The 114,557-nt window shown below is 70.9% G+C and carries 102 protein-coding genes, 1 tRNA gene and 1 pseudogene (1 of these 104 running past the window's edge); 40 read left to right on the top strand and 64 right to left on the bottom strand.

Features of this window, described 5'->3' with window-relative positions; genetic code table 11:
* Window positions 1-56: 56 nt before the first annotated feature.
* Complete coding sequence (locus OH804_RS25775) at window positions 57-428, top strand: DUF4267 domain-containing protein (RefSeq protein ID WP_406060036.1); 372 nt, start codon at window positions 57-59, stop codon at window positions 426-428.
* Between the two features lie 38 nt (window positions 429-466).
* Here OH804_RS25775 and OH804_RS25780 read toward each other — a convergent pair whose 3' ends face one another.
* The 3 genes from OH804_RS25780 to OH804_RS25790 all read right to left on the bottom strand — a co-directional run bounded on the left by OH804_RS25780 (window position 467) and on the right by OH804_RS25790 (window position 3,214).
* Window positions 467-1,153: a hypothetical protein gene (locus OH804_RS25780; protein WP_406060038.1), complete on the bottom strand. Its 687-nt coding sequence runs from the start codon at window positions 1,151-1,153 to the stop codon at window positions 467-469.
* 185 nt (window positions 1,154-1,338) lie between these two features.
* A complete protein-coding gene (locus tag OH804_RS25785; RefSeq protein ID WP_406060040.1) occupies window positions 1,339-2,301 on the bottom strand; it encodes a zinc metalloprotease in 963 nt (320 codons plus the stop codon).
* 160 nt (window positions 2,302-2,461) lie between these two features.
* Complete coding sequence (locus OH804_RS25790) at window positions 2,462-3,214, bottom strand: TIGR03089 family protein (protein WP_406060042.1); 753 nt, start codon at window positions 3,212-3,214, stop codon at window positions 2,462-2,464.
* Between the two features lie 144 nt (window positions 3,215-3,358).
* Between OH804_RS25790 and OH804_RS25795 the strand changes: the two genes are divergently transcribed.
* Window positions 3,359-4,411, top strand: coding sequence for a hypothetical protein (locus tag OH804_RS25795; RefSeq protein WP_406060044.1), 1,053 nt, complete (start codon window positions 3,359-3,361; stop codon window positions 4,409-4,411).
* A 54-nt stretch (window positions 4,412-4,465) separates the two neighbouring features.
* Window positions 4,466-6,766 carry an esterase-like activity of phytase family protein gene (locus tag OH804_RS25800; protein WP_406060046.1) on the top strand — a complete coding sequence of 767 codons (2,301 nt, stop codon included), beginning with the start codon at window positions 4,466-4,468 and terminating at the stop codon, window positions 6,764-6,766.
* A gap of 56 nt (window positions 6,767-6,822) precedes the next feature.
* On the opposite strand, the gene OH804_RS25805 is transcribed toward OH804_RS25800, so the two are convergent.
* Genes OH804_RS25805 through ligD (OH804_RS25820) form a run of 4 tightly spaced genes read right to left on the bottom strand, consistent with a single transcriptional unit; the run spans window position 6,823 to window position 10,110 of the window.
* On the bottom strand, window positions 6,823-7,707 hold the full coding sequence (locus OH804_RS25805) for a hypothetical protein (RefSeq protein WP_406060048.1): 885 nt from the start codon (window positions 7,705-7,707) through the stop codon (window positions 6,823-6,825).
* 5 nt (window positions 7,708-7,712) lie between these two features.
* Entirely contained in the window at window positions 7,713-8,231 is a 519-nt protein-coding gene (locus OH804_RS25810; RefSeq protein ID WP_406060050.1) for a SigE family RNA polymerase sigma factor, read from the bottom strand.
* 33 nt (window positions 8,232-8,264) lie between these two features.
* Entirely contained in the window at window positions 8,265-9,179 is a 915-nt protein-coding gene (gene ligD, locus OH804_RS25815; protein WP_406060052.1) for a non-homologous end-joining DNA ligase, read from the bottom strand.
* Window positions 9,169-10,110 carry a non-homologous end-joining DNA ligase gene (ligD, locus tag OH804_RS25820; protein ID WP_406060054.1) on the bottom strand — a complete coding sequence of 314 codons (942 nt, stop codon included), beginning with the start codon at window positions 10,108-10,110 and terminating at the stop codon, window positions 9,169-9,171. Before ligD (OH804_RS25820) ends, ligD (OH804_RS25815) begins: the two co-directional genes overlap by 11 nt.
* Window positions 10,111-10,195: 85 nt before the next feature.
* Between ligD (OH804_RS25820) and OH804_RS25825 the strand changes: the two genes are divergently transcribed.
* The 6 genes from OH804_RS25825 to OH804_RS25850 all read left to right on the top strand — a co-directional run bounded on the left by OH804_RS25825 (window position 10,196) and on the right by OH804_RS25850 (window position 15,499).
* Window positions 10,196-11,227, top strand: coding sequence for a Ku protein (locus OH804_RS25825; RefSeq protein ID WP_406060056.1), 1,032 nt, complete (start codon window positions 10,196-10,198; stop codon window positions 11,225-11,227).
* Between the two features lie 73 nt (window positions 11,228-11,300).
* Window positions 11,301-11,939 carry a DUF4241 domain-containing protein gene (locus tag OH804_RS25830; RefSeq protein ID WP_406060058.1) on the top strand — a complete coding sequence of 213 codons (639 nt, stop codon included), beginning with the start codon at window positions 11,301-11,303 and terminating at the stop codon, window positions 11,937-11,939.
* 146 nt (window positions 11,940-12,085) lie between these two features.
* Window positions 12,086-12,757, top strand: a complete 672-nt coding sequence (locus tag OH804_RS25835; protein WP_196920726.1) for an FKBP-type peptidyl-prolyl cis-trans isomerase — start codon at window positions 12,086-12,088, stop codon at window positions 12,755-12,757.
* A gap of 189 nt (window positions 12,758-12,946) precedes the next feature.
* Window positions 12,947-13,774: an SCO6745 family protein gene (locus tag OH804_RS25840; RefSeq protein ID WP_406066667.1), complete on the top strand. Its 828-nt coding sequence runs from the start codon at window positions 12,947-12,949 to the stop codon at window positions 13,772-13,774.
* 32 nt (window positions 13,775-13,806) lie between these two features.
* Window positions 13,807-14,460: an HAD family hydrolase gene (locus tag OH804_RS25845; protein WP_406060060.1), complete on the top strand. Its 654-nt coding sequence runs from the start codon at window positions 13,807-13,809 to the stop codon at window positions 14,458-14,460.
* Window positions 14,461-14,488: 28 nt separating this feature from the next.
* Window positions 14,489-15,499: an NADPH:quinone reductase gene (locus tag OH804_RS25850; protein WP_406060062.1), complete on the top strand. Its 1,011-nt coding sequence runs from the start codon at window positions 14,489-14,491 to the stop codon at window positions 15,497-15,499.
* A gap of 184 nt (window positions 15,500-15,683) precedes the next feature.
* Here the strand turns inward: OH804_RS25850 and OH804_RS25855 are convergent, their stop codons facing one another.
* Complete coding sequence (locus OH804_RS25855) at window positions 15,684-17,318, bottom strand: fatty acid--CoA ligase (protein WP_406066669.1); 1,635 nt, start codon at window positions 17,316-17,318, stop codon at window positions 15,684-15,686.
* Window positions 17,319-17,389: 71 nt separating this feature from the next.
* Here OH804_RS25855 and OH804_RS25860 point away from each other — a divergent pair, with 71 nt between their 5' ends.
* The gene (locus OH804_RS25860; RefSeq protein ID WP_030334282.1) at window positions 17,390-17,881 is read left to right on the top strand and encodes an NUDIX domain-containing protein; all 492 of its coding nucleotides are present in this window, start codon (window positions 17,390-17,392) and stop codon (window positions 17,879-17,881) included.
* 36 nt (window positions 17,882-17,917) lie between these two features.
* Here OH804_RS25860 and OH804_RS25865 read toward each other — a convergent pair whose 3' ends face one another.
* A complete protein-coding gene (locus OH804_RS25865; protein WP_406060064.1) occupies window positions 17,918-18,952 on the bottom strand; it encodes an aldo/keto reductase in 1,035 nt (344 codons plus the stop codon).
* A 126-nt stretch (window positions 18,953-19,078) separates the two neighbouring features.
* Here OH804_RS25865 and OH804_RS25870 point away from each other — a divergent pair, with 126 nt between their 5' ends.
* Window positions 19,079-19,711, top strand: coding sequence for a TetR/AcrR family transcriptional regulator (locus OH804_RS25870; protein ID WP_406060066.1), 633 nt, complete (start codon window positions 19,079-19,081; stop codon window positions 19,709-19,711).
* A gap of 62 nt (window positions 19,712-19,773) precedes the next feature.
* Here OH804_RS25870 and OH804_RS25875 read toward each other — a convergent pair whose 3' ends face one another.
* On the bottom strand, window positions 19,774-21,447 hold the full coding sequence (locus OH804_RS25875; RefSeq protein WP_406060068.1) for an MDR family MFS transporter: 1,674 nt from the start codon (window positions 21,445-21,447) through the stop codon (window positions 19,774-19,776).
* Between the two features lie 176 nt (window positions 21,448-21,623).
* Window positions 21,624-22,166, bottom strand: coding sequence for a type 1 glutamine amidotransferase domain-containing protein (locus OH804_RS25880; protein ID WP_406060070.1), 543 nt, complete (start codon window positions 22,164-22,166; stop codon window positions 21,624-21,626).
* Between the two features lie 170 nt (window positions 22,167-22,336).
* Here OH804_RS25880 and rfaE2 point away from each other — a divergent pair, with 170 nt between their 5' ends.
* Window positions 22,337-24,172 carry a D-glycero-beta-D-manno-heptose 1-phosphate adenylyltransferase gene (gene rfaE2, locus OH804_RS25885; RefSeq protein WP_406060072.1) on the top strand — a complete coding sequence of 612 codons (1,836 nt, stop codon included), beginning with the start codon at window positions 22,337-22,339 and terminating at the stop codon, window positions 24,170-24,172.
* Window positions 24,169-25,047, top strand: coding sequence for a glycosyltransferase family 2 protein (locus OH804_RS25890; protein WP_406060074.1), 879 nt, complete (start codon window positions 24,169-24,171; stop codon window positions 25,045-25,047). Before rfaE2 ends, OH804_RS25890 begins: the two co-directional genes overlap by 4 nt.
* A 1-nt stretch (window position 25,048) precedes the next feature.
* Here OH804_RS25890 and OH804_RS25895 read toward each other — a convergent pair whose 3' ends face one another.
* From OH804_RS25895 to OH804_RS25905, 3 genes are read right to left on the bottom strand one after another with little or no spacing between them, the layout of a single operon-like run.
* Window positions 25,049-26,149 (bottom strand): glycosyltransferase family 9 protein, encoded by a 1,101-nt coding sequence (locus tag OH804_RS25895; protein WP_406060076.1) that lies wholly within the window; start codon window positions 26,147-26,149, stop codon window positions 25,049-25,051.
* An 8-nt stretch (window positions 26,150-26,157) separates the two neighbouring features.
* Entirely contained in the window at window positions 26,158-26,709 is a 552-nt protein-coding gene (locus OH804_RS25900) for an Hsp20/alpha crystallin family protein (protein WP_196920716.1), read from the bottom strand.
* Complete coding sequence (locus OH804_RS25905) at window positions 26,709-27,212, bottom strand: DUF2231 domain-containing protein (RefSeq protein ID WP_196920715.1); 504 nt, start codon at window positions 27,210-27,212, stop codon at window positions 26,709-26,711. Before OH804_RS25905 ends, OH804_RS25900 begins: the two co-directional genes overlap by 1 nt.
* A gap of 166 nt (window positions 27,213-27,378) precedes the next feature.
* Here OH804_RS25905 and OH804_RS25910 point away from each other — a divergent pair, with 166 nt between their 5' ends.
* Entirely contained in the window at window positions 27,379-27,996 is a 618-nt protein-coding gene (locus OH804_RS25910; protein WP_196920714.1) for a pyridoxamine 5'-phosphate oxidase family protein, read from the top strand.
* Window positions 27,997-28,009: 13 nt separating this feature from the next.
* Here OH804_RS25910 and OH804_RS25915 read toward each other — a convergent pair whose 3' ends face one another.
* From OH804_RS25915 to OH804_RS25925, 3 genes are all read right to left on the bottom strand, one after another.
* Window positions 28,010-28,630: a hypothetical protein gene (locus tag OH804_RS25915; protein ID WP_406060079.1), complete on the bottom strand. Its 621-nt coding sequence runs from the start codon at window positions 28,628-28,630 to the stop codon at window positions 28,010-28,012.
* 98 nt (window positions 28,631-28,728) lie between these two features.
* On the bottom strand, window positions 28,729-29,271 hold the full coding sequence (locus OH804_RS25920; protein WP_406060081.1) for a DUF4240 domain-containing protein: 543 nt from the start codon (window positions 29,269-29,271) through the stop codon (window positions 28,729-28,731).
* Between the two features lie 31 nt (window positions 29,272-29,302).
* On the bottom strand, window positions 29,303-29,710 hold the full coding sequence (locus OH804_RS25925) for a VOC family protein (protein ID WP_406060083.1): 408 nt from the start codon (window positions 29,708-29,710) through the stop codon (window positions 29,303-29,305).
* 72 nt (window positions 29,711-29,782) lie between these two features.
* Between OH804_RS25925 and OH804_RS25930 the strand changes: the two genes are divergently transcribed.
* The 3 genes from OH804_RS25930 (at window position 29,783) to OH804_RS25940 (ending at window position 32,299) form a co-directional block, all read left to right on the top strand.
* Window positions 29,783-30,427 (top strand): class I SAM-dependent DNA methyltransferase, encoded by a 645-nt coding sequence (locus OH804_RS25930; RefSeq protein ID WP_406060085.1) that lies wholly within the window; start codon window positions 29,783-29,785, stop codon window positions 30,425-30,427.
* Window positions 30,428-30,517: 90 nt separating this feature from the next.
* Window positions 30,518-31,393, top strand: a complete 876-nt coding sequence (locus OH804_RS25935; RefSeq protein WP_406060087.1) for a patatin-like phospholipase family protein — start codon at window positions 30,518-30,520, stop codon at window positions 31,391-31,393.
* 651 nt (window positions 31,394-32,044) lie between these two features.
* Entirely contained in the window at window positions 32,045-32,299 is a 255-nt protein-coding gene (locus OH804_RS25940) for a hypothetical protein (protein WP_406060089.1), read from the top strand.
* A 959-nt stretch (window positions 32,300-33,258) separates the two neighbouring features.
* On the opposite strand, the gene OH804_RS25945 is transcribed toward OH804_RS25940, so the two are convergent.
* From OH804_RS25945 to OH804_RS25955, 3 genes are all read right to left on the bottom strand, one after another.
* Complete coding sequence (locus tag OH804_RS25945; protein WP_406060091.1) at window positions 33,259-33,870, bottom strand: hypothetical protein; 612 nt, start codon at window positions 33,868-33,870, stop codon at window positions 33,259-33,261.
* Window positions 33,871-34,092: 222 nt separating this feature from the next.
* Complete coding sequence (locus OH804_RS25950; RefSeq protein WP_406060093.1) at window positions 34,093-34,752, bottom strand: hypothetical protein; 660 nt, start codon at window positions 34,750-34,752, stop codon at window positions 34,093-34,095.
* Between the two features lie 561 nt (window positions 34,753-35,313).
* Window positions 35,314-35,387 (bottom strand) — tRNA-Thr (locus OH804_RS25955).
* A gap of 144 nt (window positions 35,388-35,531) precedes the next feature.
* On the opposite strand from OH804_RS25955, the gene OH804_RS25960 reads away from it, so the two are divergent.
* Entirely contained in the window at window positions 35,532-37,286 is a 1,755-nt protein-coding gene (locus OH804_RS25960; RefSeq protein WP_406060095.1) for a metallophosphoesterase family protein, read from the top strand.
* Between the two features lie 174 nt (window positions 37,287-37,460).
* Here the strand turns inward: OH804_RS25960 and OH804_RS25965 are convergent, their stop codons facing one another.
* The 6 genes from OH804_RS25965 to tmk all read right to left on the bottom strand — a co-directional run bounded on the left by OH804_RS25965 (window position 37,461) and on the right by tmk (window position 43,446).
* Entirely contained in the window at window positions 37,461-38,300 is an 840-nt protein-coding gene (locus OH804_RS25965) for a regulatory iron-sulfur-containing complex subunit RicT (RefSeq protein ID WP_196920706.1), read from the bottom strand.
* 345 nt (window positions 38,301-38,645) lie between these two features.
* Window positions 38,646-39,326 carry a hypothetical protein gene (locus OH804_RS25970; RefSeq protein WP_406060097.1) on the bottom strand — a complete coding sequence of 227 codons (681 nt, stop codon included), beginning with the start codon at window positions 39,324-39,326 and terminating at the stop codon, window positions 38,646-38,648.
* Window positions 39,326-39,631 (bottom strand): hypothetical protein, encoded by a 306-nt coding sequence (locus OH804_RS25975; RefSeq protein WP_196920704.1) that lies wholly within the window; start codon window positions 39,629-39,631, stop codon window positions 39,326-39,328. The genes OH804_RS25970 and OH804_RS25975 overlap by 1 nt, the downstream gene beginning before the upstream one ends.
* A gap of 1 nt (window position 39,632) precedes the next feature.
* On the bottom strand, window positions 39,633-39,962 hold the full coding sequence (locus OH804_RS25980) for a YbaB/EbfC family nucleoid-associated protein (RefSeq protein ID WP_007454690.1): 330 nt from the start codon (window positions 39,960-39,962) through the stop codon (window positions 39,633-39,635).
* A gap of 122 nt (window positions 39,963-40,084) precedes the next feature.
* A complete protein-coding gene (locus OH804_RS25985; protein ID WP_196920703.1) occupies window positions 40,085-41,347 on the bottom strand; it encodes a DNA polymerase III subunit delta' in 1,263 nt (420 codons plus the stop codon).
* Window positions 41,347-43,446 (bottom strand): dTMP kinase, encoded by a 2,100-nt coding sequence (gene tmk, locus OH804_RS25990; RefSeq protein WP_406066671.1) that lies wholly within the window; start codon window positions 43,444-43,446, stop codon window positions 41,347-41,349. Before tmk ends, OH804_RS25985 begins: the two co-directional genes overlap by 1 nt.
* A gap of 308 nt (window positions 43,447-43,754) precedes the next feature.
* Between tmk and OH804_RS25995 the strand changes: the two genes are divergently transcribed.
* Entirely contained in the window at window positions 43,755-44,963 is a 1,209-nt protein-coding gene (locus OH804_RS25995) for an amino acid deaminase/aldolase (RefSeq protein ID WP_406060100.1), read from the top strand.
* Window positions 44,964-45,013: 50 nt separating this feature from the next.
* Here the strand turns inward: OH804_RS25995 and OH804_RS26000 are convergent, their stop codons facing one another.
* Window positions 45,014-45,619 carry a TetR family transcriptional regulator gene (locus OH804_RS26000; protein ID WP_406060102.1) on the bottom strand — a complete coding sequence of 202 codons (606 nt, stop codon included), beginning with the start codon at window positions 45,617-45,619 and terminating at the stop codon, window positions 45,014-45,016.
* A 226-nt stretch (window positions 45,620-45,845) separates the two neighbouring features.
* Between OH804_RS26000 and OH804_RS26005 the strand changes: the two genes are divergently transcribed.
* A complete protein-coding gene (locus OH804_RS26005; RefSeq protein ID WP_406060104.1) occupies window positions 45,846-47,162 on the top strand; it encodes a D-arabinono-1,4-lactone oxidase in 1,317 nt (438 codons plus the stop codon).
* A gap of 64 nt (window positions 47,163-47,226) precedes the next feature.
* Here OH804_RS26005 and OH804_RS26010 read toward each other — a convergent pair whose 3' ends face one another.
* The 7 genes from OH804_RS26010 to OH804_RS26040 all read right to left on the bottom strand — a co-directional run bounded on the left by OH804_RS26010 (window position 47,227) and on the right by OH804_RS26040 (window position 56,367).
* The gene (locus tag OH804_RS26010; protein WP_406060106.1) at window positions 47,227-48,192 is read right to left on the bottom strand and encodes a DUF559 domain-containing protein; all 966 of its coding nucleotides are present in this window, start codon (window positions 48,190-48,192) and stop codon (window positions 47,227-47,229) included.
* A 118-nt stretch (window positions 48,193-48,310) separates the two neighbouring features.
* The gene (gene topA, locus OH804_RS26015; RefSeq protein ID WP_406060108.1) at window positions 48,311-51,175 is read right to left on the bottom strand and encodes a type I DNA topoisomerase; all 2,865 of its coding nucleotides are present in this window, start codon (window positions 51,173-51,175) and stop codon (window positions 48,311-48,313) included.
* 349 nt (window positions 51,176-51,524) lie between these two features.
* Window positions 51,525-52,265 (bottom strand): hypothetical protein, encoded by a 741-nt coding sequence (locus OH804_RS26020; RefSeq protein ID WP_406060110.1) that lies wholly within the window; start codon window positions 52,263-52,265, stop codon window positions 51,525-51,527.
* Entirely contained in the window at window positions 52,256-52,795 is a 540-nt protein-coding gene (locus OH804_RS26025; RefSeq protein WP_406060113.1) for a hypothetical protein, read from the bottom strand. Before OH804_RS26025 ends, OH804_RS26020 begins: the two co-directional genes overlap by 10 nt.
* Window positions 52,796-52,898: 103 nt before the next feature.
* The gene (locus tag OH804_RS26030) at window positions 52,899-55,259 is read right to left on the bottom strand and encodes a sodium-translocating pyrophosphatase (protein WP_406060114.1); all 2,361 of its coding nucleotides are present in this window, start codon (window positions 55,257-55,259) and stop codon (window positions 52,899-52,901) included.
* Window positions 55,260-55,576: 317 nt separating this feature from the next.
* Window positions 55,577-56,014: an ATP-binding protein gene (locus tag OH804_RS26035; protein WP_030334228.1), complete on the bottom strand. Its 438-nt coding sequence runs from the start codon at window positions 56,012-56,014 to the stop codon at window positions 55,577-55,579.
* Window positions 56,011-56,367, bottom strand: coding sequence for an STAS domain-containing protein (locus tag OH804_RS26040; RefSeq protein WP_179781807.1), 357 nt, complete (start codon window positions 56,365-56,367; stop codon window positions 56,011-56,013). Before OH804_RS26040 ends, OH804_RS26035 begins: the two co-directional genes overlap by 4 nt.
* Before the next feature lie 188 nt (window positions 56,368-56,555).
* Between OH804_RS26040 and OH804_RS26045 the strand changes: the two genes are divergently transcribed.
* The 3 genes from OH804_RS26045 (at window position 56,556) to OH804_RS26055 (ending at window position 59,981) form a co-directional block, all read left to right on the top strand.
* Window positions 56,556-58,928 carry a DEAD/DEAH box helicase gene (locus OH804_RS26045; protein ID WP_406066673.1) on the top strand — a complete coding sequence of 791 codons (2,373 nt, stop codon included), beginning with the start codon at window positions 56,556-56,558 and terminating at the stop codon, window positions 58,926-58,928.
* Window positions 58,929-59,027: 99 nt separating this feature from the next.
* Window positions 59,028-59,237: a hypothetical protein gene (locus OH804_RS26050; RefSeq protein ID WP_030334221.1), complete on the top strand. Its 210-nt coding sequence runs from the start codon at window positions 59,028-59,030 to the stop codon at window positions 59,235-59,237.
* Between the two features lie 165 nt (window positions 59,238-59,402).
* On the top strand, window positions 59,403-59,981 hold the full coding sequence (locus OH804_RS26055) for a hypothetical protein (protein WP_366341509.1): 579 nt from the start codon (window positions 59,403-59,405) through the stop codon (window positions 59,979-59,981).
* Between the two features lie 146 nt (window positions 59,982-60,127).
* Here OH804_RS26055 and OH804_RS26060 read toward each other — a convergent pair whose 3' ends face one another.
* The 10 genes from OH804_RS26060 to OH804_RS26105 form a co-directional block, all read right to left on the bottom strand.
* Complete coding sequence (locus tag OH804_RS26060) at window positions 60,128-60,547, bottom strand: Rv3654c family TadE-like protein (RefSeq protein WP_307788568.1); 420 nt, start codon at window positions 60,545-60,547, stop codon at window positions 60,128-60,130.
* Entirely contained in the window at window positions 60,547-60,960 is a 414-nt protein-coding gene (locus OH804_RS26065) for a TadE family type IV pilus minor pilin (protein WP_196924743.1), read from the bottom strand. The genes OH804_RS26060 and OH804_RS26065 overlap by 1 nt, the downstream gene beginning before the upstream one ends.
* Window positions 60,961-60,989: 29 nt before the next feature.
* Window positions 60,990-61,157 (bottom strand): DUF4244 domain-containing protein, encoded by a 168-nt coding sequence (locus tag OH804_RS26070; protein ID WP_151492073.1) that lies wholly within the window; start codon window positions 61,155-61,157, stop codon window positions 60,990-60,992.
* A 23-nt stretch (window positions 61,158-61,180) separates the two neighbouring features.
* A complete protein-coding gene (locus OH804_RS26075; RefSeq protein WP_406060119.1) occupies window positions 61,181-61,936 on the bottom strand; it encodes a type II secretion system F family protein in 756 nt (251 codons plus the stop codon).
* A complete protein-coding gene (locus tag OH804_RS26080) occupies window positions 61,933-62,871 on the bottom strand; it encodes a hypothetical protein (protein ID WP_406060121.1) in 939 nt (312 codons plus the stop codon). The genes OH804_RS26075 and OH804_RS26080 overlap by 4 nt, the downstream gene beginning before the upstream one ends.
* A gap of 344 nt (window positions 62,872-63,215) precedes the next feature.
* Complete coding sequence (locus tag OH804_RS26085) at window positions 63,216-64,427, bottom strand: TadA family conjugal transfer-associated ATPase (protein WP_406060122.1); 1,212 nt, start codon at window positions 64,425-64,427, stop codon at window positions 63,216-63,218.
* Window positions 64,424-65,527 (bottom strand): septum site-determining protein Ssd, encoded by a 1,104-nt coding sequence (gene ssd / locus OH804_RS26090; protein ID WP_406060124.1) that lies wholly within the window; start codon window positions 65,525-65,527, stop codon window positions 64,424-64,426. Before ssd ends, OH804_RS26085 begins: the two co-directional genes overlap by 4 nt.
* A 219-nt stretch (window positions 65,528-65,746) precedes the next feature.
* Window positions 65,747-66,757 carry a CU044_5270 family protein gene (locus tag OH804_RS26095; protein WP_406060126.1) on the bottom strand — a complete coding sequence of 337 codons (1,011 nt, stop codon included), beginning with the start codon at window positions 66,755-66,757 and terminating at the stop codon, window positions 65,747-65,749.
* Window positions 66,757-67,311, bottom strand: coding sequence for a sigma-70 family RNA polymerase sigma factor (locus OH804_RS26100; protein ID WP_307788567.1), 555 nt, complete (start codon window positions 67,309-67,311; stop codon window positions 66,757-66,759). Before OH804_RS26100 ends, OH804_RS26095 begins: the two co-directional genes overlap by 1 nt.
* Before the next feature lie 110 nt (window positions 67,312-67,421).
* Window positions 67,422-68,612, bottom strand: a complete 1,191-nt coding sequence (locus OH804_RS26105) for a serine hydrolase domain-containing protein (protein ID WP_406060128.1) — start codon at window positions 68,610-68,612, stop codon at window positions 67,422-67,424.
* A 146-nt stretch (window positions 68,613-68,758) separates the two neighbouring features.
* Between OH804_RS26105 and OH804_RS26110 the strand changes: the two genes are divergently transcribed.
* The 3 genes from OH804_RS26110 (at window position 68,759) to OH804_RS26120 (ending at window position 70,613) form a co-directional block, all read left to right on the top strand.
* Window positions 68,759-69,448 carry a hypothetical protein gene (locus OH804_RS26110; protein ID WP_406060129.1) on the top strand — a complete coding sequence of 230 codons (690 nt, stop codon included), beginning with the start codon at window positions 68,759-68,761 and terminating at the stop codon, window positions 69,446-69,448.
* A 6-nt stretch (window positions 69,449-69,454) separates the two neighbouring features.
* Window positions 69,455-69,799, top strand: coding sequence for a hypothetical protein (locus tag OH804_RS26115; RefSeq protein WP_406060131.1), 345 nt, complete (start codon window positions 69,455-69,457; stop codon window positions 69,797-69,799).
* 280 nt (window positions 69,800-70,079) lie between these two features.
* Entirely contained in the window at window positions 70,080-70,613 is a 534-nt protein-coding gene (locus OH804_RS26120) for an AAA family ATPase (RefSeq protein ID WP_196920684.1), read from the top strand.
* An 86-nt stretch (window positions 70,614-70,699) separates the two neighbouring features.
* Here OH804_RS26120 and OH804_RS26125 read toward each other — a convergent pair whose 3' ends face one another.
* Together OH804_RS26125 and OH804_RS26130 are read right to left on the bottom strand one after the other, a co-directional pair.
* On the bottom strand, window positions 70,700-71,197 hold the full coding sequence (locus OH804_RS26125; protein WP_196920683.1) for a hypothetical protein: 498 nt from the start codon (window positions 71,195-71,197) through the stop codon (window positions 70,700-70,702).
* Between the two features lie 481 nt (window positions 71,198-71,678).
* The gene (locus tag OH804_RS26130; RefSeq protein WP_406060133.1) at window positions 71,679-72,977 is read right to left on the bottom strand and encodes an MFS transporter; all 1,299 of its coding nucleotides are present in this window, start codon (window positions 72,975-72,977) and stop codon (window positions 71,679-71,681) included.
* Between the two features lie 24 nt (window positions 72,978-73,001).
* Here OH804_RS26130 and OH804_RS26135 point away from each other — a divergent pair, with 24 nt between their 5' ends.
* Complete coding sequence (locus tag OH804_RS26135) at window positions 73,002-73,973, top strand: ArsR/SmtB family transcription factor (RefSeq protein WP_406060135.1); 972 nt, start codon at window positions 73,002-73,004, stop codon at window positions 73,971-73,973.
* A gap of 661 nt (window positions 73,974-74,634) precedes the next feature.
* Entirely contained in the window at window positions 74,635-75,438 is an 804-nt protein-coding gene (locus OH804_RS26140) for an HAD family phosphatase (RefSeq protein WP_196920682.1), read from the top strand.
* Between the two features lie 14 nt (window positions 75,439-75,452).
* On the opposite strand, the gene OH804_RS26145 is transcribed toward OH804_RS26140, so the two are convergent.
* Entirely contained in the window at window positions 75,453-76,199 is a 747-nt protein-coding gene (locus OH804_RS26145) for an oxidoreductase (protein ID WP_406060137.1), read from the bottom strand.
* Window positions 76,200-76,412: 213 nt separating this feature from the next.
* Between OH804_RS26145 and OH804_RS26150 the strand changes: the two genes are divergently transcribed.
* The 5 genes from OH804_RS26150 (at window position 76,413) to OH804_RS26170 (ending at window position 86,671) form a co-directional block, all read left to right on the top strand.
* Window positions 76,413-77,540, top strand: coding sequence for an IS30 family transposase (locus OH804_RS26150; protein ID WP_406060139.1), 1,128 nt, complete (start codon window positions 76,413-76,415; stop codon window positions 77,538-77,540).
* Between the two features lie 225 nt (window positions 77,541-77,765).
* Complete coding sequence (gene acs, locus OH804_RS26155) at window positions 77,766-79,730, top strand: acetate--CoA ligase (protein ID WP_196920680.1); 1,965 nt, start codon at window positions 77,766-77,768, stop codon at window positions 79,728-79,730.
* Window positions 79,731-79,997: 267 nt separating this feature from the next.
* Entirely contained in the window at window positions 79,998-82,793 is a 2,796-nt protein-coding gene (locus tag OH804_RS26160; protein WP_231392485.1) for an immune inhibitor A domain-containing protein, read from the top strand.
* A gap of 333 nt (window positions 82,794-83,126) precedes the next feature.
* A complete protein-coding gene (locus OH804_RS26165) occupies window positions 83,127-85,571 on the top strand; it encodes an immune inhibitor A domain-containing protein (RefSeq protein WP_406066675.1) in 2,445 nt (814 codons plus the stop codon).
* Between the two features lie 167 nt (window positions 85,572-85,738).
* On the top strand, window positions 85,739-86,671 hold the full coding sequence (locus OH804_RS26170) for an alpha/beta fold hydrolase (RefSeq protein WP_196920678.1): 933 nt from the start codon (window positions 85,739-85,741) through the stop codon (window positions 86,669-86,671).
* A 4-nt stretch (window positions 86,672-86,675) separates the two neighbouring features.
* On the opposite strand, the gene OH804_RS26175 is transcribed toward OH804_RS26170, so the two are convergent.
* Together OH804_RS26175 and OH804_RS26180 are read right to left on the bottom strand one after the other, a co-directional pair.
* Entirely contained in the window at window positions 86,676-87,041 is a 366-nt protein-coding gene (locus OH804_RS26175; protein ID WP_196920677.1) for a hypothetical protein, read from the bottom strand.
* The gene (locus OH804_RS26180) at window positions 87,038-89,830 is read right to left on the bottom strand and encodes an SseB family protein (protein ID WP_406060142.1); all 2,793 of its coding nucleotides are present in this window, start codon (window positions 89,828-89,830) and stop codon (window positions 87,038-87,040) included. Before OH804_RS26180 ends, OH804_RS26175 begins: the two co-directional genes overlap by 4 nt.
* 152 nt (window positions 89,831-89,982) lie before the next feature.
* Here OH804_RS26180 and mycP point away from each other — a divergent pair, with 152 nt between their 5' ends.
* A complete protein-coding gene (gene mycP, locus OH804_RS26185) occupies window positions 89,983-91,206 on the top strand; it encodes a type VII secretion-associated serine protease mycosin (protein ID WP_406060144.1) in 1,224 nt (407 codons plus the stop codon).
* Window positions 91,207-91,333: 127 nt separating this feature from the next.
* Here the strand turns inward: mycP and OH804_RS26190 are convergent, their stop codons facing one another.
* Both OH804_RS26190 and OH804_RS26195 read right to left on the bottom strand, forming a co-directional pair.
* Entirely contained in the window at window positions 91,334-91,627 is a 294-nt protein-coding gene (locus OH804_RS26190; protein ID WP_091395513.1) for a WXG100 family type VII secretion target, read from the bottom strand.
* Between the two features lie 21 nt (window positions 91,628-91,648).
* Window positions 91,649-91,969: a WXG100 family type VII secretion target gene (locus OH804_RS26195; protein WP_030486283.1), complete on the bottom strand. Its 321-nt coding sequence runs from the start codon at window positions 91,967-91,969 to the stop codon at window positions 91,649-91,651.
* A 443-nt stretch (window positions 91,970-92,412) separates the two neighbouring features.
* On the opposite strand from OH804_RS26195, the pseudogene eccE reads away from it, so the two are divergent.
* From eccE to rarD, 4 genes and pseudogenes are all read left to right on the top strand, one after another.
* Window positions 92,413-94,219: pseudogene (gene eccE, locus OH804_RS26200) on the top strand (type VII secretion protein EccE).
* A 61-nt stretch (window positions 94,220-94,280) separates the two neighbouring features.
* Complete coding sequence (locus OH804_RS26205) at window positions 94,281-94,667, top strand: phage holin family protein (RefSeq protein ID WP_091395522.1); 387 nt, start codon at window positions 94,281-94,283, stop codon at window positions 94,665-94,667.
* Window positions 94,668-94,795: 128 nt separating this feature from the next.
* Complete coding sequence (locus OH804_RS26210; protein ID WP_406060147.1) at window positions 94,796-95,293, top strand: GNAT family N-acetyltransferase; 498 nt, start codon at window positions 94,796-94,798, stop codon at window positions 95,291-95,293.
* Entirely contained in the window at window positions 95,290-96,234 is a 945-nt protein-coding gene (rarD, locus tag OH804_RS26215; RefSeq protein WP_406060149.1) for an EamA family transporter RarD, read from the top strand. The genes OH804_RS26210 and rarD overlap by 4 nt, the downstream gene beginning before the upstream one ends.
* Window positions 96,235-96,312: 78 nt before the next feature.
* Here the strand turns inward: rarD and OH804_RS26220 are convergent, their stop codons facing one another.
* Both OH804_RS26220 and OH804_RS26225 read right to left on the bottom strand, forming a co-directional pair.
* Window positions 96,313-97,029, bottom strand: a complete 717-nt coding sequence (locus OH804_RS26220; protein ID WP_406060151.1) for an anti-sigma factor family protein — start codon at window positions 97,027-97,029, stop codon at window positions 96,313-96,315.
* Window positions 97,026-97,541: a sigma-70 family RNA polymerase sigma factor gene (locus OH804_RS26225; RefSeq protein WP_091395533.1), complete on the bottom strand. Its 516-nt coding sequence runs from the start codon at window positions 97,539-97,541 to the stop codon at window positions 97,026-97,028. The genes OH804_RS26220 and OH804_RS26225 overlap by 4 nt, the downstream gene beginning before the upstream one ends.
* A 227-nt stretch (window positions 97,542-97,768) precedes the next feature.
* Between OH804_RS26225 and OH804_RS26230 the strand changes: the two genes are divergently transcribed.
* Window positions 97,769-99,895: a PhoX family protein gene (locus OH804_RS26230; protein ID WP_406060153.1), complete on the top strand. Its 2,127-nt coding sequence runs from the start codon at window positions 97,769-97,771 to the stop codon at window positions 99,893-99,895.
* Between the two features lie 102 nt (window positions 99,896-99,997).
* Here OH804_RS26230 and OH804_RS26235 read toward each other — a convergent pair whose 3' ends face one another.
* Entirely contained in the window at window positions 99,998-100,780 is a 783-nt protein-coding gene (locus OH804_RS26235) for an IclR family transcriptional regulator (RefSeq protein ID WP_124821331.1), read from the bottom strand.
* 154 nt (window positions 100,781-100,934) lie between these two features.
* On the opposite strand from OH804_RS26235, the gene OH804_RS26240 reads away from it, so the two are divergent.
* Window positions 100,935-102,164, top strand: a complete 1,230-nt coding sequence (locus OH804_RS26240; protein WP_406060155.1) for an MFS transporter — start codon at window positions 100,935-100,937, stop codon at window positions 102,162-102,164.
* Here the strand turns inward: OH804_RS26240 and OH804_RS26245 are convergent.
* From OH804_RS26245 to nuoF, 10 genes are all read right to left on the bottom strand, one after another.
* Window positions 102,140-103,225 (bottom strand): polyprenyl synthetase family protein, encoded by a 1,086-nt coding sequence (locus OH804_RS26245; protein WP_196920669.1) that lies wholly within the window; start codon window positions 103,223-103,225, stop codon window positions 102,140-102,142. The two genes, OH804_RS26240 and OH804_RS26245, sit on opposite strands and share 25 nt — an antisense overlap.
* A 90-nt stretch (window positions 103,226-103,315) precedes the next feature.
* Complete coding sequence (nuoN, locus tag OH804_RS26250) at window positions 103,316-104,869, bottom strand: NADH-quinone oxidoreductase subunit NuoN (RefSeq protein ID WP_196920668.1); 1,554 nt, start codon at window positions 104,867-104,869, stop codon at window positions 103,316-103,318.
* Window positions 104,870-104,921: 52 nt separating this feature from the next.
* Window positions 104,922-106,454, bottom strand: a complete 1,533-nt coding sequence (locus OH804_RS26255) for an NADH-quinone oxidoreductase subunit M (protein WP_124821335.1) — start codon at window positions 106,452-106,454, stop codon at window positions 104,922-104,924.
* Between the two features lie 64 nt (window positions 106,455-106,518).
* Window positions 106,519-108,444: an NADH-quinone oxidoreductase subunit L gene (gene nuoL, locus OH804_RS26260; protein ID WP_406060158.1), complete on the bottom strand. Its 1,926-nt coding sequence runs from the start codon at window positions 108,442-108,444 to the stop codon at window positions 106,519-106,521.
* 12 nt (window positions 108,445-108,456) lie between these two features.
* Complete coding sequence (nuoK, locus tag OH804_RS26265) at window positions 108,457-108,756, bottom strand: NADH-quinone oxidoreductase subunit NuoK (RefSeq protein WP_030486270.1); 300 nt, start codon at window positions 108,754-108,756, stop codon at window positions 108,457-108,459.
* 57 nt (window positions 108,757-108,813) lie between these two features.
* Window positions 108,814-109,584, bottom strand: a complete 771-nt coding sequence (locus tag OH804_RS26270; RefSeq protein ID WP_196920666.1) for an NADH-quinone oxidoreductase subunit J — start codon at window positions 109,582-109,584, stop codon at window positions 108,814-108,816.
* Window positions 109,581-110,222, bottom strand: coding sequence for an NADH-quinone oxidoreductase subunit NuoI (nuoI, locus tag OH804_RS26275; protein WP_196920665.1), 642 nt, complete (start codon window positions 110,220-110,222; stop codon window positions 109,581-109,583). Before nuoI ends, OH804_RS26270 begins: the two co-directional genes overlap by 4 nt.
* Window position 110,223: 1 nt before the next feature.
* A complete protein-coding gene (gene nuoH, locus OH804_RS26280) occupies window positions 110,224-111,576 on the bottom strand; it encodes an NADH-quinone oxidoreductase subunit NuoH (protein ID WP_112585692.1) in 1,353 nt (450 codons plus the stop codon).
* Between the two features lie 61 nt (window positions 111,577-111,637).
* Window positions 111,638-114,145, bottom strand: a complete 2,508-nt coding sequence (locus OH804_RS26285; protein ID WP_406060161.1) for an NADH-quinone oxidoreductase subunit G — start codon at window positions 114,143-114,145, stop codon at window positions 111,638-111,640.
* 55 nt (window positions 114,146-114,200) lie between these two features.
* On the bottom strand, window positions 114,201-114,557 hold the 3' portion of the coding sequence (nuoF, locus tag OH804_RS26290) for an NADH-quinone oxidoreductase subunit NuoF (RefSeq protein ID WP_196920662.1). Its footprint extends 960 nt past the window's final position; only the last 357 of its 1,317 coding nucleotides appear in the window; its start codon lies off the right edge, out of view; it ends in the stop codon at window positions 114,201-114,203.

A 114,557-nucleotide genomic window follows, 5' to 3' on the forward strand; every position in this document is an offset into this window, starting at 1 on the left:
GGCGCTCTGCTAGCGTCGCTCTCATATCTAGCAGCGCTAGGAATTGGAGCAGACTCATGCTGGCACCCCTCGCCTACGGGCTCGCCGTCGTACTCAGCCTCTTCGTCGCCTTCATCGGCGCGCGGTTCCTGCTGGTGCCCCAGGCCGCGGCCACCGGATACGGCGTGCCGGCCCGCCCGGACGGAGATCCCGCCTACCTGACGGTCAAAGGGCTGAAAGACCTCACCTTCGGCCTGCTCGGCCTCGCCCTGATCGCCTTCACGACCGCCGACGCGGTCGCGTGGTTCATGCTTGTCGTCGCGCTCGTCCCACTGGGCGACACCCTCATCGTGCTGCGGAACGGCGGGACGAAGGCCGTCGCCTTCGGCATCCACTTCGCCACCGCCCTCGTCGTCCTCCTGAACGCCGCACTGCTGTTCGCCCTCTAACCGGGCTCGGCCCAAACCTGACCCTGCCTGTCGATGGGTCACGACGTGGGGGGTGGGCAGCGGTCGGGGAGGGTGACCTCGCCGGGGCGGTGCTCGAAGGTGTCCATGGTGAACCACTCGTCCAGTTCCGGGTCGAAGAGGTTCTGCAGGCCGAACTGCAACACCTGCCACCACCGGGTCGGGTCGTGCTGGTCGACGTAGATGTCGCCGAGCGCGAGCGGGAACCGGAAGAACTCCCCCGGCACTGTGGAACCCCCGACCACCCCGACCCGCCAGTGGTCGACGTGCCGGTCCTGGTCACCCTGGAGGATCTCCGGCCCCACGTAGCGGGCGGTCTTCAGCTTGTCGTTGAAGATCTGCCGGTTGAAGAACCCCGGGATCTTGCTGCACGCGCGGGGCGGGAACAGCGGGATGTTCGGCCACCTGTAGGTGAGCGTGTAGAGCGTGTTCTCGTAGATCAGGTTCGTGAACCAGATGGGGTGGTCCGGGCCGCCGGCGGTCATCTGACTGTTGCCGTCCCGGCCCTGCCACGAGAACGGCACATCGATGCCCAGGTCACGCACGATGTACCGGCCGGTGCCCTGGAAGTCGGCAGGGAGCAGCGGTGGGCGCGGCTCGCGCGGTTCGGGAACTGTGGGGCCGTCGGCCTGGGCCGCGCGGGGCAGCGGTGCCGCCGCCGGGCCGGGCGCGACCACACCGAGAGCGAACAGGCCACCGGCGACCACCGACGCCAGTGTCCGACGTGTACGCCCCGACGCCATGTGTCCTCCGCCGATGAAAGTGTCAGATACCTTCGGCGAAGCGTAGGAGCAGGCGAAACGTGAGGATCGAAGGAACGAGCGGGCTCCACCGGAAGGGTGAAGCCGAAGGAGCCGGCGGAACGACCCGCCGGCCCCCGACCTCCAGTGGGCTATCCGGCCCCGCCGGCCCGGAACGCCACCCAGGCGTCGCTCATCCGGTCGGCCTGCCCGGCGGTGAACATGTTCATGCAGGAGTCCTGCGTGTAGTCCATGAAGTTGTGGATCGGGTCGAGCCCGGGCGCGGTGCAGGAGTCCGCGCCCACCGGGCAGTTGAACTGCGGCGCCGCCTCGCGCGGGGTGTCCGCCACGAAGTCGCCGGACGCGGAGCAGCCGTGCGCGAAGGTGTGCTCCAGCATCAGCCAGTGCCCGACCTCGTGCGTCAGCGTGTCACCCAGGGCGTACTTGCCGGCCGTGCCGCCCGGCATCGACTCGTCGAGCATCACCACACCGTCGATGTAGTCACGCCCGTTGTTGTAGCCCTTCGGGAAGTACGCCCAGCCGAGCAGCCCGTCGCCGATGTTGGCCGCGTACACGTTCAGGGTCCGCGAGTCGCCTGTGTACAGCGCCTTCTTCATGTCCCGCTCGTTCTTGCCAGGCACGACCGTGTACCAGGCGCTGTTCACGGTCCACGTCGTGTCGACGAGTGAGAACCGGAACGGGGTGTTGGAGGCGTCTCCCGCCGTGCGGCCCGCGAACGAGTCGTTGAGCACCGTCATCTGCGCGGCGATCAGGGTGTTCCACCTGGTCGTCTCGGCTGCGGTGAGCGGATGGTCGGAGATCATGTGGAAGACCGTCGGCACCGTGACGCTGCCGTTCGCCAGGCGCGGCGCGTCCTTGATCACGCCGTAGGCGTTGGCTTCGTTCGTGGAGTACAGCTCCGGCTCCTGGGCGGTGGCGCCCTCGGCTACCCGGGCTGCGCTGTGCGCGTCGGCACCCGGCTCACACGCGGTGACGCCCGGGGAGGCGGTCGCGGGCGCGGCCGTGGCGAGGGCCCCGGAGGCACCGCCGGATGCCACTAACGTCGCGGCGGTGGCGGTGAGGACCGCCAGTCGGAAGGTCGGTCTTCTGCGCATCGGTGCACCTTTCGATGAGGGTGGCGGTGCGGGGTCGATGAGGTCGCTGTTCCGGTATGAGAACACGCCGACGGCATCGACAAAAGACCCTCTGAGCAGGGCAGATGGCGATGTAACGGAACCGGATCGGCCAGCGCTGTTTGGGCCGATCCGGTGGAGTTCAGAGGACCCGGGTCACCTGTTCGGCGGCGACGACCGCGTCCCGCCGCGCCGGGTCGAGGTTGGCGCTGATCACCACTGACGCGCCGGCCGAGAGCGGCGCGAGCAACCACTTCAGCGGCTGCTCGGTCTCGGCGGCGTCGACAAGCAGCCGGTCGCCGGCGCGCAGATCCAGCATCGTGGCGAACTCCTGGGCGAGCGCACCCCACTGACCGTAGGTGGTGCCGTCCGCGGTGGCCGGGTCCGACGGATGGATGGCGGTGTGGTCGGGTGCGCCGTCGCCGTGCCGGAGCACCTCGGCGGACCAGTCCAACCAGCCCAACGGCACGTCGTCCAGCTGCCCCGGCCCGGTGCCGACGAGGTAGCGGTGCGGCGCGTCCGGCACGTCCTCCAGCCAGTCGTCCTGCCGCTCCGGCGTCACGAAGACCGCGTCGAACGGCCGGTCACCGCCCGGTTCGAGCACCGCCAGGCCCGCGGTGGCACGCGGTCGGAACGACACCGCCAGGCCGGAGGCCCAGGCGCCCAACAACACCGCGGCGGTACGCCAGTGCGGCGGCAGCAGGACCGCTACGCGGCTGCCGGGGCCGAGCCCGCAGCCGTCCCGCAGCAGGCTCGCGCTGCGAGCCGCCCACTGGCCGACCTGCTGGGCGGTCAGGTCGACGCGCTCGCCGGTCGCCTCGTCGCGGTAGCTGAGCAGCGGACGCTCGGCCTCGACGGGCCGGGCCGCCAGGTCGGCCGTGACGGTTGGCTGCATCTCCACGCTCCCCGAGTCGACGTCGGCACCACAGTACTCAACGACTTTGGTCGCACCTGTCGTCGGCCGATGGCCGTATCGGCTGACCATGTGGCCCGCGCACGGTGCAGGGAACGATCCCCGAAACGCCGCCGAGGAGCGCCCATGCCGACCGGACCCGAACCCGTCACCGTCGGCCATCCCGCCACCGCCGACCGTCCGCCTCTGCGCCGACGGCTTCTGCCGGTCATCGCGTTGCTGCTGCTCGCGCCGTGGGCGGCGGAGTGCTCCTGGGGTGGCTTCGCCATCGACGACTTCCTCCCGGTGCTGATCTTCCTGGGCCCGATGTACGGCGGCGCGGCGATCCTCATCCGGGAGACCGCCCGGCACCTCGGCGCGGGCTGGCCGACCATCGTGCTGCTCGCCGCCGCGTTCGGCGTACTCCAGGCCGGGCTGGTCGACCAGTCACTGTTCAACCCCGACTACCTCGACGACACCCAGTACGCCGACACCCGTGCCGCCGCCGAGGCGACGCTGGTGCCGGGGCTCGAATTCAGCCTCCGGCAGGCGTTCGACTACGTCGGCAACCACATCGTGCTGACCATCTGCGCGCCGATCGTGCTGATCGAGTCGTTCCTCGGGCCGGAGCGGCGGCTGCGGCCGTGGCTGGGCCGGCCCGGTCTCGCCGTGGTCGGCGTGCTCTACCTGTTCGGCAGCCTGTTGATCTTCTCCGACAGCAGCGGCCGGAAGGACTTCCTGGCCAGCCCGCTCCAGCTGGCGTTCGCCGCCGTGCTGGTCGTCGCCCTGGTCGCGGTCGCAATGCTGCCCCGCTGGCGCCGCACGCGTCCGCGCCGCGTCCGTCGGGTGCCGCACCCGCTCGGGGTGGGTCTGCTCGTCGTTCTCGTTCGAATCGGCGGCGACCTGACGCCCGGCTGGCCGGGGGTGGCCATCGCGCTGGCACTCGCCGCCGCCGCCGGAGGGCTGATCGCGTACTGGTCGTCGGGCGTGCGCTGGGGGCAGCGGCACGTGCTCGTGGCTGGCACGGCGGGCCTGGTCACCGCCGCCGCGTTCGCGTACCTGGTGCCGCCGTACTCCCCGGCCTCCCCGGCGGCGGCCCTGGCCGGCGACGTCGCGGTCACCGTCATCACTGTCGCCCTGGTCGGCGGTGCCTGGTGGCGGCTGCGTGCTTCGCCCGCTGTTCACGTCGCCGCAAGCTGATGCTCCCCGACAGCTGTCAGCCTCCGTGCGGGTACGACCTAACGGAGGAAGTCCTTGACACTCAGAAGAGCATTCACCGCGCTCACCGCAGCCGGTGTCGCCGCCGCCAGCCTGACCGGGGCCACCCCCGCGTCGGCCGGCGCGCACCACCACCCGTCGCTCGCCTTCGACCGGGTCGCCACGTACCCGGTGTTCCAGAACCGTCCGGCCGGCGAGGATCCGACCACCGCGACGGTCGCCGAGATCTCGGCGGTCAGCGAGGACGGCCGCACCCTGATCCACACCGACGCGCTGGCCCGGCGCATCGGCTTCCTGGACATCTCCCGTGCCGACCGGCCGCGCGGCCTCGGCACGCTCTCCCTGGCCCAGCTCGGCGACTCCGAGGACGAGCCGACCTCGGTCGCCGTGGTCGGCAGGTACGTGCTGGTGGTGGTGAACACCAGCGCCAGCTACACCGCGCCGTCCGGCCGCCTCGACGTGATCGAGCTGGCCACTCGGAAGCGGGTGGCCAGCTTCGACCTGGGCGGTCAGCCCGACTCGATCGCGATCAGCAAGGACAAGCGGTACGCCGCGATCGCCATCGAGAACGAGCGCGACGAGGAGGCCACCCCGCCCGGCGGCGAGGAGGGCGACCTGCCCCAGGCGCCCGCCGGTTTCGTGCAGATCGTCGACCTGGCCGGGAAGTCTCCGGCCGGTTGGCGGCTGCGGCCGGTCGCGCTGACCGCTGCGGACGGCAGCGCGCTGCCCGCCCTGGCGCAGGCCGGTCTCGCCGCGCCGACCGACCCCGAGCCGGAGTACGTCTCGATCAACGGCCGCAACCAGTTGGCCGTGACGCTCCAGGAGAACAACGGCGTCGCCCTGGTCGACCTGCCCACCGGCCGGATCACCACGGTGTTCAGCGCCGGCACCGCCACCATCAGCGGTATCGACACCAGGAAGGACGGTGTCATCGACCTGACCGGCGGCATCACCGACGTGCCGCGCGAGCCGGACGCGGTGGCCTGGGTCGACGACCGCTATCTCGCCACGGCCAACGAGGGCGACTGGCACGGCGGCACCCGTGGCTGGTCGATCTTCGACAGCCGCAGCGGACGGGTCGCCTGGGACGCCGGCAACACCTTCGAGCGGCTCGCCGTCAGCTACGGGCTGCACAACGAGGACCGGGCCGCCAAGAAGGGCACCGAGCCGGAGGGCGTGGCCGTCGCCGAGTACGACGGGGTCCGGTACGCCTTCGTCGGTTCGGAGCGGAGCAACTTCGTCGCCGTCTACGACCTGAGCGACAGCACCCGGCCGGTCTTCAAGCAGGTGCTGCCGACCACAAACGGGCCGGAGGGGCTGCTACCCATCCCGTCGCGCGGGCTGCTCGCGGTCTCCAGTGAGGAGGACGACGCCGCTGTCAACGTTCGGGCCTCGGTGTCGCTCTTCCAGCTCGGCAAGGCCACCCCGACGTTCCCGAGCATCGTCTCCGGCACCGACCGGACCGGCGCCCCGATCGGTTGGGGCGCGCTCGGTGCGCTGAGCGCCGCCCCGGGCAAGCGGGACCAGCTCTACAGCGTCACCGACGCTGCGTACAGCCAGACCCGCATCCTCAGCATCGACGCGAAGCGGACCCCAGCCGTCATCACCGGCGCGCTGCCGGTGCGGGACGCGGCCGGTGCTCCGGTCGGGTACGACGCGGAGGGCATCTTCGCCCGCCCGCAGGGCGGCTTCTGGCTGGCCGTGGAGGGCGCCAAGGGCGCGGAGAACAAGCTGGTCCGGCTCGACGCGGCCGGGGTGACCCGCCAGACCGTTGCGCTGCCCGCCGAGGTCGCCGCCGGTCTCGGCAAGCAGGGCCTGGAGGGCGTCACCGCGACCACCGACCGGCAGGGCCGGGAGATCGTGTGGGTGGCGGTGCAGCGGGAGTTGAGCACCGACCCGGCCGGCGTCGTCCGGCTCGGCCGGTACGACGGCGCGGCGGGCACCTGGAGTTGGTTCGGCTACCAGTTGGGGGCCACCACCGTGCCCGGCGACTGGATGGGCCTCTCCGAGATCACCGTGATCGGTGACCGGCTCGCGGTCATCGAACGGGACAAGCTGAACGGCCCGGCCGCCGCAGTCAAGCGGGTCTACACGGTATCGCTGCCCGGTGCGGCGGCGACCGGCCCGCTGACAGTGCTGCCGAAGACGCTCGCCGTCGACGTGCTGCCCGCGCTGCGCGCCACCGACGGCTGGACACAGGAGAAGCTGGAGGGTCTGACCGTGGCCGGCAACGGCGAGGTGTACGCGATCACCGACAACGACGGGGTCCAGGACGCCACCGGCGAGACGGTGCTGTTGCGCCTCGGCTCCAGCCGCACGGTCTTCGGCCGCCGCTGATCCGGCGGCCGACTCGGCCCGGCGTCCACAAGCGTGGACGCCGGGCCGCGCGGTTGCTACTCCTTGACCATCACGACGTCGGTCGGGCGTTCGACAGTCACGGCGGTGCCGTAGTCGAACAGTTCCAGGGTCGAGTGGGACGTCCCCGTGTCGAGGCGGCCCTTCGCCGTCGACTGCCAGGTGAAGGTGAGCGCCACAGTCGCGATCCGACCGTCGCGGTCCAGCGTGACGTCACCGGTCGTGTTGCTCGACCCGTCCCTGCTGTTCTCGGCATAGCTGAAGTGCAGCGAGCCGTCCGGGTTCTCGGTGACTGTCGCGTTCTGCCGCTTCAACGCCGCGAACAGGGCGGCCGGGTCGGGCTCGGCGGAACCCAGCACGTCGTTCCCGTCGCCGTGCAGGGAGAGCCGGTCGTACGTGCCCGGGTACTGCCCGTACCGGCCGTACGTCTCGCCCGGGCCCTTGTCGTCCGGCAGCGGGCCCAGCGGGCGTTCGCCGCCCTGGTACCGGGTGCCGTTGATCAGCAGTTCGGTCATGACCGAGTCGTCCTGAGGGGCCCGGACGTAGCCGGTCGCCGTCCTCGGGTCGAACGCGCCCTCGTAGGTCAGCCCGCCCGGGCCCGAGTTGGTCAGCCGCATCCGGTAGCTGATGTTCTCACTGGCGGCGGCGGCCGAGACCAGCCGCATCGCCGGCGAGGCCAGCTCCGGCGGCGCGGCCTGGGTGGTGACGCCGGAGCGGCCCGCCGGGGACATCGTCGGGACGGTCAGTGCGGTGCCGACGCCCAGCGCCAACAGCGCGCACGTGCTGCCGACCAGCGCGGTGGTCCGGCGTCGCCGAGCCCGTCGGCCGCGCTCGATCAGCGCACCCACCGGGGGTACGGAGTCCGTCTCACCGTCGACGATGTCGTGCAGCCGATGGGCGAGACGGTCATCGATGTTGTTCATGACTATCACCTGCTTACCGAGTCGAAGGATTCCTCAAGGAGGTGGCGCAGTCTGCCCAGCGCGCGGGCGTTCTGGCTCTTGACGGTGCCGAGCGAGCAACCCAGCACCTGGGCGACCTCGCGCTCGCTCAAGTCCTCGTAGTGGCGGAGCACCACCACCGCTCGCTGTTTGGCCGGCAGTGACATCAGCGCCCGGCGCAGCACGATGGCGTCCGGGCCGACGCCGTCGGCCGCGGCGGCCCGGTCGGGGACGTCTGCGAAGAGGCTCTCCCGGCGACGTCGCCGCCACGCCGAGGTGTGGTTGTTGACCAGGGCCCTGCGCAGGTAGGCGTGCGGGTCGCCGAGCCGGGACAGCCGCCGCCACCGCTCGTAGACCTTGACCAGGCTGTCCTGGAGCAGTTCCTCGGCCCGCCACCGGTCGCCGCTGAGCAGCATGGCCAGCCGGATATGTCGCTGCCACGCCACCTCGACGAACGCGACGTAGGACCGGTCCGCCGCGGACAGTGGTTTCTGTTGGTCGGTCACGCGCCTTACACGCCGCGGGGTCACCGAAGGTTGTCAGGCCGTGGGCAGTTCCGGGCCGCCGTCGAGCAGGGGGCCGAGCAGGTCGTCGTACTCCTCGACCCGGGCCAGAACGTCGGCGGCGGTGAACTGGCGGACGGCCGGTTTCCGGCCGCGCGCGCCGGCCTCGACCTCGTCCCAGGTCAGCGGCGTCGACACCGACGGCACCGACTGGGCCCGCAGCGAGTACGGCGCCACTGTGGTCTTCGCCGCGTTGTTCTGGCTCCAGTCGATGAAGACCTTGCCCGGTCGGAGGTTCTTCGCCATCTTCGACACGATCAGCTTCGGGTGGGCCTTCTCCAACTCCTGGGCGATCCGCCGGGCGTAGTCGGAGACCAGGTCGGACGGCTGGGTGCCGGCGATCGGGCAGCAGAGCTGCATGCCCTTCTTGCCGGAGGTCTTCGGGTACGACTCGATGCCGTCGTCGGCGAGGCGGTCGCGCATCAGCACCGCCACCGGGCAACACTCGGCGAGCCCGGCCGGCGGTCCCGGGTCCAGGTCGACGACCATCATGTCCGGGTGCTCGCCCACCTTCCACTGCGGTGTGTGCAGCTCCAACGCGGCCAGGTTGGCCAGCCAGACCAGGGTGGGCAGGTCGTCGGCGACCACGTAGTCGATGGTTTCCCGGCCCTTCGTCGACCCGGGCGCGGGCAGGTTCTCCACCCGCACCCAGTCCGGGGTCGCGGCCGGCTTGTTCTTTTCGAAGAACGACTTGTCGTCCACCCCGTTGGGGAACCGGATCCGGGTGAGCGGCCGGTCCCGCAGGTGCGGCAGCAGCACCGGGGAGATCCGGGTGTAGTAGTCGATCACCTCACCCTTGGTGAACCCGGCCGCCGGGTAGAGCACCTTGTCCAGGTTGGACAGCTCAAGCGCGCGACCCTCGACGTCCACCCGTAGCCGCTCAGCTGGCATCGTCGACCTCCTCCGGAGGCTTGTCCGGGCGCAACCGCAGCACCCGGGGGAAGCGCAGCCGGCCGTCGGGGGTGCGCTGGCCGTACTTCACCTCCACCACCACCTGGGGTGTTACCCAGATGGCGCCCCGCGCATCCTCGCGCGGCATCCCCGGCGCGAACGGTGACACGCCGGAGCGCAGCGGCTCCAGCTCGGCGAGAAGCTGCCGCTCGATGGCCGCGCCGATGCCACCGCCGACCCGACCCCGGTAGATCAGCCGGCCGTCCGGGCCGGGCACCCCGACCAGCAGCCCGCCGATCCGGCGCGCACCCGGCCGCCAACCGCCGATGACGAAGTCGCCGGTCACCTCCAGCTTGACCTTCACCCAGTCCGGCGAGCGCACCCCCGGGCGGTAGACGGCCCCGACCCGCTTGGCCATCACACCCTCCAGGCCGTGCTCCCCGGCCGCCTCGTAGGTGGCCGGCCCGTCGGCGAACATCGGCGGCACCGCCCACCGGGGGCCACCGAGCGCGAGCGCGTCGAGGGCCTCCCGGCGGCGCTCGTACGGCCACCCGGTCAGGTCGTCACCGTTGAGCCGGAGCAGGTCGAAGATCATGTACGTCACCGGCATGACAGCTGCCAACCGGGCCGCCTTCGCCCGGTCCCGGACGTGCATCCGCTCGGCCAGCGCGGTGAACGACGGCTGCCCGCCCTGGCCGAGGAGCACCACCTCACCGTCGAGCAGCGCATCGTCGACCTGCTCGGGAAGGGTGGCCAACTCCGGGTACGCGGCGGTGATCTCCACGCCGGAGCGGGCATACAGATGCTGACCGCCACCTGAGATGTCAGCCAGAGCGCGGACGCCGTCCCACTTGAACTCGTAGGCCCAGCCGTCACCCGCCGGGAGCGGCCCGGTCATCGCGAGCATCGGCTTGAGCGGCGCGCCGGGCACGACCCGACTGTAGTAGCAGGGCGAACACCTCGCGTCCGGTTCATTCGGATGCGAGCATGGTCGATACCGGGGAAGGGAGCGCAGGATGCGTGCCATCTGGAAGGGAGCCGTGTCGTTCGGGCTCGTCTCGATCGGGGTGAAGCTCTACTCGGCCACCGAGGAGAAGGACATTCGGTTCCACCAGGTGCACCGCGAGGACGGCGGTCGGATCCGCTACAAGCGCACCTGCTCGGTCTGCGGCAAAGAGGTCACCTACGACGACATCGCCAAGGGCTACGACATCGGCGGCGGCGAGATGGTGATCCTCACCGACGAGGACTTCGCCGACCTGCCGCTGACCAGCTCGCGCGCCATCGACGTGCTGGAGTTCGTGCCGGCCGAACAGGTCGACCCGATCCTCTACAACAAGGCCTACTTCCTCGAGCCGGAAGGCGCGGCGACCAAGCCGTACGTGCTGCTGCGCGACGCGCTGATCGACTCGGAGCGGGTGGCCATCGTCAAGGTGGCGCTGCGCCAGCGGGAGCAGCTGGCCACGCTGCGGGTCCGCGAGGGTGTGCTGCTGCTCAACACCATGCTCTGGCCGGACGAGATCCGTACCCCCGACTTCGGTTTCCTCGACGAGGACCTCAAGGTGCGCCCACCGGAGCTGGCCATGGCCAGCTCACTGATCGACTCGATGACCGGCGAGTTCGAGCCGGACGTCTTCACCGACGACTACCGGGCCGCGTTGCAGGAGGTCATCGACGCCAAGGTGGAGGGTCGGGAGGTCGTCCAGCCGGAGGAGGTCGAGGAGGCCCCGGCGGCTGCTGTGGACCTGATGGCCGCGTTGAAGGCCTCGGTGGAGCGGGCCAAGGCGGCACGCGGCGAGCAGCCCACCCGTGGCGGTGGCGGCGGTGGTGGCGAACCGACGCCCATCTCGTCGGCCCGGTCGGCGCAGAAGGCAGCCGAGAAGAAGGCGGCCAAGGCACCCGCGAAGAAGACGGCGGCGAAGAAGACGGCCGAGAAGAAGGCGGCCGAGCCGGCGAAGAAGACCGCCGCCAAGAAGACCCCCGCGAAGAAGGCGGAGCCGGCGAAGAAGACCGCCGCGCGCAAGACCGCACCCCGCAAGAGCGCCTGACCGTACGGCAGCGGCGGCGGTGTCCGCCTCGCCGGGTACGCTCCGCCGGCCGCTGGCGACCGGAGGAGCCCCCATGCCGTACACCCCTGATCTGGACCGGTTGCTGACGCCCGGCGCCCGCTTCACCGACCAGCACGGCGCGTACCTGATCGAGGCCCACGCGGCCGGCGACGTCGTGCTGCCCACCGGCCAGGTGGTCGGGTGTGACCCGCTGGTCTGCCCGGAGGCCGAGCCGTTCACTGTCACGGTGCCGCCGGGGCGGTACGCCGCCCGCGCCTGGGTGGCCGTGGTGCTCCGGGAGGACGCCGAGGTGGACCGGCGGGTGGCCGCGTTTCAGCTGGTGGTCTCCGACGAGCCGACCACCCGCTGGGAACCGGCAGTCGCTGGCGACCAGGACGTCGCCACGCTCGGTGCGGACGACTACTTCGGGTACGGGGTGGACGCTGGCGCCGGCACCCTCGCCGACCCGACAGCGCTCAGTGTCCTGGAAGGCTGGGACTACGACCGGGTCGAGCAGGTCTTCATCCCCGACAAGCTGCCCTCCTCCCCGGTCCCGGGGTTGATCACCGCTGTCCTGGACGAGGCCAGCGGTGCCAACGTCGTCACAGTGACCACCGGTTGGGGCGACGGCTGCTACGGCACCTGGATCGGCCGTGCCGCCGACGGCCGGGTCACCTCGTTCGTGACCGACTTCATGGTCGTCCCGGAATAACCGCCCGGGAAAGCCCCGGAACTGTCGCACTGGGCGATCCGGGGCGTCCGCGGCGGGCACGGTAGGCCGCGGTGCGGGTACCGTGTGCGTCGGCTTTCCCCCCGGCACCGGGTGCCGGCCACACTTCGCAGCAGGGAGTCGACGACGTGAGCGAGCGGACGCAGCAGAAGGGCCCGGACCAGAGCCCGGCAACCAAGTCGGGGCGCCGCCTGGCCGCCCAGTTGGCGGAGAAGAAGGCCGCCGACGCGAGGCGGAAGCGCAACGCGTGGGCCAGCGGCCTCGCGGCCGTCGCCGTGGTCGGGGTGCTGATCGGCGTCTTCGTGACGATCGGCGGGGGCGACGACAAGCCCAAGACCCAGGCCGACGCGACCCCGTCCGCCTCCGCCCCGGCCCCCGACGAGGCCGGCGCGCCGCCCGCACCGCAACTGCCCGAGGGTGCCGACCCGGCGCTGGGCAGCAAGCCGACGGTGACGCCGGGCACTGGCGACCTGAAGAAGCTCACCGTCACCCCGCTGATCAAGGGCAAGGGCCCGGCCGTGCAGAAGGGCCAGAACATCACCACCAACTACGTGGGGGTGTTCTACAAGGACGGCAAGGAGTTCGACTCCTCCTGGAAGGCCGGGCAGCCGGCCACCTTCCCGATCGGCGTCGGCCAGGTCATCCCCGGCTGGGACCAGGGCCTGGTCGGCGTGACAGTGGGCAGCCGGGTGCAGCTCGACATCCCGGGCGAGCTGGCGTACGGCAACGACGAGGCCGCCGCCGGTGGACGTCCGACCGGTCCGCTGCGCTTCGTGGTGGACGTACTCGCCGCCCAGTGACCTGTCCGGGTCGTCCCGGTTGTCGCCGGGTCGCGATGGAGTTGTTCACATGGGGCTTCCGGCCCGTCACCCAGCGGCAGTAGGTTCGGCGTCACCCCGGGCGGTTCGCCGCCCGGGGTGAGCATCCGGAACCGGGACGCGGAGGTGCATGTGACGGCGCTGGACGAGCCTGGGCGGACCGCCCGGTCGATGTGGGCGTACTTCGAGCCGGTGCACGCTGTCACCTACCTGCACCCCCGGGCCCGGGCCGCGTACGAGGCCGTCGGGCTGCGCGGCTACTGGCGCGGTTACTTCGCCGGACGGGCGGCGCCGCTGGGAGCCGTCGAGGCGGCCCCGGTGATCGCCGCCTTCTTCAACTTCGCGCCGCCGATGGTGGCCCGCGCACTGCCTGCGGTGTGGCGGTTGGCCACCCCGCAGGAGGCGCTGCGGGCCCGTCTGACCGGTGCCGTGCAGGCGCTCGCCGAGCTGACCTACGAGCTACCCGAGTCGCACCTGGTGGAGGCCGCCGACCTGCTGGAGCGGGCTGCCTCGGCGGCGCAGACCGCCGGCCGGGTGCTGGGCGCGGCGAACGCGGCCCTCCCGGCCGGCGAGTACCCGCTGGCGCGGCTCTGGCAGGCCGCCACCACACTGCGCGAGCACAGGGGGGACGGGCACGTGGCGGCGCTGGTGGCCGCCGGCCTGGACCCGGTGGAGACGCTGACCGGGCGGGTCGCGCTGGATGGTTCGTCGCCGCAGTACCTGCTGGGCCGGGGCTGGTCCGAGGAGCAGTGGCACGCCGCCCGGAAGCGGCTCACCGAGCGGGGTTGGCTGACCGGGGACGGCGCGGCCACCGAACACGCCAGGGCCGGCTTCCAGGCCGTCGAGGACGCCACCGACCGGGCCGCCGCGCACCCGTGGCAGGCGCTCGGCCCCGCCGACACGGACCGGCTCCGGGAGCTGCTGGAGCCGATCGCCCGGTCCGGCCACACCCTGTTGCCCGAGGGCAGCCCGCTCGGTCTGCCCGCGCTGCCCGGCTGACCGGACGCCCACTGGTCGGGCAGGATGGGCCCGTGACTGATGCGGTGGTCTTCGACCTGGACGGCGTGATCGTGGATTCCGAGCCGGTGTGGGAGGAGGTCCGCCGGGCGTACGTGGCGGAGCACGGCGGGACGTGGCAGCCGGACACACAGCGCCGACTGATGGGGATGAGCACCGGCGAGTGGGCCCACTACCTCAGCGGTGAGCTGGGCGTCGACCGCACCGCCGAGCAGGTCGCCGTCGAGGTGGTCGAGGAGATGACCCGACGCTACCGGGAGCACGTACCCCTCATCGACGGCGCCGACCAGGTCGTCCGCCGGCTGGCCGCGCGGTGGCCGCTCGGGTTGGCCAGCTCGTCGCCGACCCGGCTGATCGAGGCGGCGCTGGCGGCGACCGGCCTGACCGACGCGTTCGGCGCGACCCTCTCCACCGAGCAGACCGAGCGGGGCAAGCCGGCACCGGACGTGTACCTGAGCGTGGCGCAGCGCCTCGGCGTCGACCCGACGCGGTGTGCGGCGGTGGAGGACTCGTCCAACGGGGTGCGTTCCGCCGCGGCGGCGGGGATGTGGGTGGTGGCGGTGCCGCACGGCTCGTACCCGCTCGACCCGGACGCCGCCGGGCTGGCCGCGGTGACGCTGAACGCGATCGGTGAGCTGACCCCGGAGCTGGTGGACGAGCTGGGTTGACAGGGGTCGAGCGGGGTAGAGACCACGGATGAAGGCCATCGTGTACGAGCGCAACGGCGACCCTTCGGTGCTCAATCTGGTCGACCGGCCGGTGCCGGAGCCGGGTGCGGGCGAGGTCCTGGTGCGGATGGCGGTCTCCGGGGTCAACCCGACGGACTGGAAGTCCCGCCGCAACGCCCCGCCGAACGGGTGGCAGATCCCCGGTCAGGACGGCGCGGGGGTGGTCGAGGCGGTCGGCGAGGGGGTCGACCCCGACCTGATCGGTGAGCGGGTGTGGGTCTGGGAGGCCGCCTGGCAGCGGCCGTGGGGCACGACGGCGGAATACACACTGGTGCCGGTCCGGCAGGCGGTACGCCTCGGTGCCGCCCCGTTCGAGCTGGGTGCGGCCCTGGGCATTCCGTTCCTCACCGCGCACCGCTGTCTGACCGCTGGCGAGTTCATGCCGGAGACGCTGCGGGCCGGCGCGTTGGCGGATCACACGGTGCTGGTGCAGGGCGGCGCGGGCGCGGTCGGCAACGCCGCGATCCAGCTCGCCCGGTGGGCCGACGCCACGGTGATCGCCACTGTGAGCAGCGCGGAGAAGGCGCAGCTCGCGGCGTCGGCCGGCGCCTCCTTCGTGATCAACTATCGGGAGCAGGACGTGGTCGAGGAGGTCCACAAGATCGCCCCCGACGGGGTGCACACGATCGTGGAGGTGTCCCCCGCCCGCAACGCCTCGATCGACGTGCAGGTGCTGCGGCACGGCGGCGCGGTCTGCATGTACGCCGACAACGGTGGGGACGAGGTGAGCATCCCGATCCGGGCGATGATGGCCCCGAACGCCCGCTGGCAGTTCGTGCTGGTCTACACGGAGCCGAAGGGGGCCAAGGCGCAGGGCGTGAAGGACGTGGCCGCAGCGGCCAGCCAGGGTGGCATCCGGGTCGGCGCGGACGCCGGCCTGCCGCTGCACTACTACCCGCTGGCCGAGGCGGCCGCGGCGCACCAGGCGGTGGAGGACTCGACGGTGGGCAAGGTGCTCATCACCACCAGCGACGCCTGATCGGGTCGCTGATCGCCCGATTTCCCCGTCAGCAGGACAGAGGCGAATAACTTTCGCAACAATGACGGTGCGGGGTCACCCCGTGTGGAGCGGGCGGCCCCGGCGCGGTGCGAACGCCGGGGCCGCCCCTGGGGAGGGTTCAGGAGTACTCCCGCCCCAACAGGCGACAGTGCCGGGGAAAACGTTACGGGGCTGTCAGCTCCCGGACAGTCAGCTCACCCCCGGCGTACCGCGAACGGACGACCTTCTTGTCGAACTTGCCCACGCTGGTCTTCGGCACCGTGTCGATGAAGGCCCAGCGCTCCGGCAACTGCCAGCGCGCCACCGACCCGGCCAGGAAGTCCCGCAACTCCTCGGCGGTCACCGAAGCGCCCTCCCGAACCACCACCGTGGCCAGCGGACGTTCGTCCCACCGCTCGTCCGGGACACCCACCACGCAGGCCTCCAGCACCGCCGGATGGGCCATCAGCGCGTTCTCCAACTCCACCGACGAGATCCACTCACCACCGGACTTGATCACGTCCTTGGCGCGGTCGGTCAGGTTGATGTACCCGTCCGGCGAGAGGGTGCCCACGTCGCCGGTACGCAGCCAGCCGTCGCGGAACTTCTCCTCGTCCGGGGCGTCGTCACCGACGTACCGGGCGGTCACCCACGGCCCCCGGACCTCCAACTCGCCCACCGCCGTGCCGTCGGCGGGCATCGGGTCACCCGACGGGCCGACGATCCGCGCCTGCACGCCCGCCGGCACCCGTCCCTGCGTGTAGCGGTAGCGCCACGCCTGCTCACCGGTGGCACCGGCGGGCGGACGCGAGACCGACCCCAGCGGGGACATCTCGGTCATGCCCCAGGCGTGGATGACGTCGATCCCGTGTCGCTCGTCGAACGCGTGCATCAGCGCCGGTGGGCACGCCGAGCCGCCGACGATCACCTCGCCGAGCGAGGAGGTGTCCACGTCGTGGGTGTCCAGGTAGGCCAGCAGATCGGTCCAGATGGTCGGCACCGCGCCGGCCAGTGTGGGCCGCTCGGCGGCGATCATCTCGGCGATCGGCGCGGCCTGGAGGAACCGGTCCGGCATGATCAGCGACGCGCCGGAGAGGAAGGCCGCGTACGGCAGGCCCCACGACATGGCGTGGAACATCGGCACGATGGCCAACTCGCGGTCGGTCGGCCCGAGACCGAAACCCTCCGGCATGCAGACCTGCAACGAGTGCAGGTAGATCGACCGGTGCGAGTAGGCCACGCCCTTCGGGTTGCCTGTGGTACCCGAGGTGTAGCAGAGCGCCGCCGCGTCGCGCTCGTCCACCTCCGGCCAGTCGTACGTGTCCGGCCGGTCGGCGAGCAACGCGTCCCAGTGGTGCACGGTGATCCGGTCGCCGGCAGCCGCCACCAGCGGCGCCGGGTCGCCCCCGCCGACCACCACGACGTGCCGCACAGTGGTCAGCTCACCGATCACCCGGGCCAGCAGCGGGATGAGCGTGCTGTCGACGAGCACCACCCGGTCCTCGGCGTGGTTGGCGATGTAGACGACCTGGTCGGGGAAGAGCCGGATGTTGAGCGTGTGCAGCACCGCACCCATGCTCGGCACCGCGAAGTAGGCGACCAGGTGCTCGTTGTTGTTCCACATGAAGGTAGCGACCCGCTCGTCGCCGGTCACCCCACACTCGTCGCGCAGCCCGTGTGCCAGCCGGGCGGCGGCCCGGCCCACCTCGGCGTACGTCATCCGGCGGGGCTCGGCGCCCGTCCAGGTGACCACCTCGGCCGTGCCGTGCACCAGTGCGCCGTGGTCGAGGATCCGGGAGATCTGCAGAGGGGCGTCCATCATCGTGCTACGCATGGGTAACAAGCTAGTGTCGGCGGTCACACGTTGGGAACCCCCGTAAGTTGTCGCAGGTGAGCATCTCCTGGGCCGACTCATATGTGGGGCAGTTGCGCGCGCTCGCCGGGGACCGGACGCTGATGTTCGTCGGCGCCCGCGCCGTGGTCAACGACGACGCCGGACGCATTCTGCTGATCAAACGCTCGGACAACGGCCAGTGGGCCATGCCGGCCGGCGCGATGGAACTGGGCGAGTCGATCGCCGACTGCGCGGTACGCGAGGTCCGTGAGGAGACCGGGCTACGCGCGCTGCGGGTCTGCGCGTTCGCCCTCTACACCGGCCCGGACCGGACGAGCACCAACATGTACGGCCACACGTACCAGGTGTTCACGACGGCGTTCAAGGTGGAGGAGTGGGACGGGCAGCTGGCCCGGGTCACCGACGAGACCACCGACGCCGGCTTCTTCGCCCGCGACCGGTTTCCCGCCCCACTCTCCACCTCGGTCATCGAGACCCTTGCCGACCTGGACGTCTTCGAGCAGACGAACCGGCTCATCCTCAAGTAGGGCGGGCCCCGGAGCCACCGGCCCCGGGGCCGCGCCTCACTGGGGCAGTCGGAGTCCGGCGAAGAACCCTTCCTGGATCCAGTTCGGGTACGCGACCGGCAGCTTGGTGGCCTCGTCCAGCTCGGTGAGGTCCTGCTCGGTCAGCGTGAGATCCGAGGCGGCGATGTTGTCGACCAACTGCTCGTGCTTGCGGGCACCGACGATCACGCTGGCCACGGCCGGTCGGGACAGCAGCCAGGCGACCGCCACCCGGGCCGGGCTCACCTCGTGCCGCTCGGCGACGCCCTTGAGCACGTCGACCACCCCGAAGGCGTGCTCCGGATCGAACGGGGTGAAGCTGGCGTAACCGGGTTGGGCGGTGCGCGCGCCACTGTCGGCGACGGCGCCGTCCCGGCTGACCTTGCCGGAGAGGAAACCACCGGCGAGCGGGCTCCAGACGGTCAGCCCGACACCCTCGTTGAGCGCCATCGGCACCACGTCGCGCTCCACGTCCCGGCCCAGCAGCGAGTAGTACTCCTGCACCGAGACGAACCCGGCCAGCTTCTCCCGGGCGGAGATGCCCAGCGCCTTGGAGATCTGCCAGGCCGCGAAGTTCGCGGCGCCGATGTAGCGGACCTTGCCCTGCCGCACCGCGTCGTCGAGCGCGCGCAGCATCTCCTCCATCGGAGTGATCTGGTCGAAGTTGTGGATCTGGTACAGGTCGATGTGATCGGTGCCCAGCCGGCGCAGGCTGTCCTCCAGGTTCTGCATGATGTGCAGCCGGGAGGTGCCGACGTCGTTCGGGCCGGGGCCGGTGCGGGAGTGCACCTTCGTCGCCAGCACGACGTCGCGACGCCGCTTGCCGAGCGCCTTGCCGAGCAGCTCCTCGCTCTCGCCGTCGCTGTAGCCGTCGGCGGTGTCGACGAAGTTGACGCCTGCGTCCAACGCGGTGTCCACCAGCCGTTGCACCTCGGGCAGCGCCAGCCCACCGAGGGTGCCCCAGAGCGGGTGGCCGCTGCCGCCGAAGGTCATCGCGCCGAGCGAGATCTCCGAGACGTACACCCCGGTGCTGCCCAGCAGTCGGTACTTCACGTGTGTTGGCTCCTCGTGGTGGGTCGGAGGCCGAGGTCAAGGCCTCCGTGGTCACTATGTCGGACACTGTGTCCGGCAACGAGCGTACGTCGCCCACCCGCCCCCCGGCCACCTAGGATTCCGGCTATGCCCTCGATCACCCGCCGCCGCCCGCGCAACCCGGACGGACGCGCGGCCGTCGAGGCGCGGGTGCTGGCGGCCACCGAACGACTCCTGAAGGAGGGAGTCCGCTTCACCGACCTCGGCGTGCAGCGGATCGCCGCCGAGGCCGGCGTGGCGCGGTCGACCTTCTACACCCACTTCCGGGACAAGACCGAGCTGCTCATGCGCCTCGCCGGCACCATGCGGGAGAGTTCGTTCGACCGCACCGGCGAGTGGGACCCGGCCGGCCCCGGCGACCCGCTCGCGCGGCTGACCGAGGTCTTCGCCGACGTGATTCGGATATACCGGACATACGCCCCGGTGCTGGCCGCGGTCAGCGAGGTCGCCGCGTACGACGAGGCGGTCCGGGAGTACTGGGCAGCCGGGCTGGAGCAGTTCGTGGCCCGCACCGAGGACGCGCTCCGGATCGAGCAGCAGGCCGGGCGTACCCCCGCCGACCTGGACGTGACGACGGCCAGCCGGCTGATCGTTGTCGGCGGCGACCGCTTCCTGGCCGACCACGTCAGCACGACCTCGGCCGACCCCGAGACCGACGCGGCGGCCGCCCGGGAGTTGGCCGCGACCTGGTGGTACGGCGCCTACCGCCGCCCCGCCTGACCAACAGCCCCGGCCGACACCGACCGCCCCGGAGCGGTCCGGGGCGGTCGGCGTCGAGACGCTCAGATCATCGTCTGGGACTTGGCCTCCATGTCGGCGGCGGCCTCCTCCTTCGACTCGCGGGTCAACGGCTTGCCGCCCGGAGCCGGGGCCTCACCGCCGAGCGGGTCGGCACCACCGGTGGCGCCCTGCGGGCCAGCCCCCCGCAGCTGCGTGTTGGGCAGCGTCAGGGTTACCACCACCGCCACGATCGCGATCAGGCCGGCGGTCAGGAAGACCATGTCCAGCGCGTCGACGAAGGCACCCTGAATGGCCGCGCGTACCGGCCCCGGCAGGGCCAGGATGGTGGCCGGATCGTTGATCGAGATGTTGGCGCCGCCACTCGCCGCCACAGCGGCCTGCTCCTGCGGCGGAAGCTGCGCGATCGCGCCGGGCAACCGGTCGGCGAGCCCGCCGGTCAGCCGGGACGAGAGCACCGTGCCGAGGATCGCCACCCCGAACGAACCGCCCAGCGACCGGAAGAAGGTCGCCGAGGAGGTGCCGGCCCCCAGGTCGCGTACGGAGACCGCGTTCTGCACCGCCAGGATCAGCGACTGCATACACAGACCCAGCCCCACGCCGATCACCACCATGAACCCGAACGCGACCCAGAGCGAGGTGGCCACCTCCAACTGGGTGAAGAGGAACATGCCGACCAGCAGGGTCACCGAACCGGCCACCGGGAACCACTTGTAGCGGCCGATCCGGGTCATCGCGCGGCCGGTCAGGATCGAGGTGATGATGATGCCGGCCATCATCGGCAACATCAGCAGACCGCTTCGGGTCGGCGAGGCGCCCTTCACTATCTGCAGGTACAGCGGGATGAAGATGATCGAACCGAACATCACCAGACCGATGATGAGCAGAGCCGAGTTGGCCAACGCGAAGGTGGCGCTCCGGAACAGCCGCAGCGGCAGGATCGGCTCGGCCACCCGGGCCTCCTGGAGGACGAAGAGCACCCCCAGCACCGCACCCACCACGAAGAGCGTGATGATCACGCCGGAGCCCCAGGCGTACTCGTTGCCGCCCCAGCTCAGCGCGAGCAGCAACGAACTCACCCCGGCCACCAGCAGGCCGGCACCGAGCCAGTCGATCGAGTGGTCCCGACGCTCGAACGGGATCAACCGCATCACGTGGTAGCAGACCACGATCGCCAGGATCGCCAGCGGCACGTTGATGTAGAAGATCCACCGCCAGTCGGTCTCCGCGAAGTAACCGCCCACCAGCGGCCCGGCGACCGACGAGATCCCGAACACCGCGCCGAACAGGCCCTGGTAACGACCACGCTCCCGGGGCGACACCACGTCCGAGATGATGGTGAACGCGAGCGTCAGCAGACCACCGGCGCCGAGACCCTGGATACCCCGGGTGACGATCAGCTGGGTCATGTTCTGGGACAGCCCGGCCAGCAACGACCCGAGCAGGAACGTGCCGATCGAGAAGAGGAAGACCGGCCGACGCCCGTACAGGTCGGCCATCTTGCCGTAGAGCGGCGTCGACGCGGTCGAGGCGAGCAGGTACGCGGTGACCACCCAGGAGTAGTGGTTGATCCCGCCCAACTCGCCCACGATGGTCGGCAGAGCCGTACCAACGATGGTCTGGTCGAGTGCGGCCAGCAGCATGCCGGTCATCAGGCCGAACATGAGCAGCCGGATCTGCTGACGGTTCAGCACCGGTGCGTCGGAGGCTTCGGTCATACGCCCTTCTATCCCGAGAGCCCCAAAACATGCGCCCAACCGCCAAAAACCAACCCCCACCGCGCCCCGCTCGCGCTCCCGCATCCTGGCGTTGATCAAGAGGTTTGCGTCACGGCGAACGGCGTTCCTGACGCAAACCTCTTGATCAACGGGGAAGGGGTGGGTGGGAGCCGGGGTTAGGCGGTCGCGAAGGTTTTGGTGATCGCTGCGCAGAAGGCGGGGAGGTCGTCGGGTTTGCGGCTGCTGGTCAGGTTGCCGTCGGTCACGCACTCCTCGTCCACCCAGGTGGCTCCGGCGTTGGTCAGGTCGGTACGCAGGGTGGGCCAGGAGGTGATCCGTCGACCGCGCACCACGTCCGCCTCGATGAGCGTCCACGGGCCGTGACAGATCACCCCCACCGGCTTGCCCGCGTCGAAGAACGCCTTCACGAGCCGCACCGCGTCCGGATCGCCCCGCAGGAAGTCCGGGTTCGCCACCCCTCCGGGCAGCACCAGCGCGTCGTAGCCGGCGGCGTCCGCCTTGTCGACTGTCACGTCCACGTCGTACGTCTTGGAGTGGTCCAGGTGGTTGAAGGACTGGATGGAACCGGGCTTCAGCGAGACCAGTTCGGCCGTCGCGCCGGCGTTCTCGACCGCCTCGCGCGGCTGGACGTACTCGACCTCCTCGACGCCGTCGGCGGCCAGGAAGGCGATCCGCTTGCCCTGCAATGTCGCTGCCATCTCGGTACATCTCCTTTCCGGGGGTACCTCAATCCCCTTCCCGCGCTCGAACGCCCGAAACAGGTCGGACAGGTTCGGACCGGTCAGGGCACACCGAAGGTGGCCTGACCAGCGGCGAGACCGGTCGCCGCGCAGGTTTGCCCGGCAGGCCGCTGGGGACCCGGGGAGGCATGGCAGGAGCAGCAGCGGAACAGCGCCGGCTCGCCACCGTCGTGGAGAGCTGGCTCGGACGCCCAGTCCTGATCGTCGGTGACGCCATGTTGGACGAATGGCGGTTCGCCGACTCCGACCGGCTCTGCCGGGAGGCGCCCGCCCCCGTCCTCACCCTGCGCCGGCGGATCTCCGCCGCCGGTGGGGCCGCGAACACCGCGGTCAACGTGGCAGCCCTCGGCGGCCGGGCGGTACTGGTGGCACCGGTCGGCGCCGACGTCGCCGGGGACGAACTGCACGACTGCCTGGACCGCGCGAGCGTCTGGGACCGCACTGTCAACCAACCCGGGCGACCCACCCCCGTCAAGCGGCGAATGTTGGCCGGCAACCAGATCCTGCTGCGGGAGGACTCCGGAGACCCGGAGGACGCCCTGGACCACGACGGGGTGGCCCGGCTGCTCACCGCCCTGAGCTGCGCCACCGAGGAGTTGCGCGCCGCCGCCGGTGGACAGGCGCCGACCCTGGTGGTCTGCGACTACGGCCTGGGCGCGCTGCCCGCGCCGGTCCGCGCGTGGCTGGTCGACAACCGCCAGCGGTACGCCACTGTCGCGCTGGACGCCCACGACCTGGCCGACTGGCGGGGCCTCGCGCCGACAGTGGTCACCCCCAGCTTCGCCGAGGCGACCCGGCTGTTGGCCCGCGCGGGCGGTACCACCCGGCCGACCGGCGGGACCGAACTGCACCTGGAACACCCGGACGGCGACCCGGCCGACGGCCCGTCCGAGATGACGGCGGGCGCTGCCCCGGGCGCGGTACGCGCCGACGACCCGACCGCCGAATTGACCCGGGCCGACCGCCCGGGACCGTTCGGTGAGCCCACCCCGGGCGAGGGCCGGGTCGCCCTCACCGGCGACGGGCTCAGCGTCACGGGCACCGGCGTCACAGTGAACACCCGGGCCGGAGAGGGCGTCGACCGGGCCGTCCTGGCCGAGTCGCGGCTGGCCGAACTGCGGGCGCACACCGGCGCCGACGTGGTCGCGGTGACCCTCGACACCGAGGGCGCGGTGGTCGGCGGCGCCGACGGGGAACCCCGACGCAGCCACAGCACACCGGTGCCGGCGAGCCACGCCGTGGGTGCCGGCGACGCGTACCTGGCGGCGATGACGCTGGCCCTGGCCGCCGACGCGCCCCTGCCCACCGCCGCCCAACTCGCCCAACTGGCGGCCACCATCACCGTCTCGGACACCGGCACCTGCGTGTGCCGACGCGACGACCTGCTCGCCGCGCTGGACCAGCCGACCGACACGACGAGCCACCCCGCGCTGGTCGGCGGCGACGAGTTGGACGCGATAGTCGCCGAGTACCGCGAGGCGGGACGGTCGGTGGTCTTCACCAACGGCTGCTTCGACGTGCTGCACCGCGGGCACGTGCGCTACCTCGAGCAGGCCCGCGCGTTGGGTGACCTGCTCATCGTGGCAGTCAACTCGGACGGCAGCGTACGACGACTGAAGGGCCCGGACCGGCCGGTCAACCCGGTCGAGGACCGGGGCGCCCTGCTCGCCGCGCTCGCCTGCGTGGACCACGTGGTGGTCTTCGAGGAGGACTCGCCCGCCGCGCTGATCGAGGCGGTCCGACCGGACGTGTACGTCAAGGGCGGCGACTATCCGCCGGAGCTGGTGCCGGAGGCGCCGCTGGTGCGCCGGCTGGGCGGTCAGGTGCGCACCCTGGGGTACGTGCCGGACCGGTCCACCTCCGCGATCATCGAGCGGATCCGTTCGCACAGCCAGGATCCGTCGCCACAGGTCACCGACCGGGAGCCCGACCCGTCGCTGCGCACCCGCACCCAGGCGTCGTGAACCGCCCTCTCGACCTCGGCACCCCGGAGGAGTTCCGCGCCGATCGACTGGTCGACGTGCTGATTCCGACCCGGAACCGGCCCGCCGAGCTGGCCGTCACCCTGGGCGGTCTCGCCGCCCAGGACGGCGTACCCGGCTTCGGGGTGGTCGTCAGCGACCAGTCCGACGGGGATCCGGCGTACGCGCATCCCGCCGCCGCCACCATGGTCCGGGCGCTGCGCCACCGGGGTCACCCGGTGCTGCTCACCCGCCGGCTGCCCCGCCGGGGGTTGGCCGAACACCGGGCGTACCTGCTCGCCACCTCGGCCGCCCGGTACGTCCTCAACCTCGACGACGACATCTGGCTGGAACCGGGTGCGCTGCACCGACTGGTCACCGCGATCGGTGAGCTGGGCTGCGGGTTCGTCGGCAACGGCGTGCACGGGCTCTCGTACACCGACGACGTGCGGCCGGAATCGCACCGCCACTACGAGGAGTGGACCGGCCCGCCCACACCGGAGCGGATCCGGCCCGACACCCCGCAATGGAGCCGTGCCCGCATCCACTCGGCCGCGAACCTGCTGCACATCACCGAGCGGTTGGCGCTGCCGCCGGGCGCGTGGCGGGCGTACAAGGTCTCCTGGATCGGCGGGTGCGTGCTCTACGACCGGGCCAAGCTCGTCGACGCCGGTGGCTTCGACTTCTGGCGTCGGGTGCAGGAGAAGCACCAGGGCGAGGACGTGGCCGCGCAGCTCGCCGTGCTGTCCCGCCACGGCGGCGCGGGCATCCTGCCCAGCGGCGCGTACCACCTGGAGTCCCCCACCACCGTCACCGACCGGGACGTCGAGGCGTGGGAGGTCGTCCTCGCCGACGAGGACACCCCGCAGCCGGCCTGACCTACCGCGTGAGTAACTCCCGGGCGGCTTCCACCACCTCGACCACCGGAACGTCGGTGACGAAGGAATCCCGGTGTGGGCACTCACCGTCGCCGGGCCGGTGCGGATAGATGCCCGGTGTGCAGTCGACCCCGCAGACCGGGCAGTGCACAGTCCACGAGCTGATCGGCCGGTGCCGGCCCCGCAGAGGGCTGGCCCCGTTGATCAGGTTGCCGACCCAGAAGATCCCCACAGTGGGCGCGCCCACAGCGGCGGCCAGGTGCAGCGGGCCGGTGTCGTTCGAGACGACCAACGCGCAGTCGGCGTAACAGCCCGCCAGCCCGCCCAGGCCGAGCGTGCCCACCTGCGGGCGCACCGGCACCTGCGCCGCGGCGACGACCTGGTCCACCACCTCCTGCTCGGAGGGCGTGCCGGTGACCAGCACCTCGTAGCCGTCCTCGTGCAGCGCACGGGCCACCTCGGCGAAACGCTCGGCCGGCCAGCGGCGGCGCGTGTCGGTGGCGCCCGGGTGCAGCGCCACCCGGGGACGGTCCACCGGGCCGAGCACCCGGGCGGCCTCGGCCCGGTCGGCGTCGGTCACCGCTAGCGTCGGGGTGATGGTGGTGGCCGGCGCTCCCACCAGCGCCACCACCTCCAGGTAGCGGATCACCTCGTGCTGGTAGTAGACGTAGCGGAGCCACCGGTCCAGCGGCGGCGCGTCGTCGGCGCGCAGGCCGACAGTCACCCGGGCACCGAGCCGACTGACCAGCGGGTTGGAGTTGGCGCCGCCACCGTGGATCTGCACCGCCACGTCGAAGCCGGCGGCAGCGGCCAGGAAGTCGTCCATCGACGACTCCGGCTCACCCGGCTCCGGCTTACGGATGCCGGGCGCCGGCGGCACCACAAGCACCCGGTCCACCGGGCCGGGCCGGTCGCGCCAGAGCTTCGCGTGCCACGGCGCACCGAGCAACACGATCTCCGCCGACGGGTACGCGCTGCGCAGCGCGTCCAGCGCCGGCAGGGTGAAGATGAAGTCGCCGAGCGCGTTGGCGCGCAGCACGGCGATCCGCCGCACGTCGGGAAGGCGCTCGGCGGTCGGGCCGAGCACGGACGGGGTGACCACCCGGCCCGCTACGGCCGGTCGATCTCGCCAGCGGTGTCCGGGCGGTGCATCTCCCGGTCCGCGGCGGGATCGGCTGGCATCGGCGTACCAGTGGAAAGGTCACCGGAGCGCGGCCCGGTGCGGCCCACGGTGATGGTGCGCGGCGTGGGCCGGCTCGCCCGTGGCAGCCGGACCCGGAGCAGGCCGTGGTCCATCACCGCGTCGATGGCGTCCGGGTCGACCCGCGACGGCAGGTTGACCCGGTACTCGAAGCCGCGGGTCTCGAAGCCGCCGGGGATGCCCTGGTCGGCGTTGACCTCCGCCTCCGAGCGGGCCCGCACGCACAGCTCGCGGTCGTCAAGCTCGACCGCCACCTCCTCCGGTGCCACCCCGGGCAGCCGGACGACGACCTCCCAGCCGTCCGAGGTCTCGGTCAACTCGACGTCCGACGCCCCGGCGCGGCCACCGACCAGGCGACTCAACTCGGAGCGCAGCGACTGCAACTCCCCCATCGGGTCCCAGCCCTGCTGCCGGTTGCCGCGCCACCCTCGGCCGAAGCCGCCGAACTGCTGCTCGCTCATCACACCTCTCCGATCCGCTGGGTGGCCGTCGGTGGCCGTAGTGAGCTGGGCGCGTCCAGGCCGGCGTCGCTGTCGACGCCCACACCGAGCCGGTCGACCAGTTCGCCACCGAGCCAGGCGCTGATGCCGAGAATCGCCAGCGCGACCACCTCGATGGCGACCAGTGCGCCGCCGGCGGCCCGGGAATCCGCGTTGAGCCGCACCGCCCACACGGCGGCGAAGAGCAGGATCACCGCGACGTTGGCGCCCGCGTGCAGCAGTCCCACCCGCTTGGCGCGGGTGCCGGTCGGGATCGCCAGCAGGTCGAACGAGCCGGCCGCCGCGGCGAGCAGGCCACCGATCAGGCCGACGGTGATGTTCCAGTACGCGACCTCGCCGAGGAAGTCGGGGCCACCCACGGTGTCCACCACGTCGAACAGCACCGCCGTGGCCAGCAGCGCGACCGGGAACATGACCAGCATCGGATGGACTGGGTGACCCAGCACCTTGAGTCGGCTCTCCATCTTCCGGCCTCCACTGGTCGGCGTCCTGCGGAACGGTCTCGTGCAGCGAGCGCGTCGGGTGAGGCCGTACCCCCGGCAACCAGGCACAAACCTCGCGCTGGTCACGGCGGCCTAGGCTGACGACGGTGGTGCCCGCCACCGGGTCAACGGCTGAGGGAGGATCAACGTGACGGTGGAGATCACCTCGCACGAGGAGTTGCGCGAGTTGCTCGGCGTCCCGAGCGCGCGGGCAGCCAACAAGGAACGCACCCGCCTGCACGAGCGGGACCGCGAGTGGCTCGGCGCCTCACCGTTCTGCCTGATCGCTACGGCCGGCGCGGACGGCAGCTGCGACGTCTCACCCAAGGGCGACCCGGCCGGGTTCACCCTGGTGCTGGACGACACGACCATCGCCCTGCCCGAGCGGCCCGGCAACAGACGGGCCGACGGCTACCGCAACATCCTCGACAACCCGCACGTCGGGTTGCTCTTCCTGATCCCCGGGCGGACCGACACGCTACGGATCAACGGGCGGGCACGGCTGGTCAGCGACGCGCAGTGGTTCGACGACATGGTGGTCAAGGGACACCGGCCGGTGCTCGCCGTGGTGGTGGAGATCGAACAGATCTTCTACCACTGCGCGAAGGCGTTCCTGCGGTCCGCGCTGTGGCAGCCGGAGACCTGGCAGCCCGAGGCGCTGCCGTCCCGGGCCCGCCTGATCAAGGAGGTCGAGGCGTCGACGGAGAGCCTCGAAGACCTGGAACGGTACTACGGCCCGGAGTACGCCACGAAGATCTACGTCTGAGCCCGCTGCTCACCTAGACCTGCTGTGGAACACGCCCGCCGTCGGGCCGGGTGGTCTCGGCCGGATACGGCGGATCCTGCACCCCGCCACGCCACTGGAAGAAGGCGTTGGCGGGTGGGAGTGCGAGCAGGACGAGGGCACCCAGGAGCACGGGCGACGCCACGAACCCCGACACGGTGCTGACCGGCTCGGCCCACCCGGGCATCAGTTGAGCGGCGACCTCCTCGACCCGACTCCCGTCGGGACTATCCGGGGTGTCGTTGCCGCCCGACACGGTGAAGATGAGGCCCAGGAACAGCCAACCGGCCGACACCGCCACCGTCACGCCGCCGACCACCCAGGTGACGATCCGGGTCCAGTTCCGACCGGCGAGATTGGCCAGCGCCAGCGCCAGCACGACGAGGGCGGTCAACGCCACGACCAGGCCGACGCCCATGAGGAACACCATCGGCAGGGCAGCGAAGCCACTCGGGGTGCCCACCTGCTCGTGCGCTCTCAGGTAGGTGTTCTGTTGAACGGCCTCGGCCGCCACCTGCGCGAGCCGGGCGAGGCCACTCACCGCCAGCAGCACACTGGACCCGACGACGACGCGCCGCCCTGGTCGGACCGTCGTTCCTGGAACCCCCGTGGTCATGAGCGGATGCTAACCGCACGTCAGGTCCGCCTGCTGTCCCGGTGAAGGCGGACCTCCCACCGGTGCGGCCGGACCGGAGTTGGCTCCGACGACGCCGCTCAGGCCGACCAGCCGGCTGGGTTGCCGAACGACTCCCGGGAGATCCCGGAGCCGGTCTCCGGCCACGAACCGAACCGATCGTTGTGCAGGTGCGCGAAGAGGTAACACATCCCTTCGCAGTCGGCGTCCAGCAGCGCCATAGCGGGGTTGGCGCGGACCGCCTCGTAGTACGCCCGCCCCAGGGCGACGATGAACCCTCGCGCGTAGAGGAAGCCGTCGTCGGACCCGTCCGTCACCTCGTGGATGTCCTCCCGATCGATGTCGTGCAGCTTGCGCTCCACCACCCGGTCGAGGTCGGTCAACTCCTGCCCGGTCAGCTCGGCGGTCAGGTGCCCGAGACGGTCCAGGAACGCGTCCAGCCAGGCATCGATGGCGTAGGCCGGGCCGTCGTCGTCATGGGCCGGGTCGCGCTCGATGAGGGCCTGCCGCAGCGCCAGGGGCTCGGCGCCCAACTCGGCCCAGGCCGCCTCGATCAGCGCCCACAGCCGGGCTTCGTCGGCAGAGGTGGGCATCGCCTGAAGGGTGTCGGTGGTCACGGTCACCGTCGGACCGTAACCACCACCACCGACGGTTTCAGGCCTCCGAATCGGCGGACACCATCCACAGGTGACCGTCGGGGTCCGCGAAGACGCCCGCGTACGCCCAGGGTTGTGCTGCCGTATCGGTGATGATCTCGGCACCGGCAGCGCGCGCCCGCTCGACGAGCGCGTCCACGTCGGTCGGCGAGGCGACACCAAGGTTGAGCAGGCATTCGCTCTGACCCCTCGGGGCGACCTCGTGCCGGCCGATCACCCAACCGAAGCCGCCGGTCGGGATGAGCATCAACCGCAGCCCGTCGTTGACCACGAACTGCAACGGCTCCGGGATGCCGTCGTCGGCCAACTCGCCCACGGCGTCGAGGCCGAGTCCGTCCCGATAGAAGCGGTAGGAGGTAGCCCGGTCGGAGATGGGCAGACTCACGATCACCGGTGCGGAAGTCACGGGTGGACGCCTCCAAACTGTCGGTCCGGCATGGCCAGGGCATCAGTGTGTCGCTGAATTACCGTTGAACTCGTGACCGTAGACGATTGGCTGTCCGAGACTCGCGACTCCTACGACACTGTCGCGGTCAGCTACGCGCGCCTGGTGCGTGACCTCCTGGCGGAGGCACCGTACGAACGAGCTGCCCTGGCATCGTTCGCGGAGCTCGTGCGGGGCACCGGCGGCGGGCCGGTCGCGGATGTTGGCTGCGGGACGGGGCGCATCACCGCCCACCTGCACACGCTCGGCGTCGACGCCTTCGGAATCGATCTCTCACCCGGGATGATCGAGGTGGCCCGCCGTGATCACCCCGAGCTGAGGTTCGAGGTCGGCTCGATGACCGACCTCGACCTGGCCGACGGCTCGATGGCCGGCCTGGTCGCCTGGTACTCCCTCATCCACATCCCCGACGACGACATCGACGCCGTGTTCGCGCACTTCCGGCGGGTGGTCCGTCCCGGTGGCTCCCTGCTGCTCGGCTTCCACGTGGGCGACGAGACGACAGTCAAGACGGAGGGCTACGGCGGCCACCCGATGAACGTGCACGTCCATCGTCGGCAGCCGGACCAGGTGGCAGCCTGGCTGCGCCAGCACGGGTTCAGCGTCGACTCGCAGACCACAGTCACCTCGGCGGAGAGCCGCCTCGGCGGAATCATCGTCGGCCGACGGGAACCCTGAGCAAACACGCACCCGTTGTCGATCCACGGTCACCGCTGTTAGCCTAAACTGCGTACAGCGTTAGCAGTATTCGACCGAATGAGGCGACTGATGACGGACGACGCGCGGCCCGTCTGGGTGCTCGGTGGCGGTGGAGTAGCCGGCATCGCCTGGGAGGTCGGCATCCTCGCCGGGCTTGCCGACAAGGGGGTCACAGTGACCCCGGGGGCAGTCCTCATCGGCACCAGCTCCGGCGCCGTCGTGGGTGCCCAGATCGCCAGCGGCACCCCACTGGCGGAACTCTTCGAACGCCAGCGCGGCGGCGTCGCCCACGAGACCTCACCCGCCCTGCGCCTGCTCGACCTGCTTCGGCTCGCGCGCGCACAACTGTTCGCGCGCAGCCCCGAGCAGGCCGCTCGCCGCCTCGGCCGGCTCGCCCTCGCCGCGCGCATCGACGACCCGTCCCGGCAGCGCCGGATAGCCCAGGCTCGACTGCCCGACCACGTCTGGCGGGACGACGCCGACCTTCGCATCGTGGTCGTCGACACCGAGACGGGCGCCAGCCGCACATTCACCAGGCACGACGGCGTACCCCTGGTGGACGCCGTCGCCGCGAGCTGCGCCATGCCGATCTCCGCCGCCCCGGTTGCCATCAACGGCCGCCGCTACATGGATGGCGGCATGCGGTCGACAGTCAACCTCGATCTCGCCCCCGGAAACGGCCCGGTCATCGCTCTCGCGCCGAGCACCGCCGCGATCGGACCGTGGGCACGCATCGACAAGCAGCGAGCCGCGCTGGGAACGGGCCGCCGGGTGGAGTTGCTTCTCCGCGACCACGCCTCCAAACAAGCGCAGGGGACCAGCGTGATGGACCGATCCGTCGTGCCCGCGCTCGTTGCCGCAGCCCGCAACCAGGGCCGACGTGAGGCGTCCCGGGTGGCCGCCGCCCTCGCGGAGCCAACGCCGGGGCAAAAAACCCGAGGCTAGCGGTCTCTGAGGAACCACGAAACCCGATGCGCGGAGGGCATCGGCAGTGGCTCGTCGTACGAGTACACCTCAAGGTCCGCCAATTGGCCCTCCTGAACGAACAGCAAGATCCCGCCAATCGTCTTGCCTTGATCGTCGACCACTATGCCTTCCGCTGGTACCGGACCCGTCGCGTTGGAGGCCGGTAGGTGTCGACCTTGCGGCCAAAGCCAGATGGTGCCGCAGCCACAGCCACAACCCGGCTGAGCCAGGACGTCCCGCGACTGCATCCGGAGTTCGCTCGCGCCGGGGAAGTCCTGCGCCAGCAGTGCATGCAGGACCGCGGCCTCCTCTGGTGACAGTGGCCGGGGATCTGGTCGATCTGGATCCACGGGCGTAAGGCTACGGCGGCATCTCGCTCACCAGCTCTGTGCGTCGCGTCCGTACCCGTCCAGCAGGCTGACGCCCGCTGCGGAAGTCGTCGTGTCCGGTCGCCACCACGCAAGTCGTCGCGCAGATAGGCCGAGAGCGGGTGTGCAACGATGATCGGCATGTCGACTCCACGAAAGGGCAATGCCGCGTAGGCGCCCCGCACAACTGCGTGCTGACTCCATCTACCGGCGACCTCTTGACGGGTCAACCTCGGTCATCCCTGGGCTCTCGGCCCGGGGCTTGAAAGTCATCGCCTACCTCGAACGCACCCGACTCTGGAACCAGGCCGTGTCCGACGCGCTACGCACCTGGTCATGGTTTGTGCGCCACCCATGGCATCGCTTGTGGGACGAGAGCGCCGGCTGCGGGGTGATGGAGTGCTGTCCGAACCCGCCCGAGCTGCGCTGGGTCCTGGACGTCGTCGTTGCGGTCCTGCCACCGAACGATGCCCGCAAACTCCGTAAGCAGATCGAAGCCCTTGATGAGCAGTGGTGACAGCGGACTGCTGCTGACTGGTGCCGATCCAGGTAGACGACCATGTGCCCCGACGTCGTCAATTGACGTTCGCGGTCGACCAGCCCCGACGCTCGCGCTGCCTTCTTGCTGCCTCGGTCGGTTCGTCGACTGCGCCCGTGGTCATGGAGATCCTCCGTCACTCTCAGATCAGCGCCACTCTCAACATCTACACACGTGCCCCGAGGTCACGCGGGAAGCTGCGGCACGGCTGGAGGGTGCGCTGCGGTCCGGTGAGCAGGTTGGCTGCTCGACCTGGCGACGGCAAGCAAAGGGCCCAGGTCATGATCGGCAATCAAGCCGGTGACCTGGGCCTTTCAGCGGAGCCGCCTGACAGAATTGAACCGTCGACCTACGCATTACGAGATCAAAATGGCTGCCCCGCCGACCTGGTCACACGGCGGTCTAGCAGCGGAATTGCCTCTCGACATCTCGCACCACTCCCCCGCCGTCCGTCGACCTCTTGCGGACTAGATGCGGACCGCTCACCTCGGGCTCGTGGTAAGCCGTGGCGGGGGCGGGTCGCGGTGTCCCATATTCAGTCCCGGGACCACTCCGGGGACCTACCAGTGCCCGCCCCCCGTAGCCGCGCTGTCCCAGATGGGTTGCTCTGACCGGCCAACTGCGGCGCACCGTAACAGGCGGTTACGACATGGAAGGTCCTGGGCCGGGGATTGCAAGAAGATCGCGGATGGCTGGTCAGGTGGCTGCTTCCCTGGTCAGCCCGTCTGTCGTTGTCGGGTGGCGTCGGCGTCAGCGGGTGGTCTCAAGGCTCGCCGTAGGCGACCGCGAAGCGGCTTGGCCTTGGCGCAGCCGGGGAACCTCGGGTAGCCGTCTCGGTGCGCGGGCGAGGAGATCCCACCTGCTGGCCGTCGTTTCTCCGGCGGATCTCCGAGGAGGGTCGGGGTTCGGGGCGGAGCCCCGAGGTCCTTAGGTTCCGGCTAGTGAGTACGCCAGTCCAGGGCGTCGAGCAGGGCTCCTGCCACGGCCAACCGGTTTGTCGCACCGATCCCGTCCAGTGCCCTATGCATAATCTCCTCGGCGTCCTCGGACAGTTCCTGCGGACCCAGCATGGGCAGCATCAGGATGAGCCGCTGCGCCCAGGTCAGCCGTTCATCCGGCAGCGCCGCTGCGGCGAGCAGCTCCACCCAGGTCATCGCGGACGTGAACCCGTGGCCCTCGACCGAGGTGATCACCTCTGTTGGCCGGCCCGGCAGCTCCTGCACGAAGTCGATCCCCGCCTCATCCTCGACGTTGCGGTACACGATCCGCAGCCACACTTCTCCGTCGAGCCGAACCGAGATGACCGGCCAGCGCTCGGGGTCGTCGAGGACGGCGCACATCGCGTGGTAATCAGCGGCCTGCACCTCGAAGGCGGCCTCCGACTCCGGGTAGGCACCCAGAGGTCCCGACAGGTAGTGCCACCAGAAGGCGGGGTATCCCACCACGCCATCTGCCGCATACACGGTTGCGTCGCACTCGGTCGTGTATTCAGGCGGGGCCATGGCTTTGTAGCCGGGGATCGTGAACGCGGGTCCGATGATCAGCGACATGGCCAGCATTTAACACGCATCGAGATTGCCGTATCTTCGTCCGTCAGCGCCGGCCGGCCGGCGCGGCCCGCTTGCGGGCCGCCTTGATCCCAAAGAGGGGAACTCGGCAGTGCCTGAGCTCTGTCAGTGTCCTTCGTCGACTGAAGTGCGACACGCGTCCGTCAACTGATCTGCGACACGCAGTCGGCGCGCGGAAAGCGGCAGATCCGGCAGCCTGTCGGCCTACTGCTGTCGCCAGGCCGCGGCGCACACCTCTATCCAGGTCGCGAGGTCGGGCACATCATCGATCGTGAGCAGCGAGTACGGCGGGGAGCCAGCCAATGGCGTGACACCGGTGAACGCGTGGTCCGGTGCGAAGAGAACTAGCCGACCGTCGTCTCGATGCGCCAGCGTCAGATTCCCGTTGGCCTCTACGGCGACGGCGTAGTACTCATCGGAGTTGATGGAAACCTCTAGGCCGTCGTCTTCCCAGAGCCACGCATAGTCGGTCAGAGCATCTGCGATTCGCACGCGCGTCGCATCAACCGTGAGCACCTCGTTCTGGTTGGTCCACCAGGTGTCGGGCTCACCGAACCTCTCGACCATTCCGCCGCAGAGCCTCCAGAAGCCCTCATGGGCCTGGGGGACGAGGTCGCCATCCACCTCATGAGGCGGGTGGCAAAGCCATCCCCGTCGATCGTTCAGTGATCCCCATGCCAGCAACTCGTAGGCATTGCCTCCGACGGTGACGGGCGTGAGGGTCGTCGAGTCGAGCAGCGCAGACAGTTCAGGCATGTCGTCGATCGATCCGCGGGTCCACGGCTGCGCCTCGCCCACTACGGCGCTCTCTCCGGGTCGGAGGAACCATGAAACCTCGTGGAGGAGCTGCTCCCAGTCGCGCATGGCCCCGATGATGGCAGGGTCACGTCGTCTACCAGTCGAGGAGCTGGAGCATCCGCTCATCTGCGCGACAGGGCGTGGGTCGCCGGCCAGCTGGTACCTAGACGGCTCGGCTTGTCGTACATCACCCGGCGGAGCTACGTCGCACATCAGCTGTCGGATCACAGCGAGATCTGTCAGAGCTTGGGTTCGACCGGTGACGGCAGCATGTCGGCCCACTTGCGTAGTACGTCGACGAGCTGGCCGTGCACGTCGCCGGAAAGCGTCGAGACGCGCTGGTATTCACCGCTCCGAACGGCGGGCCACTGCGCAACACCAACTTCCGGACCCGGGTCTTCGCGCCGGCTGCGGCGTCGGTCGGGCTGGCCGGTGTGACTCCCCACGACCTGCGGCACACAGCAGCGAGTCTGGCCGTGGCGGCTGGTGCCAATGTGACGGCGGTGCAACGGACGAAGCGTTCGCGGCGCGGGGTGCGGACTATCTGCGGACCGGCACCACCGATGGCGGTGTCGTCGACCTCGGGAAACGGCGAAGCCCAGGCCGATGACCTGGGCTTCCGTACCGAGCCGCCTGACGGAATCGAACCGTCGACCTACGCATTACGAGTGCGTCGCTCTAGCCGACTGAGCTAAGGCGGCAACGATCAGCAAGTGTACGGCACCCCGGCGGCACCGCCCGAACGGGATACCCCCGCCGCCCCGGCCAGCACCAACCGGACATCGTCCACTATCTGGACGCTTACCGGACAGCGGATGATCGGGGCCGGGACTACGCTGCGCCGGGTGAGCGACGAACGCGACCACCCCGAACGTCAGGACGAGACGACTGAACGCCCTGACCGTGCGCCGGCCGGTGAACGCGCCGCCCACCGGCCGCGCAGCACCGACCCGCTGGAGTTGGGCTTCACGCCGCGCAAGCCGGTGCCGTGGCTTGCGCCGTTCCTGCTGATCAGCACCGGCATCCGGACGCTGCTGGCGGTGCTCTTCGGGGCGTACCTCGACAAGCGCGAGTTGCAGAACGCGTTCGGCGACGGCGTCTTCCGCCAGGTCGGGCCGGACGGCGGGCTGTGGCTCGACTACGTGGCCGACCTGGGCGACGGCTTCAACGCCACCTACTCCGTGGCGTACCTGCTGGCGCAGCCCGAGCTGACCGTCGACGGACACCGCCTGCCCCGGGCGCAGACCCTGGTGATGGGTGGGGACCAGGTGTACCCGTCGGCGGCCTACGCCGCGTACGAGGACCGGTGCAAGGGCCCCTACCAGGCCGCCCTGCCGGTGCCGCCGCCCGAGAAGCCGACGCTCTTCGCGGTGCCGGGCAACCACGACTGGTACGACGGTCTCACCGCGTTCCTGCGGTTGTTCGTCCGCTCCCGGGACCGCAACTTCGCGGGCTGGGGCACCGGGCAGTCCCGGTCGTACTTCGCTGTGGAGTTGCCGGCCGGCTGGTGGTTGCTGGGTGTGGACGACCAGTCCGGCTCGTACCTGGACGACCCGCAGCTGGCCTACTTCGACGAGGTGGCCCGGCGGCTCGGCCCCGAGTCCAAGGTGATCATCGCGGCGCCGGCGCCGACCTGGGTCAAGGCCGCCGACAACCCCACCGCGTACGACTCGATCGACTACTTCATCCGTACGATCATCGACCCGACCGGGGCGCGGGTGCGGCTGCTGCTCTCCGGCGACCTGCACCACTACGCCCGCTACTCCGGGCCGGACCGGCAGCTGATCACGTGTGGTGGCGGCGGCGCGTACCTCTATCCCACGCACAAGCTGCCGGAGCGCATCGAGGTGCCACCGCGGGACACGCTGGCCCGCAAGGCCAGCTCCGCCCAGCCGTACGACCTGGTTGCCCGTTACCCGGACGCAGCGCGGTCCCGGCGCTACGGCTGGGGCATCTTCCCGCGGTTGCCGTTGCGCAATCCCGGCTTCACCACGTTGCTCGGCACCCTGCACACCCTGCTGATGCTGGCCATGGCGGGTGCGACGGCGAACTGGTCCGACAGCACCGACCAGCGGCTGTTCAGCGTTCCGCTGGTGGTGATGGTGCTGGTGACCGTGGTGGCGGCGGCCCTGTTCGCCAAGCCGCCGAGTGCGAGCGGCAAGCGCCACGCACGGCACTGGATCCTCGGCGTCGGCCACGGCGTGGCGCAGGTGGCGCTGGCGGCGGCCGGCACCTGGGTCTGGTTGGCGCTGCCGTTCTACGACTGGCCGTGGCCGCTGCCGGCGGTCGCCGCCGCGGTGCTCTACGGGCCGGTGATAGGTCTGGTCGCCAGCCAACTGGTGGCGGCGTACCTGCTGGTGGCGGGCTCGTTCGGGGTGAACGTCAACGAACTCTTCGCCGGCCAGGGGATCGAGGACTCCAAATCGTTCCTGCGGTTGCGCATCGACCCGGACGGCACGCTGACCATCTACCCGGTGGGGGTGGATCGGGTCTCCCGCGACTGGCAGGTGAACCCCGACCAGTCCCCCACCCAGAGCTGGCTGATCCCGAAGTCCCCGCTAACCCCCCACCTGACCGAACCCCCCACAGTCCTGCACTAACCCACCACCCCACCCGGTCCGCCCGGCTCCCCGCCAACCCCACTGAACGCAGTTGATCAAGGAGTTTGCGTCACGCGGGGCGTGATTCCTGACGCAAACTTCTTGATCAACTGGGCTGAGGGATGCCCGGGAGTCGGGCGGACCGGGTGGGGGTCGAGGGGGGACGGGCGGGAGTCAGGGGGTGTAGTGCTGGTCGTGGGCTTGGCGGGGGGCGCAGACCGAGGCCCGGGAGCAGGAGCAGCGGGAGCCGTCCGCGTCCAGACGAACCGTCACCGCGTCGCGGGGGACGCTGTGGCCGACGACCCGGCCGTCGCCCTCCGGGGTGGAGACCCGACTGCCGACCGCCGGGGCCGTCTCCTGAAAGCGCTGGTACAGCGGGTGCTCGTACTTGAGGCAGCACATCAGCCGGCCACACGCGCCCGAGATGCGCAGCGGGTTGAGCGGCAGATCCTGGTCCTTCGCCATCCGGATGGTCACCGGCTCGAAGTCGGTGAGGAACGTGGCGCAGCACAGGTCGCGACCGCAGGAGCCGATGCCGCCCTGCACCCGCGCCGAGTCACGTGCGGAGAGCTGACGCAGCTCCACCCGACAATGCAGGGTCGCGCCCAGGTCGCGGACCAGGGACCGGAAGTCCACCCGGTGCGGGGCGGTGAAGTACACGGTGCTGCGCTCGCCGCCGCTCTCGGCGGAGCCGAGCACATGGTCGACCGCCACCACCTTCATCGGCAGGCCGTGCGAGCGGATCAGCCGTTTCGCGGCCACCTTCGCCTCGGCCTTACGCCGACGCAACGCCTCATCCCGGCGGAGGTCGTCGTCGCCGGCCAGCCCGACCAGGCGGGGGAAGCCGTCGGTGTCCTCGGTCACCCACTGCGCGGCCCACACGCACTCCGCCACCTCGGGCCCGTCGTCGGTGGGCACCAGCACCCGGTCGCCCACCTGCGGACGAAACTCACCGGGGTCGAGGTAGTAGAGGCGCCCGTACCGGTTGAAGCTGACCGCGCAGAGCATGCCCATCCCCCCACCCTACGACGGGTCACGGCGTGAAGCGCAGCGGCCGGCTGCGCCCCGCTGCCATTCATGACCGTCGACTCGACCTATTGCCGGGCGTCCCGTCGTGCCGTTGCTGCTCGCCCGGACGGTTGAATCCGGGGCCGGGCAGGAGACAAGACGGGCCTCGGCGGCGTTGAGTGGAGGCAGACCTGCGGGGGGTGCAGGGGGAAGACCACGGCGTCGCCGTGGGTGCCGGCTCCGGTCAGGCGCCCGCGAGCGACGCCGTGGCCTGTCCGGGGCAACACCCGCCACAGCCGGAGGGCCGAGGTCCAAGGCAATGCGAGCCCGGCCGGCAGGACGGTGATTCGGTTACCAGCCGACCCGGGTGGGCTGGTCGTAGCGGGGTCGCCCATCCGTTGGCGGACGCCACGCGGCCTCGGCCAGGCTCGGCGCCCACTGCCGCAGCAGTGTCTCCGCGCCGTCGTACGCGACGCAGAGCACCGCGAGCACCCGTGCGCCGATCTCGGCGGCGTCGGCCACACCGGGCCCGACCGGCCCGGGGCGCGTCGACGCACCGGTGGCGGTGGCGGCGACCACGGCGACCGCTTCGGCCGAGCGAAGCACGTCGGCCAACGTGCGGGCCAGCGCGAGGCGGCTGCCCTCCACCCAGTCGGCGAGGGCGTCGGCGTAACCGGCGGTGGATTCGAGTCGCCCGACCAGGCTGTCCGGCCCCTCGTCGAGGTGGCGCAGCAGCGCCGCCCGCTGTTGCCCGTACGCCGTGGCGGCCGGGCCGGACCAGAGCACCGAGTCGGTGAGCACGGCGGAGACGTCGTCGTACCCCCGGACCAGCCGGCGCACGGCGTGGCCTGCGCTGGCGAGCGGCACCGGGTGCAGGTCGAGGAAGCTGCGGACCGCGTCACCGGGCAGCACCTGCATGCGGCGCAGCAGCGGCCACACCCGGTGCCCCTCGGGGACGCCGGCCGCGATCAGCGTGTCCACCCGGCGGAGCAGGTCGACGCCGGGCTCGGCGAGCCGGTCGAGTGCGTCCATCAGGGTTCTCCGGCGAGCCGGCGGCGGGCCGCCCGGTCGACCTCGGCGTAGCGGTCGGCGGCCTCCCGCACCGCAGCCGCGGCGGCGGCGAGTCGACCGGCGGCGGCGCGGGCCTCCCGGGCCCGGTCGTCGGTGGCGGTGGCCCACTGCCTGTGCAGGGCCCGACCGATCTCGCCGGGGCGACCCGGTGCGTCGGCGCCGAACGCGGCCTGGGCCGGGTCGCTGGCGGTGACTGTGTGCGAGACGAGGGTGAGCGTGGCGCTCGCCTCGTCCAGTCGGGCGGAGAGCGCGCGCAGTGTGTCCATCTCAGGCCCCCGCGAGCGGTCGGTAGGCGGCGAACGTCTCGTTGTGCAGCTTCTCCCGGGCCCACTCGGCGGCGTCGGCTGCCGCGGTGACCGCGGCCTGCACAGAACCGGCCACGTCGCGCGGGCTGCGGGTGTGCAGCGGCCCGAGGAACCGGACGTCGGTGATCCGTCCACCGGCGGTGACCACCACCTCGACAAGGCCGTCCGGTGAGCGGACGGTCACCTCGACGGTCGACACCGCCTGGTCGAACTCGGCCTGGAGGGACTCGATCCGGCGGTAGCGTCGCACCGCCTCCTCGATCCAGGCTTCGTCGATCTCCCCCCGCGGCATCGGCCGACTCCTCCCGGGTGATCCATCACTCAGTGTGCTGCCACCGTCACCACGGCACAGGGACCGTACCGCACCGCAATCGGGCCTGTCGATGCCTGTGGACAACGGCCGGGAGGCGCGGGTCAGCCCTTCCAGAGGGCGAGCATCATCGCCTCGACAGCGATCCGCGGCTTGACGTTCGCCTCGATCGCCGCACGGCAGGCGAGCACGGCCTCCAGCCGGCGCAGCGACCCCTCGGCGTCCCACTTCTGCGCGCCGGCACCGGCCAGCGCGGCCGTGTCGGTGTGCACCGGGGCGACGGGTGCGCGCAGGGCCATGGTGAGCGCGTCCCGGTAGAAGCCGGCCAGGTCGACGAGCGCCCGGTCCAGTGCGTCCCGTTGGGCCCGGGTGGCCCGGGACTTCTGCCGCTTCTCCAGCTCCTTGAGCTGGCCGGCGGCTCCTCGCATGGCACCGGCCGCGCCCCGGCCGGTGCCGCCCGCGCCGAGCGCGGTCTCCAGCGCCGCCCGCTCGGTCGTGTCGGCCTCGGTGACCGACGCCTCGGCCTCCGCCTCGGCCGCCTCGATCAGCGCGGATGCCGCGTCGAACGCCGCACCGACACCGGTCAACCGACGGGGCACCGCGAGCACCGCCTCACGCCGTTTGCGGGCCTCCGGGTCGCGGGCCAACCGGCGGGCCCGACCCACGTGACCCTGCGCGGCCGCCGCCGCCCACTGCGCCACGTCGGGCGCGATGCCGTCCCGCCGAACCAGCACCTCGGCCACCGCGGTGGCCGGCGGCTGCCGCAGGGGTACGACCCGACAGCGCGACCGGATGGTCACCGAGATGTCGTCCGGGTGGGTGGACGGGGCGCAGAGCAGAAAGACCGTCCGCGGCGGGGGTTCCTCGATCGCCTTGAGCAGCGCGTTGCCGGCGGCCTCGGTGAGCCGGTCGGCGTCCTCGATGACCACCACCTGCCAGCGCCCGCCAGACGGGGTGCTGGCCGCGCGGAGCACCAGCGCGCGCATCTCGTTGACGCCGATGGAGAGCCCTTCGGGCACCACCATCCGCACGTCGGCGTGGGTGCCGCCCATCGTGGTGTGGCAGCCGGGGCACTCGCCGCAGCCGGTGCCGTGCACGCACTGGAGTGCGGCGGCGAACGCCCGTGCGGCGACGGAGCGGCCGGAGCCGGGTGGCCCGGTGAAGATCCACGCGTGCGTCATCCCGGTGGACGGGTCCATCCCGCCGGTCGCGGCGTCGTCGGCTGTGAACGCGTCGCCGCTGGCCGGGCCGGCGGCGACCAGCGCGGGTGCGCCAGCACGCAGCACGGCGGCTGCCGCGGCGGCCGCGCGCCGCAGCTCGATCACCGCCTCGTCCTGACCGACCAGGTCGGCGAAGACGTCCGGCATCAGGTCTTGTGCTCCATCGTCACCAGCTCCGCGTCGGATAACTCAGGCTGCACCGAGGTGTCCGGGCCCTGCGCCGGCCGCGGGTGCACGATGCCGCCCGGCTTGCCGAGCATCTCCTCGACCCGCCGGACCACCAGCGCGGTGATCTCGTCGGCCGGCCGGGACGCGTCGAGCACCAGGTAGCGCTTCGGGTCGGCGGCGGCGAGGTCGAGGAACGCGTACCGGACGCGCTCGTGGAAGGCGATCGACTCGGCCTCCAGCCGGTCGGTGCCGGTGTTGCGCGAGGCGACCCGGGACAGGCCGGTGCGCGGCTCGACATCCAGCAGCACCACCAGGTCGGGCTTGAGGCCCCCGGTCGCCCAGGAGGACAGCCAGGAGACCTCGTCGACGGGCAGGGTCCGGCCGGCGCCCTGGTACGCCAGGGACGAGTCGACGTACCGGTCACTGATCACCACGCCGCCGCGGACCAGCGCGGGGCGGACGACGGTGGCCACGTGGTGCGCCCGGTCGGCGGCGTAGAGCAGCGCCTCGGCGCGCGGTGACGGGGCGTCGTCGCCGGAGGTGTCCAGCACCAGCGACCGGATCCGCCGACCGACGCCGGTGGCCCCCGGCTCGCGGGTGACCACGACGTCGCGACCGTGGCCGCGCAGCCGCTCGGAGAGCGCGGTGAGCTGGGTGGACTTGCCGGCACCCTCGCCGCCCTCGAAGACCACGAAGAGCCCGGCGGAGACGAACGGCTCGGCGGGCATCAGCGGACGACCCCGGATGGAGCCCCAGAGGTCGGCGAGGACGGGTACGCCCTTCTTGTCGTCCATCTGGCCGAACGCGCTGATCCCGGCGAAGATGCCGGCCGCACCGGCGGCGAGCAGCAGCAGTCGGGTGGAGGAGACGGAGATGCCGAGGTCGGCGATCTCCAGCTTGCGAGAGCCGCCGACACCGACCAGCACGCTACTCAGGCCGATGGCCAGGATCAGCACCAGCCGGGTGCCGATCTGCACCACAGCGAAGACCCGCCCGCGCACCTCGTCGGCCACCTCGCCGCCGAGCAGCGTGGTGCCGGCCAGGAAGGCCATCCCGGCACCGGCGCCGACCAGCACCGCGCCGACGATCGCCATGGACAGGTGGATGGCGAAGGCGAGGGTCATCACGGCGGCGCTGGCCAGCACGATGCTCATGCCGAACCAGCGACGTCGGGACATCTCCTTGACGACCATCGGGCCGAGCCCGATGCCGAGCGCCAGGCCGACGAAGATGGCACCGAAGAGCAGGGAGAACGCCGCGTCGCCAGCACCCAGGGAGTTGGCGAAGAACTTGGCAGTGCCGACCACGATGCCGCCGCCGGCGAACGCGCCGAAGATGCCCAGCACCAGGCCACGGACGAGCGGGGTCTGGCCGATGTACTTCCAGCCCTCGGAGAACTGCCGGAACATGCTCTGCTCGGCACGCTCGGCCTCACCGCGTTGCGCCTCGCTGATCTCCTTGATCCCGAATGCCACCACCAGTGCGGTGGCGAGCCGGGAGAAGGAGTTGAACCAGAGCGCGAGCTGGGCCGGCTCGGCCCAGGAGGGCAGGTCGCCGCCGACGGCACCGCGGACGCCACGGTCGAGCACGGCGAGGCCGATGGCGGCGGCGACGGGGGTGAGGCCGTACGTGGTGATCAGGGTGAGCTGGTTGGCCGCTTCCAGCCGTGCCCGCGGGATCAGGTTCGGGACCGCGGCCTCCTTGGCCGGGATCCAGAGCAGGGTGAGCGACTCGATCAGGAAGGTGGCGATCAGCGCCCAGCCGACCACCAGGCCGCCCGCGGCGCCGCTGAGGGCGTAGAGCGGAATGGAGGCGAAGAGCACGAAGCGCAGCAGGTCGCAGATGACCATCGTCCAGCGCCGGTCGAACCGGTCGGCGAAGACGCCGGCCACCGGGCCGAGCACCAGCGCGGGCAGCAGCCGGATCGCGGTGACACCGCCGAACGCGGCGCCCTGGGCGGTGCTGCCCTGCACCTGCGAGGCGGCGAAGAGGGCGGTGGCCAGCAGGCCGAGCCAGTCACCGAAGGAGGCCGCGCCGAGCACGATCCAGAGCCGGCGGAACGGCCGGATGCGCAGCACGGAGCGGATCGCGGCATAGCCGGACGGATCAACCTGACCGCCGTTGGGCTGCGTGGCGGCGTTGCCCGACTGGTCACCTGAGCGCGACACGCCGGGCGACTCGCCGCTGTTCTGGCTTTCGATGGCCGTACCTCCACGTGCCGGCCCATCGCTGGGCACCTCCGGTGCAACACTCTAGACCCGGTGGGGGGCCACCCCCCGGGCGACATTCTCCTGCTCGCTGAGCCTAGGCCGCCGAAGGTACCGACCGCAGCCCGGACGTACGCGAGGGTATTTCGCATTTTCCGTCGGACAGTTAGCGTGCACACGTGGCCATCGAAAGCGACAAACTTCGCGAGCGCCTGGATCGGGCGACTGCCCACCTCGACCCCCCGTACGCGGTGGTCGACCTCACGGCCTTCGACGCCAATTCGGTCGCCCTGGCCGATCGCGCCGCCGGAAAGCCGGTCCGCCTCGCCAGCAAGTCGGTCCGCAGCCGGGAGTTGATCAGTCGAGCCCTCGCCCGGCCCGGCTGGCAGGGCGTGATGGCCTTCACAGTGCCCGAGGCGATCTGGCTGGTCCGGGCCGGCGTCAGCGATGACGTGCTGGTCGCGTACCCGAGCGCGGACCGGGCCGCCCTCGCCGAGCTGGGCGCCGATCCGGCCCTCGCCGCCGCGATCACCCTGATGGTCGACAGCACCGGCCAACTCGACCTCATCGACACCGTCGGGGCTCCGGGGCAGCGTGCCGAGCTGCGGCTCTGCCTGGACCTGGACGCCTCCTGGCGACCGCTGCGCGGGCGGGTGCACGTCGGCGTCCGCCGCTCACCGGTGCACAGCGCGCGGGCCGCCGGGGCGCTCGCCGCCGCCGTCGCCGGGCGGCCCGGCTTCCGGCTGGTCGGGCTCATGTCGTACGAGGCGCAGATCGCCGGCCTGGGCGACGCGCCGCCGGGCAGGACGCTGCTGGCCGGCGCGATCAGGCTGGCCCAGCGCAGCTCGTACCGCGAGTTGCTGGCCCGCCGTGGTGCGGCGGTCGCCGCGGTACGCGAGCACGCCGACCTGGAATTCGTCAACGGCGGCGGCACCGGCAGTGTGGCCGCTACCAGCGCCGATCCCGCGGTCACCGAGGTCACCGCGGGATCGGGCCTGTACGGGCCGACGCTGTTCGACGCCTACCGCGCCTGGCGGCCCACTCCGGCGGCGTTCTTCGCCTGCGCTGTGGTCCGCCGACCGACGCCGGAGTTGGCGACGGTGCTCGGCGGTGGCTGGATCGCCTCCGGCCCGGCCGCCGACAGTCGACTGCCCCGGCCGTGGCTACCGGCGGGGCTGAAGCTGGTCGGCACCGAGGGCGCCGGCGAGGTGCAGACTCCGTTGTCCGGAGCGGCGGCGGCCGGGCTGCGCGTCGGCGACCGGGTGTGGTTCCGGCACGCCAAGGCGGGCGAACTGTGTGAACGGGTCAACGAGTTGCACCTGGTCGAGGGGGACGCGGTCGTGGCGACCGTCCCCACCTACCGGGGTGAGGGGCACGCCTTCCTCTGAGACCGGACAGCCGCCCCCACCGCCGGCCGAGACCGGCGCCCCGCGCCGACTCAGGCCGGCTGGGCCGCCTCGGTCTGCTTGCCGACGGTGGCGCGGCCGTTGTCCGGGCCGTCGACCTGGCGGTGCAGGTACTCCCGGATCAAAGCCTTCGCCTCCAGCAGCACCCGCTCGTCGCCGTCGGACTTCCGACGGAACGCGAGCTTGATCAGCGCGTCCGCCGCCTCGACGGCGATCTCCAGCACGAAGCGCAGCTTGGGCACGTCGGTGAGCCCGAAACGCTCGGTGAGCACCCGGGCCAACTGGTCGGCGATCACGCCGTTGTTGTCCCGCTGCTCGTCGAGCAGGTGCAGGTCGACCACGTCGCCGAAGTGCAGGGTCCGGAACCCGGGGACGGTGCGGTGCATCGTGATGTACTCGTCGATGCCCGCGTCGACGCCGTCCCACCAGTGGGTCATCTCGTCGGACGCGAACCGCTCGTCGAGGCGCTGGAGATAGGACTCCATGGTTCGCAGGGTCAGCGCCTGCACGATCGCCCGCTTGTCCGGAAAGAACTGGTAGACCGACCCGATCGCCACCTCGGCCCGCTCGGCGAGCAGGGTGGTGGTCAGCCCCTCGTACCCCACCTCGTCGACGAGTTCGGCGCAGGCATCCAACATGCGCTGTACCCGCGCGACACTTCGACCTTGCACCGGTACGCGGCGCAGCGGCCCGGTCGTGGCGGCTGGTGTGGACACTCTGCGCCACCCCCCTTCGACGGATGAACATATCTCCACGTCACGAGTCCGTGACTACCGGTACAACGAGCGGATCGCAATTGCGGTATTTACCAGCTAGAACGTTCCTGATATGAAGTCAGTTCATATTCATGAATGAGGAGCGCGCATGGTCCGCACCGCACCGCTCGGGGCTGGATGGTCCAACTGGGCCGGGAACCAGCGTGGCAGCGCCAGCACGATCCTGCGCCCCGGCTCGCCGACCGACGTCGCAGAAGCCGTCCGATCTGCCGCCGCCGACGGTGGTCGGATCCGGGTGACGGGCAGCGGCCACTCGTTCACCGCCGTCGCGCTCGCCGACGACCGTCGGATGGACCTGTCCGACCTGGACACCATGGTCAGCGTCGACGTCGCCCATCGACTGGTCACCGTACCGGCGGGAATGACCCTGCACGCACTCAACGGTCTGCTCGCCCGGCACGGCCTCGCGCTGCCCAACCTCGGCGACATCGACGCGCAGACAGTCGCCGGGGCGATCTCCACCGGCACCCACGGCACCGGAGCAGGCTACGGGTGCCTCTCCACCTTCGTCGAGGCGATCACACTGGTCACCGGCACCGGCGAGGTGCTGCGTTGCTCCGCCGACGAGCATCCCGACGTCCTCGCCGCCGCCCGGGTGTCGCTCGGCGCGCTCGGCGTCCTGGTCGAGGTGACACTGCGCTGCGTGGACGCCTTCGTCCTGCGCGCCCACGAACGCCCGGCTGAGCTGGCCAACGTACTCGCCGAACTACCCGAGCTGATCGGCCGGCACGACCACGTCGAGTTCTACTGGTTCCCGTACACGTCCCGGGTCCAGGTCAAGGCCAACGACCGGGTACCCGCCAACGACCGGCCGCTGTCCCGTTGGCGCGGCTGGGTGGACGACGACTTCCTGTCCAACCGGGTCTTCGCCGGGGCCTGCCGACTCGGCCGGGCCGTGCCCGCGCTGGCACCGGGCATCAGCGCGGTCTCCGCCCGCGCCCTCACCGAACGCCAGTACACCGGCCGCTCCGACCGGGTCTTCTGCACTCCGCGCCGAGTCCGCTTCGTGGAGATGGAGTACGGCCTGCCCCGCGAGGCGTTGCCGGAGGCGCTGGCCGCGCTCCAGCGGATCGTGGACGGCCTGCCGTTCAAGGTGCTCTTCCCGGTGGAGGTGCGATTCACCGCCGCCGACGACATCTGGCTGTCGCACGGCTACGGCCGGGACAACGCCTACATCGCCGTGCACCAGTACGTCGGCATGCCGTACGAGCCGTACTTCCGGGCCTTCGAGGAGGTGGCCGCCGGGCTGGGCGGTCGCCCACACTGGGGCAAGCTGCACTACCGCGACGCCGCCTCGCTGGCCACGGCGTACCCCCGCTTCGCCGACTTCCAGGCCGTCCGCGACCGCCTAGACCCCCACCGAGTCTTCACCAACCCCCACCTGAACCACATCCTCGGGGCCTGACCGCCCTGGCCTAGGGATCTTGGAGGGAAACTGCCCTTCCAGGGGCACATTTCCTCCAAGATCTTCATCCTTTCCATCCAGCCGCCCGCAGCGCCTCCAGGATTTGACGGAGAACCTCGTCCGGGTGAGTACGGATCGCCCAGGCGGGAAACCGGAGCACGCGGTCGCCTTCGCTCCACAGATCGTTCTGGCGTCGCATGTCGGCCCACCAGGCCCGGGGATCAATGTGTTGGCCGCCGTCGATCTCGACATGCACCCTCCACTCCTCGAAGTAGGCGTCCAGGTAGCGACGTCGCCCGGTCGAGTCGTAGCGGATCTTCTGCCGCGCTGGCTCGGGTAGACCCGCGCGACGGATCAGCCCTAGGAAGTCCAGCTCCGCCAGGGAGTGGGCACCGCCTGCGGCGTCCGCCGCCGTGGCCAACATCAGCTGGCGACGGCGGACCCGGGGCAGCCGTTCGACGATCCGGCTGAGGTCGTCGCCGGCCACGATCCGTTGTTGAAATGCGGCGGCGATGATCGTCCGCGCCTGCTGGTCGTCGCCTGCCCACTGCGCGGCGTCCACGATTGAACGAGCCGGCATGGTCCGCTTGGGTTGCCCGACCGCCAGCACGTCCTGGTCCCGCAGTGTCACGGTCCGATGCGCGAGCACACCGGCTGGCAGTGAGCCGCGCCGGCAGGAGGCGGGGAGCAGGATGTGGATCGGGCGACCGGGGAAGCCCCGTAATCCTCCGGCCTGCGCTGCGGTCAGGCCACCGAGGATTGCCTGCGGACCTGCAGCGAGAACAGCGGCCCACCGGAGCTGACCGGCGCTGACCGGGCCGTTGTGCGCGACAAACACGGCTCGATGAATCTGCCGCCACGTCCCGGTCGCCACCCGGTGCCGAATGGCCTTGGGCGACAGGTACCGCCTCGCCTGCTCGAGGCTCAGCACGTCCTCTTGGTGGAAGAGCAGCCAGGTCAGCTCGTCCGCGTCATCGCTCGGCAGCCGGCGACCCCAGGCGGCCGCTGACCATGCCCTCCGGAGACTCATGACCGTCAAGTCTCGCCATCACCAACCCCGCCGGCAGCCCCTGTGGATAAACGACGAGATCTTGGAAGGCGAACGCCCTTGGAGGGGCTGGTTGCTTCCAAGATCTCGTCGTTCCGGGCTACTCCGTGCTGGTGGCGGCCTTGCGCGGGGCGGCCTTCTTCGCCGGAGCCTTCTTCGCCGCCGTCGCCTTGGCGGTGGTGGTCTTCTTCGCGGCAGTGGACTTGCTGGCGGCGGCCGTCTTCTTGGTGGCAGTGGCCTTCTTGGCAGTGGCCTTCTTGGCGGGGGCCTTCTTGGCGGGGGCCTTCTTCGCCGCCGCCTTCTTCTTCGGCGCCGGACCCTTGGCCCGCTTCTCGGCCAGCATCTCGGACGCCTCCGCGAGGCTCAACTCCTCCGGCGTCTGCCCGCGCCGCAGCGACGCGTTGAACTCGCCGTCGGTCACGTACGGGCCGAACCGGCCGTCCTTGATCACCAAAGGCTTCTCGGTCGCCGGGTCCGCGCCCATCTCGCGCAGCGGCGGTGCCGCGGCACGCCGTCCACGGGCCTTCGGGGCGGCCAGCAGAGCCAGCGCCTCGTCCAGGCCGACAGTGAACATCTGGTCCTCGGACTCCAGCGAACGGAACTCCTCGCCCCGCTTGACGTACGGGCCGTAGCGACCGTTGTTCGCGAAGACCTCGACGCCGTCCGGCGCGACACCGACCAGCCGGGGAAGGCTGAGCAGCTTCAGCGCCTCCTCCAGGGTCAGCGAGTCCGGGGTCTGGGTACGCAGCAGCGACGACTTCCGCTCGCCGCTGGAGACGTACGGGCCGAACCGGCCGGACTTGAGCACGATCGGCTCGCCGGTGGCGGGGTCGTCGCCGAGCTTGCGCTCGCCGCTGCCGCCGAGGAACAGCTCGTGCACCTTCTCCGGGGTCAGCTCGTCCGGGGCCAGGCCCTCGGGGATCGGTGCCCGGTCACCCTGGGTGCCGCCCTCCTCGCCCTCACCTGAGGCCGGTGCCGGCTGCTCGCCGCCGGGCAACTCCCGTTGTAGGTACGGCCCGTAGCGGCCGACCCGCACCACGACCTCGCGGCCGTCGTCGTCGGTGAAGAGCGGGATGGAGTTGACGCTGCGGGCGTCGATGTCGCTGAGGTTCTCGGTGACCAGCTTCTTGAGCCCGCCGGAACGGGCGATGTCCTGGTCGCCGGCACCGTTGGAGCTGCCGAAGTAGAACGCGGTGAGGAAGTCGACAGCGGCGTGGTCGCCGCCGGCGATCTCGTCCAGCTCGTTCTCCATGGTGGCGGTGAAGTCGTAGTCGATCAGGCGCGGGTAGTGCCGCTCCATCAGCCCGATCACCGCGAAGGCCAGGAAGGTCGGGATCATCGCCTGGCCGCGCTTGGTGACGTACCCCCGGTCCTGGATCGTCTGCATGATCGACGCGTAGGTGGACGGGCGGCCGATGCCCAGCTCTTCCAGGGCCTTGACCAGCGACGCCTCGGTGTAGCGCGACGGCGGCTGGGTGTGGTGGCCCTGCGCGGCCAACTCGTCGGCGGTCAGCGGCTGGTCCTTGACCAGGGTGGGCAGCCGGCGCTCGGCGTCCTCGGCCTCGGCGTTCTCGTCGTCGCTGGACTCGACGTACGCGCGCAGGAAGCCCGGGTCGGTGATGGTCTTGCCGGTCGCGCCGAAGTCGGCCTCCTCCTGGGAGGTGGAGACCGCGCGGATGCGCACCGACACGCTGGAGCCGACCGCGTCGGTCATCTGCGAGGCGATGGTGCGCCGCCAGATCAGCTCGTAGAGCTTGAACTCCTCGGCGGACAGCTCCTTGGCCACCTCGCCCGGGGTACGGAAGTTGTCCCCCGCCGGGCGGATCGCCTCGTGCGCCTCCTGCGCGTTCTTCACCTTGCCGGTGTAGCGACGCGGCTCCGGCGGAACGCTGCGCTCGCCGTACAGCTCGACGATCTGCCGGCGGGCCGCCGAGATGGCGGTCTCCGACAGGTTCACCGAGTCGGTACGCATATAGGTGATGTAGCCGTTCTCGTACAGGCGCTGCGCGGTGCGCATCGTCTGCTGCGACGAGAGGCGCAGCTTGCGGGCCGCCTCCTGCTGGAGGGTCGAGGTGATGAACGGCGCGTACGGGCGACGGCGGTAAGGCTTCTCCTCGACCCGGGTGACGGTGAACGGCCGCCCCTCCAGCCGGGCCGCGAGACCCCGGGCGCCACTCTCGTCGAGGTGGACGACGCCAGCACCGGCCCGGACGCGACCGGTGGTCGGCTCGAAGTCCTTACCGGTGGCGATCCGGTCGCCGTTCAGGGCGATCAGGGTGGCGTTGAAGGCACGCGGGCCCTCGCCGGCGTTGGCCACCGCGAGGGTGGCCAGGATGTCCCAGTACTCGGCGGTGCGGAAGGCCATCCGCTGCCGTTCCCGCTCGACCACGATGCGGGTCGCCACGGACTGCACGCGGCCGGCCGAGAGCCTCGGCATGACCTTCTTCCACAGCACCGGGGAGACCTCGTAGCCGTACAGGCGGTCGAGGATCCGGCGGGCCTCCTGGGCGTCGACCAGGTCGCGGTCGATCTCCCGGGGGTTGGCCACCGCCGCCTGGATCGCCGGCTTGGTGATCTCGTGGAAGACCATCCGCTTGACGGGCACCTTGGGCTTCAGCGTCTCGACCAGGTGCCAGGCGATCGCCTCACCCTCGCGGTCCTCATCCGTCGCCAGGAAGATCTCGTCGACCTCCTTGGCCAGCTTGACCAGCTTGCTGATCTGCTGCTTCCGGTCGGCGGAGACGACGTAGAGCGCGTGGAAGCCGTTGTCGACGTCCACCCCGAGCCGGGCCCAGGGCTCCTTCTTGTATTTGGCCGGAACGTCGGCGGCGTTGCGCGGCAGGTCGCGGACGTGACCGAAGCTGGCCTCCACGACGTACCCCGGGCCAAGGTAGCCCGAGATCGTCTTGGCCTTCGCCGGTGACTCGACGATGACCAGACGGGTGGTTCCAGCTTCGTTTGGCACGTCTCTCCCCGACCTCACTCCTGCTCGTGGCCTGCCGGCGCCCGGACAGCCACCGCTTTCGACCCCGCCGTCGTACCGGCGGTCCGGATGTCCAACGTAACGCGCCGCCCGCGTTTCGGGTTTCGCGGGCCGCAAACCGCTTCGACGTGGCGGTCGACACCACCGCGCCGCGCTCGGCACTGCCGGACGGCGCCACCGTACACCGTGGGTAGGGCTCGAAGCGGGTCACTGTGACGATGGCGGACCCACGACCGAGGTCCGACCCGCCCGTTTTCCGCCTGGATCGACCCGCCGGCTGTCCGGCACCGGACACCCGGGCACCGCCGCCAACCTGGGCGGAATGACCGATTCAGGGCCGCGTTGGCCAGGCGCCGGCCGGCGCCAAGCGCGGCGGCCCGCCAACCAGTTCGGCGAGTCGGGCCAGCCGGCGGCGGCCGCTGATCCGGTACGCCGGACCGCCCTCACCCGGGCCGAGCAGCGTCCCCGCCAGCCCGGCCGCGCCGAGCGCCACCCCGATCGACTCCCAACACTCCTGGTCGTCGGCGCCCAGCCGCAACAGGAAGCAGTCCGGAGGTTCCGGCGTACCGGCCGCGGCGAGCCACAACCGCAGCCGCCGGCCGGTCAGGTGGAAGACGGCCGGCGGGCGTTTCGTCGTACCGTGCAGCCAGGCGGCCGCGAGCGGCTTCAAGACCCGGGTGTACGACGTACGGACGGCGTGTCGCTCGCCCTCGGTCGGCTCCCAGTTCGCCGCGAGCCCACGCGACGCCAGTTCGGCGACGAGCACGTGCACCCGCCAGGCGGCGTCCACCTGCACGGAGAGACGGGCCGTGCCGCCCATCCGGACCACCTCACCCGGCCCGGCGAGCAGCCCGGCCAGGTCGGCGACTGTCGGTTCGGCCGCGTCCGCGCCGAAGAAGACGAGTTGTCTGCCCGCGTCGTCATCCTGCTGGGAAGAGGTGTGCTGCGCCGGGCCGCTCTGCGGCGCGCCGCCGCGGCGGCGCCCGGGAGTGGGCGTGTCGGACTCGGGCGCGGGAAACAGCGCCGGGGGTGGCTGTGCCTCCCCGGTGTCACCGAGCCCGCTCAGCGACACTCCGGCACCTCGTCGAATGCCTGTTTCAACTCCTCGGAGTTGAGTTTGCTGGTGTCCAGCGCGCTGGCGTCGTACTCCTTGTTGAGGGTGTCCACGGCGGCCCGCACGCCGTCGTAGAAGGCGGTCGGCTCGCCGGTGCCCAGGCCGTCGATGGTGTCCCGGGCCCGGCCGTACGCGTCCCGCATCTTCCCCAGTGAGCTGCGGAAACCCGCGGAGATGACCTCGCCGTTCTCGGCCTCCGGGACACCCGCCTTCTCCACCTTGCGGCGGGCGGCCTCGCTGGCCTGCTCCGCCCCGTCGAAGAGCCGCACCAGGTTCTCCTTGGCCTGCGCCGGCGTGGTCTGCGCGGTCATCTGCTCGTCGGTGCTGCTGGTCAGCTTGCTGATCTCGGAGCGCCACGGGGTGAGCGCACCGCAGACCGAGGCCGCCCAGGCCCGTGGGCTGGGACCCCCGCCGCAGCCGGCCAGGACGACGATCGTGGCCAGGACCACCGTGAACTTTCCGGCGGCAGACGCCCGGCACGTACGCATGCGTTGCAGCGTACGGCCTTTGGCCAGGTGTGGCATCGGGCCGGACGGCCGGGGTCCCCGGTCGACGGGCTACGTCGACCGGGGACCCCGGACCGGTACTGGATCAGGCGTTTACCGTCTCCGGCCGGTGATCGGTGCTGCCCGCGCCGGTGTTGCCATCGGCGTCCGAATCGGACATCGCGATGCCCTTGCGCTTGCTGAACACCACCGACGCCACGATGATCAGCGTCGCGACCAGCGCGATACCGACCCGCAGACCCACGTTGCGGTCGTCGCCGACGCTCCAGGCCACCACGGCGGGTGCGATCAGCAGCGAGACCAGGTTCATCACCTTGATCAGCGGGTTGATCGCCGGGCCGGCGGTGTCCTTGAACGGGTCGCCGACGGTGTCGCCGATGACAGTGGCGGCGTGCGCCTCGGAGCCCTTGCCGCCGTACGCGCCGTCCTCGACCAGCTTCTTGGCGTTGTCCCAGGCCCCACCGGAGTTGGACAGGAACACCGCCATCAGGGTGCCGGCACCGATAGCACCGGCCAGGTACGCCGCGAGCGCACCGGGCCCGAGGCCGAAGCCGACAGCGATCGGCGCCAGGATGGCGAGCAGGCCGGGGGTCATCAGCTCGCGCTGCGCGTCCCGGGTGCAGATGTCGACGACCTTGCCGTACTCCGGGCGCTGGGTGCCGTCCATGATGCCGGGCAGCTCACGGAACTGCCGGCGGACCTCCATCACCACGGCACCGGCCGAGCGGGACACCGCGTTGATGGCCAGCCCGGAGAAGAGGAAGACCACCGCCGCGCCGATGATCAGGCCGACCAGGTTGCGCGGGTTCGCCACGTTCAGCGCGTTGAGGATCTCGTTGCCGACGTCGCCCACGCCAGCAGTCGCGTACGCGCTGCTGAGGGTGTCGGTGTACGACCCGAACAGCGCGGTCGCGGCGAGCACCGCAGTGGCGATCGCAATGCCCTTGGTGATCGCCTTGGTGGTGTTGCCGACCGCGTCCAGCTCGGTCAGCGTGCGCGCGCCGTGCTCGTCGATGTCGCCGGACATCTCGGCGATGCCCTGGGCGTTGTCGGAGATCGGCCCGAAGGTGTCCATCGCGACGATCACGCCGACGGTGGTGAGCAGGCCGGTGCCGGCCAGCGCCACAGCGAAGAGCGACAGCGTGATGGAGCTGCCGCCGAGGAGGAAGGCGCCGAAGACGCCGGCGCCGATCAGCAGCGCCGAGTAGACGGCCGACTCCAGACCGATACTGATGCCGGCCAGGATCACCGTCGCCGCACCGGTCTGCGAGCTCTTGCCGATGTCCTGCACCGGTCGCCGTTTGGTCTCGGTGAAGTAGCCGGTCAGCGCCTGGATCGCGGCGGCCAGCACGATGCCGATCACCACCGCGCCGATGGCCACCAGCCGCGGGTTGCCGGTGGCGTCGGTGAGGCCACTGTCGAACTCGCCGAACGTCGCCGGAAGGTACGCGTAGGCGGCGATCGCCACCAGCACCGCGGAGAGCACCGCCGACAGGTAGAAGGCCCGGTTGATAGCGGTCAGGGCGTTACGGTCGGACGCGCGCAGCCGGGTGATGAAGACGCCGACGATCGCGATCAGCACGCCGATGGTGGAGATGATCAGCGGGAAGACCAGGCCCTGCTCGCCGAACGCGGCGCGGCCGAGGATCAGCGCGGCGACGAGCGTCACGGCGTACGACTCGAACAGGTCGGCGGCCATGCCGGCGCAGTCACCGACGTTGTCGCCCACGTTGTCGGCGATGGTGGCGGCGTTGCGCGGGTCATCCTCGGGGATGCCCTGCTCGACCTTGCCGACCAGGTCGGCGCCGACGTCGGCGGCCTTGGTGAAGATGCCGCCGCCGACCCGCATGAACATCGCGAGCAGCGCGGCGCCGAAGCCGAAGCCCTCCAGCACTGTGGGCGCGTCACCCCGGTAGACGAGGACGACCAGCGCCGCACCGAAGAGGCCGAGGCCGACGGTGAAGAAGCCGACGACGCCGCCGGTCTGGAAGGCGATCTTCATGGCCGCCTCGCGGCCGCCTACTCGCTCTCTCGCGGCGGCGGCCACGCGCAGGTTGGCGCGGGTGGCCAGCCACATGCCGGCGCCGCCGATGAACGCGCTGAACAGGGCGCCCACCACGAAGAAGAGTGAGCGGCCGATCTTCACCGCGAGCTCATTGCCATCGGTGTCGTGCACCGGAAGCAGGAAGAGCAGCACGACGGCGACGACGACGAAGATCGCCAGGGTGCGGAATTGACGGAGCAGGTAGGCCGAGGCGCCCTCCTGGACCGCCCCCGAGATCTCCTGCATTTTCTCGGTGCCCTTACCAGCGGCCAGCACCGTTTTCGTCAGGGCGGCAGCGAAACCGAGCGCCACCAACGCGACGACCGCGGCGATGACGACGTAGGTGACATTGCTTCCGGTAAGGGAAAGCCCGCCGCCGTCGGCGGCCAAGGTCTCGGACATCTGTGTCCTCCTGTTACCGAACAATCGCGCCGGTGAGTGGAGACGCACTGACCGACGCCTGGATGCGGACTCGCAAGCGCGCGCCAACCCACCAGCGGACCAGCGATGAACACCCATACCCGCTGGCTGCGGGATGGGTCACTTGCTGACAACCCGGGTACTGTAGCCCTCCGCAGTGTTGGAGGTCACACCCAGGTGGCACCGTGTCGCGATGATCTTCGTCGCTGTGTTATGAAACGAAATCTGATATAGGGCCCGATCCATGCGAAGAAGGCCGCATCCCCAGCAGGGGACACGGCCTACGCAGCGGAAGTGGGTCAGCGGCCGACCGGCCACACCATCCGGACCTCGGTGCCGATGCCCTCGTCGACCGGGCGCACCTGCAGGTCCTCGACGAAGCCGGCGAGAAGCGCGAAGCCGACGCCGGTGGTCAGCGCCTCATCGGTGAGCGACTCGTTGGCAAGCTCGTCCGGCGGCAGCGCGGTCAGACCGATGCCCGCCTCGATCGGCGCCCGATCCACCACCCGCACGGCGTACGAGCCACCGTCGGACATCTCCACCAGCACCGGGTCGGCCAGGCCGTACTGCCGGTGCAGCGCCACCGCGCGCGTGCACGCCTCACCGATGGCCAGACGCACCTCGTCCAGCAAGTCCTCCCGGACCCCGGCCCGCCGGGCGACGGCGACGCCGACCAGGCGGGCGGTGCGCACGTGCACCGGGGCGGGCGAGAAGGAGAGCTTGACTGTCGCCATCACGCGCCGGCGCCCGCCGAGTCGGCGCTGATCGCCGCGTCGACCGTCGGGTGCAGCGGAAACACCTGGTCCAGTGCGGTGATCCGGAAGATCTTGAGCAGCGGCTCCTTGTCGCAGACCAGGGCGAACGAACCGCCGGCCGAACGGAGCCGCTTGAGCGCGCCGACCAGCACGCCCAGCCCGGTGGAGTCGAGGAAGTCCACCCGACCGAGGTCGACAACCACGTGACGTGCGCCACCGTCGATCAGTTCGAGGAGTCGTTCACGGAGCCGGGGCGCGGTGTAGACGTCCACCTCACCACCGACCTCGAGCACCGTGTGCTCGCCCACGGTGCGGGTCGCCAGTGACAGCTCCATCGGTCCTCCTCGCCAGAGCCGTAAACTCTCGTGGGCATCTAACCACTACCGCCGGGACGGCCTGCGGACACCAGCGGAGGCTTCCCCTTACCCCGGTGTCCGACTTTTCATCTCCGAACACCAGTGCGAGAGTGCAGGGCGTGACCTCCAACGACTTCAGCTCCGCGCGCGGCACGCCGCGCCACGACCTGGAGTCGTCGTCCGCCGCCACCGTATCCGCTGGTCCCGGCCCCGGGCCAGCGCCGGCCGACCTGCTGCGCCGACTCCGCGCCCGGGGCGCCGCCGACCCGGTCACCCACGTCGAGCGGGTGCCGGCCCGCGCCGGGGTGCCCGCGCCCTGGCCGTCGTGGGCGCCGGCGGAGTTGCGCGCGGCGTTCACGCGGCGCGGCGTGGTCGCGCCGTGGCAGCACCAGGCCGAGGCGGCCAACCTGGCGTACGAGGGCCAGCACGTGGTCGTCGCCACCGGCACCGCGTCCGGCAAGTCACTGGCGTACCAGCTGCCGGCCCTGGCCACAGTGCTCGCCGACCCCCGGGCCACAGTGCTCTACCTGGCGCCGACCAAGGCGCTCGCAGCGGACCAGTTGCGCGCCGTCGCCGCGCTGGAGCTGGAGGGGGTACGCCCCGCCTGCTACGACGGGGACACTCCGCGCACCGAGCGGGAGTGGATCCGGCGGCACTCCCGGTTCGTGCTGACCAACCCGGACATGCTGCACCACGGCATCCTGCCCGGGCACGCCCAGTGGTCCGGCTTCCTGCGCCGACTCGCGTACGTGGTGATCGACGAGTGCCACACCTACCGTGGCGTGTTCGGCTCGCATGTCGCGCACGTGCTGCGTCGGCTGCGCCGGCAGTGCGCCCGGTTCGGGGCCACCCCGGTGTTCGTGCTCGCCTCGGCGACCTCCGGTGACCCGGCCACTGCGGCCGGGCGGCTGACCGGTCTGCCGGTGACGGCGGTCACCGAGGACGCCTCCCCTCGCGGCGGGGTGACCTTCGCGCTCTGGGAGCCGCCGCTGCTGCCACCCGGCTCGTCGGCCTCTTCGCCGGTGCCCCCGCAGGCGACGGGCGAGCACGACGAGCTTCACCAGGTCCGCCGGTCGGCGCTGCGCGAGACCGCGGACCTGCTCGCCGACACTGTCGCCGAGGGGGTACGCACCCTCGCGTTCGTCCGCTCCCGCAAGGGCGCCGAGGTGGTGGCCGCCAACGCGCGCCGAGCGCTGGACGACGCGGTACCGGGGCTCGGCGACCGGGTGGCCGCCTACCGGGGCGGCTACCTGCGGGAGGAGCGGCGCGAGCTGGAACGGGCCCTGCTGCACGGCGACCTGCTCGGCCTGGCCTCGACAAACGCACTGGAGCTGGGCGTGGACCTGATCGGGCTCGACGCGGTGCTGATCTGCGGCTACCCGGGCACCCGGGCGTCGCTGTGGCAGCAGGCGGGCCGCGCCGGGCGTTCCGGGCAGGAGGCCCTCGCTGTGCTGGTGGCCCGGGACGACCCGCTGGACACCTACCTGGTGCACCACCCGGAGGCGATCTTCGGTGCGCCGGTGGAGGCGACTGTCCTCGACCCGGCCAACCCGTACGTGCTGGCACCGCAGCTCGCCTGCGCCGCGGTGGAGGCACCGCTCACCCCGGCCGACCTGGTGCTCTTCGGCGAGGGGGCGAAGGAGGCGGTCGACGAGCTGGTCGCGGCGGGGGCGCTGCGGCAGCGGCCCACCGGTTGGTACTGGCGGCACCGGGAGCGACCCGAGGTGGACCTGCGTGGCGAGGGCGGCGCACCGGTCGCCGTGGTGGAGTCGTCGACCGGCCGGCTACTCGGCACTGTCGACGGCGGCTCGTCGCACTTCCTGCTGCACTCCGGCGCGGTCTACCTGCACCAGGGTGTCTCGTACGTGGTCGACCAGCTCGACCTGGCCGACGGGTGCGCGCTGGTACGCGCCGAGGAACCGGACTGGTCCACCCACGCCCGTGACGTCACCGACCTGTCAGTGGTGTCGGTCCGCTCCTACGTGGACGCCGGGCCGGTCGGCATGTTCCTCGGTGAGGTGGATGTGACCAGCCAGGTGGTGTCGTACCAGCGGCGGCGGATCGCCACCGGCGAGGTGATCGACACCCGGCCGCTCGACCTGCCCAGCCGGGAGCTGCGCACGGTGGCGGTCTGGTTCACCCTGTCACCGCAGTCGTTGGCCCTCGCCGGGGTCCAGCCAGCAGATGTGCCGGGTGCGCTGCACGCCGCCGAACACGCCGCGATCGGCCTGCTGCCGCTGATGGCGACCTGCGACCGGTGGGACATCGGCGGGCTCTCCACAGCGCTGCACCCGGACACCGAGGCGCCGACCGTCTTCGTCTACGACGGGCATCCGGGTGGCGCCGGGTTCGCCGAGCGGGCGTACGGGACGGCGGCGGCGTGGCTGCGGGCCACCCGGGACGCGATCGCGGAGTGCGGCTGCGAGACCGGCTGCCCGTCCTGCGTGCAGTCACCGAAATGCGGCAACGGCAACAACCCGCTCTCCAAGCCGGACGCGATCCGGGTGCTCGACGTGGTGCTGGCGAACCTGCCGGACTGAGCAGCTTGCATGAATCGGCATGGCACGGGGCACAATGGTGTGGGAGCGCTTCCATCGATGCCTATGTTGCTGATCGCCCCCCGTGCCCGAGGAGAAGCTGTGGCCGACACCATCGCCGAGACCGTCGACCTGCTCTACACCATCGACCAGGACAATCTCACCCTCGACCAGCAGATCGCGCTGGGGTCGGCACTGGCCGCCCTGGCCCAGGCGGAACGGCTGGAACAGATCAACGAGCGGCTGCGCGGCATCCACCAGGTGCTCAACACCTGGGCGCTGCGGGCCGCGACCTCCGTCGACAGTCGCTGAGGTCGCCCGGAGTGATCCTGCAAGGGCACCAGTGATCACTCCGCGCTGGGTAGTCGTCCGACGGCCTCGACGGCTACCCAGCAGCAACTGATCATGGGCGGCAGGGAGGGCGGTGCTTGTCGGGCTGTGCGAGACTCCGGCGCACCAACCCCCAGAGGAGTTCACATGCAGCTCGACAACTTGCAGGGTCAGCACCAGTTCCACATCCGCCAGCGCCTGCGCATGATGGTCAACCAGTACGAGGTCCGGGCGGTCTCCCCGGACGGCACCGAGGGTGAGCTGCTGGCGTTCGCGCAGCAGAAGCGGCTCGCCTTCAAGGAGCAGGTGACCATCTACACGGATGACTCCAAGCAGCAGCCGCTGCTCGGCTTCAAGGCCCGCCAGCGCATCGACCTCGGTGCCACGTACGACGTCACCGACGCGGCCGGCAACCCGATCGGCCTGTTCCGCAAGGACTTCGCCCAGTCGCTGCTGCGCTCCACCTGGCACGTCGAGCAGGCCGGCCTGCCGCAGGTGACGGGCCAGGAGCGGAGCATGCCGGTGGCACTGCTGCGTCGGTTCGTCGACTCGCTGTCCTGGCTGCCGTACCACTTCGACTTCACCGCGGGCGGCCAGCCGGTCTTCACCGTGGTCAAGAAGTGGGGCCTGCGCGACAAGTACGTCGTCGAGGTGCAGAACCCGCAGATCGACCGCCGCCTGGTCATCGCGATGGCCGTCGCCCTCGACGCGCTCCAGGCCCGCTGACACACCCGGCCCGGACCCGGGCGCTGCGGTGACCCTCGGCGGTCGCCGTCGCGGCCGACCCACTCCTCGGCTGCCGGCCGGGACCTGGACCTTGACCGGTCCCGGCCGGCAGGCCGTAGGCATCCCTCCCAGCACGCCGTCGTGGGTCAGCCCCGCACCGGGCCGGCACGGGCGCTCGCCGCGGCCACCCGGGTCAGGCCGGGTAGTGGCGTGAACGCCACCTCGACTGTCACCAGCACGTCCAACCCGTCGAGGTGACAGCCGACCAGCCGGCCATCGTTACGACCGGCGAGGTCGGACGCGGACGCGCAGGCCACAGCGTCGCCGTCGAGCGCCCGGGCCGCCCCGGCCAGCGCGCCGAGGTCGGCTGCTACGGCCGCCCGCTGGCGCGCCATGCCGGCGGCGACGATGGCGGCGCCGAAAGTCCCGAACACCACGAAGACGAGCCCCATCGCCAGCAGCAGAACCGTCGCGCCGCCTCGCTGCCGGTCCGGCCGGCCATCAACGAGCCCTCCGGCAGCCGGTGGGTGACCGGCGCGGTGTGACGGATCGTCAGTTTCTGGCACTACCAACTCCCCTCGTGAGCGCCCGGTTCGACGGCGGCGACGGCGGTGGCGACCACTGTGATCCGGGGTAGCCGGCCGCCCAACGTCCGCACGGGTGCCCGTACCGTCGCCTGCGCCCGGTCGCCGTCGACGGACACCGACACCGCCGCACCCGGCGGCGCCACCCGGCCACCCTCCGCGCTGCCGTCCGCGCCCCGGGCGGCGGCGAGCGCCGCCTCCCGGGCCGCGTGCAGGCAGCCCGCCTGTGCGCTGACGGCGTTGACAGCGGTCAGGCCGGCCAGCAGGAGCAGGAGCAGCGCCGGCAGGCCGGCCGCCAGTTCGGCGGTAAAGGAGCCCCGGTCCCCGCCCGCAGCCCGTACGAGGACGCGAAGTCTCCGCCCACCGCGTGCCGCCGGCCCGGGAACGCTCGACAGTGACTCGCGGCCAACCCGCCGGCGCTCGATCACTTCAGCGCCCGGTCGATGACGGCGGTCAGCGCCGACTGGACGTTGCCGGAGGTCAGCACCTTCAACAGGATCCCGGCGAAGGCGACCGCGGCGAGAGTGCCCACGGCGTACTCGGCCGTGTTCATCCCGGCATCGCCGCGCAGGCGACCGATGAGTTTGCGCATGACTTGTTTCCCTTCTCGATGGGTCAGAGCACGTCGCCGAGAACGGCGACGATCACCGGCACGAGTCCGGCGAGAATGAACGCCGGCAGGAAGCAGAGCCCCAGCGGCAGGACGATGAGCACACCCGCCCGGCGGGCCGATGCCTCCGCAGCGGTGGCCCGGTCGGCGCGCAGGTCGTCGGCGAGCCGGGTCAGTGCGCCGGCCAGGGCGGCGCCACTGTTGGCCGAACGCAACGCCGCCGCTGTCAGCCGCTCCGCGCCGGGCACCCCGTCCAGCGCGGACCATGCCTCCGCTGGGCCACCACCGAGCAGCAACGTGCGGCCAACCCGGGCCAACCGGCCGGCGAGCGGCCCGTCCAGCGCCTCGGCGACAGCCAGCACCGAGCGATCCACCGGCGCGCCCGCCCGCATCGCCGCGGCCAGGAGGTCGGCGGCGAGGGGCAGGTCGGCGGCCTCCTGCTGCCGCCGCTTGCGAACCGCGGGCGGTTCGATCCGCCGCAGCAGGACGTCGAGCAGGATCGCGGCCGGGAGAGCACCGAGCAGCCCGAGCCAGCCCTCGACGACGATGGCCACGGCAAGCCCACCCAGCACCGCCACGAGCCGGATCACGTCCGGTCGCCGCCGCCACCGGCTGGCTGAGCCGCGCTGGTTCGCCGGGCCGGGCTGGCTGGCTGAGCTGCGTCGGCTCCCCGAGCTGGGCTGGCTCGCCGAACTGGTCCGGGCGGCGTAGTTGGGCTGGCCGGCGGAGTTGGGCTGGCCGGCTCGGCTCCGGGGCGTCATCCGGCCCGTCCCGGTGTCGCGCCCAGCCGTTCCGCCCAGAGGAGGCCCACGACCTGCAGTGCGACCGCGACGACAGCGCAAGCCCCGCCGACCGTGCTGTGCAGGAGCACCGCCAAGGGGTCGACGCCGATGCCGTACCCGAGCCCGATCCCGCCGACCGGCAGCGCCGCCAGTAGCCAGGCGGTGGCCCGGGCACCGGCCGCCTGGGCCGCCGCTGCGGCCAGGCCCCGGTCGGTCGCCCGGGCGTCCGCCTCGATCCGCTCGACGAGCTCGGCCAGCGGCGCGCCGGTCCGGTCGGCCAACCGCACCGCCGCCGAGGTCAGCTGATGTAGGCGGCTCGCCCCGTCCCGCTCGACGGCCGCGACCTCGAACGCGCGTGGGACGGGCAGGCCGGCCCGTAGATCCGCCGCGAGGCCGCAGAGCTGGTCCAGCCCACGTCGCCGGTCCCGCTCGGCGCTCCGGTTCACTCGCCAGCGCAGCGCGGCGCGCACGGCCAGCGTGCCGTATCCGGCCATCGCGACCGCGGCCACCGGACCGCCGACCACGGCACCCACACCGCCGAGCAGGCCGACCACCGGCAGCACCCGGATCGTCGATCGCGAGGCGCGCACCGACGGCGTACCCGGCGTTCTGCCGGTCGGGTCGACGCGCCCGTGGTCGGGGCAGTCGGCGATCACGCACCCGTCGACCACTGTCACACCGGTCGTGTCGCTCCGACAGCCGAGGTCCAGGTCGCCGTGCCCAGCGGCGGTTGCCGGGCCGGAGAGGTTCCGCTGACCGTCCACACCGCTGACGCCCATCGTGCTCGTGGCCGCCGACGCGGCTGGCCGTTGTTCTGGACCGAGCACGGCGGTGGCCATCTCGGGCCAGTCGGTGCCGGTGGGGCGTCGGGGATCTCGACGGGTTGGCGGGCGCGTCGGGCCCTGCGGACGCATGAACCCGCCTGCCGTTCCCGGCCACCTCGGGCTGCGGACGACATCCTGGTCGGGCCAGCCGAGTGCCGTCCGCCTTCCGCCGGAGCCCGCGGTGCTACCTGGTTGGCCAGCGACACCGGCCGATTGACCCGAGGTCGGGGCAGCGCCGGTGCCGCCAATCGGCGCGTCCGCCGGGCGACCGAGTTCCCTGATCCACTGCACCAGGGCCTCATCGGGATCGACACCGCCGGCACTCCGTCCGGGCGTCAGCACACGACGTCGACGGGCCCGAACGCTCCGCACGGGCCAGGCCACCAGGGCGGCGGCGACCAGGAGCAGCGCCGCCACCAGCATCGTCTCGCCGGTCATGCCGGACCCGCCGATCCGGGCCAGGGCTCGCTGAGGATGGGTGGCACCGCCACCCCACGCTCCCGCAGCAGCGCCCCGAGGGCGCGAGCGGCGAGCCCGAGCCCACTGCCGCGCACCCAGGCGGGCACCACGGTCACCATTCGCTCGGGCCCTTCCGGCAGCAGCAGGCAGACCGACTCCAGGATGCGACCCTGATCGCCACGTCGTACCTGGAACAGCACCTGCAACGCGGCGGCGACCTGGGCGTGCAGCGCGGCGCGAGGCAGCCCTCCCAACATGCCGAGGGCCTCCAGCCGGGCCGGCACGTCCGACGGTGTGTTGGCGTGCAGCGTGCCGGCGCCCCCGTCGTGGCCGGTGTTGAACGCGGCCAGCAGATCGACCACCTCACCGCCCCGGCACTCCCCGACCACCAGCCGGTCCGGGCGCATTCGCAACGCCTGTCGGACCAGGTCTGCCAGGCTGACCACGCCCGTTCCTTCCACATTGGCGGTCCGCGCCTGGAGCCCCACCACGTGCGGATGCCCCGGGCGCAGCTCGGCGGCGTCCTCCACCAGCACGATCCGTTCGGTGGCCGGCACCATCCCCAGCAGGGTGTTGAGCAGGGTCGTCTTGCCCGACCCGGTGCCCCCGGTCACCAGGTACGCCAGGCGGGCCGCGACGACGGCGGCGAGCAGTGGTGCCAGCGGTCGCGGCACTGTCCCCTGGCGTACCAGCTCGTCGAGGGTGAACGGTCGATGTCGGAAGGTCCGCAGCGACAGATAGGGGCCTTCGGTCGCCACCGGCGGCAGCACGGCGTGCAGCCTGGTGCCATCGGGAAGCCGGGCGTCCGCGTACGGGGAGCCGTCGTCGAGCCGCCGCCCGGCACTGGCGATCAGTCGCTGCGCCAACCGGCGGACGTCCTCCACCGAGCCCACCGGCACGGCTACCTGGTGCAGCCCCGACCCGCGGTCGACCCAGACCCGGGCGCCGTTGACGAGGACGTCGGTGACCTCCGGGTCGGCGAGCAGCGACGCCAGCGGCCCGGCGCCGACGAGGTCGTCGCGCACCCGGTCGGCGATCCGCAGCATTGCCGTGTCACCGAGCACCGCGGCGGTGGGCTCGGCACGTACCGCGGAGACGATCGCCGCCGCGGTGACCGGGGTGGTGGCCGCCGCGATCCGCTGCCGTACCCGGGCGGCGAGCGTGCCGTCCTCTGGCCCGGCGCTCATGCCGCACCCGTAGCCGGCACGCCGGTGAGGTCGGTGATGATCCGCTGGCAGAGTGCGGCCAGTGGGCCCTTGCCACCAGCGGCGGGCGCCTCGCCCCGCTCCAGCCCACGGCAGAGCCCCGGCTCTGGGCGCAGCGTGCCGGCCAGGGGAAGGCCCAGCGCACGCGCCACCTCGGTGGCCCGCAACCGGCCCGGGGCAGGCCCACGCACCACCACCGAGAGCGCGGCGCAGTGCGGGGCAGCCGCGGCCACCACCCGAGTGGCCGCCGCGGTGGCGCGCAACTCGGCCGGCACGACGACGAACGCCTGGTCGGCGGCCTGCAACGCCACCACTGCCGCGTCATCCAACTGTCGGGGCAGGTCGATCACCACGAAGTCCCGCCCACGCCGCGCCGCGTCGACGGTCGCCGCCATCGCCGTCGCCGGCAACGCCAGCATCTCGCCGCGGTCCCAGGAGAGCACCACGAGGTCACCCCGGCTGGGCAGGGCCTGCACCAGCGCCGGGGCGTCCACCCGCCCGTCGGCGCTGGTGAGCGACGGCCAGCGCAGGCCTTCCAACTGCTCCCAGCCCAGCACGAGGTCGAGGCCACCACCGAGCGGGTCGGCGTCGACCAGGAGAGTGCGCAGCCGGGCCCGGGCGGCGGTCACCGCAAGACCACCGGCGAGCACACTCGCGCCCGCACCGCCCCGACCGCCGAGGACCGCGACCACCCGGGCGCCGACGCCGGTCGGACGGCCCGGGTCATGCTCGGCGAACCGATCCACCAACCACGGCTCCGCGGCCGGCAGCATGGCGACGTGCTCGGCCCCGATCAGCTCGGCGATCTGCCAGCCCGGGTCGAGCTGCCCGCCCCGGCCGACCAGCACCAGCCGGGGCCGCTGCGGCAACCGGGCGCGCAGACACGCCTGCGCCTGATCGGCGCCGAGCAGCACCAGGGGTGCGGGAAGCCAACGGGTACGGGCAGCCGCCGGGTCGCGGGCGAACTCCACCTCGGTGCCGCCGACGGCGGCGAGCCGGAGCACATCGTCGAGCAGATCGTCGTCGCCGGTGATGACCAGCGGAAGCCGGCGGATCGGCGGAACCGTGGTACGGGGTGGCATCGCGGCCTCCAGCGGTCGGGCTCTGGTATGCCGCCGACCCTGCTCGGAATCCGCCCCACGAGCCGACCCGATGTCGTCGCCTGTGGACAACCTGGTGGCCTGTGGAAAACCCCCGCCGAAACAGTTGATCTGTTAGGAGCGCGGGCATCGCCGCAGCTACTGCCACTGCGGGAAAACAGCGGGGCCGCTCCCGGAAGGAGCGGCCCCGCAAGTCGGCGGTCAGCCGGGCTGATTCGCCCAGGCGGTATCGAGGATCACCTTGTACGAGCTGATCCGCACGGGCGACAGCGTCAACAGCTCATCGGCGAGCAGTTCGCCCGTCCTCGGATCGAAGACCAGAAGAGATTGCTGGTCGTGTTCGCGGTCGTCGAAGGTGACGGCGACTCCATTGCGGCCGGCACGGTCCGTGACCTGCCCCCGCCAGCGGAAGCCGGGCACGTCGGCCAGGACCCGCAGGACCGCCGCTCGGGTCGCGCGCGGCACGACGTACTGCCCGTAGAGCGTGCTGACCCCCTTGCTCGCCGCCCCCGCGCCGTACTCGACCTTCAGCCGCTCCCGGAGCTCCGACGGGTCGGCCGACAGCGGCCTGAGTTCCTCGGGCGACAGCGGAATGACGTCCGGTGCGGGGGTGCCGGTGGCAGCTGGTCGCCCAATGCTCTCGCGCTGCCAGTAGTCCCGAGACTCCTGGTCGGGGTACTGCGGCTCCAGTTGGGTGCTGACCTGGTTGCCGGTCCCGTCGGCGGCCTGCCAGACCTTCGTCTCGCTGGCGAAGGCCACGTGGTGGCGGCCGTCGGCGGACGTCATCACCGGATCGCCCCACACCTTCGTGTGGTGATACATGTAGCGCCCGCTCTGGTGGTCGTACGCCACGTCTTTGATCTTGTCGGCCAGCATGCGCAGCTGCGGGCCGGCGGCCGGCGGATCCGCGTCGAACTGGTACGCGACCGGCATGAGCACCAATCCCGCTGCCGCAGGCGGCTCGCCCGGAGTGTCCGGTGCACCCTGGCCGAACGGCTGGAGCACCGCCACGGCACCGACCGCGACCGCCAGCGTCCCGGCCGCCAGGACCAGCCGGCGGGTCGGGTGTACGCGACGACGCCCGGCCACCGTCTCGATAGCGCTGGCGCGGTCGATCAGCTCGCGCGCCGAGACCAGCGGTGGCCCGACGGCGGCGTTCCGGGCCGGGTCAGCCGGGCCGAGAAGAGTACGGGTTCGCTCTGCTCCGAACATCACAGATCCTCTCGAATGGTCACCAGCACCGGTCGACGCCGGGTCTGCGCGGGCCGGCCCGACATCGCTTCGGCGAGACGACGGCGGGCGCGATGCAGGCGCACTGCGGCGGTCGCCCCGGTGCAGCCGAGAACCTTGGCCGCCTCGGACACCGTCAGCTCCTCCCAGCCGACCAGCCGGAGGATTTCCTGGTCGAGGTCGTTGAGGTTGGCCAGAGCGGCCCAGATGTCGGCGACCCCGACGCTCGTGTCGGCACCCGACGATCCGGCCAGTCGCTCGAGGTCGACGTCGGTGATCGGGAGGAGGTCCGGTGCGCTGCGTCGAGACCGCCACTGGTTTGCCAGTAGGCGCCGGGCCACCCCGTACAGCCAGGGCAGGCTGCGCTCCGGCACCTCGGCTCGGCGACGCCAGGCGACGACGAAGACCTCCTGGGCAAGCTCCGCCGAGGCATCCCGGTCAGCGAGCCGGCGCAGGCCGTACCGGAATATGTGCTCGTAGTCGGCGGCGTAGAGACTGGTGAACCAGCCCTCGTCCCGCTTCTTCGGTGGACCCACCCGAACCCCCATTGCCTCGGCGACTCTCACAGTGGCTTGTGTCGCTGAGAGGGCTGGCATTACCGCGCGGCCCAGGGTGGGTGCCGCCCACCGGGAAACGAACGCTGCGGTCAGTCGTCGATCGCCTGGTAGACAGTGGTCCAGAAGTCGTGCCACATCGGCAACCGCTGGTCACCCGCGTGCGCCCGCTGCATGAAGACAATCGTCGTCAGGTCCTCGGCGGGGTCGTTGTACCAGGCGGTGCCGTAGAAGCCGGGCCAGCCGTAGCTGCCGACCGAGGGCCCGAGGTGCGTACGGCGGGTCCGGACCGACATTCCGAAACCCCAGCCGATGGCGTCGAAGTAACCGGGCCAGAACCCGGAGATGGCCTTCTGCGTAGAGGTCAGGTGGTCGCTCGTCATCAGCGTCACCGCCGGCCGCGACAGCACCCGCTCGCCGCCGTGGGCACCGCCGGCGAGCAGCGCCGAGGCGAAGGCCAGGTAGTCCTGGGCGGTCGACACGAGACCGCCGCCGCCGGACTCGAACATCCGCTGTCGACTGAACCGCCCGTCGGGAGCGTCCTCGACAACCGCTTCGCCGGTGGCGGCGTTGTCCTGCTCGTACGCCGTCGCGAACCGGCCGATGCTCTCGCTACCCACGCTGAAGCCGGTGTCGGCCATCCCCAGTGGCTTGCAGACCCGCTCACGCACGGCATCCCCGAAGGACATACCGGTGGCCCGGGCGATGAGCACACCGGTCACGTTGGCGGCGGTGTCGTACATCCAGCGCTCACCCGGCTGGTGGACGAGCGGAAGGTCACCGAGCTGGCGGATCCACTCGTCCGGCGACTGATATTCGAGTGCGTCCAGCGCGTCGGCGATCGGCACCGTTCCCGGCTCGGCGGGGACCATGCCGGTGCCAAGGGTGCCGTCCAGGACGTCCCGCACCGTTATCGGGCGTTCCGCCGGGACGATGTCGTCCAGTGGCCCGTGGGGATTGGCGAGCACTGTCATGTCGGCCAACTCCGGAAGGAGATCGTCGACCGGGTCGTCGAGGCGGAGGGTGCAGTCCTCGACGAGGGTCATCGCACACGCGGCGACGATCGGCTTCGACATCGAGCCCAGGCGACAGATCGTGTCGACCGCCATCGGCGTCTGCGACCCTGCGCCCTCGAACGCGAGGTGACCCGTCGCCTCGATGTGCACCTCGCCGTGCCGGGCGAGGACGACCACCATGCCCGGAACGAAGCCGGACTCGACGCGGCGCTCGATCAGCCCCTGCAGCCGAGCCAGCCGTTTCGACGAGAAGCCGCCAGCAGCCACGTGTTTCCTCCTCAGCTCGTCCCGTTTGGCAAATTACACGGCAGGCGGCGGTCGCATGGTCCGCGACGAGGTTGGGTGGCAGACGGTCCCACTCCTGCAAGCTACGGTCGTCGGCGCAGCGTTGCCTGGTGCCGGGGAGGCGAGGGGTGACAGAGTTTGAGGACACCTACCGCGGACTTCTCCTTGTTGATCCGTCGCTACGCCGGCAATGGCTACTCGACCGCAAGCCTGCCTCGGTCAGTCACGCGCATTGGTGGATCGCACTCATCGACGCGGCGACCTTGGACGTGCACCGCCAGCACCGCGGATGGCCCAGCCATCGACCCTGCGCCGACATGCCACTGGCGGTCTTCCTGATCGACCTCGCATCAGAACACGGTTTCCCAACGGAGGTGGCGGTCGCGCAACTCGCCTCGCTCATCACGATCGCCCTTGATGCAGGTCAGCGAGTCCAGGACCTACCTGCCAGCGCTCGTCCGGACGCTGTCGCCCGGCGGGCTGTAGACAGCTTCGGCATGACTCGGGAACAAGCCGCTGCCCGGGCAGCGAGCCTTCGCGCAACTCCGCTCACCGAGGAGGATTTCGTCCAGCCAGGTGAAGACTGGCAGGCGAGATGGGAAGCACTCGCAGTGACCGACGACTACCAGGACTACCACCGGCTTCTCAACATCAACCGAGTCTTGACCGACCTCGTGCCCCTCGTCGACCAGATGACCGACGCCCACCTCGTCACTGACGTCCAGGCATGGCTTCAGGTGCTGACCGAACTAGACCCCGTCCCGGAGGTGATCACACCATCCGACCGAACGCCGGAGGAACCGCTCGACCGAGGATGAGCTGCCATGAACGATGACGAAGGGCTGGACCTCGCCGAAGAACTGGTCCTCTGTCACCTGGAAGATTCACCGCTACCCCTGTGGGAACTCGGCTGGGCTGAGGCGCCGTCACGGCAGCGGGTGACTGCGGTCCTCGGGCCGGGCCTGATCTCGTTGGTAGCCCGCGGCCTCATCAAGGTGCGCCGCTTCGACTGCTGGCCAGCGCAGTGGGATCGGGGCGTCCCGCTGGCAGGCGACGATCTTCTGCGTGAGAGCGGTACACCCACACCCGAGCGACTACGCCGTCGCCCCGGAGGTATTCGGCCGCTCTGCTGCCTCTGGCTGCGGAAAAGCCTTCCCTGGACGGTCTGAACAGCCAGGAGACACGCCTTCACCTGGTCGGAAACGCTCCCGGGGAAAGGGACGACCCCCGTCGGGGGGATGCGGTCCCGCGCTGTCGACCGCTGCCAACTGGTGGTGGCACGCGTCAACGAGCAGGTGCTGGCCCTCGTCGCTTGCCATTCAAGGCCGACCAGCACCGGCGCTCGCGCTGCCTCTTTGCTGCCTCGCTGCCTGAGCTGCCTCGCTGCCTGACGCTCGCTTACAGGTCCTGTGCAAATCGTCCGGTTGCCCACGCGCGTTAATGTGCCCCGTGATCGTATGGCTCAACGGCACCCACGGCGCGGGCAAGACGACGACCAGCGCACTCGTGCAACAACTGATCCCGGATTCACGGGTGTTCGACGCCGAGAAGGTCGGCGAGACACTCATGGACATCACGCCGGGGCTGCCCGAGACGGACAACTTCCAGCACTGGCCGCCGTGGCGACAGCTCGTCGTCGAGACCGCCCGCCGCGTGCTCGACTACACCGGCGGCACTCTGGTGATGCCTATGACCGTCCTGGTGGAGCAGTACTGGCGCGAAATCAGCGGGGGCCTCGCCCAGCACGCCATACCGGTAAGGCACTTCGTCCTCCACGCTGACCAAGACACCCTCCGCAGGCGTATCGAGGGGGAACACCCCGTCCCCTCCCCGTTCCGCCTCAAATACCTTGAGCCCTATGCCGAGGCGGCCCGCACGTGGCTGCATGCCGAGGCCGAAGTCGTTGACACCACGCACCTCACGCCCGCCCAAGCAGCCCAGCAGATCGTCCTCCGAGCTACCGGGGGAAGCCCAGGGGCCTAACCTCAACTGACGCGGCCGGCGTGAGTGAGTGGCACTTTCGTACTGACGGGCGCCGCAGATCTGGGCGATACTTCTTCACTGGCTGATCAGGCGGGGATAGGAGCAGCGGCTTGGAACCGCAGTCCGGAGACGGCGTTGATGCGGTCGAACGTGCGCGCGAACTGGTTCGGGCCGAGCAGTTCGGGCCCGCCATCGAACTGCTGCGCGAGCACCTGAACGCGCACCCGGATGACGGCATCGCCTGGCACCGACTCGCCGGCGCCTTGATTGGTCTCGACGACCATGCCGCTGCGGTCGATGCGGCTGGTCGAGCAATCGAAATCGACCCCGAGGACGTGGCTGCCTACCGCTACCGGGCGCTCGCTCTTCTCATGCTCAACCGGGACGGGGATTCGTATGCCGACGCGAAGCGCGCGGTGGAGCTTGCGCCCGATGACCACGAGGCGCTGAGCCTGCTCGCCCGGAACGTCGTCGAGGTCGATCGCGACGTAGCGCGGTTCAAGGAGCTCATCCAGCGGGCGCTCACCGTGAATCCGGACAGTGCCCCTGCACGGCACCTGGCCAGGCAGTATCGGAGGCGCCATCGCCGGACCCTAACCGTCGCGATACACCTTGTGACCCTCCCGGCCGCGATCGTGTTGCTGCTTGGTTGGTTCGCGGTAGACACCGGCAGGTCGATGGACGCTCGTTGGATGGTGTGGCCCTGCCTTGTCGCGCTGGCCGTCATCCTTGTCAGAGGCATGTTCACTTGGTCGGCACGCGGCGTGCTCCCGATGCTCACACTGCCCCAGGTGTCGGCAGCGGCGGGCGCCGCCGGAGTTGTCGTGGCAGGCGCGGGTTACGGCGCTACACGAGAAGTCCCAGCCGCAGCCCTCCTTGGCCTGACCGCCCTCGCGATATCGAGCGTCTTCGGGCTTCTTCTCCTGCTCCGTCACGACGCACGGCACAACCGCCGATCAGAAGAATCTACGACTGGCCGTAGATCGTCTAGCCGGACAAGTCACGCAGGTCCTGAGACCGGTCTGTCACGCAGGTCCTGAGACCCGACTTCGCCGGCACGCTCTTTCAGGCAGACAACAGCGACCCGTCCACCTGTCGTCGGACCAGCGCCATCGTCAATGATCCCGCGAGGAGAAACAGCACGCCGAGAAGAATCCAACCGGGCCAACCGTGCTCAAGCGCGGTCGCCGTCACGACCAGCGGCGCGAGCATCGAGCCCAGTGCCGCTCCGGTCTGGCTGACACCCTGGTACGCGCCGACGTTGGCAGGGTCGGCAAGCTCGAAGGCGAGCGTCCAACTGCCTGCCTCGGACAGGATCTCGGCGAGGCTGTGTGCCACGGTCGCGAGCGTCAGCATCACCACGACGACAGTGATCGCGCCGTGGGCGGACAGGGCGTACAGGCCACAGGCCAGCGCGAGCAATGTACCGGCCCCGGCGACCGCGCGGCCGGCCGAGCGGATGGTTTTCGCTCCGCGTGCCGCCCAGATCTGAAGCAGGGACACGATGACGGTGTTCAATGCCAGCAGCGCCGCGATGGTCGCCGGGGGTGCCTTCGTCGAGCCGGCGACCCAGAGTGGTACCCCCACCGTGAGCATGCCAACTTGCATGCTCATGACGGCGTAGAGGCCGGTGATGGCCAGATAGGTCCGGTCGCGCAGTGGTGATTGGCGTACGCCGGCCGTCCGAGACCCGTCGGTCGCGGTGAGCTCGGCGCCGCGGTCCATCCGGCGCAGCAAGAATGCGGAGACGAACAGCAGTGCTCCGGTGGTGAGCATCGCCAGCAGATATGCCAGTTTCGTGTCGAGCACGAGGGCGACGGCTGCCAGCGCGGTTCCCACGCCGATGAAGGCGTTGGTGACCACCCGCAGGCGGGCGCGCATCTCCACGCGGTCCGGACCGGTGAACGACTCGGCGATCATCGTCGTCAGGGCGGTGCGCTGCATGGCCTGTTGTCCGACGGCGGCACAGGCGACGACAACGAACGCGGCCGGGGTGTGGACCAGGAGGTAGGCCACCAGCGCCAGGCCCTGGCCGGCGGTTGTGGCGATCAGCACCCGGCGCGCGCCGACGACACGGGCCAGGTAGCCCGCAGCCAACGAAGCGGCGACGGCGACCGCCCCGGCGATCGTCAACCCGAGCCCGACCGTGGTCGCGGCGAAGCCGGCGACGTGTGTGAAGAACAGCACGCTGACGCTGAAAAAGACTCCCTTGGAAAGCGAGCTGGTCATGGTGGCCCAGGTCAGCGCGCGGGCGACGGGATCGTCCGGACGCAGGTACCGCCGAACCCAGCCGTCCGCCGCTGACCGGTGGCGGTCTGTCACAAGATGCATGCCGTCAGTTGTCGCAGCGTACCGGCCGACCACGCCAACGATGTAGCCTTTTGCTTCATGGTCCGGTACGAGCTGCTCGGCATGGATGTGGCCGATCTCCGGTTCGCGGTGTCCCCGCTCAACGAGGCGGTGCTGTCCCTGCGGGCTTGGCGCGATCCAGGACGATTTCCGCTTCAGTTGCGCTGGCTACACGCGCTCGAAGCCGTGCGCGGCAGCCTTGACGAGGCCATGCTGCTCGCATTGACGGACGTCCGGCTGTGGACACCCGATTTTCTCAACCCGCGCCCGCACTCACCGCTGACCCGCTTCGACGACGAACTCGCGAAACTGGCCAGTACCGACCCGACGGTCATCGAACGAGACCTGCGAGCGGTGCACGGCGCGACGCCACTTCCCGAACCACTACAGGGTTCCGCCGCAGAGGTGCTCAATCGGATCATCGATGGGCTCGCCACGTACTGGCGGTTCTGCTTCGAGCCGCACTGGCCACGGATGCGGGCGATCCTCGAAGGCGACGTCACGTTCCGAGGACGACAAATCGCCCAGCGGGGTCTCGCCACGATGCTCAGCGGATTGTCGGACACGGTGCGGCTCGTCGGAAACGTGGTCGAGGTACGGCTGCGCTCGAAGCTCGACTACGCGCGACCGGCCAATGGCGGGCTGACCCTGGTGCCGAGCCTGTGGACCACCAACGCCTCGACACCCATCTCGGCCGACGAGCCACCGATGATCCTCTATTCCGCGCGTGGCGCGGCGACCCTGTGGGAGCCGCAGGTCCTGCCCGCACCAGACGGTCTCGCGGGACTTTTGGGCACCACTCGGGCCGGTCTGCTCAGCCATCTCGACACGCCCGCCTCCTCCACCGAGTTGGCTGCCCGCCTCGGCGTCACCCCGACAGCGGTCAATCAGCACCTTCGAGCATTGCGCGCGGGCGGACTGCTGGTCGGCACCCGACACGGCCGATCGGTGCTCTACCGCCGCTCCGACCTCGGCGACATGTTGGTCACCTCGGCCGCTCCGCATTCGTGAGGCCCGCACAGGCCGAATGGCGGAGAACTACTGCCGAGCCGCGAGAGGAGCCCAGCCCGCGAGCGACCTTCATGCCGCAGAAAAGGCGCGCCGTCAGCTCAGCCAGGTGATCAGCAGCCCATCGGCGCAGCCGTCCACCAACATCGGCGGACCGTCAGACACCGCCCCGGCGCGCCACCTTCGGCACCGCTCACACCAGCAGTACCCAACCTGGTCGCTCGCGTCCTGGAGGCGTTCGACGGCTCTGCCGCCTCCTCTGCTGCCTCCGGCCCTGGAAACGCCGTCCCTGGACGGTCTGGACGGGTCGGAGGACGACTTGTGAGCTGTGGTGGAGCGCTTCCAGCAGAAAGGGACGACCCCCGTCGGGGGGAGACGGGGGTCGTCGGAGGTTCGGCTCCGGGGGGGTCGAGCCGAACCACTCAGCGGTCACGGGGGGTGCAACCGCTGAGGGTCTGCCTGTTTCGAGGATGTGAAAGCTCGTCGTACGGACAAGTCTGCCTGAGCGGGCCCGTCACGTCGAGTGGTGCTGCCTCCACTCACTGCGAAAATCTCCTCGCAGAGTGTGAGCGTGATCACGTAGAGCGGAGAGCCCGCAGGTCTGAGGGGTGGCATGACCCCGGGCACCCGCCGACGATAGACCATCCGGCTAGACTTTCGCGCCGTGGGCCGAAGTGCCGCTTTCTTCGATCTGGACAAGACCGTCATCGCCAAGTCGAGCGCCCTGGCGTTCGGTCGGCCGTTCTACCGGGATGGGCTGATCACCCGGCGTGACGTGGTCAAGTCGGCGTACGCGCAGCTGATGTTCCGGCTGGGCGGCACCGACGAGCAGACCATGGCCCGAACACGGGACTACCTGGCTGCGCTCTGCAAGGGCTGGCAGGTGGAGCAGGTCCGCCAGATCGTCGCAGAGACACTGCACGAGCTGATCAACCCCTACGTGTACGCCGAAGCCGCCGCCCTGATCGAGGAGCACCAGGCGGCCGGGCGGGACGTGGTGCTGGTGTCGGCGTCCGGTGAGGAGATGGTCCGGCCGATCGGCGAGCTGCTCGGGGTGACCGACGTGATCGCCACTCGGATGACGGTGGCGGACGGCCGGTACAGCGGCGAGGTCGAGTTCTACGCGGCCGGCCCGAGCAAGGTGGAGGCGGTCAGCGAGTTGGCCGCCGCCCGGGACTACGACCTGGCTGATTCGTACGCCTACTCCGACTCGTACAGCGATCGCCCGTTGCTGGAGTGCGTCGGCCACCCGAGCGTGGTCAACCCGGACCGGCAGCTGCGCAAGCTGGCCTCGGAGAACGCGTGGCCGGTGCTGGAGTTCCGGCACCCGATCCCGCTGGGCCGGCGGCTGCGGGAACGGCCCGCAGTCCCGGTGGCCGCGGCGGCCCTGGGGGTCGGGGTGGGTGTGGCCATCGGCATCGCCTGGTACGGCCGACACCGCCGCACCCGAGCCGCCACCACCGCCTGACCCCACCCAACCGCTCAGGCGGCGGCGAGGATCTCGTCGCCGATGATGGTGAGTTGATCGGCGCCGACCTCGACGGCGGCCATGTAGTGGCGTAGCCAGGAGCGCAGCCCGTCGGGGGTGCCGGTGGCGAAGGCACCGGCCGCGCCAACGTACTCGGGCTCCCGCTCGCGGTGCCCGACGTCGACGGCGAGCAGGCCGCGCGGGTCGAGGCCGCTGGCGAGCAGCACCAGCCGGGCGGCCCCGCGGGCCACCACGCCGGACGGCCCGGCGAACGGGCGCAGGTTCAGCAACTCCCCGTGTACGACAGCGGCGAGCACCAGCGGGGAGACCTTCGTGCCGCCGGCGACGAGGCCGGCCAGCCCGTCCAGTCGGGTGGCGACCACCGGGTCGGCGACCGGGCGGCCCAGTTCGGCCTCCGACACCAGGTCCCGGGCGGCGAGCACGTGCAGCTTCGCGAGCGCCTGGCGGGGCGCCTTCGGCCACAGCTCACTCAGGCCCGGCAGCGCTCCGGCGACCCGCAGCGCACCCTGGAGCACCGGGTCGGTGACGGTGCCCGCCCGGACCGCCTCACGCTCGTGCCCGGCCCCCTCAAGGGCTGCGCTGGCCACCGCGGAGCGCAGGCTGACCTCGGCGGCGACCTGGCCACCGTGTCGGCGCAGCGCCCGGTGCCCGAGCGCCTGGTCGAACCGCGCGCGGGCCTGCTCGACGGCGGCGGTGATGTCGGCGAGCGCGAGCAGGGGCGCGAGCGGGTCGGTGGTCACCCCGCCACGCTAACGACCCGTCCCGGCGCGGCGGGCCGCACCCGCCCGCAACGCGACCCGGACCACCCGCCTGACCCGGCGGGCCGTACCCGCCCGGGCCACCCGACCCGGCACGGGCATGGTCAACACGGGTTCATTGAAATCGGGGTGTCCGCCTGGCTTGGGCTCAAGTGGTTGTTGCAACGGGGTGGATTCTCGTCAGGATGAGGGGTCATGCCGGGGCAGAGGTTGTCGTCCGCGGAGCGGGCGCAGATTGAGGTGTTGTTCGGTCAGGGGTTGACGTTCCCGCAGATCGCGCAGGTGATCGGGCGGCATCGCTCGACGGTGTGGCGGGAGTTGTCGCGTAATCACTGCGGCACGGGGGGTCGGGTGCCGGTGGGTCAGCGGCATCCGCATGGTGCGGATCCTGGTTATGTGGCTGGGGTGGGCTATCCGAAGGGGTGGGGTGGGGCGTATCGGTGGAAGTACTCTCACCGCAATGCTCAGGGCAAGGCGGACGCGCGGGCGCGGCGTCCTCGTGAGGGCAAGTTGCGTCCGGGTCGGGGGCGGGCGTGGCCGCCGTTGTGGCAGACGGTCAAGGATCGTCTGGCGCAGCGGCACTCGCCGTGGCAGATCGCCCGGTCGCTGCGGCGGGAGTTTCCTGAGCGACCGGAGATGTGGGTGTCACACGAGACGATCTATCAGGCGGTCTACTTCCAGGCCCGAGGTGGGATGCGCCAGGAGTTAGCCCGGCAGGTCGCGTTGCGCTCTGGGCGGGCGTTACGGCGGCCTCAGTCGCGTCAGGCCAGCGCGGGGCGGGGAAGCCGCCCGTGGGTGCGTGACTTTCACATCTCGACTCGCCCGGCAGAGGTCGAAGACCGGGCCGTGCCCGGGCACTGGGAAGGCGACCTGGTCATCGGCGCCCGAGGCTCCAGCGCGATCATCACCCTGGTCGAACGCGCCACCCGATACGTGATGCTCGGCGCGCTGCCCGAATCGCGGGTCAGTGAACAGGTCATCGACACCCTGACCGGCCTCATGCGCCGCCTGCCGGCCGAGCTGCGCAAGACACTGACCTGGGACCAGGGCATCGAAATGATCCAGCACCCCGTCTTCACCCTGGCCACCGACTGCAAGGTCTACTTCTGCGACCCCCACAGCCCTTGGCAACGCGGCAGCAACGAGAACACCAACGGCCTCCTGCGCCAGTACTTCCCCCGCTCCAGCACCGACTTCCGCACCTGGACCCAGGACGACCTCGACGCCGTCGCCCGCGAACTCAACGGACGACCACGCCAAACCCTCGACTGGCAGAATCCAGCCGAGGTACTCCACAAACACCTGGTCGCAACAGCCGCTTGAAACCGCCTGGCCTGGACACCGCGACTTCAATGAACCCGTGTCGATCAAGCCGCCCGCGCGGCGACCCCGGCGGGGACGGGGCCGGGACGGGGCGGGGACGGGCCGCCGGGCGCGCGGCGGGGGCCACTCGGCGCGACGCAGTGGGCAGCCGTGGCCGGTCGCGGGCCCCGCGACTACCCTCGTGCCATCGAGACCCAGGTCACCCCGAGGATGAGGAGCCACGGCATGAGCGAGGCATTGGCCAATCTGCTGAACGAGACGCGCCAGTTCCCCCCGCCGGCCGAACTCGCCGCGCACGCCAACGTCACCGTCGACGCGTACGCCGAGGCGGAGGCCGACCGGCTCGCCTTCTGGGCGAAGCAGGCCGATCGGCTGGCCTGGTCGAAGAAGTGGGATGAGGTGCTCGACTGGTCGAACCCGCCGTTCGCGAAGTGGTTCGTGGGCGGGCAGCTCAACGTCGCGTACAACTGCCTGGACCGGCACGTCGAGGCGGGCCGGGGCGACAAGGTGGCGATCCACTGGGAGGGCGAGCCGGGCGACACCCGCACCATCACGTACGCGGACCTGCACGAGCTGACCTGCCGGGCGGCGAACGCGCTCACCGACCTGGGGGTGACCGCCGGCGACCGGGTGGCGATCTACCTGCCGATGATCCCGGAGGCGGCGGTGGCGATGTTGGCCTGCGCCCGGATCGGCGCCGCGCACAGTGTGGTCTTCGGTGGCTTCTCCGCGGACTCGTTGAGCAACCGGATCCAGGACGCCAGCGCCAAGGTGGTGATCACCGCGGATGGTGGTTACCGGCGGGGCAAGCCGTCGGCGTTGAAGCCCACTGTGGACGAGGCGGTGGCGAACTCCCCGTCGGTGGAGCACGTGCTCGTGGTCCGCCGTACCGGTGAGGACGTGGCGTGGTCGGAGAAGGACCACTGGTGGCACGAGACGGTGGAGACCGCGTCGGCCGAGCACACCGCGCAGCCGTTCGACGCCGAGCACCCGCTGTTCATCCTCTACACCAGCGGCACCACGGCCCGCCCGAAGGGCATCCTGCACACCACCGGCGGCTATCTCACCCAGGCGTCGTACACGACGCACGCGGTGTTCGACCTGAAGCCGGAGACGGACGTCTACTGGTGCACTGCCGACATCGGCTGGGTCACCGGCCACTCGTACATCGTGTACGGCCCGCTCTCCAACGGCGCCACCCAGGTGATGTACGAGGGCACCCCGGACACGCCGCACAAGGGCCGGTTCTGGGAGATCATCGACAAGTACGGGGTGAGCATCCTCTACACCGCTCCCACCCTGATCCGGACGATGATGAAGTGGGGCGACGACATCCCGGCCGGCTTCGACCTGTCGTCGCTGCGCCTGTTGGGCAGCGTCGGCGAGCCGATCAACCCGGAGGCGTGGATGTGGTACCGGGAGCACATCGGCCGGGGCGAGCTGCCGGTGGTGGACACCTGGTGGCAGACCGAGACGGGCGCCATCATGATCTCGCCGTTGCCCGGGGTGACTGCGGCCAAGCCGGGTTCGGCGATGACGCCGCTGCCGGGCATCGTGGCCGACGTGGTGGACGACCAGGGCCAGTCGGTGCCGAACGGTGGGGGCGGCTACCTGGTGCTGCGCGAGCCGTGGCCGTCGATGCTGCGCACCATCTGGGGTGACGACGACCGGTTCATCGACACGTACTGGTCGCGTTTCCAGGGCATGTACTTCGCGGGCGACGGTGCGAAGAAGGACGACGACGGGCACATCTGGCTGCTCGGCCGGGTGGACGACGTGATGTTGGTGTCCGGGCACAACATCTCGACGACCGAGGTGGAGTCGGCGTTGGTGTCGCACCCGTCGGTGGCCGAGGCGGCGGTCGTCGGTGCGACCGACCCGACCACCGGTCAGGCGATCGTCGCGTTCGCCATTCCGCGGGGCAGCACGGACATCGCCGGTGACGCGGGTGAGCAGCTCATCGCCGACCTGCGCAACCACGTGTCGAAGACGCTCGGCCCGATCGCCAAGCCGCGACAGATCATGCTGGTGCCGGAGCTGCCGAAGACCCGCTCCGGCAAGATCATGCGCCGGCTGCTGCGGGACGTGGCGGAGAACCGGTCGCTGGGCGACGTGACCACGTTGCAGGACTCCTCGGTGATGGACCTGATCTCCTCGGGCATGAGCGGAACGAAGTCCGACGAGGACTGACGGTAGGCGTACTCATTGGAGGGTGGCGGTCCGTGCGGACCGCCACCCTCCGTCATGTCTTACGGGTACGGTCCGCGCCGCCTCACCACTGTCACATCGGTCGGTCGGGGGAGTCGGGAGAAGCTGAACGGGCACAGGCGTAGATCACCTCTGTCCTTTCGGCCGGTTGTGCTTTAGGTTCACGCAGGTTGGAAGAGTTCGACATACATCGCTTCGATGGTCGGCCAGGCCAACGTCCTCCTCCCCATGCCCGAGAAACGGAGCGGCATGAACCACAAACCGCAGTCCAGGGCGCGGCGACGACTACTCGTCGCCCTGCCCGTCATCGCCCTCGCGGCCACCTCACTGACCGTGAGTGGCAGTGCGGCAGCCCAGCCGGCGTCCGGCACCCCCCTGGCGGTGATCGGCGCCGACGAGCACTACATCAACTACGCCGAGCCCGAGGTGCAGCCGGACACCACCGGCCGTGAGGTGAAGGGCAAGGGTGGCATCTACACCCCTGCCGCGGAGTCCGCGCGTGCGTTCGACCAGAAGCACGCCCGGGGCAACCCGGTGACCGCGCGCCAGCTGGCCAAGGACGAGGCCAAGTCGCTGCGGACGGGCCAGAACCCCCGCAAGTTCAAGAAGGCGCCGACCACCCAGACCGCGAAGCTGCTGACGTTGCTTGTCGAGTTCAACGACAAGGCCAACGACGACTTCACCGGCGTGATGGTCCCCAAGACGGTGTTCGAGGACCGCACCTGCGTCCCCGGCACGGTCCAGAACGGCCCGAAGCACAACAAGATCCCGGACCCGGCGCGCCTGCCCCACGAGGACAACAACTCGATGTGGGTGCCGGACTTCTCGCCGCAGCACTACAACAAGATGCTCTACAGCAAGAAGGGCATCACCGAGCGGGTCCGCACGGACCTGAAGGGCCCGGACGGCAAGAAGGGCGTCGACCTGTCCGGTCGCACCATGCACAACATGTACCTGGAGATGTCCAAGAACGCGTACACGGTGGACGGGCAGGCCAGCCCGTGGATCACCGTGCCGCACTCGGAGGGCTGGTACGCGGCCAACCGCTGCTTCCAGGACGAGACCGGCGCGTGGGTTCCCGGCCGTGAGCAGTCGATGAACGGCCACCCGGACAACCCGGCCGGCGCGGGCCGCCTGGCGACCGACGCGATCGACGCGCTCGTCGCGAAGGACCCGAACTTCCCGTGGGCCGACTACGACATCGAGGACCAGGCCGACCGCGACGGTGACGGCAACGTCTTCGAGCCGGACGGCGTGATCGACCACCTCGTGCTGGTGCACGCCGGCCAGGGCAAGTCCCGTGGTGGCGGCGCCGAGGGTGTGTACGCCGTGTGGGCGCACTCCTCCACGGTCGCCGGTGGTTACACCATCCCGGGCACCAACCTGAAGGCGTCGAACTACATCGTGCAGCCGGAGGACGCCGGCGTCGGTGTCTTCGCCCACGAGTTCGGCCACGACCTGGGCCTGCCGGACCTGTACGACACGTCCGGCAACGCCGACTCCGACGTGGACTTCTGGGACCTGATGGCCTCGGGTTCACACTCGGGTGAGATCTTCCAGGCGCTGCCGACGCACATGGGCATCTGGGACAAGTGGGTGCTCGGTTGGGCCGACCCGCTGACCATCCGCCCCGGGTCGAACCCGCGCGAGGTGAAGCTCGGCCAGACGTCGCGCACCCCGATCGACTCCGAGGACGGCATCAAGGTCGACCTGCCGGACAAGGTGACGACGCTGGCGACCCCGCACAGCGGCACCAAGATGTGGCACAGCAACAACGACCAGGAGTGGGCCGACGTCAAGTTGAGCCGCTCGGTCGACGTGCCGGCCGCCGCCGACTCGAAGTTCTGGATGTGGAACAACTACATCATCGAGGAGGACTGGGACTACGGCTTCGTCGAGCTCTCCACCGACGGCGGTACGACCTGGACCGAGCAGAAGGTGTACGACGAGGGTGGCACTGTCGTCACCACGCCGGACGGTTACCCGGACCCGAACGGCCGGATGAACGACTTCGGCGGCAAGAAGTACGGCCTGACCGGCAGCACCGACGGCTGGCGGCACGACTACGTCGACCTGTCGGCGTACGCCGGCACGACGGTCCAGGTGCGGCTGCGCCTGGCCACCGACGAGGCGTTCGAGGAGCGCAACTGGTTCGTCGACGACTTCTCGGTCACCGGCGGCGGCGCCACCACCTGGAGTGACGACGTCGAGGGCGGCGCCAACGGCTGGACGGCCACCGGCGGCACCTTCGTCGACACCACCGGCGGCGGCTGGAAGGTCTCCAGCGGCACCGAGGTGCACGCCCAGTACTACCTGGCGGAGTGGCGCAACTTCGACGGCTTCGACAAGGGCCTGAAGTACGCCTACGACACCATCTACTCGCACGAGGCGTGGAAGGTCGACCGGATCTCCTACAACGCTCCGGGCATGCTGGTCTGGTACCGGGACACCGCGCTCGGCGACGTCAACCACGTCACCGGGCAGATGACCGCGCTGCCCAGCTACGGCGCCAAGGGCGGCCTGCTCATCGTCGACTCGCACTTCGACCCGTTGCGGCGCACCGGTGAGGCGGCCGTGAAGGACCCGTCGGTGACGGACAACCTGCCGAGCCGCCCGCAGTCGTCGAACGCGGCCTTCACGCTTCAGCGGACGTACCCGTTCACCGAGTGCCTGGAGGCGGCGGACGAGCCGTACAGCGCGTACTGCACGAAGTTCAAGGGGCTGGCGCCGGTGAAGGCGTTCACCGACGCCAAGGGCTGGTACCCGGGCATCGAGATGCGCGATGGTGCTGCCTACGCCCGGGACAACGACGCGTCGGTGGTCCTGCCGTCGCGTGACAACGCGCCGTACACCACCCGGGTCACCAACCCGGACGGCAGCCCCGCGCCGGAGTTCTACGGCGTGACCCTGGGCGGCGGCGCGATCGTGCTGGGCACCGGTAACCCCGGCGACCAGGGCGTGAACTACGGCGTCTCGCTGACGATCAAGAAGGCTGCCGGGGACAACTCGTCGGCCATGATCTACGTGACCCCGGCAAAGAAGTAACGGTTTCACAGATCGACAACTGACGGTGGGGCCGGTGGCGGAGACGCTGCCGGCCCCACTGTCGTATGTGCAATCAGCTTGATCGAAAAATGTCGTTGTATACGTTCGCGTCCCGGGACGCGCTGGTCAGCGCGGCTGATGAACCGGCGGGGTGTGACGGTGAAAAGCATTCCCAACAAAATCTTGCAACAAATCGACGCGGGGTTCTTCCCACCCGTCCCGCCAGTAACTATGTTCACCAATGGTCCCACTAGTGGGATCGATCTCCCACCGGCCCGTACCCCCGTTGGGCCGGTTCCCTCACACCGGAGGTACCACGTGCGCAAAGTCGCAGTGGGTCTGCTCGGGCTCTCACTGACGGCGACAGGCCTGGCTTTCGGCCCGTCCGCCTCGGCGGCGCCTCAGCCCAAACTGCCGGCCGCAGCACCGGCCGCTGCCGAACCACAGGCGCTGAAGGACGAACTCCCCGACAAGCTCGAGGAGAAGCGCCGCGCACTGCGTGAGCAGGGGCTCAGCGACGTGCTGAGCGGTCGCAGCAAGCCGATCGAGCGCAACGGAAGCACTGTTGTCAAGGTCGGCGAGACGAGCGGGTCGGGCTTCAGCACCCGCAGCACCGCTGGCGCCAAGAAGACCAAGGACCAGTACGTCGAGCTCAAGCGTGAGCGGACCGACAAGATCTTCGTGATCCTGGCCGAGTTCGGCGACGAGCGGCACCCGTCCTACCCGGACAAGGACCTGAACCCGGACATCGCCGGGCCGTCGACGTTCGAGGGGCCGCTGCACAACAAGATCCCCGAGCCCAACCGGGCCGTGGACAACTCCACCATCTGGCAGCCGGACTTCAGCCCGGAGCACTTCCGCCAGATCTACTTCGGCACCAACCCCGGCGACGAGTCGCTCAAGCAGTACTACGAGGCCCAGTCCTCGGGTCGCTACACCGTCGACGGTGAGGTGACCGACTGGGTCAAGGTCAAGTACAACGAGGCCCGTTACGGTCGCTCCGACGACCCGATCCCGGACCCGGAGCCCGGCCAGCCGGTCGACCCGCGCGACGACCGGGCCGTCTGCGCCGACAGCGTCTGCCCGAACACCTGGAACCTGATCGCCGACGCCGCCAACCAGTGGGTCGCCGACCAGAAGGCCAAGGGTCGGACGGACGCGCAGATCGCCACCGAGATGAAGTCCTTCGACCAGTGGGACCGTTTCGACTTCGACGGTGACGGCGACTTCAACGAGTCGGACGGCTACATCGACCACTTCCAGATCGTCCACTCCGGCGGCGACCAGGCCGACGGTGACCCGCAGCAGGGTGAGGACGCGATCTGGAGCCACCGCTGGTCGGCGTTCAACAGCTCGCCCGTCGGCCCGCCGAACTTCCCGATCGGCGGCACCCAGATCGGCAACACCGGCGTCTGGATCCGCGACTACACGATCCAGCCGGAAAACGGCGGCCGCAGCGTCTTCTACCACGAGTACGGCCACGACCTGGGCCTGCCGGACGACTACGGCCCGGCGGACAACAACAACGAGCACTGGACCCTGATGGCCCAGAGCCGGCTCGGCGCCAAGAACGACGCCGGCATCGGCGACCGGGGCGGCGACCTCGGCGCGTGGAACAAGCTCCAGCTCGGTTGGCTCGACTACGAGGTGATCGTGGCGGGGCAGAAGCGCTCGCTGGAGCTCGGCCCGCAGGAGTACAACTCCGACAAGGCGCAGGCCGCCGTGGTGGTGCTGCCGCAGCGGGAGTACACCTTCAACTACGGCGCGCCGTTCGAGGGCGCCAAGCAGTACTTCTCCGGTAACGAGGACGACCTCGACAGCAAGATGACGAGGACGTTCGACCTCACCGGCAAGTCCGCGGCGGCGTTGTCGCTCAAGGGCAAGTACAGCATCGAGGCCGGTTACGACTACCTCTACTTCGAGGCGTCGACGGACGGCGGCAAGACCTGGACCGACCTGGACGGCACCGTCAACGGCACGCCGATCGGCGTCGACGGCGCGGGTCGTCCGGCCCTCGCCGGCACCAGCAAGGGCGCCTGGGCGGACATCAACATCCCGCTGACCTCGGTCGCCGGCAAGGTGGCGCAGGTTCGCCTGCACTACGTCACCGACGGTGGGGTCTCCGAGGGCGGCTTCTTCGGTGACGCGATCACCGTGACCGCCGACGGCCAGACGGTGTTCAGCGACGGCGCCGAGACCGACGCCGGCTGGGCCCTGGAGAAGTTCCAGGTGGTCGGGGCGACCTACACCCGGCTGTTCGACAACTTCTACATCGCCGGCAACCGGTCGTACGTCTCGTACGACAAGTACCTGAAGACCGGCCCGTACTTCTTCGGCTACGCGAACACCCGCCCGGACTGGGTGGACCACTACGCGTACCAGGAGGGCCTGCTCATCTCGTACTGGAACACCCGCTTCTCCGACAACAACACCGCCCCGGCGTCGGAGTCCAACCCGGGCGGTCACCCGGGCGAGGGTCGCAACCTGTACATCGACGCGCACCCGCGCCCGATCTACAACCTGACCGGTGCTCCGTGGCGGGCCCGCGTCCAGGTGTACGACGCACCGTTCAGCCTGAACAAGGCGGACTCGTTCACCCTGCACCTCAACAGCCAGCCGCAGTACATCCGTGGCCAGGCCGCTGAGCCGCTGTTCGACGACACCAAGAAGTACTTCTACGAGGAGCTGCCGAACCACGGCGTCAAGCTCCCCGCAGCCGGTGTCAAGATCAAGGTTGTGGAGCAGGACGGCACCTCGATGAAGATCCGGGTCAGCTGACCACTGATCCCGCATCAACAAGCGACGCCCGGGCAGGTCACCTGCCCGGGCGTCGCCCTTTGTCGCACCCGGTGCCCCTGGTCGCGGTCCGGGGCAACCCGGGGCTTTCCCCTGTTCAACACGACCACCAGGGTCGCCTACGGCAACCGGGTCCTAGGCTGTCTGCCATGACCGACCAGCGCGGCGGGGCCGTCGACGAGTCCTGTGTCCTCACCGAGGGGCCGTGGACGCACCGTTTCGTCGGCGCCAACGGCAGCCGGTTCCACGTGGTCGAGGCCGGCACCGGGCCGATGGTGCTGTTCCTGCACGGCTTCCCGGAGCACTGGTGGGCCTGGCACCAGATGCTGCCGGCGGTCGCCGACGCCGGCTTCCGGGCGGTCGCCGTCGACCTGCGCGGCTACGGCGCCAGCGACAAACCACCCCGGGGGTACGACGGCTACACCCTCGCCGCCGACGTCGCCGGGCTGATCCGCGCGCTCGGTGAACGATCCGCGACGATCGTCGGCAGCGGCCTCGGCGGCATGGTGGCCTGGACGGTGGCCTCGTTCCACCCGTCCCTGGTCCGCCGGCTCGTGGTGCTGGGGGCACCGCACCCGCTGCGACTGCGCGCCGCCATCTTCGCCGACCCGCGCGGGCAGTTCACCGCCTCCACCCCGGCGTTGAAGTTCCAGCTCCCCCGCTACGAGCACGTGCTGACCCGCGACGGCGCGGCGGCCGTCGGCGAGATCATGCGCCGCTGGAGCGGCCCACGGTGGGTGGCCGGGCCGGACTTCGAGGCGTACGCCGAGCGGTGCCGGGAGGCGATGCGCATCCCGCAGGCCGCGTTCTGCGCGCTGGAGGGTTACCGCTGGGCGTTCCGCTCACTGCTGCGGTTGCACGGCTACCGGTTCGTCCGCCTGATGCAGAAGCCACTGTCCACCCCGACCCTGCAACTGCACGGCGCGCTGGACACCGCCTCCCTGCCGCGTACCGCGCTGGGCTCCGGCCGGTACGTCGTCGCCCCGTACGAGTGGCGGCTGCTCGACGGGGTGGGGCACTTCCCGCACCTGGAGGCACCGGAACTGGTGCTCGGCGAGATCCTGCGGTGGGCGAAGACCTGACCGGTCAGACCCGCTGCTCCCGCAGGTCGGTAACCTCGGCAGCGGGCGCCCAGCCCTGGTAGACACCGAAGTCGAAGACCTCCAGCCGCATCGCCTCGGCCACCGGCCAGCGACCGCCCGTGTATTCCACCCGCAGCCAGGCGTCGTGCTCGCCGAGCACGATGAACGGCTGCCCCTTCCAGGTGCAGGTGGTCCGCACGTACGCCAGGTCCTCGATCTCGCTCGCCGGGAGCACCCGGACGTAGCGGCCCGCCCGGATCTCCTCGAAGCCCTCGCCCGGCTCGGGCTGGTAGAGGCGGATGTCGTCGCCGTCCGGGCTGGCCTGGTATTCCCGACCCCGCCACCGGGCCACGTAACCGTCGCGCATCACGCCTCCCCGACCCGTCGCCAGGTGACAGTGTCGGTGTCCAGTTCCGCGACCACCCGCTCGGTGCCGTCCGCGCCGATGCGCCAGAGTTGGGCGCCGTGCGGCAGCCGGGCGCTGTCCACCTTGAACTCCGCGACCACGTCGCTGCTCTCGCCCGGGGCGAAGCCGTTGCCCCGGAACGGCGGGCGTTCGATGACCCAGCCCTCCATGGCCCGCATCGCCGGCTCGTTCTGACCGCCGTACGGGATGCGGTAGAGGCTCGGCCGGTGCGCCGGCCACCGCAGCACGTAGATCTCCTCGGCGCCCGGGGCGAACGGTGAGCCCGGGTAGCTGAGGCCCAGTGCTTCGTGCAGCTGGGCCGGTGTGGTCAGGTGGGACAGCTCACCGGCCCGGTGCACGAACCCGGACACCCGGTCGTAGCCACGATCCAGGTAGTACGCGAGCTGGCTGGGCGCGACCGCCTTCTGCATGACGGTCGGCCGGGTCGGGTCGACGGCCGCGGGGGCGTACCGGGGACGGGCGGCGGGTTCGGTCACGGCTGGCGCTTCCACCTGGTCCACTTCCAGGTCGTCGCCGAGCCCCACCTCCGCGGCCCAGTTGGCCAACGCGACGATCTGCTCGCCGGGCAACTTGGCACCGACCGGGGTGCCCGGGTTGACGGCGAACGACCAGTCCTCGTCGGGCCAGCGCCGGATCAGTTGGGCGAACTTCACCCGGACCGTGTCGACGTCGCCCTCGACGTGGTCGGCGAGGCGCTCCGCCGAGGTGTAGACCACCACGTACGTCTCGCCGTCGAGCTGCCCGGTCCGCCAGACGAAGCCGGGGTCTCCCGGGCGGCTTCCCGGCACCGACTCCGGTGCCGCCGGCAGCAGCACCCGGGCCAGCAACAGGGTGGACAGGAAGGTGTCGGTGCTGCCGGAGCCGGCGGCGTTGAGCAGGTCCTCCTCGACCGTGTTGGCCGGGTCGAACTCGACAGCCGTCGGCTCGTCAGCCGGCGGCTGTGGACCGTCACCCGCGATCACGCTCTCGCCGCTGCCGTCACTGCCGGCCCGGTCCGTACCGGTCGACGAACCACTGTCGGCGAGCGGGGCGTCGACCGGATCGTCGGCCCGCATTCCGCTCACACCGGCATGGCCGGCCTCGGTCGGACCGGAGGGGTGCGGAGTGTACGGGCTCGGGGCAGGCGGACCGGGGCTGAACGACACCGGCCCGGACGGCCTGGGACCGGGAGACGACGGGCTGAACAGGCCCGGACCGGAGGGTGCCGAGCCGAACGGCGGCGGGGCGGCCTCGGCGGGGCTGGGCCGGCGGGGCGCCTCGACCGGCGCACTGCTCTCGACGGGGTCGGTGAGGTCGCGGGACTCGATGATGGTGCCCTCGATGACGATGGGCGTGAAGCCGCGGCGCGGCGCGGGTGGCCCGGAGACCGGTTCCGCGACGGATACCGGCAGATCCTCCGCCGGCACGAACCGGCCCGGACGGTCCCGGGGGATCGCCTGCGTCTCCTCCGCCGACGGACCGGGCCGCCCAGGTGCACCGGCCAGCGGCGGCTCACCGGTCATCCGGAACGCGCGGGTGGGCTCCTCGGCCAGCGGGTTGTGTCGGCGCGGAGGCAGCGGCTGGGTGACCTCCTCGCCGGATGGTGGTGCGCCCACCCCACGGGACGCGCCGAGGTCGCCCTCCGGCCGTCGTATCGCCTGGGTGGCTGCCGGGTCCGTCGCCATCGGAAAGGCCCGCGTCGCCGTCTCGTCGCCCGGCGCATCGGCTGGGCGGCGGCGAGGGAAGGGCTGGCTGCCTCGTCCGAACCGGGTCGGCGGGGCCGCCCGGTCACCGGGACGACCCCCGTTCGGGGCCGGGTCGCGGGCCGGGCTGGGGTCGAAGAAGGAGCGCCGAGGTGCGGCCTGGGGGCCACCGTTGCCGTTACCCGGGGCGGAGCCGTCGGTGTCGCCCGGCCGGGTCGCCGCCGGCCACCCCAGGCTGGGCCCGGGCTGGTCGGTGGTGGGGCCGGCGGTCGCCAGCGGGGTGAACCGGGACGGCCGGCCGGTGCGGGGCAGGGCTTCGGTGCGGGGCAGGGCTTCGGTGCCCGGCGTGGGCCGGGGTGCCTCGGTCGGGTGCCGCTGACCGGCGGCTGGCAGGCCCTCGTCGCCGGACCGGCGCGGCGGTTCAGCGGGGACGGGCGGCCGGGGCGCTGGGCCCGGCGCCGGCGGGGCACCCACCCGGGGGGCACCGCTCCGGCTGGGCCTGCGGGGTGCGAGCGGAGCAGTCTCGGGCGCGGACGGGGCCGCCCCCGTCGCCGGGGGCGGTCCAGCGGCTGGCGCGGAGTCCCGGGCTGGCATGCCGGGCCGGGTCCGGGCCAACGTCTCGGCCCGCTCCAGGCGAGCGCGGGCACCCATGGCACGGCCGGGCAGTCGCACGTCGCCCCGCGACAGCTGCGACACGAACCAGGCCGGTAGGTAACCCTCGACCGGCAGGCCCGGATTGACGGCGAGCCACCACTCGTGGTTGGGCCAACTGGCCGCGAGATCGGCGAAGGGGATGCGTCGGTTGCTGCCGGCGTGATCGCCGAGGCAGGCGCGCAGGGCGGCGGCGGAGGTGAAGGCCAGGACGTGGGTCCGACCGCCGGTGGTCCAGGTGCCCCATCCGGCGGGTGGCTGGCCCGGCTGTGTCGGCGCGGAGACCGGCAGCAGCACATCGGTGCGGGACAGGAGCCGGAAGTAGAGCTCCTGGTCGTTGGCGCGCAGCGCGTCGCGCAGCGCCACCTCGGCCTCCGTGGCCGGCTCCCATTCGGTCACGGCCACCTCCCCTTCCGAGAACAGGCCACAGGTATCGCGTACAACCTACAAGGTGGTACCAAGATCACAATGGCTGGCCGGGGGCGGCCTGCCAGGGCGCGGATGAGGGGATAACATCCCGTTCCGGAGCCGACACGATACGGAGGGTGTCGATGTCCCGATCGATCACGCGCCCGGTCCTGGCAGGTCTGGCCGCCAGTCTGTTGACCGTACCGGCCCTCCCGAACGTCGCCGCCACCGCCGGGCTCCGGGCGGCACCGGCCTGCGCGACTCCGCTCGCCCCGGTGCGGCCGGTCGCGGCCACACCCTGGCCACAGCAACGGTACGACCCGGCGCGGCTCGCGCCGCTGGCCACCGGCGTCGGGGTGACCGTCGCGGTGGTCGACTCCGGGGTGGACCGGGTGCACCCGCAGTTGGCTGGCCGGGTGCTGCCCGGCGCCGACCTGCTCGACCCCGGCGGGGACGGTGGTCGGGACTGCGCCGGGCATGGCACCGGTGTGGCGAGCATCATCGCGGCGGCACCCCGCCCCGACGTCGCCTTCCGCGGCCTGGCGCCAGGTGTCCGAATTTTGCCGGTGCGGGTGAGTGAGCAGCAGGTGGTGCAGGGGCGGGAGTCGGGGCGTACGGTCAGCGCCGACGAGTTCGCCCGGGCCATCCGATGGGCCGTCGACCATGACGCCGACGTGGTGAACCTGTCCGTGGTGCTGTACGCGGACGACCCGGACGTCCGTTCGGCAGTGCGGTACGCGGTCGAGCGGGACGTGGTGCTGGTGGCCGCCGCCGGCAACCTGCACGACAGCGGAGACCCCAGGCCGTTCCCCGCTGGCTACGACGGGGTGCTCGGCGTGGGCGCGATCGGGGCGGACGGCGGGCGGGCGACGTTCTCGCAGACCGGCCCGTACGTCGACCTGGTCGCGCCGGGCAGTGCGGTGCTGACCGCCGCACCCGGTGCCGGCCACCATCGGGTCGAAGGCACCAGTTACGCGGCACCCTTCGTGGCCGCCACCGCCGCGTTGCTGCGCGAGTACCGGCCGGAGCTGACCGCCGCCCAGGTGGCGGAGCGCATCATCGCCACCGCCGATCCAGCGCCGGGCGCGGGCCACGGCGGCGGGTACGGCGCCGGGGTGTTGAACCCCTACCGGGCGGTCACCGAGACCAGCGGCGGCCGTACGGCCGCTGCCCGGCCGGTCGCCGCGCTCGCCGACGATCGGGCCGACCCGGCGCAGCTCGCCCGCCAGGCCCGTCGGGCCGCCGCGCGGGACCGAGCCCTGCTGGTCGGCGCGGTGGCCGGCCTGACGGCGGTCACCGTGGTGCTGCTCGCCCTGGTGCTGCCCCGGGGCGCGCGTCGGCGTTGGCGCCCGGCCGGCCCGGCCTGAACCCGCCCGCGCACCACCTGAGCCCGCCCGCGCGCCACCTGAGCCCGCCCGCGCGCGGCCCTGACCTCCGGCTGGCTGCGGGCGGGGCGCTGACCCGGACACGGTCAGCGCTCCCGGCCCACATCGCTCACTGGAACAGCCCGGTGTTCTTCTTCTCGGTGTCCAGGTAGTCGGTGGCGGAGTCGTTCACCGCCAACCTGATGTCACGCAGCATGCCCTGTAGGTCCTGCGAGGCCGAGCGCCACTTCGCCTGCCGCTGCTCGTAGGCCTGCCGCGCCTCGCCCGTCCAGCTCGCCACCAGCGGGGCGGCGTCGCGTTCGAGTTGGCCGAGTTGCGCGTCGAGGGTGTTCAACGCCTTCTGAATGTCAGCGCCGGCCTGTTGCAGCGCGGCGAAGTTGACGACCAGCACACCATGGTCCATCGGATTCCCTCCCCAGCGGGATCAGAGCGGCAGCTGAATGCCGCCGCGGTTGGTGCCGGCCACCCGGCTGGACACCTCGTCGTCGGACACGTCGTACTGCCTACCGGCGGTGCGGATCGCACCGGCGGTCTCCCGCAGCGCGCGGTGCAACGCCGCTTGGTCCTGTGACCACTGCTGCTTGACCTGCTCGAACGAGCGGCCACCAGCGCCACGCCAGGCCTGCTGCAACACCTCCAGCTCGGCCAACAGGCCGGTCAGCATGGACTGCAACGACTGGTCCACCTGCTCGAACTTCGCGGCGGTCTGCTGCATCACCGCTGCTTCTGCCTTGGTTTGGGACATCCGGACGTCACCTCGTCTCTCGGATCGCACCTGGCCGTCGACGCGCCCACAGTGGGCGACGCGTCGTCGCTTGGCCCGGTCGTCGAGCACTGAGACACGGGTCAGCGAAGGACTTCGTGGCTGACGGTAGCGACCTCGTAGCCGTTCTGCTACCCCGCTGGCTTCCCCTGTGGACAACCGGGGCGGCCATCGGTCGCTTACGATGTGCCGCAGCCACGTCGCGGCGCGTGACGGGCCGCCGGAGGGCGGCCGGCCGCCCGACCCGGTCCCACTGGTCGAGGAGGCACGGTGCCGGCGATCACCACCGGAGGGCCGCACCCACCGGCCCCGGTCGGGTCCGGGGCAGACGCCTCCCCACTGGCGATCGGGGCGGGCCGACCCACCGACAGCGGTCCGGGGTCGACCGACCAGCGCACCCCCCGTCGCCGGTCGCCGGTGGACCGCTGGGTCGCGCTCGGCCGTCGCCTGGGCGCCGGTGCGCGAGCCGGTCAACTGGTCACCGCGCAGGTCGCGGCGGCGCTCGTCCTCGTCGCCCTGGGCCGACCCGCACCGGTCGTCGCGGTGGCCGTGCTGGTGGCAGTGCTGCTGCTGGCGGCCGCCTGGGTGCCGGTTCGGGGGCGGTGGCTCTTCGAGTGGTTGGGCACCGCCACCGCCCATCTGACCCGCCGGCGGGTGCTGACCGGGCCGGCCGGAGCGGCCGAGCTGCTCGACCTTGTCGCTCCGGGCACTGTCGTCCGCTCGACGGAGCTGACCAGCGGGCCGGCGGCCGTCCTGGAGGACACCACCGGCATGGTCGCGCTCCTGGAGCTCGGCGACCCCGGTGACCTGCTGGGCGACGCGTCCCAGGCGATCCCCGCCCCGGCCGCGTTGCTCTCCCCGGCCGGGCCGGACCAGCCCCCGCTGCTGATCCAACTGCTGCTCGCCGGTGCGCCGGCACCGGTACCGAGCGCCGGAGGCACTGTCGGCACGTCGTACCGGCAGCTCACCGACGGGCGGCTCGCCGGGCGAGAACGGGCCGTGGTGGCGGTCCGGGTGCTGCGGGTGAACGGCTGGTCCGAGGAGGATCTGCGCCGGGTGCTCGCCGGCACGGTCCGTCGGATCGTCCGCCGGCTCGGCCCGTTGGCCGCGCGGCCACTCGGGGTGCCCGCGGCGCTGCGCGTCCTGGGCGAGCTGGCCCACCACCACGGAGAACCGGTCCGGGAGTCCTGGCCGGCGATCCGGTCCGGCACCCTGGTCCAGGCCACCTTCCGACTGACCCGCTGGCCCGACGCGGGCGCTGCGGCCGGACGCCGGCTGGTGCCCCGCCTGCTCGCGCTGCCGGCGACGGCCACGACGGTGTCGATCTGCTCAGGTCCGTCACCGACGATGTCCACGTCGTCGGGTCCGCTGGCGACGAGCGGAGCGCCGACCGAGCTGACCGTACGCCTGGCCGCCGCGACGGCAACCGAGTTGGCGGCGGCCACCGAGGCGCTGACCCGCCTGGTGACCGACCTGGGTGGAAAGCTACGCCGACTGGACGGCGCCCACCTGAGCGGGCTGGCCGCCACGCTGCCGTTGGCGTTGACGGCACCCGGGGCCCAGGCCCGTCCACCGGCGCCGGGGGCGCAGCCCGGCCCGGCGGTGACCGACTGGGAGCTGTCGCTGGGTGACGCGGGCATGATGGTCGGCACCAACCGGCACGGCCGAGCCGTCACCGTGCGACTGTTCCGGCCGGAGAGCACCCGTGTGCTGCTGGTCGGCGGGGTGCGCGCAGCCCAACTGGTGGCCCTGCGCGCGCTGGCGCTCGGTGCCCTGGTGGTGGTGCAGACCGCCCGGCCGCGCGCCTGGGAGCCGTTCATCCGGGGGGTTGGCGCGCCGGGTGGCACGATCCCGCTGCTTCCGCCGGGTCGGGCGGTCGCCGACGGGGTGGGCACCGCGCTGCGTCCGTTGCTGCTGATCGTCGACGCCGGGCCGGTGGCGGCCGAGGCCGCGCCGGGCCCGCCGTGGCGGGACACACTGGTGGTACGCGACGAGCTGACCCCGGCCGATGTGGACGCGTTGAGCCGCGCCGACCTGGCGTTGCTCCAACCGCTGACCTCCGCCGAGGCAACCCTGGCCGGAGCCGCGCTGGGGCTGGGCGGCTCGGCCGAGTGGCTGACCCGGATCCGGGAGGACATGGTGGCCGTGGTCAACCGGCGGGCGCTGCGCTGGGCACTGCTCTCCCCCACACCGATCGAGGCGCAACTGATCGGGCCGCCGACGCGCGGCTGATCCACCGGGATGGTCAGCTGGTGGGTTACGTCGGTGCGGTGTCCGTGGCACGATCCCCGCCATGGGTTTTCTGAAAGGTCTGCTGATTCGGCTGGCCAGCACAGCTCTGGCTTTCTGGCTGGCCACGCTCCTCATCCCGGGCATCTCCCTGGATTCGAACTCCGCCACCGAGACGGTGACCACGCTGCTCCTGGTGGCGGTGATCTTCGGCGTGGTCAACGCGGTTCTCCAGCCGATCATCAAGACCGTCGGTTGTGGCTTCTACCTGCTGACCCTGGGTCTCATCGCCCTGGTGGTGAACGGGCTGCTGTTCCTGCTCACCAGCTGGATCGCCGACCAGGCCGGGCTGCCGTTCTCGGTGGACGGTTTCTGGCCGGCAGCCGTGCTCGGTGCCCTCTTCGTGAGCATCGTGACCTGGATCCTCGGCGCCGTCCTCGACCGGGACTGACCGCCGACCGGCAAGCACCGACCCGGTCCGTCCGGGGCTCCGACCTCGGCCGGGGCCCCGGCGGGCCGATGACCAGACTTCGGGAATGTGGCAGCCTGACCGCCCATCTCGGCGGTTAGCGTCGCGTCATGTTCACGCTGACCTATTCCGATGGCCACCTGCTCACCACCGATCCGGCGCGGATCGACCTGGACCTGGTGCACCACTGGTTGTCCACCGACGCGTACTGGGCGCTCGGACGAGACCGGGAGACCACCGAGCGGGCCTTCGCCGGCTCACTGCCCTTCGGCGTCTACCGGCCGGAGGACGGCCGCCAGGTCGCGGTGGCCCGGGTCGTCACTGACAGTGCCACCTTCGCCTGGCTCTGCGACGTGTACGTCGACCGCGCCGCCCGGGGGCGCGGGCTGGGCGGGTGGCTGGCCGGCGCGGTCCGCGACCACCTGGACGAGCTGGGCGTACGCCGGATCCTGCTCTGCACCAACGACGCCCACCAGGTGTACGCGGGGGTGGGCTTCACCCCGCTGGACGCGCCGCAACGCTGGATGCAGCTGGACCGGCGACCCCCGGTGACCCCCATCACCGGAAAGGAACAAAGCAGCACTACGCCCCTTACGGTGGAAGCGTGACGCCACTCCGTCTGGGATACCTCTACGGCCTCGGCGCGTACCTGCTCTGGGGTTTCTTTCCGCTCTACCTGAAGCTGCTGCGACCCGCCGGCCCGCTGGAGATCCTGGCCCACCGGATCGTCTGGTCGGTGGTCTTCGTGGCCCTGCTGCTGGCGGCGCTGCGCAACGTCGGCTTCCTGCGGGCGCTGCTGCGCCGCCCCTGGGCGGTGGCGGGGATCGTCGCCGCCGCCGCGCTGATCGCTGTCAACTGGGGCACCTACATCTACGGGGTCAACTCCGACCGGGTGGTGGAGACCGCGCTCGGCTACTTCATCAACCCGCTGGTAGTGGTGCTGCTCGGGGTGACGGTGCTGCGGGAGCGGCTGCGCCCGGCGCAGTGGGTGGCGCTGGGGATCGGCGCGTCGGCTGTCGCGGTGCTCACCGTGGACTACGGCCGGCTGCCGTGGCTGGCGTTGACGCTGGCGTTCAGTTTCGCCGGCTACGGCCTGGTCAAGAAGCGGCTCGGGTTGCCGGCGGCGGAGGGGCTCTTCGTCGAGTCGGCGGTGCTGGCGTTGCCGGCTCTGGGTTACCTGGCCTGGCTGATGGCGAAGGCCGACCTGACCTTCGGGCACGTCTCGGCCGGGCACACCGCGCTACTGGTGCTGGCAGGGGCGGCCACGGCGATTCCGCTGCTGCTGTTCGCCGGGGCGGCCAACCGACTGCCGCTGAGCAGCCTCGGCATGATCCAGTACCTGGCGCCGATCCTCCAGCTCGGCTGCGGGGTGCTGATCTTCCACGAGCCGATGCCGCCGGCCCGGCTGGCCGGTTTCGCGCTGGTCTGGCTGGCCCTGATCGTCTTCACCGCCGACGCCGTCCGAACCTCCCGCCGCACCCGCCAGTCCCGCCGCACCCCACCCCCGCCTGCGGTCGATCATGGAGTTGTGGTGCCCGCCCAGCACTAGTTCGGGCGATTTGCCACCCACCACAACTCCTTGATCGACGCGAATGGGCGGGGCGGGGCCGGCGGGTGGGTGGGTGGGTTAGGGGACGGCGTAGGTGAGGAGGGGGGTGCCGTCGGCTTTTTGCAGCTCCACGCTGACCAGCTCGGCGTCGGTGAACCTGGTGGCGCCGGTGAAGCTGAGGTCGTCGCCGGGAGCGGCCAGCCAGGAACCGATCTGCTCGCTGGCGCCGTTCGGACCGCGTGCCACCAGCCGGAACGGGTACGCCTTGCCGTAGCTCGTCCGCGCGTCGTACCCGCAGCGCATGGTCACCTGGGTGCCCCACTTGGTGCCGGTGAGCCCGAGGTCGGCGTGCACCGGCCCGGCGGCGGCCACCGGCCGCATGGCGACCATCGACACCTGCTGGGTCGGTGTGCCCTGCGCGCCGGGCGGCCCGGAAGGGTCGACAGGTCGGGGCAGCGCCACGGCGGTGCCCACGCCGACCAGCAGCGCCAGCCCGGCGGCGGCCAGTGTGGTCAGTGCGTACCGTCGCCGGTCCGCGGCGCGTTCCCGGCGCCGGCGCTGGCGGGCCTCGTCGAGCAGCGCGGGCACCCGGGGCGGGGCCGGCGGCGGCAGGATCTGCTCCAACCCCGCCGGGTCGAGGCGCCCGAGCAACCCGGGCAGGACGGCGATCTCGGCGACCGCCTCCCGGCACGAGGCGCAGCCGCCGAGGTGCCGCTCGTAGGCCGCCCGCTCGGCCGGGGCCAGGGCACCCAGCACGTACGCGCCGTCGTCGTACGCGAACTCGCACCGGGTCATCCCGTCACCCCCATTTCGGCCAGGACCAACCGTAGAGACCGCAGCGCGTAGTGGGTGCGGGATTTCACGGTCCCTGGCGGTACGCCCAGGCGGGACGCCGCCTCGGCCACCGACCGCCCCTGGTAGAAGCACTCGACAAGCACTTCCCGGTGGGTCGGGCTGAGCCGGTTCAGGGCCTCGGCGACGGTCCACGCCTCCACCGCCCGTTCGGCCTCGTCGATCGCCTCGGGCGGTTCGGGCAGATCGTCGGTGAACACCTCGCCGACCCGGGTGGATCGCCGCCGCCAGGCGTCGATGGCCAGGTTGCGGGCGGTGGTGAACAGCCAGGACCGCACCGATCCGCGCGTCGGGTCGAGTGACTCCGGATGTCGCCAGGCCCGCAGCAGCGTCTCCTGCACCAGGTCCTCGGCCCGCTGCCGGTCCCCGTTGACCAGCCGCAGGGCATGGGCGTACAGCGCCTCCGCGTGCTCGTCGTGCAGCGCGCGCAGCAGTTGGGCGTCGTGGTCGCTGATGGCGGTCTCCTCGCTTCCGGCGCGCGTCCGGCGGTGCGTCCGCTCGGGAATACGTGCGGTCACGCCGATCGGTTCAGACCGAGGTCAGACCGGTTGCCCGGTGGTTGCCACCCACGAAGGTGTTCATGCCCGGTTCACATCGTGGCCGACGAGCGCTCACCACGTCCTCCTAGCGTCCGGCTGGTACGCCGCCTGTCGTGTCACCGACTTCTCTGGAGGCCTCTCCCATGAGCGACCGTCCCCGGCTGCTCCCCCTGTTGAACGGCACCCGCCATGGCACCCGCGACGCCATGACCTGCCTGTACCGGTGTGGAAACGCGTGTGACCACCCGGTGCCGAACACCTCCGACAACGCGTACTTCGGTGACGTGGTGAACGCCGAGGTGTCGCGGCGTGGCGTGGTCCGGGCCGGCGCGGTCGGCGCGCTGGTGCTCGGCTTCGGCGGCGCGGCGGCCGGTGCGCTCGCCGGTGCGGCCCCGGCCATGGCGGCCCCGACCACCCCGGACGTTCCGGAGGCCTTCGGTTTCGGCCGTCCCAGCACCGGGGTGGGCAGCGGCGCGCTGACCTTCAAGCCGATCCCGCCGAACAAGCTGGACACCCTTGTCGTGCCGAACGGCTACGACCACGCCGTGGTGATCAAGTGGGGTGACCCGGTGCTGCCGGGCGCGCCGGAGTTCAACCTGCACCACCAGACCGCCGCCGCGCAGTCCAAGCAGTTCGGCTACAACAACGACTTCGTGGGCGTGCTGCCGCTGGACAAGCAGGGCAGGCGGGCGCTGCTCGTGGTGAACCACGAGTACACGAACGAGGACCTGATGTTCCCGGGCTTCCCCGGCCTGGACGGGCTCTCCGTGGAGCAGCTGCGCACCGCCATGGCCGCGCACGGCATGTCAGTGGTGGAGCTGGAGCGGGTCGCCGGCACCGGGCAGTGGAAGCCGGTCGACAAGGGTCCGCGGCCGTACAACCGGCGGGTCACCGCGCTGAGCACCAAGTTCGACCTGACCGGCCCGGCCGCCGGCTCGGCCTGGCTGAAGACCGCCGCCGACCCCAAGGGCCGCACTGTCGTCGGCACGCTGAACAACTGTGCCGGTGGCGTGACCCCGTGGGGCACTGTGCTCTCCGGTGAGGAGAACTTCAACCAGTACTTCGTCGGCGCCGACGCCGCCCCGGCCGAACTGAAGCCGAAGCTGGACCGTTACGGCATCAGCACCGCCAGCCGCTACCCCAGCGGCAGCCGCAAGTGGGAGCGCGCCGACGAGCGCTTCGACCTGGCGAAGCACCCCAACGAGGCACACCGGTTCGGCTGGGTCGTCGAGATCGACCCGTTCGACCCGGAGAGCCGCCCGCGCAAGCACACCGCGATGGGCCGGTTCAAGCACGAGGGCGCCAACGTGATCGTCGCCAAGGACGGCCACGTGGTCGCTTACATGGGCGACGACGAGCGGTTCGACTACCTCTACAAGTTCGTCTCGGACAAGAAGTTCATGAAGGGCAACTCCTGGGCTGCCCGCAAGCACAACCTGACCCTGCTGGAGTCCGGCACGCTCTACGTGGCGAAGCTCGACCAGACCAGCGCCGCCGAGATCGACGGCTCGGGCAAGCTCCCCACCGACGGCGCGTTCAACGGCCGTGGTCGCTGGATCAAGCTGGTCAGCGGCAACCGGTCGTTCGTCGACGGGATGACCGCCGCGGACGTGCTCACCTTCACCCGGCTCGCCGGTGACAAGGTCGGCGCGACCAAGATGGACCGCCCCGAGGACGTCGAGCCGAGCCTGCTCACCGGCAAGGTGTACGTGGCGCTGACCAACAACACCAACCGCGGCGTGGGCAGCAACCCGAAGGCGGACGAGGCCAACCCGCGCACCGCCAACAAGCACGGGCAGATCCTGGAGCTGGTCGAGGACCGCAACGACAACGCCTCGGAGACCTTCGCCTGGTCGCTGCCGATCGTCTGCGGCGACCCGACCGACCCGTCGACCTTCTTCGCCGGGTACGACAAGTCCAAGGTCTCCCCGATCTCCTGCCCGGACAACGTCGCCTTCGACGCCACCGGCAACCTCTGGATCTCCACCGACGGCAACGCGCTGGGCAGCAACGACGGCCTGTTCGCCACCGCCGTGGAGGGTCCGGAGCGGGGTCACCTCAAGCAGTTCCTGACCGTGCCGCTCGGCGCGGAGACCTGCGGCCCGTTCATCACCGGCGACAACCGCTCGGTCTTCGTCGCGGTGCAGCACCCGGGCGAGATCACCGGGGCCTCGGTGGAGAACCCGGCCTCGAACTGGCCGGACGGTGACTACGCCAAGCCGGGCGTGGTGGTCACCTGGCGCCTCGACGGCGGCCCGGTGGGCAGCTGACGTCGTACCCGCTGCCGAGAGGCCGCTGACGTTGCTCTGGCGGTCCGGCGCTGGACCGCCCCGAGAGGCCCTCTCCCAGCCTGGGAGAGGGCCTCTCGGCGGTCAGTTGTCGGAGGCGATGCCGTCGGCCACGCTGCGGGCCACTGTGAGCAGCTTGGCGCGTACCACCCGGGCGGAGGTCATCATCTCGCTGGCCGGCAACGCGCAGGCCAGCACGACGCGGCGTTCCATGTCCTTGTCCGGTGCGACGAGCACCGCGGCGCAGGCCACCCCCTGCCGGAACTGCCCCATCTCCAACTGCATGCCGCGCCGGTCACCGGCGGCCAGGTCGGCCTCGAAACTCTCGGTGGTGGTCAGCGTGGCGGTGGTGAACGGGCGCATGCCGTATTCGCGCAGATAGCGGTAGCGCTGGTCGGTAGTGAGGGTGGCGAGCAGCGACTTGCCGAGCGCTGTCGCGTGCGCCCCTTCGTCGAAGCCGGGGACCAGGTCCTCCAGGTAGGGAGAGCGGTGCCCCTCGGCGACCGCGGTGAGCGCCACCTGACCGCCGACGAACCGACCGAGGTAGTGGCTGTAGCCGGTGTCCAGTGCGGCCCGCCGCAGGGTCTCACCGACCGCTGGCGGGCCCCGGAACGCCGTCACCAGTTCCCGGTACCGGTCGGCCACCTCCAACCCCACGATGTACGTGCCGTCCTCGCGACGGATCACGTAGCCCTCGTAGGCGAGGGTGCGAACCAGGTGGTAGGTGGTGGCCACGGTCAGCTCGCAGCGCCGGGCGATCTGCTTGACGGTCAGGCCCTTCGGGGCGCGACCGACCGACTCCAGCACCCGTAGCGCTCGGGACACGCTGCGAATCAGGTCCGAAGGTTCTGCCAAGGGGTCGCGCACAACCACCTCCGCCGCCGGGGACTTACACCATATGAAAAACAGGCCCGGTGCGAAATGCCTGTTCGGGTCGAGGATGCCAGATCACCATCCACAGCTAGTGCCCCGCCGGTCACCAGGAGTGCTCTGAGCGGGCCTCACGTAGGTTTGCCCAACGATGACCGACACCTCCAACACCCCCGATCCGGCGAACGCCCGACCCCACCCGGTCCGGGCCAGCGCCGGCGCAGTCGTCACCACAGTGGCCTGCGTACTCCCCGTCTTCCTGCTCGGCGGTCTCGCCGTGCAGATGGGCACCGACCTCGGCTTCTCGCCGGCCGGTCTGGGCCTGGCCGTCTCCGTCTACTTCGGGGTCAGCGCGCTGGCCTCGGTGCCCTCCGGCCGCCTGGTCGAGCGGTACGGACCGGCGGTGGTCGCCCGCTGCGGCATTCTGCTGGCCGCCGGGTCGATGCTGGCCGTGGCCGCCTTCGCCCGGTCGTACCCGGTGCTGGTCGGCCTGCTGGCGCTCAGCGCCGCCGCGAACGCGCTCGGCCAGTTGGCCAGCAACGCCGCGCTGGCCCAGCACGTGCCGGCCCGGCGGCAGGGGCTGTCGTTCGGTGTCAAGCAGGCCGCCATCCCGGTCTCCACACTGCTGGCCGGGGCGGCCGTGCCCACCATCGCGCTCACCGCCGGCTGGCGCTGGGCGTTCGTGGCCGCCGCCGTGGCCGCGCTGACGACACTGGCCGCCGTACCCCGGCAGTTGCCCGGCCTGGCCCGACGGGCCGGTGCCGCCCGCGCCGGGCGGGCGACGGCGGCGCTGGTGGTGATCGGCGCGGCGGCGACGTTGGCGTCCGGCGCGGCAAACGCGCTGGGCACCTTCCTGGTGGATTCCGCCGCGGCCCGAGGGCTGTCGCCGGGCCTGGCGGGCCTCACCCTGACCCTGGGCAGCGCGGTCTGTGTGGCCGCTCGGGTCGGCGCCGGCTGGTTGGCCGATCGCCGCGAGACCGGCCACGTCGCCCTCATCGCCGCGATGCTGCTCGTCGGCGCGGTCGGATTGGGCCTGCTCGCGCTGACCGGTTCGGTGCCGTTGGTGGTCGGTGTGGTGCTCGGCTTCGGCCTGGGCTGGGCCTGGCCCGGCCTGATGAACTTCGCTGTGGTCCGGCTGCACCCACAGTCACCGGCCGCCGCCACCTCGATCACCCAGACCGGGGTGTACGCGGGCGGCTGTCTCGGCCCGCTGAGCCTGGGCCCGCTCGCCGCCCACCTCGGTTACCCGGCGATGTGGACCATCGCGGCGGTGGCGATGCTGCTCGCCGCCGCCCTCATGCTCGTCGGCAGTCGACTGCTGACCCGCGCTGCCGCCGCAACGGGCCGGGGCGTGGATCAGCTGGTGCGGTCGGCGATGTAGTCGCAGAGCGACTCGAGCGCGCTGCGGGACGGGCCGTGCGGCAGCGGGGCGAGCTGCGCCCGGGCCTCCTCGGCGTAGCTGCGCACTGTCTCCCGGGCACGCTTGAGCGCCGGGCTCTCCCGGAGCAGCCCCAACGCCTCGGCGTGCAGCGCGTCGTCGGTCAACGGGCCGGTCGCCAGGATCTCCCGCAGCCGCACCGACGAGGCGTCGGAGTCGTCCGCCTCGCGGGCGTAGAGCACCGGCAGCGTCGGGACACCCTCGCGCAGGTCGGTGCCGGGGGTCTTGCCCGACTGCACCGACTCGGAGGCGATGTCCAACAGGTCGTCGGAGAGTTGGAAGGCGACGCCGATCGTCTCGCCGTACCCGGCGAGGGCCTCCACGTGCTCCGGGGCGGCACCACCGAACATGCCGCCGAAGCGGGCCGACGTGGCGATCAGTGAGCCGGTCTTCTCGGCGATCACGTGCAGGTAGTGGGCCACCGGGTCGTCGTCGGCGCGCGGCCCCACGGTCTCCGCGATCTGGCCGTGCACCAGCCGGGCGAAGGTGCGCGCCTGCAACCGGACCGCCTCGGGGCCCAGGTCGGCGGCGATGTCCGCCGCGCGGGCGAAGAGGTAGTCACCGACCAGGATGGCGACCGAGTTGGTCCACCGGGAGTTGGCGCTCGGCGCGCCCCGACGGACGGCGGCCTCATCCATCACGTCGTCGTGGTAGAGGGTGGCGAGGTGAGTGAGCTCCATCACCACGGCGGCCGGGACCACCTGCGCGCCGGTCGGGTCACCGAACTGGGCGCCCAGCGCCACCAGCAACGGCCGGAAACGCTTCCCGCCGGCCTCGACGAGGTGCCGGGCAGCCTCGGTGACGAACGGGTCGGCGCTGGCCACGCTGGCCCGCAACTCGACCTCGACCGTGTCCAGAAGACCCAGCACGGACGCCTCGACACGGGGATCGGCGAGGTTGAGGCCAAGCGCGCCGAACTGACTCGTGCTCGCCCGACCCCGTCGACCGCCGGAGCCGGAGGCACCTGAACGCTCGCCCGCCGGATTCACCACGCTATCAACCATGCCACACCCGTTCGACCTGCTCCGGCCCGGGGATACGCACCGGGGGCCGGCACGTGAACACATGCCGACCCCCGGTCATCGAACCTTCGTTTATCGAACGAATTCGGCGGCTCCGGCAGCCAGATCGAGCAGCGGCGCCGGCGCGACGCCCAAAACCAGGGTCGCCAGCACACCGATCGTCAGCGCGGCGGAGGTGAGCCCACCGGGCACGGTGACGGTCGGGGTGGACTCGCCCGGCTCGGAGAGCCACATCATCACCACGACCCGCAGGTACGGGAACGCGAGCACCATGCTGGTCAGCACACCGGCGATCACCAGCCAGGCCTGGCCACCGTCCAGCGCCGGCCCGAAGATGGCGAACTTGCTGGTGAATCCGCTGGTCAGCGGGATACCGGCGAAGGCGAGCAGGATGAACGTGAACAGCGCGGCGAAGAACGGCGACCGCCGGCCCAGCCCGGCCCAGCGGGACAGGTGGGTGGCCTCCCCGTCGTCGTCCCGCACCAGCGTCACCACGGCGAACGCGGCAAGCACCGAGAAGCCGTACGCGACCAGGTAGAACATCGTGCCGGCGAGCCCGTCGCGGCTCGGCGCCAACACACCGACCAGCAGGTAGCCGGCGTTGGCGATCGAGGAGTACGCGAGCAGCCGCTTGATGTCGGTCTGGGTGACCGCGAGCACCGCACCGATCAGCATGGTCAGCACCGCCACCGCGCCGAGGACCGGGGTGAAGTCCCAGTTGGCGTTCGCGAACGCGACCTGGAAGACGCGCAGCAGGGCACCGAACGCGGCGACCTTGGTGCAGGCCGCCATGAACCCGGTGACCGGGGTCGGCGCGCCCTGGTAGACGTCCGGGGTCCAGACGTGGAACGGGGCCGCCGCGGCCTTGAAGAGCAGACCGATGGCGAGCAGCGCCATGCCGGCGAAGAGCAGCACCGGGCTGGCCGGCGACTCGCTCACCGCCGCGTGGATGGTGGCGAAGTCGACGCCGGCCGGGCGGCCCGGGATACCGGCGGTGAAGCCGTAGATCAGGGCCACACCGAACAGGAAGAACGCGGAGGCGTACGCGCCGAGCAGGAAGTACTTCATCGCCGCCTCCTGGCTCAGCAGACGCCGGCGACGGGCCAGCGCGCAGAGCAGGTAGAGCGGCAGGGAGAAGACCTCCAGCGCGATGAACATGGTCAGCAGGTCGTTCGCCGCCACGAAGATCAGCATGCCGCCGATCGCGAACGTGGTCAGCGGGTAGACCTCGGTGAGACCGTTGCGCCCCTCGGCCTGCCGCCGGTCGTCGGCCGACTCGGCGGTCACCGCGGCCTGGGCGACGAACGCCCCGCCCCGCTCGACCGAGCGGTCACCGATCAGCAGCAGCGCCATCGCGGCCAGCACCAGGATCGCGCCCTGGAGGAAGAGCGTCGGCCCGTCGATCGCGAGGGCCTGGCCGGCGGTGATGATCCGCTCGTCGGCGTTGAGGACCACCATGGTCAGTGCCGCGAGCACCGCGAGCAGCGCCAACGTCAACTGCACCACGTGCCGCCAGCGCCGGGGCACCAGGGCCTCGACCAACACACCGAGCAGCGCGGTGCCCAGCATGATCAGGATCGGAGAGATCGCCGAATAGTTGATCGACGGCAGGTTCAGCTCGGTCACGGTGCCGGCCTTTCGTTCGCGACTGCGGGGCTCGCAAGCTCACTCCTCGCGCTCACCGGCCTGCCTCCTGGACGGTGCCCACCGACGGGGCCGGGTCGGTTCTACCGATGTCGTCCATGGTCGCCTGGACGGCGGGGTTGATCACGTCAGTGACCGGCTTCGGGAAGAAGCCGAGCAGCACGATCAGCGCGATCAGGGGGGCGACCACCACCTTCTCGCGCAGGTTGAGGTCCCGGCGCATGCCGTCGACCTCGGTCAGCGCCGGGTTGAGGGTGCCCTGGGTGGTGCGCTGCACCATCCACAGCACGTACGCGGCGGCCAGGATGATGCCGAGCGTGGCGATGACAGCGACCGGCTTGTTCACGGTGAAGGTGCCGATCAGCACCAGGAACTCGGAGATGAACGGCGCCGTACCGGGCAGCGCGAGCGAGGCGAGACCGGCGAAGAAGAGCACCCCGGCGAGCACCGGGACCAGCTTCCCGGCGCCACCGAAGTCGCTGATCAACGACGAGCCGCGCCGGGAGATCAGCATGCCCACCACCAGGAAGAGCAGGCCGGTGGCCAACCCGTGGTTGAGCATGTAGAGCACCGCGCCGGTGCCGGCCTGGGTGGTGAAGGCGAAGATGCCCACCCCGATGAAGCCGAAGTGCGCGATCGAGGTGTACGACACGAGCCGCTTCAGGTCGTTCTGACCGACCGCCAGCAGCGCGGCGTACACGATGCCGATCACACCCAGGGCCAGCGCCCACGGTGCGAACCACTTCGACGCCTCGGGGAACAGCGGCAGGCAGTAGCGCAGGATGCCGAAGGTGCCGACCTTGTCCAGCACGCCGACGAGCAGTGCCGCCGCGCCCGCCGGGGCGGCGCCACCGGCATCGGGCAGCCAGGTGTGGAACGGGAAGAACGGCGCCTTGATGGCGAACGCGAGGAAGAAGCCGAGGAACAGCCACCGCTCGGTGCCGGTGCTGATGTCGACCTGCGAGAGCGCCTGCCAGTCGAAGGTCTTCCCGCCGACCACCCAGAGGCCGATCACCGCGGCCAGCATGAACAGACCGCCGACGAGCGAGTAGAGGAAGAACTTCACCGCCGCGTACTGCCGCTGGTGGCCGCCGTAGCTGCCGATGAGGAAGTACATCGGCACCAGCATGACCTCGAAGAACACGTAGAACAGGAAGACGTCGGCCGCCGCGAAGACGCCGATCATCGTGCACTCGAGGACCAGCAGCAGCGCGAAGTAGACGGGCACCGACCGCTTCGACGACTCGGCGTCGTGCCAGGACGCCAGGATCACCAGCGGCACCAGCACCGCGATCAGCATCAGCATCACCAGCGCGATGCCGTCGGCGGCGAAGGTGAAGCTGACACCCCAGTTCGGGATCCACGAGTACGACTCGCGGAACTGGAACCGGTCACCGCCGGCGTTGAAGCTGACCCACATCACCACCGAGAGCACCAGCACGAGCAGCGACCAGGCGAACGCCACCTGCTTGGCCAGCTCCGGGCGGTGGCGCGGCAGGAAGGCCACCACCAGGGCGCCCACCAGCGGCGCCACGGTGAGCACCGAGAGGAACGGGAAGTTGGACATTATGCGGCCTTACCTCCGTCGTCACTGCGTGGTCCGCCGGCGGGGGCGGCCGGAAAGAGGTCGATCACGCCAACCACCCCGCCTGCACCGCCAGGAACGCCGCCATCACCAGCAGCGCACCGGCCAGGATCGAGGTGGCGTACGAGCGGACAAAGCCGGTCTGCATCCGGCGGAGGCGACCCGAGCCCCCGCCGACCGCTGCGGCGAGCCCGTTGACGAGCCCGTCGATGCCCCGGTTGTCGAGGTACACCAGCGCCCGGGTGAGGAAGATGCCCGGCTTCTCGAAGACCGCCTCGTTGACCGTGTCGGTGTAGAGGTTGCGGCGGGCGGCGGTGACCAGCACCCCGGCCGGCTGCGGCGCGGTGGCCGTACCGGCCCGGAACAGGAACCAGGCGAGCCCGGCGCCGAGCACGGTGACCAGCAGCGACAGCGTGGTGATCACGGCGTGCGAGAGGACCGCCTCGTGCTCGGCGTGCTCGCCGCCCAGCCCGGCGGTCTCCGTCAGCCAGTCCGGAACGGACGTGGCGAGCAGGAAGCCGGCACCGACCGACCCGACCGCCAGGAGGATCAGCGGGATGGTCATCAGCTTCGGCGACTCGTGCGGGTGCTCGATGTCCTCGGTCCACCGCTGCGGGCCGTGGAAGGTGAGCACGAACAGCCGCGTCATGTAGAACGCGGTCAGCCCGGCGCCGAGCAGCGCCGCCCCGCCGAAGAGCCAGGCGGTCCAGTCGTCCCGCTCGAAGGCTGCCACGATGATCGGCTCCTTGGAGAAGAAGCCGGAGAACGGGAACATGCCGATGATGGCCAGCCAGCCCATCATGAAGGTCAACCAGGTGATCTTCATGTACTTGGAAAGCCCACCGAAGCGGCGGATGTCGACCTGGTCCTTCATCCCGTGCATGACCGAACCGGCGCCCAGGAACATGTTGGCCTTGAAGAAGCCGTGCGCCAGCAGGTGCACGATGGCCAGCGCGTACGCCGCGCCGCCGAGGCCCACACCGAGGAACATGTAGCCGATCTGGCTCACCGTCGACCAGGCGAGCACCCGCTTGATGTCGTCCTTGGCCGCACCGATGATGCAGCCGATCAGCAGGGTGAGCGCGCCGACGCTGACCACAACGAGTTGCAGCGTCGAGTTGGCCGAGAAGATCGGGTTGGACCGGGCGATCAGGTAGACGCCCGCGGTGACCATCGTGGCGGCGTGGATGAGCGCCGACACCGGGGTCGGGCCCTCCATCGCGTCCGGCAACCACGCCTGGAGCGGGAACTGACCGGACTTGCCGGCCGCGCCGAGCAGCAGCAACAGGCCGAGGACCAGCACCGTGGTGCCGGTCAGCGCGCTGACACCGTTGAACACCTCGTCGTACTGGGTGGTGCCCAGGGTGGCGAACATGATGAAGATGCCAATGGCCAGGCCGGCGTCGCCGACCCGGTTCATCAGGAACGCCTTCTTGCCGGCGGTGGCCGCGCTCGGCCGCTCGGTCCAGAAGGAGATCAGCAGGTACGACGCCAGACCAACGCCCTCCCAGCCGAAGTACAGCATCACGTAGTTGTTGCCGAGCACCAGCAGCAGCATCGCCGCGACGAACAGGTTGAAGTACGCGAAGAACCGACGACGGCCGGCGTCGTGCGACATGTACTCCACCGCGTACAGGTGGATCAGGAAACCCACCCCGGTGATCAGCAGTACGAAGACCGCGGCCAGCGGGTCGAAGAGCAGGCCGAAGTCGACGCGCAGATCACCGACCGCGATGAAGTCCCAGAGGCTCAGCTCGACCGACTTGTTCTCCAGGCCACGCAGCTGGAAGAAGAAGCTCAGGCCGAGTACGAACGCGGCGCCGATGGCGGCGACGCCCAACCAGTGCCCCCAGCGGTCGGCCCGGCGGCCGAGCAGCAGCAGGATGGCCGCGCTGACCAGCGGGATCGCCACCAGCAGCCAGACGCCCCCAAGCAGCCCCGTGGCCTGGGCGTATTCCACAGTCTCTTCCACCGGTGGACCCCTCTAGTACTTGAGCAGGTTGGCGTCGTCGACACTCGCCGAGCGTCGCGTCCGGAAGATGGACATGATGATCGCGAGCCCGACCACGACCTCGGCCGCCGCCACCACCATCACGAAGAACGCCATGATCTGGCCGTTGAGGTCACCGTTGATCCGGCTGAAGGTGACCAGCGTCAGGTTGGCCGCGTTGAGCATCAGCTCCACGCACATGAACAGCACGATCGCGTTGCGCCGGACGAGCACCCCGGCGGCGCCGATGGTGAACAGCACCGCCGCGAGCACCAGGTAGTAGTCAGGCGTCATGGCTGAACTCGCTTTCGTTCGCGACTGCGGGGCTCCGCTTCGCTGCACTCCTCGCGCTCACCGGTCCGTACCTTTCAGGGTGGTCTCCTGCGCGGTCAACTCCCGCACCGGCAGGATGTCCGGCGTGCTTCGCTCGGAGAGCCGGCCGTCCGGCAGTCGGGCCGGGGTGGCCACCGAGGACGAGGTCGCGAAGACGCCGGGGCCCGGCTTGGGGCCGGGGTAGTTACCCGGCGCGAAACGGGCCTTCATCGTCGACACCTGGTCGACCTTGTCCTCCTTGCGGCGCTCGATGTGCGCGAGCACCATGGCACCGACCGCCGCGGTGATCAGCAGCGCCGAGGTCAGCTCGAACGCGAAGACGTACTTGGTGAAGAGCAGTCGGGCGATGCCCTGCACGTTGCCCTCCGCGTTGGCCTGCTCCAGGCCGACAGCGGTCGTCCCCTGCAGCGCCCGGTAGAGCGCGCCGCCGACCAGGCCGGCGAAGCCCAGCCCCAGCACGATCGCGGCGACCCGCTGGCCACGCAACGTCTCGATCAGCGAGTCGGTGGAGTCCCGGCCGACAAGCATCAGCACGAAGAGGAAGAGCATCATGATCGCGCCGGTGTAGACGATGATCTGCACCATGCCGATGAACGGCCCGGCCTGGAGCACGTAGAACACGCCCAGGCAGAGCATGGTGAGCACCAGCCAGAGCGCGGAGTGCACAGCGTTGCGCGCGGCCACCATCCCGATCGCGCCGACGAGCGCGAGCGGCCCGAGGATCCAGAAGGTGACCTCCTCGCCGCCGGACACCCCACCCGCCGCGGCCAGCACCGTAGACGTGGTCATGCTTTCTCTCCCTTGCCGGCCGCGACGCGCTGGGCGGCCTGCTCGGCGCCCGGGAACGTCACGCCGGGGTGCTCCTCGACCTGGTAGCGGCCGGGGCCCATCGGGGACGTCTCCGCACCGGCGGAGGTGCCCGGGTTGTCCAGCGCGCCGACGTAGTAGTCCTTCTCGCTGTCGCCCAGCCGCATCGGGTGCGGCGGCTGCTCCATGCCCTCGAGCAACGGCGCGAGCAGCTGCTCCTTGGTGAAGATCAGGTCCTGCCGGTTGTCCCGGGCCAGCTCGTACTCGTTGCTCATGGTGAGCGACCGGGTCGGGCAGGCCTCGATGCACAGCCCGCAGAAGATGCACCGGGCGTAGTTGATCTGGTAGATGCTGGCGTACCGCTCACCCGGCGAGAAGCGCTGCTCGTCGGTGTTGTCGCCACCCTCGACGTAGATCGCGTCCGCCGGGCAGGCCCAGGCGCACAGCTCGCAGCCGATGCACTTCTCCAGGCCGTCCGGGTGCCGGTTGAGGATGTGCCGCCCGTGGTAGCGCGGCGCCGACACCGGCGGCTTGAACGGATAGTCGGTGGTGACGACCTTCCTGAACATGTGCGAGAAGGTGACACCGAATCCCTTGAACGTTCCGGTGATCGCGCCCACGTCACACCTCCCTGGAGTCCGAGCCGGCAACGATGTTGGCCGGCTCCCGCTCGGCGACCACGCGCGTGATACGCGGGCTCGGTGGTACCTGAAGATCCATCGGCGGCAGCGGGAAGCTCCCGTGCGGCCGGTTGTCGACCTGTTCCTGCGTCGTCGGCTTCGGCTTCGGCTTCCGGCTGGGCCAGAAGATCGTGGCGATCAGCAGGATGCCGGCCGGAATCCCGACGGCGATCACCTTGCCGCGGGTGTCCCAGTCCTCGATGGAGCGCAGGCCCGACAGGACCAGGATCCAGACCAGGTTGATCGGCAGCAGCACCTTCCAGCCGAGCCGCATGAACTGGTCGTACCGCAGCCGGGGCAGGGTGCCGCGCAGCCACACGAAGACGAAGACCAGCGCGATCACCTTGCCGAAGAACCAGAGCATCGGCCACCAACCGGAGTTGGCGCCCTCCCAGATGGTGATCGGCCAGGGCGCCCGCCAACCGCCCAGGAACAGCGTGGTGGTGACAGCGGACATGGTCACCATCGCGACGTACTCGCTGAGCATGAAGAGCGCGAACTTCAGCGAGCTGTACTCGGTCATGAAGCCGGCGACCAGCTCGGACTCGGCCTCGGGCAGGTCGAACGGCGCCCGGTTGGTCTCACCCACGGTGGCGATGAAGAAGATGATGAAGCTCGGCAGCAGCAGGATCGCGTACCAGCCCGGGGCCGGGATGGTCTGGCCGAAGACGGTCAGCTGGGTGCCGTCGCCCTGAGCGGCGACGATCCCGCTGGTGCTCATCGTGCCGGCGGTCATGAAGACCGCCACGATGCTGAGCCCCATGGCGACCTCGTAGGAGATCATCTGGGCGCTCGACCGTAGACCACCCAGCAGCGGGTACGTCGAGCCGGAGGCCCAGCCACCCAGCACGATGCCGTAGACGCCCATCGAGGAGCAGGCGAGCAGCAGCAGCACCGCCACCGGCACATCGGTGACCTGCAACGGCGTGTGGTGACCGAAGATGCTCACCATCGGGCCGAACGGCACCACCGACAGGGCGGTGACCGCGCAGATCACCGAGATGGTCGGGGCGAAGAAGTAGACGACCTTGTCGGCCGCCTTCGGCAGGATGTCCTCCTTGAAGGCCATCTTCAGGCCGTCGGCGAGGGTCTGCAGCAGGCCGAACGGGCCGACCTGGTTGGGGCCTGGCCGCACCTGCATGTAGCCGACCACGCGCCGTTCGAACCAGACGCCGAGCAGGGTGGCCAGCAGACCGAAGGCGAACGCGAAGACAATCTTGCCGAGGACCAGCCACCACGGATCCCGACCGAAGTCGGCAAGCGTCGGATCCTGGGCCAGGTAGATCGGACTCACTGTGCCCGCCTTTCGTTCGCGACTGCGGGGCTCACTCGCTGCGCTCGTTCACTCCTCGCACTCACTGGTTACCCCCAGAACTGAGGAGCGGACCCGGGAGACCGGTCTCGTCGGCCGCCACACGTCCGGCCGGGATGGCCGTACCCGTTGCGGGGACGGAGATCCGGACGACCGCGCCGGACGTCGCCCCGAGGCTGCGCCGCACTGTCGAGCCGGGTGAGTTGGTCGGCAGCCAGACCACGCCGTCCGGCATCTCGGTGAGTTCCGCCGGCAGGGTCAGCGCCCCCCGGTCAGTGCCGACAGTGACCGCGTCACCGTCGACCACACCGAGCGCCTCGGCGGTGCCCTTACCCAGCCGGACCACCGGCGGACGGGCGGTTCCGGCGAGGTTCTCGTCGCCCTCGGTCAGGGTGCCGAGGTCCACCAGCTGGTGCCAGGTGGCCAGCACGGCCTCCCCGGCCTTCGGCTCCGGCACCCGGCCCGGCGCTACCGACGGCGCGGTCGGTCGGGACATCCGCGTCGCCGGCAGCGTGGCCAGCTCGCGACGCACGCTCAGCACGTCGGCAGTGCCGAGGCGCACGTCGAGCAGCGCTGCCAGTGCGTCGAGCACCCGGCCGTCGGTCATCGCGGCGGTGTTCAGCACCGCCTCGAACGGGCGCAGCCGACCCTCCCAGTCCAGGAAGCTGCCGGCCTTCTCGGCCACCGGGGCGACAGGCAGCACCACGTTCGCGCGCCGGGTCACCGCGCTGGCGCGCAGTTCGAGGCTGACCAGGAACGGCACCGCGTCCAGGGCGGCCTCCGCCAGTCGCGGGTCGGCCAGGTCGGCCGGGTCGACACCGCCGACGACCAGCGCGCCGAGCTGCCCGTTGGCGGCCGCGCTCAGGATGCCGTCGGTGTCCCGGCCGGCCTGGCTCGGGATCACCCCGGCCGGGATGTCCCACGCCTCACCCAGCTCGGCCCGGGCGGCCGGCTCGGTGACCAGCCGTCCACCGGGGAGCAGGTTGGGCAGGCAACCCGCGTCGACAGCGCCGCGGTCACCCGCGCGCCGCGGCACCCAGGCCAACTTCGCGCCGGTACGCCGGGCCACGTCGGCCGCGGCGGAGAGCCCACCCGGCACGGAGGCCAACCGCTCACCGACGATCAGGATCGCGCCCGGTGCGCTCAGCGCCTCGCTGACAGTGGCGTGCTCGGCGAGCACGCTGGCCTCCTCGCCCGGAACCACCCGGGCCAGCTTGGCACCGAGCTTCTCCAGGCCGCGGGTGGCGAAGGGCGCCAGCGCGTACACCGTCAGGGTCTTCTTCAGGTACGCCTTGCGCAGGCGCAGGAAGAGGATCGGGCACTCCTCCTCGGGCTCCAGGCCGACAAGCACCACCGCCGGCGCGTTCTCCACGTCGGTGTAGGTGACGTCGGTGACCCCGGCGACCGAGCTGGCCAGGAAGTCGGCCTCCTCGCGAGAGACCGGCCGGGCCCGGAAGTCGATGTCGTTCGTGTTCAACGCGACCCGGGCGAACTTGGCGTACGCGTACGCGTCCTCGACGGTCAGCCGACCGCCGGTGAGCACCGCCGTGCCCTGCCCGCTCTCCCGCGCGATGTGCAGCCCCTCGGCGGCGACGGTGAGCGCCTCGCTCCAGGACGCCTCGCGCAGCTCACCGGTGTGCTCGTCGCGGACCAGCGGAGTGGTCAGCTGGTCGGCGGCGCGGGTGTACTGGAAGCCCCAGCGGCCCTTGTCGCAGTTCCACTCCTCGTTCACCGCGGGCTCGTCGCCGGCCAGCCGGCGCAGCACCTTGCCACGCCGCCAGTCGGTGCGCTGCCCGCAGCCGGCAGAGCAGTGCTCGCAGACGCTCGGGCTGGAGACCAGGTCGAACGGCCGGGCGCGGAAGCGGTACTGGGCACCGGTCAGCGCGCCCACCGGGCAGATCTGGACGGTGTTGCCGGAGAAGTAGGAGTTGAACGGAACGTCGCCGGCGTCGCCCTCCTCGCCGTACGCGTCGTCCCGGTAGATGTTGATTTCCTCGGCGGACGACCGGCCCATCAGGTCGATGAACTTGTCGCCGGCGATCTCCTCGGAGAACCGGGTGCACCGCTGACAGAGGACACACCGCTCGCGGTCCAGCAGCACCTGGCTGCTGATCGCCATCGGCTTCTCGTACTCCCGCTTGTGCTCGTGGAAGCGCGAGTCGGTGCGGCCAGTGGACATCGCCTGGTTCTGGAGCGGGCACTCGCCGCCCTTGTCACACATCGGGCAGTCCAGCGGGTGGTTGAGCAGCAGCAGCTCCATCACCCCCTCCTGCGCCTTCTTGGCCACCGGAGAGGTGATCTGGGTCCGCACGACCATGCCGTCGGCGACGGTCTGGGTGCAGGAGGCCACCGGCTTGCGCTGCCCCTCCACCTCGACCAGGCACTGCCGGCAGGCGCCGGCCGGGGCCAGCAGCGGGTGGTCGCAGAACCGGGGGATCTCGGTGCCCATCTGCTCGGCGACCCGGATCAGCAGCGTCCCCTTGGGGGCGGTGACCTCGACGCCGTCGATGGTGAGGGTGACGGTCTCGGGGGCCTTTACGACGTCAGTCATCAGAGCCGCCCTCCATTCGCGACTGCGGGACTCGCAAGCTCGTTCCTCGCGCTCATCAGTGCGCCCCCACCAGTTGCTTGTCCGACAGCTTCGGCGCGGTACGTCCCTCGATGTAGTCGAGGTAGTCCTGCTTGAAGTACTGCAGCGAGGAGGTCACCGAGCTGGTCGCGCCGTCACCCAGGCCGCAGAACGAGCGGCCGAGGATGTTGTCGCAGGTGTCCAGCAGGGTGTCCAGGTCTTCGTGGGTGCCCTGACCGGCGAGGATCCGCCGGTAGACGCGGACCATCCAGTAGTTGCCCTCACGGCACGGGGTGCACTTGCCGCACGACTCGTGGTGGTAGAACTCCAGCCACCGGTACGTCGCGTAGACCGGGCAGTCCTGGTCGGAGAAGATCTGGGTGGCAGTGGTGCC

The sequence above is a fragment of the Micromonospora sp. NBC_00860 genome, assembly GCF_045207375.1.
Classification (GTDB): domain Bacteria; phylum Actinomycetota; class Actinomycetes; order Mycobacteriales; family Micromonosporaceae; genus Micromonospora; species Micromonospora vinacea.

What these genes read in the sequence shown, in the direction of transcription:
- OH804_RS25935 (WP_406060087.1), top strand. Translation starts at nt 30,518, where the DNA reads ATGACGGACGACGCGCGGCCCGTCTGGGTGCTCGGTGGCGGTGGAGTA.
- OH804_RS25795 (WP_406060044.1), top strand. Translation starts at nt 3,359, where the DNA reads ATGCCGACCGGACCCGAACCCGTCACCGTCGGCCATCCCGCCACCGCC.
- OH804_RS26160 (WP_231392485.1), top strand. Translation starts at nt 79,998, where the DNA reads ATGAACCACAAACCGCAGTCCAGGGCGCGGCGACGACTACTCGTCGCC.
- OH804_RS26040 (WP_179781807.1), bottom strand. Translation starts at nt 56,367, where the DNA reads ATGGAGCTGTCACTGGCGACCCGCACCGTGGGCGAGCACACGGTGCTC.
- OH804_RS25785 (WP_406060040.1), bottom strand. Translation starts at nt 2,301, where the DNA reads ATGCGCAGAAGACCGACCTTCCGACTGGCGGTCCTCACCGCCACCGCC.
- rfaE2 (WP_406060072.1), top strand. Translation starts at nt 22,337, where the DNA reads ATGGCAGGAGCAGCAGCGGAACAGCGCCGGCTCGCCACCGTCGTGGAG.
- OH804_RS26030 (WP_406060114.1), bottom strand. Translation starts at nt 55,259, where the DNA reads ATGTCCGAGACCTTGGCCGCCGACGGCGGCGGGCTTTCCCTTACCGGA.
- OH804_RS25775 (WP_406060036.1), top strand. Translation starts at nt 57, where the DNA reads ATGCTGGCACCCCTCGCCTACGGGCTCGCCGTCGTACTCAGCCTCTTC.
- OH804_RS25805 (WP_406060048.1), bottom strand. Translation starts at nt 7,707, where the DNA reads ATGAACAACATCGATGACCGTCTCGCCCATCGGCTGCACGACATCGTC.
- OH804_RS25950 (WP_406060093.1), bottom strand. Translation starts at nt 34,752, where the DNA reads ATGCGCGACTGGGAGCAGCTCCTCCACGAGGTTTCATGGTTCCTCCGA.
- OH804_RS26210 (WP_406060147.1), top strand. Translation starts at nt 94,796, where the DNA reads ATGTTCACGCTGACCTATTCCGATGGCCACCTGCTCACCACCGATCCG.
- OH804_RS26205 (WP_091395522.1), top strand. Translation starts at nt 94,281, where the DNA reads ATGGGTTTTCTGAAAGGTCTGCTGATTCGGCTGGCCAGCACAGCTCTG.
- OH804_RS26095 (WP_406060126.1), bottom strand. Translation starts at nt 66,757, where the DNA reads ATGTTCGGAGCAGAGCGAACCCGTACTCTTCTCGGCCCGGCTGACCCG.
- OH804_RS26000 (WP_406060102.1), bottom strand. Translation starts at nt 45,619, where the DNA reads ATGTTGGATGCCTGCGCCGAACTCGTCGACGAGGTGGGGTACGAGGGG.
- OH804_RS25830 (WP_406060058.1), top strand. Translation starts at nt 11,301, where the DNA reads ATGCCGTACACCCCTGATCTGGACCGGTTGCTGACGCCCGGCGCCCGC.
- OH804_RS26285 (WP_406060161.1), bottom strand. Translation starts at nt 114,145, where the DNA reads ATGACTGACGTCGTAAAGGCCCCCGAGACCGTCACCCTCACCATCGAC.
- OH804_RS25915 (WP_406060079.1), bottom strand. Translation starts at nt 28,630, where the DNA reads ATGACCACGGGGGTTCCAGGAACGACGGTCCGACCAGGGCGGCGCGTC.
- OH804_RS25880 (WP_406060070.1), bottom strand. Translation starts at nt 22,166, where the DNA reads ATGGCAGCGACATTGCAGGGCAAGCGGATCGCCTTCCTGGCCGCCGAC.
- OH804_RS25840 (WP_406066667.1), top strand. Translation starts at nt 12,947, where the DNA reads ATGTGGGCGTACTTCGAGCCGGTGCACGCTGTCACCTACCTGCACCCC.
- OH804_RS25970 (WP_406060097.1), bottom strand. Translation starts at nt 39,326, where the DNA reads ATGGACGCACTCGACCGGCTCGCCGAGCCCGGCGTCGACCTGCTCCGC.
- OH804_RS26075 (WP_406060119.1), bottom strand. Translation starts at nt 61,936, where the DNA reads ATGACGCCCCGGAGCCGAGCCGGCCAGCCCAACTCCGCCGGCCAGCCC.
- OH804_RS26245 (WP_196920669.1), bottom strand. Translation starts at nt 103,225, where the DNA reads ATGGTTGATAGCGTGGTGAATCCGGCGGGCGAGCGTTCAGGTGCCTCC.
- OH804_RS26070 (WP_151492073.1), bottom strand. Translation starts at nt 61,157, where the DNA reads ATGCGCAAACTCATCGGTCGCCTGCGCGGCGATGCCGGGATGAACACG.
- ligD (WP_406060052.1), bottom strand. Translation starts at nt 9,179, where the DNA reads ATGCCAGCTGAGCGGCTACGGGTGGACGTCGAGGGTCGCGCGCTTGAG.
- OH804_RS25945 (WP_406060091.1), bottom strand. Translation starts at nt 33,870, where the DNA reads ATGTCGCTGATCATCGGACCCGCGTTCACGATCCCCGGCTACAAAGCC.
- acs (WP_196920680.1), top strand. Translation starts at nt 77,766, where the DNA reads ATGAGCGAGGCATTGGCCAATCTGCTGAACGAGACGCGCCAGTTCCCC.
- OH804_RS26230 (WP_406060153.1), top strand. Translation starts at nt 97,769, where the DNA reads ATGAGCGACCGTCCCCGGCTGCTCCCCCTGTTGAACGGCACCCGCCAT.
- OH804_RS26150 (WP_406060139.1), top strand. Translation starts at nt 76,413, where the DNA reads ATGCCGGGGCAGAGGTTGTCGTCCGCGGAGCGGGCGCAGATTGAGGTG.
- OH804_RS25975 (WP_196920704.1), bottom strand. Translation starts at nt 39,631, where the DNA reads ATGGACACACTGCGCGCGCTCTCCGCCCGACTGGACGAGGCGAGCGCC.
- OH804_RS25870 (WP_406060066.1), top strand. Translation starts at nt 19,079, where the DNA reads ATGCCCTCGATCACCCGCCGCCGCCCGCGCAACCCGGACGGACGCGCG.
- OH804_RS26115 (WP_406060131.1), top strand. Translation starts at nt 69,455, where the DNA reads ATGAACGATGACGAAGGGCTGGACCTCGCCGAAGAACTGGTCCTCTGT.
- OH804_RS25875 (WP_406060068.1), bottom strand. Translation starts at nt 21,447, where the DNA reads ATGACCGAAGCCTCCGACGCACCGGTGCTGAACCGTCAGCAGATCCGG.
- OH804_RS26220 (WP_406060151.1), bottom strand. Translation starts at nt 97,029, where the DNA reads ATGACCCGGTGCGAGTTCGCGTACGACGACGGCGCGTACGTGCTGGGT.
- OH804_RS26190 (WP_091395513.1), bottom strand. Translation starts at nt 91,627, where the DNA reads ATGGACCATGGTGTGCTGGTCGTCAACTTCGCCGCGCTGCAACAGGCC.
- OH804_RS26055 (WP_366341509.1), top strand. Translation starts at nt 59,403, where the DNA reads ATGCAGCTCGACAACTTGCAGGGTCAGCACCAGTTCCACATCCGCCAG.
- OH804_RS26240 (WP_406060155.1), top strand. Translation starts at nt 100,935, where the DNA reads ATGACCGACACCTCCAACACCCCCGATCCGGCGAACGCCCGACCCCAC.
- OH804_RS25790 (WP_406060042.1), bottom strand. Translation starts at nt 3,214, where the DNA reads ATGCAGCCAACCGTCACGGCCGACCTGGCGGCCCGGCCCGTCGAGGCC.
- OH804_RS25980 (WP_007454690.1), bottom strand. Translation starts at nt 39,962, where the DNA reads ATGCCGCGGGGGGAGATCGACGAAGCCTGGATCGAGGAGGCGGTGCGA.
- OH804_RS26270 (WP_196920666.1), bottom strand. Translation starts at nt 109,584, where the DNA reads ATGACCACGTCTACGGTGCTGGCCGCGGCGGGTGGGGTGTCCGGCGGC.
- ssd (WP_406060124.1), bottom strand. Translation starts at nt 65,527, where the DNA reads ATGCCACCCCGTACCACGGTTCCGCCGATCCGCCGGCTTCCGCTGGTC.
- OH804_RS26085 (WP_406060122.1), bottom strand. Translation starts at nt 64,427, where the DNA reads ATGAGCGCCGGGCCAGAGGACGGCACGCTCGCCGCCCGGGTACGGCAG.
- OH804_RS26135 (WP_406060135.1), top strand. Translation starts at nt 73,002, where the DNA reads ATGGTCCGGTACGAGCTGCTCGGCATGGATGTGGCCGATCTCCGGTTC.
- OH804_RS25825 (WP_406060056.1), top strand. Translation starts at nt 10,196, where the DNA reads ATGCGTGCCATCTGGAAGGGAGCCGTGTCGTTCGGGCTCGTCTCGATC.
- OH804_RS25985 (WP_196920703.1), bottom strand. Translation starts at nt 41,347, where the DNA reads ATGCCGGACGTCTTCGCCGACCTGGTCGGTCAGGACGAGGCGGTGATC.
- OH804_RS25900 (WP_196920716.1), bottom strand. Translation starts at nt 26,709, where the DNA reads ATGAGCGAGCAGCAGTTCGGCGGCTTCGGCCGAGGGTGGCGCGGCAAC.
- OH804_RS26255 (WP_124821335.1), bottom strand. Translation starts at nt 106,454, where the DNA reads ATGTCCAACTTCCCGTTCCTCTCGGTGCTCACCGTGGCGCCGCTGGTG.
- OH804_RS25965 (WP_196920706.1), bottom strand. Translation starts at nt 38,300, where the DNA reads ATGGGCATGCTCTGCGCGGTCAGCTTCAACCGGTACGGGCGCCTCTAC.
- OH804_RS26025 (WP_406060113.1), bottom strand. Translation starts at nt 52,795, where the DNA reads ATGCGTACGTGCCGGGCGTCTGCCGCCGGAAAGTTCACGGTGGTCCTG.
- OH804_RS26170 (WP_196920678.1), top strand. Translation starts at nt 85,739, where the DNA reads ATGACCGACCAGCGCGGCGGGGCCGTCGACGAGTCCTGTGTCCTCACC.
- OH804_RS25855 (WP_406066669.1), bottom strand. Translation starts at nt 17,318, where the DNA reads ATGGACGCCCCTCTGCAGATCTCCCGGATCCTCGACCACGGCGCACTG.
- OH804_RS26125 (WP_196920683.1), bottom strand. Translation starts at nt 71,197, where the DNA reads ATGGCGCCTCCGATACTGCCTGGCCAGGTGCCGTGCAGGGGCACTGTC.
- OH804_RS26080 (WP_406060121.1), bottom strand. Translation starts at nt 62,871, where the DNA reads ATGCGTCCGCAGGGCCCGACGCGCCCGCCAACCCGTCGAGATCCCCGA.
- OH804_RS26005 (WP_406060104.1), top strand. Translation starts at nt 45,846, where the DNA reads ATGGTCCGCACCGCACCGCTCGGGGCTGGATGGTCCAACTGGGCCGGG.
- OH804_RS25850 (WP_406060062.1), top strand. Translation starts at nt 14,489, where the DNA reads ATGAAGGCCATCGTGTACGAGCGCAACGGCGACCCTTCGGTGCTCAAT.
- OH804_RS26010 (WP_406060106.1), bottom strand. Translation starts at nt 48,192, where the DNA reads ATGAGTCTCCGGAGGGCATGGTCAGCGGCCGCCTGGGGTCGCCGGCTG.
- OH804_RS25905 (WP_196920715.1), bottom strand. Translation starts at nt 27,212, where the DNA reads ATGGAGAGCCGACTCAAGGTGCTGGGTCACCCAGTCCATCCGATGCTG.
- mycP (WP_406060144.1), top strand. Translation starts at nt 89,983, where the DNA reads ATGTCCCGATCGATCACGCGCCCGGTCCTGGCAGGTCTGGCCGCCAGT.
- nuoK (WP_030486270.1), bottom strand. Translation starts at nt 108,756, where the DNA reads ATGACGCCTGACTACTACCTGGTGCTCGCGGCGGTGCTGTTCACCATC.
- OH804_RS26195 (WP_030486283.1), bottom strand. Translation starts at nt 91,969, where the DNA reads ATGTCCCAAACCAAGGCAGAAGCAGCGGTGATGCAGCAGACCGCCGCG.